This is a genomic window from Mesorhizobium helmanticense, from assembly GCF_003034915.1.
GTDB classification, from domain to species: Bacteria; Pseudomonadota; Alphaproteobacteria; order Rhizobiales; family Rhizobiaceae; genus Mesorhizobium; species Mesorhizobium helmanticense.
On the sequence record NZ_PZJX01000045.1, the window covers coordinates 1 to 115,019 of the forward strand.

Genomic DNA, 115,019 nt, shown 5'->3' on the forward strand with positions numbered 1-115,019 from the left:
CGAGACCGCGTCATTGGAATCATTAGATCATTAAAAACAAGAAAGATCGCGCTAATGAAGATTAGCTGGGCCGTGAGCCCGAATAGAAACGCGCGTTTCACGCGGCCCGCCCGGTGCTATCTTTTATCGACATCAGGCGACGGCTTTCGTTTTGCACGGTCCGCGCGGTCTCACCCTAGTCGCAACCGCGTCCATCATCTCGCAAAGATCGTCCATCGACCAGAGCTTGTCGGCAACGCCTGCAGCCAATGCAGGCGACATTTTTAGCGTCTCTTGAACGCGGATGAAGTTGTACCAGACAGTGCACAATTTTCCCAACCGGAAATGGCGTTTGCGCAATTTCAAACGGAGACACTACCCGCGCGTACCATACCTTTCGGCGTGCTGATTTCCGTTGCTGAAAACGCCTGAATCAACAGGTGCGCCCGAAGGCGCAACCTGCTGATATCGCGGACTTCCATACGATCGGGAAAGAAAATTGCCAGCTGGCCTGTAAGCCGGGTTCTGTATGGCCCTCGCCCCTTGCGGCGCGAGAACGTGGCGGCCATTCATCTTGGGCGCATATTGCCATGCGCCTCACGCAACCTACCCGGACGGTGAGCCGGAAACAGCCCCCGAGGGTTTCCCCTCGCACCGTCCCTATTCGGTCTTGCTCCCGGTGGGGTTTACCGTGCCGCTCCTGTTGCCAGTCGCGCGGTGGGCTCTTACCCCACCCTTTCACCCTTGCCCCGAATCCGGCAAAGCCGGATCGTGGCGGTTTGCTTTCTGTGGCACTTTCCCTGGGGTCGCCCCCGCCGGCCATTAACCGGCACCGTGTCTCCATGGAGCCCGGACTTTCCTCACCCGCAGCCTTTCGGCTTCGCGAGTGCGGCCGCCCGGCCAGCTGGCAAGGCGTATAAAGGGGTTCACGCCAAAAAACGCAAACGAAAAAAGCGACTTATGAGCAGTTCATGCAGGCGACCCAAGCGCGGCCATCTGCACCTTGACCTTGCCGCAATAAGCCGCCGACACCGGGTTCATGCGCTTGGCGGCATGGCCGGCATTGTACTTCAGGATCGTGCCGCAGGTGGTGCCGCCGCCGAGCCCGCGCGCCATGGCAAGATATTTCATTCCGTATCTGATGTTGGTGTCGGGATTGAACAGGCCCTTGACCGAGCCGGTGTAGCCCATCATCCGCGCTGTCGCCGGCTTGATCTGCATCAGGCCGATCTCGCCGGCGCCGCCGACGATGTTCGGCTGGTAATTGCTCTCGATCTTGACGACGGCGTTGGCAAGCGACACCGGCACGCCATAGGTGGCGGCATAACGGGCGATGATCGCCGAATACTGGCCAGTGCCGCCAGCCACCGCGGTCGGCACCGCCCTGCTCTTGCGGTCGATCGAGGCCGTCGTCGTCCGGTCGAGATGCTTCCTGTTGCGCTTCACATGCCGCTTGGAGACTGCCTTCTTCGCCGAGGTCGCCCTTTTTGCCGAAGTCACCTTTTTGGCCTTTACCCCAGCCGTTTTTTCAACTTTCGCGCTGGCTGTCCTCTTTGCCTTTGCGCCTTGGCCGGCTTTCGGCATGGCGGTCTTGCCGGCTGCGACAGTGAAGCCCTGGTCTGCTCGCTGGCTCAGTGGCGCGCCATTCGCCGTGCTGAAGGCAAAAGTCATTACGCCGGCAGCAACAGCTGCCGTTACAACGGTCAATTTCTGCATGTGATCCTGTTCTGTCTGAACCGCGCGAAGAACTTCACGCAGATACGCTAAATCAACATCGGAACATCCGGGAGGATTAGACGCCCGACAACTTGCACAGTGCGCCTTTGACGGTCGATTTGGCACCAAACAAGGCGAGGCAAGTCACTTTAAGTGACAGGTTGTAACTTTAGGGCGTAAAAAGACTACTTGGAAGAAGCTGTCCTTGCGGAAGCGAGCAACCGTTCCAGCGTACGGATCGTCGATCCGTCGGCGAGGCCGTCCACCTTGCGCTGCCGGAAATGCCGCTGGAAAGCGTCGACCGCGATTTCGGTCTGCCGGTCGAAAGCCCCCGATATCTCCACCCCATAACCGTAGAGCGCTAGCATCGATTGCAACGCCTCCACCTCGGCGCCTGCATCACCGGTCTTCAGCGCCGCGCCGCCCCTGATGGATGCAGCTTCGACGAGATGGCCGACACCGGCCTCGAACAGCGCCTTCCACGGGAACTTCTCACCCGGATCGATCTTGCGTCCCGGCGCCACGTCTGAATGGGCGAGCACCCGCTGGGGTGGAATGGAATGGCGATGGACGATCCCCTTGCACAGGCCGATCACGGCGTCGATCTGCCGTTTAGGGAAGCTGCGATAGCCCAGCGAATGTCCAGGATTGACGATCTCGATACCGATCGAACAGGAATTTATGTCGGTGCGTCCGAACCACGAACTCTTGCCGGCATGCCAGGCACGGTCGCTTTCCCTGACCATCTGGACGATCTGGCCGTCCTCATGGACGAGATAGTGCGCCGAGACTTCGCTGGCCGGATCGCACAGCCATGCTTCAGCGCCCGCGCCGGTCTTCATGCCGGTGTAGTGCAGCACGATCATGTCGGGCCTGATCGTTTCGCGTCGCGGACCGAAATTCGGCGATACCCTTACCTCGGCGTTCGGCTCGTCGGGCAGGAAGCCGCTCATGCGTGCCGCAGACCTCGCTCGATCATCTCATAGGCCGCGTTGATCGCGGCGATCCTGGTCGTCGCGATCTTGATGAATTCCTGAGGCAGACCGCGTGCGATCAGCCGGTCGGGATGGTTGTCCGAGACCAGCTTGCGATAACGCTTCCTGACCTCCTCGAACGGCTTTCCACGTTCGATGCCAAGCACGACATAAGGATCTCCGGCACCGAGATTGACGTGACGTGCCAGAATGCTCTGGTAGTGCGCCTCCTCGATCCGGAAGATCTCGGCGATGCGATGCAGGAACTGGCCTTCGCGCTCATGCACCAGCCCGTCGGCCTTGGCGATGTGGAACAGCCCGTCGAGAATGTCCTCCAGCATCACGCAGTTTGTATGGCCGGAGCCGCAAAGCTGCGCCATGCGCTCGGCATAGGTCTCGAACCCGGCAACGTCTTGCTTGGCCAGATCGTAGAGGCGCGCCACATTGCGCGTCTGCTCTCTCGGCACTTCGAATATTTCCTGGAAGGCCCGCACCTCATCTTGCGTGACGATGCCATCGGCCTTGGCCATCTTGGCAGACAGCGCGATCATCGCCACCGAGAAGGCAACGCGCCGGCGCAAATCGGCATCGCCGGAGAAAACCGTACGCACGGCCTCCACGACATCGGCGACACCCGACGAGGCTGAAGACGAAACGCGGGTAATGAAGTCGCCGAAGCGGTCCCAAATCGACATGAGGGCTTAATAGGACCAACCGGCCACCGCTATCAAGCGAAGACAATGCCGCAATGCTCCACGCCACCAATTTGGTGGCGCACAAAATAGCGGCTTTGCGGCGCTAGGCGCGCGTATCTTAAACGAGATGAAGGGAAGGCCGGCGTTGACCGGCCTCCCCCAAATTGGTCGTCTGAACTACTGCGCCGGGGCAGCAGGCGCCGCAGGAGCCGGAGCCGGTTCGGCTGGCTTCGTGGCGTCAGGGGCCGGCTGCATCGGCTGTTCGGCGGCCGGCGGATTGGTGCTCTGCGTTGTGGTATTATCGGTGCCGCTGTCGCTGCAGGCCGCAACGCCGAGCAATGCAAGCGCCGAAACCGACGCAAGAATGAGCTTTTTCATAACTTTTTCTCCTCTGATCACGCCGCCGTTACCGGTGGCGGTCGAGGACAAAATGCATGAGGCGGACATCAGTTTCGTAACGTTGCATTTCCACCTGTAACATCTTCATATCCTTTGGCGATTGCCCGCCGGGGCATCTCGAACTAACAGGATCGGACAGTGAAAATGCCGGGAGCCGTGTCGTGACCGCAAAATGGGATTTCTGGATCGACCGCGGCGGCACCTTCACCGATGTCATCGGCCGTGACCCCCAGGGCGCGCTACACCCGCGCAAGCTGCTGTCCGAAAACCCTGAAGCCTATGCCGACGCCGCCATCCAGGGCATTCGCGAGCTGCTCGGGCTGAAATCCGGCGCTCCGATCCCCGTTGGCCTGATCGGCGACATCAAGATGGGCACCACCGTTGCCACCAACGCGCTTCTGGAGCGCAAGGGCGACCGCGTGCTGCTGCTCATCACCAGGGGCTTTCGCGATGCGCTGAGGATCGCCTATCAGGCACGGCCCGACATCTTCGCCAAGGAGATCGTCCTTCCCGAACAGCTCTATGAGCGCGTCATCGAGATCGACGAACGCGTACGCGCCGACGGCAGCGTTGAAAGACTGCTCGACATCGCCGCGTGCCGGCCGGCCATCGAGCAGGCCAAGGCTGAGGGTATCGATGCGGTGGCTATCGTCTTCATGCATGCGTGGAAATATCCCGACCATGAGAAAGCAGTCGCCAAAGTCTGCAGGAAATTGGGTTTTGGTCAGGTTTCGGTCAGTCACGAAGTCTCGCCGCTGATCAAGCTGGTCGGCCGCGGCGACACCACCGTGGTCGACGCCTATCTCTCGCCGATCCTGTCGAGATATGTGCACAGGGTGGCGGGGGAGCTGGGCGCTGCGCCAATCTCCCCCCTTGTGGGGGAGATGTCGGCGAAGCCGACAGAGGGGGGCGCTGTCCCGCCAACGTCTCGTTCTGTCACGCCCCCCTCTGCCCTGCCGGGCATCTCCCCCACAAGGGGGAACATCGGCCAATCCCCCCGCCTGATGTTCATGATGTCGTCGGGCGGCCTCACCGCCGCCGACATGTTCCAGGGCAAGGACGCGTTGTTGTCCGGCCCGGCCGGCGGCGTCGTCGGCATGGTCGAGACGGCGAAGCTCGCCGGCTTCGACAAGGTCATCGGCTTCGACATGGGCGGCACCTCGACCGACGTCGCCCATTATGACGGCGATTACGAGCGCGCCTTCGACACCGAGGTCGCCGGCGTGCGCATCCGTGCGCCGATGATGCGCATCCACACCGTCGCCGCCGGCGGCGGCTCGGTCCTGCATTACGAGGCTGGTCGCTTCCGCGCCGGCCCGGACTCGGCCGGCGCCAATCCCGGCCCGGCCGCCTACCGGCGCGGCGGGCCATTGGCCGTCACCGACGCCAATGTCATGCTGGGCAAGCTGCAGCCCGATTTCTTCCCGGCGATTTTCGGCCCCGGCCAGGATGAGCCGCTCGATGTGGAGGTCGTCCGCGGCAAATTCGCAGCACTTGCCACCGAAATCGGCGATGGCCGCGCGCCCGAGGCGGTCGCGGAAGGCTTCGTCACCATCGCCGTCGAGAACATGGCCAACGCCATCAAGAAAATCTCCGTGCAGCGCGGCTACGACGTCACCGAATATCTGCTGAACTGCTTCGGCGGCGCCGGCGGCCAGCACGCTTGCCTGGTTGCCGACGCACTCGGCATGGAGGCGGTGCTGATCCACCCCTTCTCCGGCCTGCTTTCGGCCTATGGCATTGGCTTGTCCTCGGTCTTTGCCTCCCGCCAGCAGGCGCTGCTCAAACCTCTTGCCGAAGAGTCCCGAACCGAGATCGGCAACCTCATTGCCAGCTTGAGAAGGGCCGTCACCGCCGAACTCTCGGTGCAAGGCATCGCCGAGGACGCGGTTGCCGCGAAGCCGGTGCTGCACATTCGCTATGACGGCACCGACACGACACTGCCGGTGAATTTCGAGGGAGACTCGATTTTCCAGGCCAGGCGCGATTTCGAAATCGCCCACAAGGCGCAGTTCGGTTTCGTCTATGACGACAAGCCGATGATCGTCGAGACGGTCGGCGTCGAAGGCACCGACACCGGCGGCGCCGGCCGCGACGAAAGTGATTCAGAAACCGAAGATCTCACGTTAAACCCTTCGCAGACCCGCGAAATCTTCACCGAAGGAGAGTGGCGCAATGCCGGCGTCTTTCGCCGCGAGGGGCTTAAACCAGGGCACAAGATTGCTGGCCCTGCCCTGATCATCGAGCCGAACCAGACCATCGTCGTCGAACCGGGCTGGCAAGCCGAAATCACCGCCAAGAACCACGTGCTGCTGCGCCGCGTCGAAAAAAAGCTCCGGCAAGCGGCGCTCGGCACCGGTCTCTCCGGGAAGATGGGGGCCGATCCGGTCATGCTGGAGGTCTTCAACAATCTCTTCATGTCGATCGCCGAGCAGATGGGCGTGACGCTGCAAAACACCGCCTATTCCGTCAACATCAAGGAAAGGCTGGATTTCTCCTGCGCCGTCTTCGACCGCCATGGCGCGCTGGTCGCCAACGCACCGCACATGCCGGTGCATCTCGGCTCCATGGACCGTTCGGTGGAAACCATCATCCGGCTCAACTCGGGCGACATCCACTCCGGCGACGTCTTCGCCCTCAACGCACCCTACAATGGCGGTACGCACCTGCCTGATATAACGGTCGTCACGCCGGTGTTCGATGACGCCAGGAAGAATATCCTCTTCTACGTCGCCTCGCGCGGCCACCATGCCGATATCGGCGGCACGGCGCCCGGCTCGATGACGCCGCTCGCCACCACCGTCGACGAGGAAGGCGTGCTGTTCGATAATTTCCGCATCGTCGATCGCGGCCGCTTCCGCGAGAAGGAACTGGAGACGCTGCTCACCGATCACCCCTACCCGGCGCGCAACCCGCACCAGAACATCGCCGACCTCAAGGCGCAGATCGCCGCCAACGAAAAGGGTGTCGCCGAGCTGCGCAGGATGGTCGTGCATTTCGGCCTCGATGTCGTTGAGGCCTATATGGGCCATGTCCAGGACAATGCGGCCGAAAGCGTGCGCCGTGTGCTGGAGCGCTTGCCCGACAGTTCCGTATACGAATATCCAACCGACACCGGCCAGGTGATCAAGGTCAAGATATCAGTCGACCGGGAAAAGCGCGAGGCGACGGTCGACTTCACCGGCACGTCGAAGGTCGAGAAGAACAATTTCAACGCGCCCGAGCCGGTGGCGCGCGCCGCCGTGCTCTACGCCTTCCGCGTCATGGTCGAGGACATGATCCCGATGAATGCCGGCTGCCTGCGCCCCATCAACATCGTCATCCCCGATGGCTGCATGCTGAAACCCGCCTACCCCGCTGCCGTCGTCGCCGGCAATGTCGAGACCTCGCAGCATGTCACCAACGCGCTGTTCGGCGCCATGGGCGCGATGGCCAATGCGCAGGGCACGATGAACAACCTCACCTTCGGCAACAAGCAGTACCAATATTATGAGACGATCTGCTCGGGTTCGCCGGCCGGCCGGATGAACTCCGGCCGCGGCTTTGCCGGGACCTCCGGCGTCCACACCCACATGACCAATTCGCGCCTGACCGACCCGGAAGTGCTGGAACTGCGGTTCCCCGTGCTGCTCGAGGATTTCCATATCCGCGAAGGCTCCGGCGGCAAGGGCAGATGGAGTGCCGGCGACGGCACCAAACGCACCATCCGTTTCCTCGAAAAGATGGAATGCGCGATCCTGTCCTCGCACCGCAACCGCCCGCCCCAAGGCCTCGACGGCGGTGGCGACGGCGAGGCCGGCTCGACCAAGGTCCGTCGCAAGAGTGGCACGGTCGAGATGCTGAAAGCCTGCGACCAGACCGTGCTCGACGCCGGCGAGGCCGTCATCCTCACGACACCCACGCCAGGCGGCTTCGGCAAGCGATAAGGAGGCACCAACAAGACTGTCACCGGCTTGTCATGACGCTGCGCTACCCGCTTGCGGCAAAGCAAACGGGGAATCAGCTTGTCATGACGGATCTTTCCGGGGAACTCGTTTTTCGACGTGGCAAGGAAGTTGGAAAAGCCGTCTATCAGAACCGTCCGCTGTCGAAAGCCGGTATCTCCGAGCGGCTGTTCGCCTTGCTGTTTTCCGGCCTTGTCTACCCGCAGATCTGGGAAGACCCCGATGTCGACATGGAGGCGATGCAGCTTGGCCAGGGCCATCGCATCGTCACCATTGCGTCCGGCGGCTGCAACATCCTCGCCTATCTCACCCGCTCGCCCGAAAGCATCGACGCCATCGATCTCAACGCCGCCCACATCGCGCTGAACCGCATGAAGCTGGAGGCGGTGCGCCATCTGCCGTCGCAGGCCGACCTGTTTCGCTTCTTCGGCGCCGCCGACACCAGCCATAATTCACAGGCCTACGACCGCTTCATCGCTCCGCATCTCGATGCGGTCAGCCGCCACTATTGGGAGCGGCGCAACTGGCTCGGCCGTCGCCGCATCGCCGTCTTCGACCGCAACTTCTACCAGACCGGCCTGCTCGGCCTGTTCATCGCCATGGGCCACCGCACGGCCAAATTCTTCGGCGTCGATCCCGCTGGCATCATGAAAGCGAAGAGCCTGGCCGACCAGCGCCGCTTCTTCAACGAGGAGCTGGCGCCCGTCTTCGAAAAACCGTTGCTGAAATGGGCCACCTCGCGAAAAGCCTCGCTGTTCGGCCTCGGCATTCCGCCGGCCCAGTACGATTCGCTGATCACCTCGGGCGACGGCACCATGGCCAGCGTCCTGAAAGCCAGGCTGGAAAAGCTCGCCTGCGATTTTCCGTTGCAGACCAATTACTTCGCCTGGCAAGCTTTTGCGCGCCGCTATCCCGACCCGGGCGAAGCAGCGCTCCCCGCCTATCTCGAAAAGCGCAACTACGAGACGATCCGCAACAATGTCGATCGCGTCGCCATCAACCACGCCAATCTGATCGAATTCCTCGCCGCCAAGGATGCCGGCTCGGTCGACCGTTTCGTGCTGCTCGACGCGCAGGACTGGATGACCGACGACCAGCTCAATGCGTTGTGGGCCGAGATCACCCGCACCGCATCCACTGGCGCCCGCGTCATCTTCCGCACCGCCGCCGAACCCAGCCTTCTGCCCGGCCGCGTCTCGAATTCGCTGCTCGACCAGTGGAATTATGAGGACGAGGCCTCGCGCGAATTCTCGGCCCGCGACCGTTCGGCCATCTATGGCGGCTTCCACCTCTATGTGAAGCGGGACGCATGAGCACGAGCGAGCTGCCGGCCGGGCACGGCGAACCGCCGATCGGGCATGCCGAACTGATGGACGGCGTCTATCGCTGGCAGCGCCATTTCTACGACCTGACCCGCAAATATTACCTGCTCGGCCGCGACCGGCTGATATCGGGACTCGACGTGCCGGCCGGCGGCACCGTGCTCGAACTCGGCTGCGGCACCGGCCGCAACATCGTGCTTGCCGCCCGCCGCTATCCCGATGCCCGCTTCTTCGGTCTCGATATTTCGGCCGAAATGCTGGAGACGGCCAGTGCGGCCATGGCCCGCGAAGGCCTGCCCGGCCGTGTTACGCTGGCGCGCGGCGACGCCACCGATTTCGATGCGAAGACGCTGTTCGGCCTGGCCACCTTCGACCGCATCTTCGTGTCCTATTCGCTATCGATGATCCCCGGCTGGGAAAAGACCGTGTCGGCCGCACTTGCCGCCCTTTCACCTGATGGCTCGCTGCATGTCGTCGATTTCGGCCAGCAGGAAGCCCTGCCCCGCTGGTTCCGCACGCTGCTGCGAGGCTGGCTGGGAAAATTCCACGTCGAGCCGCGTAAAGCGTTGCGCGACGTCCTGGAATCGGAATCCGCAAGAGTTGGCGCAAGCCTTCGGTTCAGAACGCTCTATCGCGGCTACGCCTGGTTGGCGATCGTCGGCTAGCGAAACCTTCTTCCGATCGGCTGGTGGCGTTATTTAAGCGCTTTCACCAGCGCCGCCACCATCGTCTGCGGCCGGTAGCCGAGCTTGGCCGGTGTCAGGCCGAGCCGCACCACTACGAGCTTCTCGGAGGGAATGATGGCGATCGTCTGCCCGTCATGCCCCTCCATCCAGTATGTATCTTGAGGCAGGCCGGCGGCAACGCCGGCGCCGGGGCTTTCCTCGTCGCCCGGACCTTCGATCCACAATTGGCCCTTGCCGTAGACTTTCGAGGCGGGTGTGGCTTCCCGCATCCAGCCGACGAAACCGGCCGGCAAGATCTCCTTGCCGTTCCAGACGCCGTCCCGCAGCATGAACTGGCCGAAGCGCGCCCAGTCGCGCGCCGTGGCGTAGAGATAGGACGAGCCGACGAAGGTGCCATGCTCGTCGGCCTCGAGCACCGCGCTCTGCATGCCGAGGGGATTGAACAGGGCGACCCTTGGCCATGCCAGCGCCTTGTCCTTGTCGCCGATCGCATCCTGCCACAGCCGGGACAGCATCACCGCCGTGCCGCTCGAATAGGAGAACACCTTGCCGACGTCGCCGGTCAGCGGCTTGGATTCGGCAAAGCCCGCCATGTCAGGCTCGAGATAGAGCATGCGCGTCACGTCGGCGACGTCGCCATAATCCTCGTTGAATTCGAGCCCGCTCGACATCGCCATCATGTCGGCCAGGCTGATGGCGGCGCGGCCATCGGCTTTCCAGGGGCCGAACAGGCCCTGGTTGGTCATCGCCATCTTGCCGTCCTTCACCACCGTGCCGACGATGGCGGCGTTCACCGTCTTGGTCATCGACCAGCCGAGCAGCGGCGACTTCTCGGAAAAGCCGTCGCCATAGCGCTCGGTGACGATGCGGCCGTTCTTGACCACCACCACGGCGCGCATGCCGGAACCGGTCAGCGCCACATCGTCGAGAATCCTGGCGATTTCGGGATTCTGCGAGGCGTCGACCTTGTCGCCTTCCGGCCACAGCGCGTCAGGTGGCGGCGCCGGCGTCAACGCCGCCCCGGTGAAGGTATTGGCAGCGGCGATGTCGCCGTCCGGAACCGAAGCACAGCCAAGCCCGTCGCGAACGACCGCGACGCTCTTGCCAAACACACCGAACAGCCCGGCCGAAACCGTGCCCTTTTCCTTGTCCACCGTCACCCGCATCAGCCTCAACAGCGGATGGCCTGGCGCCTGTACATCGACGGCAAGTACGTCGTCGACATCGCGTCCCGCGATGAAGACATTCGAGCAGACGATCTTGGCCGAATAGCCCGAGCCGACGCGGATCAGTTCAGGCGGCGCGAAATAGAGCCAGGCAGCGAGTGCGACGACCGCCAGCACGACCAGCCCCAGCAGCCACTTGACGATCTTCGCAACGGTCCGCATTTTCCGCTTTCTAGGTCGGCACAAGGCTTATGTCATCGATTTGCCGCCATTGCTTCCGCAAATCGTGCTTCTTGTCGAGCGCCGTCAACCTGTTATCAACCATGATCGGCGATCACGGATGCATGTCGCCCAAAAGTGCCCAGCGGTTTTGGGCGACATGCATCAAACAAGGATATCGGGCGATCCCATGGGGTGAGCGTCCGGCAGGGGGCCAGACCGAGGGGGCACCCAGGAAACAGACCCATCAGCGGCCGGCTGAAACCGGCTCAGGAGTAGTGATGCGCCGTTTCGCGGTCCTCATCATGCTTGCACTGCTTGGCGCCTGCTCGACAGTCGACGATCTTGCGCCGTTGGCGCCGTCAGGCTCCAGTCCGACTGTTGCGGTACGGGCTCCCCGTTTCGCCGACTCCGATCCGCATGAATGGGACAGCGGCGCGCCGTGGAATTATGCCGTCCACGGCACCGACGTCTCCAAGTACCAGACCTCGGTCGACTGGCCGGCGGCCAGGGCCAGCGGCATCTCCTTCGTTTTCATCAAGGCGACCGAAGGTGGCGATCGCTTCGATAACTTTTTTGACGAGCATTGGAGCCGCACGAAAGCGGCCGGAATTCCGCGCGCGGCCTACCATTTCTATTATTTTTGCACGCCCGCCGCCACGCAAGCGCGCTGGTTCATCCGCAACGTGCCCAGAGACCGGTCGGCGCTACCGCCTGTTCTCGACATGGAATGGAACCCACAATCGCCGACCTGCAAGCTGCGACCCGACGCTGCAACGGTGCGCAGCGAGATGAGCATCTTCCTGGATATCCTCGAGAAGCATTACGGCAAGAAGCCGATCATCTACACCTCGATCGATTTCTTCGATGACAACAATTTGTCGACCTTCCGCGGCTATCCCTACTGGCTGCGTTCGGTGGCCGGCCACCCGCGCGAGAGATACGGCAGCCACCCCTTCACCTTCTGGCAGTATACAGGAACCGGCATCGTGCCGGGTATCCCGGGCAAGGCCGACATCAATGTCTTCAACGGCTCGGAAGCCGCCTGGAACAAATGGCTGCGGCAGAACACCCGTTGACACCGGGCCTGTCGCCTGCTTTCGACACAGCCGGTAGCGGATTTACGTGACGCCCGTCTTGGACGCCCGTCTTGGAAGACCGCATTTGTTTCGAAAGGATCGCGATGCGATTGCGCTTTGAAATTCTCGCGGCGCTGTTCCTGACCGCTTCGGCCCTGCCGGCGGCGGCGCAGCAATGCGGCGGCGATTTCGAGGCCTGGAAGCAAGGTGTGGCGGCGGAAGCCAGGGCGGCCGGTGTCGGCAGTGCCGGCCTCGATGCGCTGGAGAAAGCCACCATAGATGACAAGGTGCTGGCGCGCGACCGCTCCCAGGGCGTGTTCACCCAGACCTTCCTCGAATTCTCCAACCGCATGATCTCGCCCCACCGGCTGAAGCAGGGCGCGGTCAATCTGAAGAAATATGCCGATGTCTTTGGCCGCGCCGATCGCGAATTCGGCGTCCAGGCGCCGGTCATCGCCGCCTTCTGGGCGCTGGAAACCGATTTCGGCGCCGTGCAGGGCAATTTCCACACGCTGAATGCGCTGGTGACGCTCTCGCATGACTGCCGCCGCCCGCAACTGTTCCGGCCGCAGATCGTGCCGCTGCTGACGCTGATCGACCGGGGCGTACTGCCGGCCGACGTCACCGGCGCCTGGGCCGGCGAGATCGGCCAGACGCAGATGCTGCCTTCCGACTATCTGACCCGCGGCGTCGATGGCGACGGCGACGAAGTGATCGACCTGCGCGGCAGCGCGCCCGATGTGATCATGACCACGGCCAGCAAGATCATGTCGCGCGGCTGGAAACGCGATCAGCCCTGGATCGAGGAAGTACGCGTGCCCGACGATATGCCGTGGGACCAGACGGGGCGCACCAACAAGCTGCCGCTGACGCAGTGGGCGCAGTGGGGCGTCACCAATCTCGACGGCACGCCGCTTGTCGACAATGGCCTGAAGGCGGGTCTGGCGCTGCCCATGGGCCGCAAGGGACCGGCCTTCCTGGCCTACGACAATTTCGACGTCTATCTCGAATGGAACCAGTCCTTCACCTATGCGCTGACCGCGGCCAATCTCGCCGCCAGGCTGGCGGGCGCCCCGCAGATCGACCCGCGCAATCCCGAACTCGGCCTCAATGGCGACCAGATGAAGGCGCTGCAGACCAGGCTCGAAGCCAAAGGCTATGACGTGGGTACGGTCGACGGCATTCTGGGCACCAACACCCGCGAAGCGATACGCAAAGAGCAGAAGCGGCTCGGCCTCCCCGTCGATGGTTGGCCGACGCCGGACCTTCTGGCGAAGTTGTAGAAATTGGCGTGGAGCATCGCGGAATCAACGCCTGAACCCCTAAACCGAGTTGCAACTGCAAACGTCAATTACCGGTAAGAAATAATTTACCTTTACTAAAGAAATATTAATCCGCCCGTCGCTTAGAAATATGCGAAACTATACTGTGTTCACCTTCAACCATGCGGGGGTGAACCATGGCTACCAAGCTTGCCTTGCCGTTGATAAGTTACAAGCAGCCGCTCTTCGCGCGCGAGGAACTGGTCAGGCGCTGGGGCGATCGGCATCATTTCGTCCGGTCCGCGAGCGAACTTGAAGCATTCATCGATATCGTTTCACGCCGAAAGGAATTCAGGTCGATGGAAATCGATCGAAAGCTGGCGATGGAGGCTCTCGATTTCTACAACAAGGTCGTGGCCGATGGCCGTTACATCTGGCAGCTGCGCGATCGCGGCCAGGACGTGGCCAAGGAGCTGGGCGTCAAGGTCTCGAAGAAAGCACTGGATGTCGTGGTTGGCGCAGCCGGCGTCACCATGCCTGCCGAGATGGGCAATGACGTGACGATTGTCGTGGCGGTGGTGATCGTCATTGCTTGCGCGGCCAAGCCCGGAGATATCCGCGAAATCATCATAGATCATTCGCAGGCCGTCGAACTGAAGATGTAGCGGGCCGGGCGATGTTTGTTGCTCGCAGCCCCCGCGTCGCACTCGCTGCCTTGCCCTGGGCTGACATGTCCGAGCCGAGCCTTGGCTTGTCCATCCTCAAGGGGCAGCTGGCGCGCGACGGGATTGAAGCCCGCGTCTTTCATCTCTACCTCGATATGCTCCGCACGATGACGGCGGAAACCTACCGCTTCTTCTCGGAAGAGTGGGGGCTGAACGAATTCTTGTTCACGGGCGTGTTGCAGGAAACCCTGAGCGACGATCAATACGATGAGTTGCTAAGGCTCTCCGAAGGGCTGAGCCAGCGGCACTCGCGTTACCGCGAGCCGCTTGAGGTGGCTGAAGCCGCACTACGCATTCGCGAGAAGATCGTACCTGATTTTCTCAACTATTCGCTGCGGAAGATCCTCGCCATCAATCCGACAATGGTGGGGTTGACCTGCATGTTCGATCAGACGGTCGCCTCGATCGCACTGGCGCGGTTGATCAAGACCGCGCGGCCGGAAGTCCTGGTCGTGCTCGGTGGCTATGCGCTCGAAGGCCCGCCTGGCGATGTTGTGCTGCGTGCCTTTCCGTGGATCGACGCGGTCGTGCGTGGCGACGGAGAGCCGGTGGTGGCGGCCTTGGCGCGCGCCTCGGTGACGCACGGCGACGAACGGCCGAAGATTGCCGGAGTCACATGGTCGTGCGCGAATGGCAACCGCGTCAGTCTGCCGGCGGATATTGGCATCATCGAAGAGAGCCCGGATCCGGTTTACGACGATTGGTTCGCGGACGTCACGGAGCTAAGGGCCGAAGCCGAGGTCGAGGTCAGGACCAAGCTTCTGCCAGTTGAGGCGTCGCGCGGCTGCTGGTGGGGTCAGAAGCATCATTGCGTATTCTGCGGCATCGACGAGAAGGCTCTGAAATACCGCATGAAATCGCGCGCCGCGGTGGTCGATATGCTTGGCCGCATGCACGCCCGATATGGCGCGATGAAGTATCGTTTCTCCGACTACATCATGTCGCGCGAACTGGTTGCCGCCTTGCCTGAGCTCGCCGAGCACACGCCGAGGTTTGAACTGTCGAGCGAGATCAAGGCCAACCAGACGCCGGCGCGCATGGAGGCAATGGCGCGCGCCGGTTTCGTCGAACTGCAGCCGGGCATCGAATCCTTCTCAAGCCGCATTTTGCGGCTGATGGACAAGGGCGTTACATCAGCAGCCAATGTCACGACGATCAAGAACGGCTGCCTGCGCCGTGTAATCATCCACTACAATCTTCTGTTCAATATCCCGGGCGAAACCGTGGAGGACTATGCCAACGTCCTCCAGATGATCCCGAGGATCTACCATCTGATCCCGCCCGTCAGCCGTTCGGAAGCGTTCGTGACGCGGTTTGCGCCGCTGCATTCGAATCCGAAGCGATTTGGCTACGACGGAGAGATCGTCCATCACGACTGCTACAAGATCCTCTTCTCTGGCGAGTACAAGAAGGAGAACGGGATAAACCTCAACGACTATGCCTATTACTTCCGTTCGTACGTGCACCCGCCCGAAGAGTTGGCGCAGGCGCACTCACTGCTGGTGCGGCAGGTGAACCATTGGAAGCGGCAATTTCGCGAGCGCCACGTTTGGCTCGACTATGAGGAGCGCGGCGGGACCATCTATGTGTCGGATACCCGCTTTTCCGCTGACGAGACGCTCGTCGCGCTCGACGGCTGGCAGCGCGCCGTGTTCCTGGCATTCGCGTCGCAGCCAAGATCGGCCGGCAATGTTGCGCAGGAGCTTGGCTGCAGCGAACGCGATATCGCCGACCTCGTCGACGAGATGGAGCCTTACCGCTTGTTCTGGCGCGACGAGGATTTGATCCTGAACGTCGCGCTGCCGAAACAGGAAAGCCGCGCCAACCTGGCGGCGCGCTGGCACGAAGGTTGGCCATCGATCTGGTGCTGATGCAGCCACCTTGCCACTGACTGCTTGCGGCTTAGTCCGCCATCGTCTCCAAACTCGCAAACCCTTGCGGCGCGTCGCCCTCGTCGAACGGGGTCGTCACCTCGACGAATGTGTCGGGATAAAAGCCGTTGAAGCGGGTCCGCAGCGACAGCGAGTAGGCGCCGATATGGCCGATCTCGATCCAGTCGCCGGTGTCGACGGTTTCCGGCAGCCAGAATGGGCGCGACAGGATGTCAACGGAATCGCAGGTCGCGCCGCAGACCTTGAACGGCACGATGTTCTTCTCCGCGCCATTGCGCGAGCGGATCGCGGGATCGGGGATGAAGCGCGCCGGCAACGTGATCTTGCCGGTCCATGAATCCGACAGCGACGCCCAGATGCCGTCATTGATGTAGAGCCGCTTGCCCTTGCGCAGCAGCACGCGAACGATCAGCGACAGGCATCGCGCCACGATCACCCTGCCCGGCTCCGCCACCAGCGGCATCTGGTCGAATTGATACTCCTTCAGGTCGCCGGAAAGCCGCGACATGATCTGGCCGAGCGACGGCATCTCGATCTGCTTGCGGTTGGGATCATGGCCGTATTCGGCCGGAAAGCCGCCACCGACATCGAGTCCCGCCACATCGAAGGTCAGCCGGTTGCGCACCCAGTCGGCGGAGGCCAGCGCCCGCTCATAAGTGTCGGGATCCTCGATCTGGGAGCCGACATGGAAGCATAGGCCGACCTTGTAGCCGGTCCGGTTCAGCCGCTCGGCGAGTTCCACCGCATAGGCCGGCCCGGCGCCGAATTTCTTCGACAACTCATAAGCGGCCGATCCCTTGGTCTGGATGCGCACGAACACGGTGATGGCCCCCGGGTCGATGTCGAGCGCCCGCACCACGCGCGTCAGCTTGGTGAGCTCGTCCTCATGGTCGAGCGAGATGACGCGGATGGCGTATTTCTCCAGCGCCAGCTTGATGTCCGACTGCGCCTTGACCGGATGCATGTAGAGCATTTCGGCATCGGGCGAGACCGCGCGCACGGCGGCGAATTCCCCCGGCGAGGCGACGTCGAAGGCGCCGACGCCGGCTTCGACCAGCGCCTTAAGCACGATCTGCTCGCCATTGGTCTTGACCGCATAGGCGGTCTTGCCGGGAAACATGCCCATGAATTGCCTGGCGTCGGCCTTCAGCACCTGTGGGCGAAAGCAATAGACCGGATCGTCCGGGCGAAGCGCCAGCGCCGCTTCGCGGGCATTTTCGAATCGCTGCATGGACGAATCCCTTGACTGAGGCTGCGCACAATTAATCCAAGCTATGCGCGAATGAAAACAATTCTGTGTCTCGCGCCCCTGACGCTGCGGGGCTAGGCCTGATGGCGGGAATGCTAAGCCAATAATCGGGTTTCGGGTGGCTCTTGTCGCGGGACCCGCTATTGGCTTCAGCCTGACTGGCCCGGAGGAGGGACAATTCACATGGCCATAGCTGCCAACACGGCCACGACACGTGGACCCATGGTGCTGAAGGACTGGGGGCAGCTCCTGCTGCTTGGCGCGATCTGGGGCGGCTCGTTCTTCTTTGCCCGCATTGCGGTTGCCGAACTTACCCCGCTGGTGCTGGTGCTGTTTCGCGTCGCCATCGCGGCAATGGCGCTTCAGCTCTATCTCACCCTGCGCGGTCCCTCCTTCCGCCTTGCCTTGCCGCATGCCGGCCTGTTCTTCCTGCTGGCGCTCGCCAACAACGTCATCCCCTTCTCGCTGATCTTCGCCGGCCAGACCGAGCTTGGCGCCGGCGTCGCCTCCGTGCTCAATTCGACGACGCCGTTCTGGACGCTGATCCTTGCCAACGCGCTGACATCGGACGAAAAACTCTCCTGGAACAAGCTTGCCGGCATCGCGCTTGGCATCGCCGGTACTGCTGTCATGATCGGGCCCGGCCTGCTTGCCGGGCTGGGCGGCCCGGTGTGGGCGAAATTCGCGCTGATCGGCGCATCGATATCCTATGCGATCGCTCTGATGATCGCCCGTCGCTTCAAGGGTGTGCCCTCGCCGGTCATCGCCACCGGACAGCTGACCGCCTCGACCATCATCATGATCCCGGTCGTGCTCATCGCTTACGGCCCGACCGGCCTGTTTGCTGCCTCGCCGCCGATCTGGGCGGCGGTGCTGGCGCTGGCATTGCTGTCCACCGCCTTCGCCTACATTCTCTATTTCAACCTCGTCGCCTCGGCCGGCGCCACCAACGCCTCGCTGGTCACGCTGATCGTACCGGCCAGCGCCATCCTGCTTGGCTTCCTGTTCCTCGGCGAACGGCTCGAATTGTTCGAGCTCGGCGGCATGGCGCTGATCGCCTTCGGCCTCGTCACCATCGACGGGCGCATGTTCGCCCCGCGTCGGATTGGAGCTGCTCCGACACCTTGAATCGTCGCCTCGGTCCGAAAATCGATTCTGATTTCGGGCCGATCCAGCTCTGTCATCCTCAATATGGCCTAGGCTTTGCCACAATTTATTCACAAGGCCGCAGCCGGCTTTTGCCGAAGAGTTTCAATGATTAAGGGCAGGAAGCGGGTCGCAATTTCCACAATCTCGTCGCATTGCAGCACATTTTCCGCTTGCCTGTGGCACAAATGAACCTAGACTCTCGGACATAGCTCTTTAAGAGGAGGCTATGGAATGGGACTCACGAGGCCAATCAACGCACTGATGATTTGTGCTGCGTTTGCCTTCATCGGAGCCCTCATTATGGGCTTTCTTCCGTAGACCCGCCAGAGCGGGGAGAGACCAGCACGAATAAGCTAAATCATTGAAAAGGCCGGGTTTTTACCCGGCCTTTTTGCATTCCTCTGAAGGTCGGCGGGCTTATGCCGCCGCTGAGCCCGCCGCCTCCACCTCATGCGAGCGGATGCCGATCATGTGGCAGATGGCAAAGACGAGATCGGCGCGATTCATCGTGTAGAAGTGGAAATCGCCGACGCCGCGCTCGACAAGATCCAGCACTTGCTCGGCCGCCACCGCCGACGCGACCAGCGCATGCGTCTGCGGGTCGTTCTGCAGTCCGTCGAAGCGTTCTGCCAGCCATGCCGGCACCAGCGCGCCGCAGCGCGACGAGAAATTGGCGACCTGGGTAAAATTATGCACCGGCAATATGCCCGGCACGATCGGGATGTAGATGCCGGCCCGACGCGCCTTCTCGACATAGCGCTCATAGAGATCATTGTCGAAGAAGAACTGGGTGATCGCCCGCGTCGCGCCATTGTCGGCCTTGCGCTTCAGCATGTCGAAATCGGTGGCGAAGTCCGGGCTTTCCGGGTGCTTCTCCGGATAGGCGGAGACCGAGATGTCGAAATCGCCAATCCCCTTCAGCGCCCCCACCAGCTCGGCGCCATTGGCATAGCCGTCCGGATGCGGCTGGTAGGCCGCGCCGACGCCCTCGGCCGGGTCGCCGCGCAGGGCGACGAAGCGCTTGACGCCCATATCGGCGAATTCCTGCACCACCGCGTCGACCTCGTGACGCGCGGCGTTGACGCAAGTCATGTGCGCGGCCGGCGTCAGCGCCGTTTCGTTGAGGATGCGCTTGACCGTGCGGGCCGTACGCTCGCGCGTCGAACCGCCGGCGCCATAGGTGACGGAGACGAATTTCGGCCTGAGCGGCTCCAGCCGGGTGACGGTGTCCCACAGCCTTGCCTCCATCTCGTCGTTCTTCGGCGGGAAGAACTCGAACGAAACCCGGATCTTGTCGCCGATATCGGGACGGCGGGAAAAGCGGAACTGGTTCATCAGGCGGTTTCCCCTATTGGATATGCATTGACCGCTTGGCGGTCGTTGGAAGGATCAGCGATCAGCATGCGGCGGTCGCGGCCGAGCCACAGCTTCACCGTGAGCCTGGCCTCATTGCCGCCGCGCGGTTCGAATTCCTGGCTGTCCTCAAGGTCGAGCCCGGCCTCGGAGAACCAATCGGCGATCTGTCGGTCGGAAAAGCCGAGCCGCACATGCGCATGCGCGTCGCGCAGGAATTCCAGTGTGTGCGGCGCGAAATCGACGATCACCAGCCGGCCGGCCGGGCGCAGCAGCCTCGCCGCCTCGCGGATGGCGCGGGCGGGATCGTCGAGGTAGTGCAGCACCTGGTGGATGGTGACGAGATCGAAGGCATCGCGCTCGACCGGCGGCGCAAAAATATCGCCCTGCCGCACCTGCGCGTTCGAAATGCCGGCCTTATCGAGATTGGCCCGCGCCACAGTCAGCATCTCGCGCGACATGTCGATGCCGACGCCGCGCCGGTAGAGCGGCGAGAAGATTTCGAGCAGCCGCCCAGTGCCGGTGCCGAGATCCAGCATCGACTGGAACGGCCGCTTGCCGACGAGCTTCAGCAGGGCCGTCTCGACGGCGCGATCCGGCACATGCAGCGAGCGGATATGGTCCCAGCTTGCGGCGTTTTCGGAGAAATATTCGGCGGCGCGGTCCTGCCGCTTGCGCTTGACCGAAGCCAGCCGTTCGAGATCGCGCTCGACCTGCGGGTCGGCGCCACGGATACCGGAGACCAGCCTGAGCACGAAATCGCGCGCCGCGTCCGTATCCGACAGCCGGAAGAAGGCCCATGAGCCCTCCTGGTAGCGGCCGATCAGTCCGGCTTCCAGCAAAAGCTTCAAATGGCGCGACACGCGCGGCTGCGACTGGCCGAGGATTTCGGTAAGATCGGAAACGGTGAGATCGCCGCGCGACAACAGCGCCAGGATGCGCAACCGGCTGGATTCGGCCGCCGCCTTCAACGTATCCACCATCGTGTCGAGCGCGACATGCATCGGCGTATTCTCTTTGAAAAGATATAAACATATGTTTATGTCGATTTTCATCGCCTTGCAAGCACTATGTCGCTTTCGGACAAAAAAATGGCGCATGCGTGATCCTGCAGCCATGGCAGGTTTCCAGTCGGGGAACCGGTTTTCGGTCACGCCAGGCGGGAAACATGATAGAGGCGAAACCATGTTCGAGACGCGCAGCGGTGAAAGGCTTCTGGAGACCGACCCGGCCGATATGCCGCCGGATGGCCATGTCGTCTTCATCGGCCGCATCGCCTCGCCGTGGACGACACGGGAGACCTGTCCGAAGAATATGAAGGCGGCGCGGGAAACCGGCCAGCCGGCGATCATTACCATCGACCGGCCCTACTGTGACGGCCTGCTCGGGCTGGAGCGCGCCAGCCACGTCATCATCCTGTCCTGGCTGCACCATGCGCCGCGTACTCTCATTGTTCAGAAACCCCGCCATGCCACTGAACCGAAAGGTGTTTTTTCGCTGCGCTCCCCTGCCCGGCCGAACCCGGTCGGGCTGCATATCGCCAGGCTCGTCGCCGTCAATATCGACACCGGCCGCATTGATATCGACGCCATCGATGTGCTCGACGGCACGCCGGTCATCGACATCAAGCCCTATTTCGCCTCGACCGATGCCTTCGCCGAGGCGACCATTGCCGGGCGCGACGAGCCCGCTGGGCGGGATGCACAATGAGCGCGCCGACCGGCCGCCGCCGCGCCATCGCCAAGGCGCTGACCGCGCTTTTGCCGCTGGCGCCCTATGCCGACATGGAAAGGATCCGCGCCGACGCCGGCGCGGTGCATATGAAAACCCTGCCACCGACGATTGCCGTGTGGCTGGCGACCATTGCCCATATCCGCCACACCCATACCGACTACGAAAAGCTGCTGGCCGAGGGCTATGACCGCGACTCGGCGCGGTTCTTTGTCATCGAACAGACCAACATCGTGCTGACCCGCTGGCGCGCCACCCGCCTGCTCGACGACGACGATGACGAGTGAGGCGCCTCGGCGGCTAGCCCAGCGCGCTTTATGCCCGGTAGATCCACTGCTCCGGCACCCGCACCGAGATGTCTTCGCCGGCAACGATGCGCCCCGGTTTTTCAACCCACGCCACGAGACCGCGCAGCCGCTTCGCCGCCTTCGGGAACGCCAGCGCGCCGGCTTCCAGGTCGGCCATCCCGGTATGTTCGGCTACCGATCGCCCGGCGATGCGGCAAGGCCCGTTCTGCGCGTCGACCTTGACGGTGACGCCACCCCTGAAGAACATGAGCGTGCCGGACGGCAGCATGGAGAGATGCGGCAGGCCTTCGATCAGCAGATTGGCGCCGATCCACTCCGGCTTGATCTCCTTGAGCCCCATCCGCTTTGCCACGATAGCCAGCTCGTCGGCCGCAACGATCGACAATTGCCGCTCGTTGCGCATCTCGGTGCCGCGCGGATACCAGGGTTCGCGCCCGCCGGAGCGCCGCGTCGCACCGGCGTGGAAATCACCGTCGATGCCGTCGAAACCGAGCCGCAGTTCATCGACCGCACGCGTCTCGAAATGATCTGATGGCGCCACGTAGAGCGCCTCGACCTTAGCAATAAGCTTGCAAGCCGGGACGATTTCGACAGGCGTCTCCGCTTCGGGAAACAGGTCCGGTGTGGTTGTCGTCTGTTGCATGCCTTGGGATCTAGCCGATGTCGCCGGACAGGGTCCAGTCGAAAGCACTGATGATCCAATCAACCCGGTTGATAGGCATCGTCGTCGATCACGATCTTCTTACCAGAAATCCGGTGTCTTTTTGCGCCGCGCCGCATTGCCGCCGCGCGGCAGCGATCTGGTGATGGCGTTACGAGGAGGTTCCCGATGCAGCCCGCGCCCGTAATCGCGGCACTCTGGCTGTTCTGGCTCGTGTCCTGGATCGCAGCCGCTGTCTGGGCCGATCCGGTGGCGAAGCGTGCCGGGTTCCAGGCGGAATTTCGCTATCGCGCCCTGTGGATGGTCGGCGTGATCCTGCTGTTTGTTCCGGCACACGGCTATGTCGGCCGGCTGCGGCTCTGGATGCCCACCCTCACCGAGGCCTGGATCTGCGTCGCTCTGATCGCCATCGGTCTCGTCTTCTCTTGGTGGGCCAGGCTGCATCTTGGCCGGCTATGGTAGGGCACGATCACCGCCAAGGCCGGACACCATGTCGTCGATACTGGTCCCTATGGGCTGGTCCGGCACCCGATCTATACCGGACTGCTGCTGGCGATCCTCGCCACCATGGCGGCGAAAGGCACGGTCTGGGGCATCGCCGGGGCCGCCCTGCTCACCATCGGCATCGTCGTCAAGGCCAGACTGGAGGAAGAGTTCCTACGCGGCGAATTGGGCGCCACCTATGACGACTATGCCAGCCGCGTGCCGATGCTGGTGCCGTTCGCGCCCAATAGTTATAGCATCCGCAACAAGGCGCCACCGATCGAATAGCCGGCGCCAAAAGCACACAGCAGGCCGTAGTCGCCAGCCTTCATGTCGGCATGGTTCTCGGACAGGGCGACGATGGCGCCGGCGCCGGCGGTGTTGCCGAGCCGCTCCAGCACCATCGGCGCGCGGTCATGGCCGACCTCGTGGCCGAACGACAGCTTCAGGATCATGGCGTTCATGCGCGCATTGGCCTGGTGCAGCCAGAAGCGGCGGATCGCTTCCGGCGTCAGCCCGTGCTCGGCCAGGAATTCGACGATGAATTTGTGGCCGGCGACGGTGACTTCCTTGAACACCTTGTTGCCGACCTGCTTGATCAGGTTGCCTTCGAGGTTGATCATGTAGGGATCGTCCTGAGCGGTGCGCGTGTGATAGCCGAGATTGGTGCGGATGTTGTTGGACATCTGCGTCCAGATGCGCGTGTCGAGCACCTCGAAACGTTCCGGCCGCTTATCGCCCCTGGCGAGCCCCTCGACCACCATCGAAACGGACGCATCGCCGAAGATGAAATGCGTCTGCCGGTCGCGGAAATTGAGATGGCCGGTGATGATCTCGGGCGTCGTCACCAGGACGCGCTTGTGCGCGCCCGTGCGCACCAGATTGACCGCCATGTGCAATGCCGCCGCCGCCGACGAGCATCCAAGCCCCATGTCGAACCCGGCTCCCTTGGTGCCGAGCGCCTCCTGCATTTCAATGGCGATGGCCGGATAGGGCCGTTGCTGATGCGACGACGAGCAGATCACCAGGTCGATGTCGGATGGCTTCAGGCCGGCATGATCGAGCGCCTTCCTCGCCGACGCGACACCGAACTCGGCCTGCAGCGACAGCGCATCGTCCGGCCGCGCCGGAATGCGCGGCGCCATGCGGGTCGGATCGAGAATGCCCTCCCGCTCGATCACATGGCGGGTCTTGACGCCAGAAGCATGGACGATGAAGGCGCTGTCAGACTTCGCCAGCAGCGCCTCTCCTGAAGCCTGCCGACGCACATTTTCGGTATCGACCCAGGCATTGAAGCTTGCGACCAGTTCTTCATTGGTGATCGAGGGCTCGGGGATTTCAACGCCGAGGCCGCTGATGATGACGCGATGCATTTCCAGTCCGTCCCCGTGCGCAGGCGTTGCGGCTTTCATGTGGGCGCCGCGAAGGCTCGGCGCAACTGTTTTCACACCTGGTCGGTTTACGCCGGCTTAAACCAAGGGGGCTTGAGACAAAAGAGACCACAAGCTCGCGCCGCTGAAATGCGCATGGCGGCGAAACCGGGTCAAGGGCGGCGCGCGAGGGTCTTCGGTGTGGCTAAGAGTTCCTAAGCGGCACGCCGCGCGACGATGAAAAGCCGAGGAAAACGCAGCAGCACCTTGCCGTTTGCCGTCTTCGGATAAGCCTCGGTAATCCTGGTCGTGTAGCGCTGCAGGAAAAGCTGCCGCTCATCCTCTTCCAGCGGATCGAGGAAGGGCTTCAGCCCGGTCGACTTTACCCATTCGACGATTGCCCCCGCATTGGCCAGCGGATGATTGTAGATGGTGTGCCAGATGTCCAGCCGGTCGGAAAATGGCGACAGAAGATCGTAGTAGAACGAGACCGGCGGCAGCGGCGCGCGGGCCGCCCCCTCGAGCTTCTTTTTGAACGGCGCCTCCGCCGCGGTCTCGCGCATCAACCGGTGCGAATCCTCGGCCATGTTGTCGGGCATCTGCACCGCAAGCGCGCCGCCGGGCGTGAGGCACCCCATCAGCCGCTGGAAGACCGCCGGATGCTCCGGCAGCCATTGGAACACCGCATTGGCGAAGATGACGTCGACGGGCTTTTCAGGCTGCCACGCCGCGGCATCCGCCAAAGTGAAGGTGACGCCGGGCAGGCGCGCCCTCGCCTTCTCGATCATGTCGGGCGATGTGTCGAAGCCGCTCACCTCGGCATCCGGCCAGCGCTCGACCAGAAGCTCGGTCGAATTGCCCGGCCCGCAGCCGATGTCGACAACCCGGCGCGGCGCCGCCACCGGCACCTGCGCCACCAGGTCCCGCGCCGGCCGCGTGCGCTCATCCTCGAATTTCAGATATTGGGCGGCGGACCAGTCAGCCATTTTTTTCCTCAACCTTCTCGAGAGATCGAGTTACCCAGCTTGGCGTATCTTTGCATCTCACTTCTGGTTGAAAACCATCTGATGAGATGTTGGTCCGCAGGAAACTACCTTGTCAGCCTCTTATACGTCATCCTGTGCGGGTTGACCGCTTCCGGTCCGAGCCGGCGGATCTTGTCCTGCTCGTAATCCTCGAAATTGCCCTCGAACCATTCGACATGGCTGTCGCCTTCGAAGGCCAGGATGTGCGTCGCCAGACGGTCGAGGAACATGCGATCGTGCGAGATGATGACGGCGCAACCGCCGAAGTTTTCCAGCGCATCTTCGAGTGCGGCAAGCGTTTCCGTATCGAGATCGTTGGTCGGTTCGTCGAGCAGCAGCACATTGCCGCCGGTCTTCAGCATCTTGGCCAGATGCACGCGGTTGCGCTGGCCGCCGGACAGATTGCCGACCTTCTGCTGCTGGTCGCCGCCACGGAAGTTGAACGACGCGCAGTAGGCGCGCGTGTTGGCCTCGAACTTGCCGAGCTTGACCACTTCGGCGCCGCCTGAAATCTCTTCCCACACCGTCTTTGACGGATCGAGTGCGTCGCGGCTCTGGTCGACATAGCCGAGCTTCACCGTCTCGCCGACGCGGATCGTGCCGGCATCCGGCTTCTCCTGGCCAGTGATCATGCGAAACAGCGTCGTCTTGCCGGCGCCGTTCGGGCCGATGACGCCGACGATGCCACCGGGCGGCAGCTTGAACGACAGCCCTTCGATCAGCAGCGTGTCGCCAAAGCCCTTCGACAGGCCGTCGACCTCGATCACCACATTGCCGAGCCGCTCGCCATGCGGAATGACGATCTGGGTGTCGCTCGGGCGCCGCTTGTCGGCCGCATCCAGCAGATCCTGGAACGCCTGGATACGCGCTTTCGACTTGGTCTGCCTAGCCTTCGGGCTGGACTGGATCCACTCGCGCTCGCGGCCGATGGCGCGCTGGCGGGCGTCGTCCTCGCGGCCCTCCTGCTTGAGGCGCTTGGCCTTGGCTTCGAGATATTTGGTGTAATTGCCCTCATAGGGAATGCCGCGGCCGCGGTCGAGCTCGAGAATCCAGCCGGTGACATTGTCGAGGAAGTAGCGATCATGGGTGATGATCATCACCGCGCCCGGATAGGCGCGCAGGTGCTTTTCCAGCCATGCAGTCGTTTCGGCGTCGAGATGGTTGGTCGGCTCGTCGAGCAGCAGAAGGTCTGGCTGGCGTAGAAGGAGCTGGCAGAGCGCGACGCGGCGGCGCTCGCCGCCCGACAGCTTGGTCACCTCGGAATCCTTGGGCGGGCAGCCTAGCGCCTCCATGGCCATCTCTACCTGCTGTTCGAGATCCCACAGGTTGAGCCGGTCCATCTCGTCCTGCAGCTTGGCCGACTCGTCCGCCGTCTCATCGGAATAGTTCATCATCAGTTCATTGTAGCGCTCGATGATGGCGGTCTTGGCGGCGACGCCTTCCATGACGTTCTCGAACACGGTCTTCTTGGGATCGAGCGCCGGCTCCTGCGCCAGGTAGCCGACGGTGGCGCCTTCGGCCAGCCAAGCCTCGCCGTTCCACTCCTTGTCGATGCCGGCCATGATCTTGAGGATCGTCGACTTGCCGGCGCCGTTGGGGCCGAGGATGCCGATCTTGGCGTCGGGGTAGAAGGACAGATGGATGTTCTCGAGCACCTTCTTGGTGCCATAGGCCTTGTTGAGGCCGGCCATGTGATAGATGAACTGGCGTGCCACGCGCGCTTTCCCTGAAAAGTCGACTGGAATGTCGGATTGAATGGAAGTTGGCCGCTATGTAGGCGATGCCGCGCCGAACGGCAAACGGTTTTGGCGCATCAATCCTGCCTTTGGCCGACAAGCATTCACCGAATTGGCGACGTTTTCGGTTCGTCGCAGAGCCCGGCGCAAGCACTGGTTAACCATTGCGCGTCAAAACGGTGTTGGGTGGGGAAATCGGCGGTGAACGCGATTTCCGCAGAGGGATCGGATCGAAGACGTTGCTGAACAGTCTCCTGCTCCTTGGTGAGGCGGCGCTTTATTTCGGCGCCATGACCACGCTTTTCCGGTTCAGGCACCGCATCGGCCTCGGCGTGTTCGTCTGCGCGCTCGGCGTCATGCATTTTCTGGAAACCTACCTCGCCAGCGTGTTCTACGTCGCGCTGCCCTTCGGCATGGTTTCGCCGGGTTCCGCGGTGCTGTTTTCGGGCAAGCTGGTGATGCTTCTCCTGCTCTACATCAAGGAGGACGCGGCCACCGTCCGCCAGCCGATCTACGGCCTGTTGCTCGGCAATGCCCTGATGATCGGGCTGGTGCTGATCCTGCGCATGCATGCGATCTCACCGCTTCCCAGCGGCAACCTTCCCGACATCGGCTTCATCGACCAGATGGGCTGGCTGATGGTGTGGGGCACGACGCTGCTGTTCATCGACGCCATCCTGATCATCCTGCTTTATGAAAAGCTCGGACGTTATCTGCGCAAGGCGCTGTTTACCCGCATCCTGGTCTGCGTCGCTTGCGTGCTGACCTTCGATCAGGCGGGATTTTTCACCGCGCTGCATTTCGTCACCGGCGCACCGATCGCGGTCTTCTTCGGCGGCTGGTTCGCCAAGATGGTGGCCGCACTCGCCTACGCCACCATGCTCGTCGCCTATCTCAAATGGTTCGAGGCGCGGCAGGTCCCAGCACCACGCGGCCTCTCCGACATTTTCGACACGCTGACCTATCGCGAGCGCTATGAGGCGCTGGTCCAGCATGTCGGCCGCGACGGCCTCACCGGCCTGCTGCACAGGGGCCGCTTCGACAGCGACGGCGAAGCCGCCGTTACCGCCAGCCTGCGGACGGCCAAGCCGCTCAGCCTCCTGATCATCGATGTCGACCACTTCAAATCGATCAACGACCGTTTCGGCCACGCCGAGGGCGACAAGGTGCTGAAATCCGTCGCGGCCCTGCTTGGCGAGATCGCCAGCCCCGAGGACCAGGTGTTCAGGATCGGCGGCGAGGAATTCGCTATCCTTTGCTCGCGTCCGCATTCGCTCGCCAGGCTGCTTGGCGAGAGCATAAGGCATGCGGTCAAGGCATCCGCGGCCACCAGCCGGTTCGATATCACCGTCAGCGCCGGCATTTCCACCGTCAGCGAGTCGACCCGTTGCCTTGCCGATCTTTTCGCGCTGGCCGACCAGCGTCTCTACAAGGCCAAATCGACCGGACGCGACCGCACCATCGGCGAACCGGGCGGCCACGAGGCCGACGGCCTCAAGGCGTGGACCAGGTCAGGACTGGGCGCCGGCGCATAGCTCCGGGCTGCCTGCTTGCCTGCCTGTTATTGGAACCCCACGGAATCGATGACGCCCTTCGGGCAACCGGCATTGTTCGTCGGTGCGGCAGCCTGCATCAGCTCGCCAACTGTACTGTTCGGACCGATTGGGCCTGTCAGGCCAAGCGTCAGCTCGCCGATCAGCCGCCTGCCGTCCGACGGATCGACCAGGCAGGAGACGCGGACCCGCTCGCCTGCACCGGTGCCAAAGGCGCTGTCGAAGGCGCTTCGAATCTGATTTGATGTCAGCTGCTTGCCGACATTCTTTGCGAACAGATCGCGCACCGGCGAAGCATTCACCGCGCGCATCAGCCTCAGCGCATCGGAGAAATAGTCCTGCTGGTTCTTGCCATAGCAGGTGCCGTGCTTGATCCATTCATGCCTGTCCAGGTCGGATGCGGTGCCCGGCATCACCTGGTCGAGTTCCGATCGTGTATTCGCATCGAGTTCGACCGGCGGCAGGTCCTGCCAATGCGCCGGATTGTCGATGGCCTTGTCGGCTGCTGCCACCTGGCAATAGAAATTCCCATTCGGCTGCGGCCACAGCCCGTGCAGGGTGAAATGCGTCGCGTCAAAGCCGCGAGTGGTCTGGGTCTTGCACTCGGTCTTGCCCGGCTTTGTCTCACAGAAAGCAGGCTGCCAGCTCAACGCAAAGACATATTCGGGTTTTCCCGAGGCCGCGGGCTTGCCCTGATCGGCCGGCGCGGGTGTTGCCGGCCCGGTTGACGCGCTGCCGCCCGAAACATGGCCGCAACTGACCTTCACCCAGCGGCGCTCCGGATCCGCTCCCGGCACACGGATCAGATAATGCGTCGGCGCATCCTTGTTGCCGGCCAGCAGATCGTAGCTCTGTCCGGCGCTGGTCGAGATGTCGCCGGGGTTCTTGCCGCTCTTGATGGCCTGCGTCGCCGGACAGGCGGCGTCGGCCACGAAGGCGCCGCTCAGCTTCATCTCGGCGCGCGCCGTACCCGTCAGCAACATGGCCAAAAGCGCCAATCCGAAAGCAAAACCTGTCCGCATGAGAATTCCCCGATTGAAAAATGTTGCGGCAGCAGACTGCCGCCCTCTTCCCGATATCAGGATTTTCCATGTCAGAATTGCGATACTGCCAAGCAAGAACAGCTGCGGAAAACGCCGCCGTCGGATTGACGCGAGATAGGCGCCGGCACACAAAGCTTGGCAAGCGTGGAAAAACGCGTTGGGGACGAAACGAGAAATGTCATTCAGCCAACAGCGCATATTGCGTTCGCCGACTGGGGCCGAGCTCAACCTCTATGTCAAACGCGCCGAAGGCCGCCCGCGCGCCGTGGTCCAGATCAATCACGGCCTGGCCGAGCACGCCGCGCGCTATGTCCGCTTCGCAACCTTTTTGGGTCAGCACGGCTTCCACGTCTACGCCCATGACCATCGCGGCCATGGCGCAACCAGGGCGCCCGATGCCCCCCTCGGCAGGTTCGCTCAAACGGATGGCGGCATCAAGGTCATCGCCGATGTGGCGGCCGTGCACGATCTGATCGCCAGCGAACATCCCGGTCTTCCGGTCATTCTTTTCGGCCATTCGATGGGCGGCCTCGTGGCGCTGAATTTCATGCTTGCCCTTTCGGGCCGGCTGCACGCCGCCGCCATCTGGAACGCCAATTTTTCCACCGGGCTCGCCGGCCATGCCGCCCTGGCTGTCCTGGCCTGGGAAAAATTCCGGCTGGGCTCCGACGTCCCGTCGCGCCTGCTGCCGAGGCTGACATTCCAGGCCTGGGGCAAGGCGGTCCCCGATCACCGCACGCCATTCGACTGGCTGTCGCGCGACGCGGCCGAAGTCGACAAATATGTCGCCGATCCGCTCTGCGGCTGGGACGCCTCGGTGTCGATGTGGCACGACGTGTTCGGCTTCATCTTCCACGGCGCCGTCGATGCCAATTTTTCCGATATCCACAGGACCCTGCCGATCTATCTGGTCGGCGGCGAAAAGGACCCGGCTACCGACGGAGGCAAGGCAGTCAGCCATCTTGCCGGGCGCATGCACAGGATGGGCTTTTCGAATCTCGTTTCAAAGGTTTACGCCGAGACCCGCCACGAAAGCCTGAACGAGGTGAACAGGGACATCGTTATGAACGATTTCGCCACTTGGGCCGACGGCGCGCTGAAAGCCTGATGGGTTGGCCCATCGCAAGGACCGTGACAGCGGCGATAGGGGTTGATAGAGGCTGCGCTTCCGATCAATCTGTGGTGATGCATGACTGAGCCTCCACTGAAAGGCGTGCGCGTCATCGAACTCGCCCGCATTCTTGCCGGGCCCTGGGCCGGGCAGTTGCTGGCCGATCTCGGCGCCGATGTCATCAAGGTCGAGAGCCCCGACGGCGGCGACGACACCCGCAAATGGGGCCCGCCCTTCGTCATGAGCCATGACGGCGAGAACCTGTCTGCCGCCTATTACCATTCCTGCAATCGCGGCAAGCGCTCCATATCAGTCGACTTCTCGACACCGGAAGGCGCCAAGACGGTGCGCCGGCTGGTCGCGACAGCGGATGTGCTCATCGAGAATTTCAAGCTCGGCGGCCTCAGGAAATACGGGCTCGACCATGACAGCCTGCGGGAAATCAACCCGCGCCTGATCTACTGTTCGATCACCGGCTTTGGCCAGGACGGACCCTATGCGCCACGCGCCGGCTACGATTTCATCATCCAGGGCATGTCCGGCATGATGTCGATCACCGGCGAGGCCGGGCGCGAGCCGCAAAAGGCCGGTGTCGCCATCTCCGATATCTTCACCGGCCTCTATTCGGTCATCGCCATCCAGGCCGCCCTTCGCCATGCCGAGAAGACCGGCGAAGGCCAGCATATCGACATGGCGCTCTACGACAGCCAGATCTCGGCGCTCGGCAACCAGAACCTCAATTATCTGGTCTCGGGAAAATCGCCGGTGCAGATGGGCAATGCCCATATGAACATCGCGCCCTATGAGGTGCTGCCGGTGAAGGACGGTCATATCATCCTGGCCGTCGGCAATGACGGCCAATTCGCCAAATTCTGTGGCGCGGTGGGTCTCGACGAATTGCCTGCGAACCCCGATTTCGCCACCAATCCCGCCCGTGTCGCCAACCGGGTGAAGCTGCGCGAACGCGTGATCGAGACGCTGAAGGCTTTCGATCGCGATCCGTTGCTGACCAGGCTCGAAGCAGCTGGCGTGCCGGCGAGCCCGATCAACAATATCGGCCAGATGTTTGCCGATCCGCAGACCATTGCGCGCGGCATGCGGCTCGACCTCGACGACGGCCACGGCAATCTTCTGCCTTCGGTGCGCGCGCCGATGGTCATGTCCGGCACGCCGCTCGTCTATGAGCGGCCCTCGCCGCGTCTGGGCGAACACACCGAAGAAATCCTTGCCGAGCTGGAGAGATCAGGAAAATGAAGACCGGCGGACAATTGATTGTCGATGCGCTCGAAGCCAACGGCACCGACCGCATCTATTGCGTGCCGGGAGAATCCTATCTCGCGGTGCTCGACGCGCTGCACGATTCCCCGATCTGCACCATCGTCTGCAGGCAGGAGGGTGGTGCGGCGATGATGGCCGACTGCCATGGCCGCCTGACCGGCAAGCCCGGCGTCTGCTTCGTCACCCGCGGCCCCGGCGCCACCAACGCCTCTGCCGGCATCCACATCGCCATGCAGGATTCGGTTCCCGTCATCCTGTTCATCGGCCAGGTCGCCAGCCACGCCAAGCAGCGCGAGGCTTTCCAGGAAGTGGATTACGTCAGGTTTTTCGGCGGCATCGCCAAATGGGTCGTCGAAATCGATGACGCCTCGCGCATTCCTGAATTCGTCACCCGCGCCTTCGCGGTGGCGACCTCAGGCCGGCCCGGCCCGGTGGTGGTCTCGCTGCCCGAAGACATGCTGACCAGCCTGGCCGAGGCGCCCGCAGCCCAGCACTACACGCGCGTCGAAACCGCGCCCGGTGAGGCCGAGCTCGACCGGCTCGAGGCGCTGCTCAATGCCGCGAAACGGCCGATGGTGATCCTGGGCGGCACGCGTTGGGATGCCAATGCCGTTCAGGAAATGCAGCGCATCGCCGAAGCCTGGTCGCTACCGGTCGGCTGTTCCTTCCGCCGCCAGATGCTGTTCGATCATCTCCACCCGAACTACGCCGGCGACGTCGGCATCGGCATCAACCCGAAGCTGGCCGAGGCCATCAAGCAGGCCGATCTGGTGCTGCTGATCGGCGGCCGCATGGGCGAAATGCCGTCCTCCGACTACACGCTGCTGAAGAGCCCCTACCCCGATCAGACGCTGGTCCACGTCCACGCCGACGCCGGCGAGCTCGGCCGCGTCTACCGGCCCACGCTGGCGATCAACGCCTCGCCTTCCGCCTTCGTGCGGGCCTTCGCCAGGAGAAAGGGGCCAGCAACGCCGAACTGGGCCGACGAAACCACGCGCCTGCACTCCGCCTATCTCGACTGGTCGACACCGCCGGAAACCGGCCCGGGTCCGGTACAGATGGGGCCGATCATGAACTATCTCGAAACGGTGCTGCCCGACGACGCCATCCTCACCAATGGCGCCGGCAATTACGCCACCTGGGTTCACCGGTTCCATCGTTCCCGCCGCTTTGCCACGCAGGCCGCCCCCACCTCCGGCTCGATGGGCTACGGCACGCCGGCGGCGGTCGCCGCCAAGGACTTGTTCCCGGATCGCGACGTGATCGCCTTTGCCGGCGATGGCTGCTTCCTGATGAACGGTCAGGAATTCGCCACCGCCGTGCAATACAATCTCCCGATCGTCGTCATCGTCGTCAACAACGGCATTTACGGCACCATTCGCATGCATCAGGAGCGGGAATATCCCGGCCGCGTCGTCGCCACGGAATTGAAAAATCCCGACTTCGCCGCTCTCGCCCGCGCCTATGGCGGCCACGGCGAGACAGTCGCCAAGACAGCCGATTTCGCGCCCGCCTTCGAACGCGCGCGCGCCAGTGGCAAGCCGTCGATCGTCGAAATCAGGCTCGACCCCGAGGCCATCACACCGACCCGCACGATGACCCAGATTCGCGACAAAACCTGACAAACAGGGCGGTTGCCCTGTTTTGTTGCTACTCGGCCTTCTCGATCTGCCCGCGGATCTCGCCGTCCTTGTTCGCGGCAGTGTGGATGTTGATGTAATATTTGCAGGCCATCAGGTCGGCGGCCTGCGCGTCCGTCAGTTCCGCCGCACCCTTGAACGGGCTCTTCGGGGCCCCCTTGAACGGGATGATGACGCCGGCATTTTCACCCTTTGCCGCCGGGCCGTGAATATGTTCGGCGGTGGCCGGCCCGCTGAGGCCGGCATATTTTACCGCCCAGCTAAGCCGCTTGGTGTCGGTGTCGAAGACGAGCGCGGCCGTGCCCTCGCCCTTCGTGGTGACAGGCGGGCTCTGCTGAGCACCATCGAGTGTCGCCTTCATCTTCACCATGTCGGCCAGGGCCGGTGAAGCACACAGGATGGAAGCCGAGACGGCCAGCGCCGAGAGCATCGGCGAAAAGGATTGCATGCGCATGGAAATCTCCATTGTCCGGTAGCGTCCGCCAATGTGGATACTACCGCCATAACGCCGGCGCGAAACGGATGTTTCCTTGGGGTAACGCCTATTTTACGTCCCAGCAAAAAGGGGCGGTCGCCCGCCCCTTTTCGAATTGCTGACCCCAAAGCCAGTTGGTGCTATTTGATCGCCCCTATTTATTTAATGGCCTTATCGGTGATGGCGGTCGTGTAGGCGCCACTTGGTTGTTTGGTGATGATCTTCTGGTCGAGCAGCGCCTTGGCGGTGCGCTCATAGGTCTCCGGATCGAGCTTGCCGTCGGCATTGTCGATCAACTTGGCGACTTCGCCCATCATGCGCTTCTGGTGGTTCTCGTCCTGGCCGCCATTGTCCATGACGATGCCGGCCGCCTCATCCGAATTGTCGACGGCATATTTCCAGCCCTTCATCGAGGCGCGCACGAAACGCACCATCTTGTCCTCGAAGGCCGGATCCTTGAGCTTGTCCTCGGACGCGTAGAGCCCGTCCTCGAGCAAATCGTTGCCCATGGCGGAATAGTTGAACACGGTCAGCTCTTCCGGCTTGTAGCCGGCGTCGATGAGCTGCCAGTATTCGTTGTAGGTCATCACCGAGATGCAATCCGCCTGCTTCTGGATCAGCGGCTGCACGTCGAAGCTCTGCTTCAGCACGGTGACGCCGTCCGGGCCGCCCTCGGTCTTGAGGCCGAGCTTGTTCATCCAGGCGTAGAACGGATATTCATTGCCGAAGAACCAGACGCCGAGCGTATGGCCCTTGAAGTCGGCCTCGGTCTTGATCGGGCCGTCCTTCGGGCAGACCAGCTCCATGCCGGCCTTCTTGAACGGCTGCGCGATGTTGACCAGCGGCACGCCCTTTTCGCGGGCGGCCAGCGCGCCGCCCATCCAGTCGACGATGACGTCGGCGCCGCCGCCGGCGATCACCTGCTCCGGCGCGATATCGGGACCACCGGGCTTGATGTCGACGTCGAGACCCTCGGCGTCGTAGAAGCCCTTGGCCTTGGCGACATAGTAGCCGGCGAACTGGGCCTGCGTCACCCATTTCAGCTGCAGCGTCACCTTGTCGGCCGCCATCGCCTGGAAAGCGGCCAGCGACATCGCGCCTGCCAGTACAGGAATAACAAGTCTTTTCATGTTTTTACCCTCTGAAGTTAGTGCCCTTAAACCCACCGTCCCTATCCACCACGGACAGAGGGGTGCCAAAACGTGACGGCTCTCTCGAAAAGAGCGACCACGCCATAAAAGACCGAACCCGCAAGTGCTGCAACTGCGATTTCGGCCCAGACCATGTCGATGTTCATCCGCCCGACCTCGGTCGAAATGCGAAATCCCATGCCGACGACCGGCGTGCCGAAGAACTCCGCGACGATGGCGCCGATCAGCGCCAGCGTCGAATTGATCTTCAGCGCGTTGAAGATGAAGGGCGCGGCGGCCGGCAATCTGAGCTTGAACAGCGTCTGCCAGTAGCCCGACGCATAGGTGCGCATCAGGTCGCGCTCCATATGGCCCGAGGCGGCAAGCCCGGCGACCGTGTTCACCAGCATCGGGAAGAAGGTCATGATGATGACCACCGCCGCCTTGGACTGCCAGTCGAAGCCGAACCACATCACCATGATCGGCGCCACGCCGATGATCGGCAGCGCCGACACCATGTTGCCGATCGGCAGCAGGCCACGGCGGAAGAACGGCACGCGGTCGGCAAGGATTGCCGTGAGAAAGCCTGCCCCGCTGCCGACGACATAGCCGAAGATCACCGCCTTGAAGATGGTCTGTCGCACATCGGCCGCCAGGATCGGCAGCGAATTGGCGATGCGCGCACCGATGGCGCTTGGCGGCGGCAGCAGGATGAAGGGAATGCCGGCGCCCCTGGTGATCGCTTCCCAGAGGATCAGGATCCAGGCGCCGAAGATCGCCGGAATGATCAGCCGCAGTGCCGTCCGTGCCCACTTCCCGGCGGGACGCAGTGAGGACAGCAATGCCACGCAACGCCAGGCGAGCACCCACGCCGCGGCAAGCAGCAGGAAGAACGATATGCGGGCCGTGCCTTCGTTGCCTGCCAGCCCATGCAGCAGCGCCCAGACCGCGCCATGCGCACCAATGAACAGACAGGTCGCCGCAATTGCGGGTGGAAATCGATCCATCTGGATCGCAAACAGCAGCAAGATGAAGATCAAGGCTACTGTCGCGATGCCATAACCGGGCGTGGCAGTGACAAGCGGCCCCGAAAAAAGGGCGCCGGCGAGGAGCGCAAGCGCGGCAACCGCCTGCCAGGAACGAGGCGTGACCGACGACAGGCTGAGAGCTGAACTCATGCCGGCCTCCCGCCCATGGCGCGGTCGACGAGGCGGCCGGCGATGCCGACCACCATCACCAGCAGCGCCGCCACAACCGAACCGGCGACCAGCGCCGACCAGATGTCGATGGTCTGGCTGTAATAGGCGCCGGCAAGCAGCTTGGCGCCGATGCCGGCGACGGCACCGGTCGGCAGTTCGCCGACAATGGCGCCGACGAGGCTGGCGGCCACCGCCACCTTCATCGAGGTGAACAGGAACGGCACCGACGCCGGCACGCGCAATTTCCAGAAGGTCTGCGCGCGGCTGGCATTATAGGTGTGCATCAGGTCGAGATGGGTGAGTTCGGGCGAGCGCAGCCCCTTCACCATGCCGACCGCGACGGGGAAGAAAGACAGATAGGTCGAGATCAGCGCCTTCGGGATCAGCCCGGTGATGCCGATCGCCGCCAGCACGACGATGATCATCGGCGCCACCGCCAGGATCGGAATGGTCTGCGAGGCGATGATCCACGGCATCAGGCTGCGGTCGAGCGTCGTCACATGCACGATACCGACGGCGATCACGATGCCGAGCGCCGTGCCGAAGGCGAAGCCGAGCAGCGTCGAGGACAGCGTCACCCAGGCATTGTAGACCAGGCTGCGGCTCGAGGTGACGCTGCGCAGGAAGGTGTTCTCGAAGAAGTTCACCGCCACCTGATGCGGCGCCGGCAGCGTCGGCTTCGGCTGCGCCAGCGTCTTGCCGATGAATTCCACAACGCCCGGCGTCACGTTGGCACGGCGGTCGAGATCGCGCTGGAACGGCGTGTTGAGGATGACGGCAAAGACATACCAGACCACCACGATTCCCACGAGGATCGAGGTCACCGGGATAAGTTTGTCGCGGAAGGAGTCCATCAGCGACGCTCCCCTTCTTTCCTCGGCGCGAGAGAGCGGCGATACCCGTTCCTCGTCATCCTAGGGCGAAGCAAGGAGCGAAGCGACGCGGCGCAGACCCTAGGATCCATGCCGTTACCTCGCGGCTCCGCAACGGTGCGGAACATGACCCTCTCCGCACCGCCCTGCCTGACACTTTTTCTCGACCGTTTGCGCCCTTCGGCCGACGTCACGGCATGGATCCTAGGGTCTGCGCACGCCGCTTCGCGGCTGCTCCGCCCTAGGATGACGAAGGCATGGTTAGCCGCTCCCTTGTGAGGCGGAAGCGCGAGCCCGTTCCCCCCCGCCTCAATCCTCATAGCTGTGCCCGGCGTGGAGGCCGTCGCGCACGCGCGCCGCGATCGCCAGGAACTCCGGCGTCTCGCGGATATGCAGCGGTCGCTCTTTCGGCAGCGTCGAGGAGATGACGTCGCTGACGCGGCCCGGCCGCGGCGACATGACGACGATCCGGGTCGACAGATAAACCGCCTCGGGAATCGAGTGGGTGACGAAGCAGATGGTCTTGTTGGTTCGCTCCCACAGCTCCAGAAGCTGTTTGTTGAGATGATCGCGCACGATCTCGTCCAGCGCGCCGAACGGCTCATCCATCAACAGCAGGTCGGCGTCGAAGGCGAGCGCCCGCGCTATCGAGGCACGCTGCTGCATGCCGCCCGAAAGCTGCCAGGGATATTTCTTCTCGAAGCCCGAGAGATTGACGAGGTCGAGCGTGCGCTTGATGCGCTCCGCCTGCTCAGCCCTGGAGAGGCCGATGACCTCCAAGGGCAGTGCCACATTGCGCTCGATCGTGCGCCACGGGAATAGGGCGGCGGCCTGGAAGACATAGCCGTAAGCGCGCTTTTCGCGCGCCTGCTCCGGCGTCATGCCGTTCACGGAAATGGTTCCCGACGTCGGTTTCTCCAGGTCGGCGATCACCCTGAGCAAGGTCGTCTTGCCGCAGCCGGAGGGCCCGATGAAGGAGACGAATTCACCCTTGCCGATGGTCAGGTCGACATCTGTCAGCGCCTGCACCGGGCCATCATTGGTGCTGAAGGTAAGACCAAGCTTGCTTGCCGAAACGACGGCTGGCGATGCTCCCGTCATCGGCTGCAGCCTGCCTTGACTTGCCGCTGCCGTGGCGACGGAAATCCTGTTGATTTTGCGATTGTGTTGCTTTCCACTCGCCCCGTCCTGTTGGTCTTTGTCCCGCTCGTTAGACGCCCGGAGTGTTCCCGATGTCGCCCAAACCCACTTGTCATCTTATCCGCCCTGAAAGCACTTATGAAGGCAAGCAGGGGCTGACTTATTTCGCCGGCATCGCCACTGAGACGGTCGGCTCTTCCGGCATCTGCATGCACATTCTCACCATGCCGCCCGGCGCCCGCGCCAAGGCGCATCTGCATGAAAACCACGAAACGGCGATCTACGTGCTCTCCGGCGAGGTCCATACCTGGTATGGCGACCGGCTCGAACAGCATATTGTCGTCAAGGCGGGCGACCTCTTCTATATCCCGGCCGGCGTCCCGCATTTGCCCGCCAATCTGAGCGACAGCCCCTCTTCGGCGGTCATTGCCCGCACCGATCCCAACGAGCAGGAAAGCGTCGTCCTGCTGCCGGAACTGGATGCCCTGGTCGCCTGAAGCGAAAACCAAGCAGCTCAAACCCCGGTCGCCGGAATGCCCGTGCGTTCCACCTTGCGCGGCGCGGAAATCTCCTTCCACGTCGACAGCGCCCGGTTGATCGCCGCGTTCGGCTCGCGGCCGACGAACTCGCCATGGCCGGGCTTTGCCTTGACGTCAGACTCCTGGATCGACAGTTCGCCACGCGAGAAGACGAAGCGCGGCAGGCCGGTCACCTCGAAGCCTTCGAAGACATTGTAGTCGATCACCGATTGCTGCTTCTTAGCCGTGATCTTCTTCTTACGTTTGGGGTCCCAGACGACGATGTCGGCATCCGCCCCTTCAACGATGGCGCCCTTCTTCGGATACATGTTGAGGATCTTGGCAATGTTGGTCGAGGTTACCGCGACGAACTCGCTCATCGTCAGCCGTCCGGTATTGACGCCTGTCGTCCATAACATTGGCAGTCGGTCCTCGAGCCCGCCAGTACCGTTCGGGATCTTGGTGAAATCGCCGACGCCGTTGCGCTTTTGGCTGGTGGTGAAGGCGCAGTGGTCGGTCGCCACCACTTGCAGCGATCCGGCCTGCAGGCCGGCCCACAGCGAATCCTGATGCAGCTTGTTACGGAAGGGCGGGCTCATCACGCGGCGCGCCGCATGGTCCCAGTCCTTGTTGAAATATTCGCTCTCGTCGAGCGTCAGGTGCTGGATCAGCGGCTCTCCGAACACGCGCATGCCCTTTTGCCGCGCCCGGCGAATGGCTTCGTGGCTCTGCTCGCAGGAGACATGCACGACATAGAGCGGCACGCCGGCCATATCGGCGATCATGATAGCGCGGTTGGTTGCCTCGCCTTCCACTTCCGGCGGTCGCGAATAGGCGTGTCCTTCAGGGCCATTGTTGCCGGCGGCGAGCAACTTCTGCGACAGGGCGGGGACGACGTCGCCGTTCTCGGCATGAACCAGCGGCAGCGCGCCGAGATCGGCGCAGCGCTGGAACGACGCGTACATCTCGTCGTCGTCGACCATCAGCGCGCCCTTGTAGGCCATGAAGTGCTTGAACGAGGTGATGCCCTTGTCGACGACGGTGGCCATCTCGTCGAACACCTGCTTGCCCCACCAGGTGATCGCCATGTGGAAGGAATAGTCGCAGGCAGCCTTGGAGGTCTTGTTGTCCCACATCTGCAAGGCTTCGAGCAGCGACTGCTGCGGCGACGGCAGGCAGAAATCGACCACCATCGTCGTGCCGCCCGACAAGGCCGCACGAGTGCCTGACTCGAAATCGTCGGCCGAATAGGTGCCCATGAACGGCATTTCGAGATGGGTGTGCGGATCGATGCCGCCCGGCATCACGTAGCAGCCGGTAGCGTCGAACTCATGGTCGCCGTGCAGGTTCGAGCCGATGGCGACGATCTTGCCGTGCTGCATCAACACATCGGCCTTCCACGTGCGGTCGGCGGTGACGATGGTGCCGTTTCGGATGACTTTGGTCATTTTCTTGTTCCCTTTTCTTATTGGCGCGACTTCTTTTGATCGCTGCCGCATCAACCTTTATATCGCCAGATAACAACCGACGGCGTCGCCTCGAACGCCAATCGACACATGGCGATCTCCCGTTCGATAAACCAAAAGAAATTCTTGCTTGTGAGGTTCGTAAGCCAAAAGGTACCCGTCTCGATCATCTGTCACCACCGTGCATCTCTCGACGACCGGCGTCTCACTTTCCAAATCCGCTATGGTGTCACGACGATCAACGTCTATCCAATAGGGCTTCACCAAAGCTGCGCGAAATCGAGCAAGGTCAGCTAAGACGACGTCTTCGGCTAACGGCACACCCACCAAATCAGTTCGATCATTCACGAGCGCTGGATAGTCGTATCCGTCGATTTCCTTGCGGATGAATGCGATCAGGGCGTCAAAATCCAGATTGTTTTTCTCCTCCATAGCTCACGCCACGATCTCCGCCGTCTCCACCACCGCATGGAACAGCACATCGGCGCCGGCCGCCGCCCATTCCTTGGTGATCTCCTCGGCCTCGTTGTGGCTGAGCCCGTCGACGCAGGGACACATCACCATCGCGGTCGGCGCGACGCGGTTGATCCAGCAGGCATCGTGGCCGGCGCCGGAGACAATGTTGCGGTGCGTATAGCCCAGGCGCTCCGCCGCATCCCGCACAGCCTTGACGCAGCCCTTGTCGAAGGTGACCGGATCGAAATGGCCGACCTGCTCGATCTGGTACTTGATGTCGAGCGCCTCGCAGATCGTGTCGATGCCTTCGCGGATGCGCCCATCCATCGCGTCGAGCACTTCCTTTTCCGGCGAGCGGATGTCGATGGTGAACACGGTGCGGCCGGCGATGATGTTGCGCGAATTGGGATAGACCTCCATATGGCCGACCGCGCCGACGGCGTCCGGCTGGTAGTCCATGGCGATCTCGTGCACCAGTTCGATCACCCGCGCCATGCCGAGCCCGGCATTGCGGCGCTTGGGCATTGGCGTCGAGCCGGTATGCGCTTCCTTGCCGGTCAGCGTCACCTGCAGCCACTTCAACCCCTGGCCATGGGTGACGACGCCGATGTCGATGCCCTCGTCCTCGAGGATCGGCCCCTGCTCGATATGCAATTCGAAGAAGGCGTGGATCTTGCGCTCGCCGACCTTCTCCGACCCCTTCCAGCCGATGCGTTCCAGCTCTTCGCCGAATTTCTTGCCGGCCTTGTCGACATGCCCGTAGACATCGGCCTGGTCGAGCACCCCGGCGAACACGCCTGACGCCATCATCGCCGGGGCGAAGCGCGCACCCTCCTCGTTGGTCCAGTTGGTGACGACGATCGGATGCCTGGTCTTGATGCCGAGATCGTTGAGCGAACGCACGACCTCCAGCCCGCCGAGCACACCGAGCACGCCGTCATATTTGCCGCCGGTCGGCTGCGTATCGAGATGGCTGCCGACATAGACCGGCGGCAATTCAGGGTCGGTGCCCTCGCGGCGGGCAAACATCGTGCCCATCTCGTCAAGACCCATTTCGAGCCCGGCCGCCTCGCACCAGCGCTTGAACAGATGACGGCCCTCGCCGTCTTCGTCGGTCACGGTCTGGCGATTGTTGCCGCCGGCAATGCCGGGGCCAATCTTCGCCATCTCCATTATCGAATCCCACAAACGGTCTGAATTGATTTGCAGATTCTCGCCGGGGGCGGCCATTTAAAGTCCTCTCATTTCATGTTCTGTGCAGGCGGCGGTTCCCAACGCCGCCTGCACAGATAAAGCAGATTAGTCGATAGACCTCAGCACATCCCGCACATGGTCGATCAATTCGTTGATCTGGCCCTTGGTGATGATCAGCGGCGGCGACAGCGCGATGATGTCGCCGGTGGTGCGGATCAGCGCGCCGCGCTCGAACGCCTTGACGAAGGCCGAGAAGGCACGTTTGGTCGGCTGCCCGGCGATCGGCGCCAGTTCGATCGCGCCTATCAGGCCGATGTTCCTGATGTCGATGACGTTCGGCTCGCCTTTCAGCGAATGCAGCGCGTCTTCCCAGTAAGGCGCCAGCTCCTCGCCACGGGTCAAAAGCCCCTCTTCCTTGTAGGTGTCGAGCGTGCCGAGTGCGGCCGCGCAAGCGATCGGATTGCCCGAATAGGTGTAGCCGTGGAAGAACTCGATCATATGCTCGGGGCCGGTCATGAAGGCGTCGTGGATCTCCTTCTTGACGAACACCGCGCCCATCGGGATGACGCCGTTGGAGACGCCCTTGGCCGTGGTCATGATGTCGGGCGTGACACCGAAATAGTCGGCGGCGAACGGCGCGCCGAGCCGGCCGAAACCGGTAATGACCTCGTCGAAGATCAACAGGATGCCGTGCTTGGTGCAGATCTCGCGCAGCTTTTGCAGATAGCCCTTCGGCGGCAGGATGACGCCGGTGGAACCGGCCACCGGCTCGACGATGACCGCCGCAATCGTCGAGGCGTCATGCAGGGCGACGATGCGCTCCAGCTCGTTGGCCAGCTCCGCGCCATGCTCGGGCACGCCCTTGGTGAACGCATTTTTTTCCGGCAGATGGGTGTGCGGCATATGGTCGACGCCGCCGAGCAGCGTGCCGAACATCTTGCGGTTGGTGACGATGCCGCCAACCGAGATGCCGCCGAAATTGACGCCGTGATAGCCGCGCTCGCGGCCGATCAGGCGGGTGCGCGAACCCTCGCCCTTCACGCGGTGATAGGCGATCGCCATCTTCAGCGCGGTGTCGACCGATTCCGAACCGGAATTGGTGAAGAACACATGGTCCATGCCCTTCGGCGCGATGTCGACCAGGCGGTTGGCCAGTTCAAAGACGATCGGGTGGCCCATCTGGAAGGCCGGCGCATAGTCGAGCTCGGCCGCCTGATGCTGGATCGCCTCGGTGATCTTCGGCCGGCAGTGGCCGGCATTGACGCACCACAGCCCTGCAGTGCCGTCGAGAACCTTGCGCCCGTCGCTGGTCGTGTAGTGCATGTCCTTGGCGGACACGAACATGCGCGGCGCCTGCTTGAACTGCCGGTTTGCCGTGAACGGCATCCAGAATGCGCTGAGATCGTTCGGCGTGACTTTCAGCCGGTTGGACATGACCAAGACTTCCCCTTGTAACCTGTTTCGGTGCGGCTAACGCTTGGTCTTCCCGACACTTGGTCTTCGCTGCGTTTTCGTGCTACGCAAATTTTGACCGATTGGACAAACGTTAGCACCGCCGTGTCGGCGGTCAAGGGACTACTAGCGGAAATGCGGCATCGGAAGCGCGCTCCACAGGCCGGAGAAAAACTGGTCCAGAGAATTGGTCCAGATGGGCCTCGGCGCGGCGGCGCGCAAGGGTGACGGCCGCCATGGAAGGCTCAGCGCCCCGCCGCACCCGCATCCAGCAGGAAAAGCGCGAACTCATCCTGGAAGCCGCGCTCGAAGTCTTCTCCACCAACGGGTTCCGCGGCTCCACCATCGACCAGATCGCCGAAGCCGCGGGGATGTCGAAGCCGAACCTGCTCTATTATTTCCGCCGCAAGGAAGATATCCACGAAACGCTGATGGAGCGGCTGCTCGCGACCTGGCTGGCGCCGCTCAGGGAACTCGACGACATCGGCGATCCCCTAACCGAATTGCGCAGCTATATCAGGCGCAAGCTCGAAATGGCGCGCGACTTCCCCAGGGAAAGCCGGCTGTTCGCCAACGAGATCCTGCAGGGCGCACCGCGCATCATGCCGCTGCTCGAAGGCGAGTTGAAGACGCTGGTCGATGAGAAGGCCGCCGTCATCAAGGGCTGGATGCGCGCCGGCAAGATCGCCCGCACCGACCCCTGGCACCTGATCTTCTCGATCTGGGCAACGACGCAACACTATTCCGATTTCGATGTCCAGGTCCGCGCCGTGCTCGGGCCGAACCGCGGCGGGGATGGCCGCTTCGAGGATGCCGCGAGGTTCCTCGAGCAACTGTTCATCGACGGTCTGAAGCCGAAAAACTAAAGCATGTCGCGCAAAAGTGTGAAGCGGTTTTCGGACGACATCATGCTCTATCTCTTTGATTTAGACTACGGCGGCGTTGTGGCCATGTGCGCGTGCTTTTTGAAGATGGCAACCTTGTCCGGGTAGGTAATCCGGATGCTATGTCCGCATCCCTCGCACTTGTAGCGGGAAACGACTTGGAACCAGCTGCCGTTCTTGACAACAACGACGTGGCATTGCGGGCATTGAAAGGTCAGACCGACAGAGTTCAGACCGGGAGTCAGGGCCATTTGCAGCGTCTCATTTCTGGGAAGCCTGAAGGCAGCTTTGGTTAGTCGGTTTCGTTGACGAAGGACGCAGCAATCAGATCATCGACATCAATGCGGCCTTTGCCGTCCTCCATGACGGCTGCGACCTTTCGAAAAATATTCAGTTCATTCTCGGTAATCTGGGCGCCGCGCATCCTCTCGCTGAGCTCAGTTACGCGCTTTCGGAGCGCCTGGGACGCTCCAATCTCACGGTTCGACATCATGATTACATTCCTCCCTGGCTGGCATTCCGCCGTGCCCTTCAGCACAGCGGAATGTCCTCCCCCTCTTATTCGATGACCTTGATGATTTTGCGCGTGCCTGGATCGACGACAACGGTCCGGTTGTCGACCACCACGTAGCTGTACGTGGTGTCGGGAACTTCATGGAGCTCGACCGTATCGGGCAGCGCCGAGCCTATATTGAGCTCTACCCCAGGGATTTTCACGGATGCCAGCGGCTGCTTCTTCACATATTCCTTGATGACAGTCTCCTGCTCAGGCGCGATGACCACGTCCTGCGCTGCGGCAGCGCCGATACCTGCCAGCAGCAAAACCCCCGCTGCAATTGAAAGATGCATTCTCATAGGGTGCCTCCTTTGCGCGAGCTACGGTGCGTTGAACTCTTCGCGCTAAGCCCACAAACATCAGGCGCCCGCAAACGTTCCCTGCCGGGACTTCAGTCCATCAAAGCCAAGACCTAAGTCCGACCTGCTGTGCGCATTGGCAGAGCATGGGGCGCATACCGGAACCGCGTCGGTCGTCACTCGTTGCTCGCCATGCGTTCACGGGAGCCAGTCAGCGCCGAGCATTGGTCGAACGCTGGGCGGCATGCCGACTTCAAACCTGGTGTCGACTCAGCTTTATCAGCTAAGGTTTCAGTTGGCTGCTGGGGCGTTGATCGCAAATTGCGCGGCGAAAGCCCGGATATAGGCGGGCCGAGCTTCGCCGCGAGCTACATAGGCAGCCAAGTTTTGATATTCGTCCAAAATGCCTGACATTCTTAGGCGCAGCAGCACCGATACCATTAATAAATCGCCCGCGCTGAACGCATCGTCGAGCCAGTCGGCGGCGCCTAGGTAAGCCGAGAGTTTGTCCAGCCGAGCGCGAACACGGTCCTTTACCAGCGGCAAGCGCTCCTCGCTCCAGGACTTGTCGGCTTCGAATATTCTTGCCGTCGTCAATTCGAGGATCGGCGGCTCGACGGTGTTAAGTGCGGCAAACATCCAGCTTATCGCGCGCGCCCGCGCATCGCGATCCCTCGGCAGCAGGCCCGCATGCTGTTCGGCAAGATGAAAGACGATCGAGCCGGTCTCGAACAGCGAGAGAGAACCTTCCTCATAGGTCGGGATCTGGCCGAAGGGATGGACGGCCAGATGGTCTGGTTCTTTCATCTGTGCGAAGGAAACAAGACGAACCTCATAAGGCTGCCCCACTTCTTCGAGCGCCCAGCGAACGCGCGTATCGCGCGCCAGTCCTTTGCCGCCGTCGGGCGATCGTTCAAATGCTGTGATAGTGATTGTCATCGCACCCGTTTCCTTGCCTGGGTGAATTTCTTCGGCTTCCTATCGTGATGACGAATGAACCTTCCGAAAACCGACATCTGTCTTGAGCTACTTTCATTTGCTGGGAGCAGACCGCAAATGCCCGCTTCCGATTAAAGGTCGTGATAGCGCTGTGGCCAATTCCGCAGGCCGCGCGGGAGGGCTTATGGGTCACGTCCTAGTTCTCGGCAGAAATCATGCGCTACGCAGTTCTTGCGGCATCGCATCTATGAGCTTCTGCAGCTTGGCGATCGAATTCTGCTCGGCGAGCGGCGTGTAGACGACCAGTCGCATGTCCGAGCCGTCGTCGATCGACAGGCTCATATGCTCGAAAGCCATCGCGCCGGCGATCGGGTGCCGCAGGTGTTTCACGCCGGACAGCCGATGCACCACGTCGCGCTGAGGCCACCATTCACGGAACTCGGGGCTTGAGCGCATCATGAGCGCGATCAGCCGCTCGAAATCCGGATCGCCGATATATTTCGCACTTTCCGCGCGGAACGCGGCAAGGGTTGCGCGCGCCAGCTCTTCCCAGTCGACCAGCAGGTGCCGCCGGTGCGGATCGGTGAACACGCCATGGATGATGTTGCGGGCGTCGCCCTCCAGCAGGCCATAGTCGCCAAACACGGCCACGGCCCCGGCATTCCAGGCCAGCACATCCCAGCGCGGTCCCACGACATAGGCCGGCTGCAGGACGAGGCTCTGCAGCATATGCAGCAAGGGGCCGTCGACCTTTTCCGGCGCAATACGCCGCCGCTCCGGCTGCTGGCGGCCGGCGAGGATGAACAGATGCCGGCTCTCGGCTGCGTCGAGGCGCAGCGCCTCGCAGAGCGCCGTCAGCACCTCCACGGAGGGCCGCACGTCCCTGCCCTGCTCCAGCCAGGTGTACCAGGTGGTGCCGACGCCGGCGATCATCGCCACCTCCTCGCGCCGCAGGCCGGGGGTGCGCCGCCTTTGGCCGGCGGCGATGCCTGTCGCCGACGGCGTCAGCCTTTCACGGCGCGAGCGCAGGAAGGCGCCAAGCTCGCGCCGGCGGCTGTCTTCGGGAGACTGAGCGGAAGAAGCATCCATCGTACTCATTATAGCAGTATTGATACCAGGATAAAGTTTGAACTGTTTGAGGCGTGCGAACCGTCCCATCTTGTGTCCAGAGCAGCAGATTGGAGGCTCTGAACATGGAACTGAACGACAAGACTATCCTCATCACCGGATCGACGGACGGCGTCGGCCGCGTCGTTGCCGAAAGGCTCGGCGCCAGTGGCGCGCATGTCCTGGTGCATGGCCGCGATGCGGCGCGCGGCAAGGCAAGCGTCGCCGCGATTGAAGCCGCCGGCGGGAAGGCCGAGCTGCTCGTCGCCGACCTCGCGTCGCTCGCCGAGGTCCGCCGCCTCGCCGAGGCCGTGCGCGCAAAGACCAGCCGGCTCGACATCCTCATCAACAATGCCGGCATCGGCACCGCTGGCGCCAAACGGCAGGTCAGCGCCGACGGCTATGAGCTGCGCTTCGCCGTCAACTACCTTGCCGGCTTCCTGCTGACATCAGAGCTTCTGCCGCTGCTCACAGCGAGCGCGCCTTCGCGCATCGTCAATGTCGCCTCGGCCGGCCAGCAGGCGATCGATTTCAGCGACGTCATGCTGACCCGCGCCTATGACGGCGTGCGCGCCTATTGCCAGAGCAAGCTGGCGCAAATCCTGTTCACCATCGATCTGGCGGAGCAACTGAAGGGCTCCGGCGTCACCGTCAACGCCCTGCACCCGGCAAGCTATATGAACACCACCATGGTTCGGCAGGCCGGCGTGACGCCGTGGAGTTCGGTCGAGACCGGCGCTGACGCCATCGTCAACCTCGCAGTATCGCCCGACCTTGAAGGGCTAAGCGGCCTCTATTTCGACGGCTTGCGGGAATCCCGCGCCAACGCGCAGGCCTATGACGCGAAGGCAAGACAGCAATTGCGGACGCTAAGCCTCGACCTCGTCGGCCTCGTCTCCGCCACGTCGAAGGAAAAGCATTCATGAGCAAGAAGATTGAACATACCGTCATTATCGGCGGCTCCTCCGGCATCGGCCTTGCCACGGCGCGCAAACTGCTTGGCCCGGGCATGAAGGTGACCATCACCGGCCGCAATCCGGAGAAGCTCAAGGGCGCTTGGCACAGCCTTGGCGGCGCCGTCGAAAAGGCGGCCTTCGATGCCGCAAAGCCTGACGAGGTCCGCCAATTCTTTGATTCTATCGGTCCCTTCGATCACCTGGTGCTGGCGGCAAGTGGCGGCAAGGGTCTGGGCCCGTTCGAAACGCTTGACCTGGCCGACATCGGCGGTGGCGTCGACGAGAAAGTCCGGCCGCAATTGTCCTGCCTGCAAGCCGCCTTGCCAACGCTGAACAAGAACGGCTCGGTCACCTTCATCTCGGCGGTATCAGCGCAACTGTCGGCGCCCGGCGTCGCCGGCATCGCCGCCGTCAACGGCATGCTTTTAACTGTGGTGCCGATCCTGGCGATGGAATTGAAGCCGTTGCGCGTCAACGTCGTGGCGCCCGGCGTCATCGACACGCCCTGGTGGGACTTTTTGGCCGAAGAGCAGCGCCAGGCGATCTTCGCCGACTATGCCGGCAAGACCCCGGTCGGCCGCATCGGCCGCGCCGAGGACGTCGCCAGCGCAATCGCATTCCTGGTCTCCAATGGCTTCATGACCGGCCAGGTGCTGACCTGCGACGGCGGCCTGCGCTTTGCCGCGTGATCGGCAGGCTCTGTCTCTGCATCGTCAAAGCGACTGCGCCACCAGCGTCAGAAAGCCGCCGGTCAACGCGACATTGCCGACGAAGCCGTTGATGCGGGCGGCCCGCTCGGGCCCTTTATGGTCCCAGAAATTGTGGAACATCGGCGTGGCGACGATGAGAAATACGATCAGGCAGGCAGCCGCGGGAGCGGTCCAGACGCCTGCCATGACAAGTGCTCCGGCAACGATCTGCACGACGATACCGACCCACAGCGCCAGCCCTGCCAGCGGCACACCGCGCGCTGCCATCAACTGGGTCAGAAAGGCCTGGTTCTGGATGTTGCGCAGGCCGGCAAAGACAAAGGCGCCGCCAAGCAGCAGGCGGGCGGCAAGTAGAATCTCGTTCTCAAAATTTGCAAACATGGTCTTGATCTCCAAATAAAAAACGGGCGCGCGGATCTCTGCTCGCGCGCCCGGTTCGGTCGATCAGGCGGCCTTGGCTGCCGGCATCGAATGAAGGGCGTGGAACGGGACGCAGAGCCGGTTCCAGGTGTTGATCATGCCGATCGCGACCGACAGCTTGACCAACTCCTCTTCCGAGAAATACTCGAGCGTGCTGGCGTAGAGTTCGTCCGAAACCCCGTTGTCGGCGATCTTCGTCACCGCCTCGGTCCAAGCGAAGGCAGCGCGTTCGCGCTCGGAAAACAGCGGCGATTCCTTCCAGGCGGAAACCAGATAGAGCCGCTGCTCGGTTTCGCCGTCGCGCCTGGCCTCGCGGCTGTGCATCTCGACGCAGTAGGAGCAGCCATTGATCTGCGATGCCCTGAGCTTGATCAGATGCAGCAGGCTTGCCTCCAACCCGCATTCGTCGACCGCCTTGTTGAGCGCCGACACCGCCTTCATGATCTCCGGCGCCTTGGCGAAGAACTGCATCCTCTGTTTCATCGTCTTTCCTTTCATGCTTGCTTGGTTGAACTGGATTTCTGCGGCCGCTGATGGCGCGCGACGAAGGCGCAGCTCGCGGCAAGCGATCTCGGGTCGCCTTCCGCCGCGTAAGTGGCCACGATGTCGGACAGCTTGGTCTCGGCAAGCGCGGTGCGATAGGCTCGCTCCGCCTTGAGCATCGCAGCATTGATGCCGCACGGTTTGATATAGGCCGAGGCGTCGAGCTTCACCGGGCCGCGCTGACGGATCTCGCCGCAGCGGAAAGCAGGCTCCCGCCCTTCGACTGCCAGCACGATGTCGAGCAGTGTGATGCGCTCGGCCGGCCGCGCCAACCGATAGCCTCCGGCTGGTCCCGAGACGGATTCCAGGATGCGCGCCGCGCTCAGCATGTTGAGATGCTTCAGGAGATAACTTGGCGACAGGCCAAAGGCTTCCGCCATGGCGGCCCCCGACAGGGTCGCCCCGCCCTCGACGCCGGCGAGCATGGCGGCGCAATGGACGGCTGCTTCAACGCCCTCGCCCAGCTTCATGATGTAGCTCTCCTATTCATGGACATACCTTATCGTGGATATTTTTTATCCGCAATAGGAAAATGAAAAAAGCAGCGCCAGCGCGGGCGCTGCCCCTTTTCGTCGCCCTCCGCCCCCTACTCCGCCGCCACCTTGGCCATCGGGTTGTTCGGGTGCGTCGTCCAGTTGGCATAGACCGGCGATACCGGCTTGCCGGTGCGCTGGTCCATCACGCCGGCCGCCAGCGGCTCCATGGTGATGCAATTCTCCACCGGGCAGACATTGACGCAGAGATTGCAGCCGACGCATTCGGCCTCGATCACCTCGAAATGCCTGACGCCGTCCACCATGCTGGTGATCGCCTGGTGCGAGGTGTCCTCGCAGGCGATGTGGCAACGGCCGCATTTGATGCAGGCCTCCTGGTCGATATGCGCCTTGGCGATGTAATTGAGGTTGAGATACTGCCAGTCGGTGACGTTGGGCGTGGCGCGGCCGACAATGTCGTCGAGCGTAGCGTGGCCCTTCTCGTCCATCCAGTTTTCCAGGCCGGCGATCATCTCCTGCACGATCTTGAAGCCGTAGGTCATCGCCGCCGTGCAGACCTGCACATTGCCGGCGCCGAGCGCCATGAATTCGGCGGCATCCCGCCAGGTGGTGATGCCACCGATGCCCGAGATCGGCAGGCCGTGCGTTTCCGGATCGCGGGCAATCTCGGCCACCATGTTCATGGCGATCGGCTTCACCGCCGGGCCGCAATAGCCGCCATGCGAGCCCTTGCCGTCGATGGTCGGCTGCGGCGCGAAACTGTCGAGATCGACGCCGGTGATCGAATTGATCGTGTTGATCAGCGACACCGCGTCGGTGCCGCCGGCATGAGCCGCCCGCGCCGGCTTGCGGATATCGGTGATGTTGGGCGTCAGCTTGGTGATGACCGGCATGCGGGTGTTGGCCTTGCACCAGCGCACCACCATCTCGATATATTCCGGCACCTGGCCGACCGCGGCACCCATGCCGCGTTCCGACATGCCGTGCGGGCAGCCGAAATTGAGCTCGATGCCGTCGGCGCCGGTCTCCTCGACCACAGGCAGGATCGCCTTCCACGCGTGTTCCTCGCAGGGCACCATCAGCGAGACGACGATGGCGCGGTCCGGCCAATCCATCTTGACTTGCTTGATCTCGCGCAGATTGACCTGCAGGTCGCGGTCGGTGATCAGTTCGATGTTGTTGAGGCCGAGCAGGCGGCGGTCGGCGCCCCAGATCGCGCCATAGCGCGGACCGTTGACGTTGACCACCGGCGGCCCTTCTTCGCCGAGCGTCTTCCACACCACCCCGCCCCAGCCTGCCTTAAAGGCGCGGATGACGTTGTAGGCCTTGTCGGTCGGCGGCGCCGAGGCCAGCCAGAACGGATTGGGCGATTTGATGCCGACGAAATTGTTTCTGATGTCTGCCATGCTCATGCCCTCCCGTTTGAGGTCAGTGCCCGGTGGATCGATTCCGCCGCGTCGCGGCCTTGCGCAACGGCCGACACCGTCAGGTCGTCGCCGCCAAAGATGCAGTCGCCGCCGGCCCAGACATTGGCAAGCGAAGTGCGGCCCTCGGTGTCCACCTTGATGCGGCCGCCTTCCAGGTCAAGCGCCGCACCGCTGCCGTTGAGCGCGGCAGGGACAAAGCTCTGGCCGATCGCCTTGAACACCTGATCGGCGATGAGCGTCAGCCGCTCGCCAGTGCCGGCCAGCTTTTCGCCATTCATCGCAGTGTATTCGAGCTCGATGGCGCTGACCTTGCCGCCTTCGGCAATGACCCGCTTCGGCTGCAGCCAGTGGCGGATGGTGACGCCGTTGGCGGCGGCCAGATCCTGCTCGAATTCGGAAGCGTTCATATGCTCCTGGCCGCGCCGGTAGCAGATCGTCACCTCCTCGGCGCCGAGCAGCTTCGACTGTACCGCCGCGTCGATCGCCGTCATGCCGCCGCCGATGACGACGACGCGCCGGCCGACGGGCAGGCCCGAGAGATCGCTGGCCTGGCGGAGCTCCGCAATGAATTCCACCGCATTGGTGACGCCGTCCGCGTCCTCGCCATCGGCGCGCAGCGCGTTGACGCCGCCAAGCCCCATGCCGAGAAACACCGCGTCGTAATTGCGGATCAGGTCCGACAACTGGTAGTCGCGGCCGAGCGCCTTGCCGTTCTGGATGTCGATGCCACCGATCGAGGTGACATAGTCGACTTCGGCCTGAGCGAAATTGTCGACGCTCTTATAGGCGGCGATACCGTATTCATTGAGGCCACCAGCCTTCGGACGCGCTTCCAGTATGGTTACGTCGTGACCGTGGCGAGCGAGCCTGTGGGCGGCTGCCAGCCCGGCAGGCCCGGCGCCGACCACGGCGATCGTCCTTCCGGTCGGCTCGGCGCGCTGGTAGAACTGCTTGTTCTCGGACATCGCGACATCGGTGGCATAGCGCTGCAGGCGGCCGATCTGCACCGGCTTGCCTTCGGCGACCTCGCGCACGCAGACCTCTTCGCACAGCGTCTCAGTCGGGCAGACGCGGGCGCACATGCCGCCCAGAATATTCTGGTCGAAGATCGTCTTGGCCGAGCCGATCGGATTACCGGTCGCAATCTGGCGGATGAACAGCGGGATGTCGATCGAGGTCGGGCATGCATTCATGCACGGCGCGTCGTAGCAGAAATAGCAGCGGTCGGATTCGACCAGCGCCTCGTGATGATCGAGCGGTGGATGCAGATCGGAAAAATTGTCGGCGTACTGCTCGGGCGCAAGTCGACCGCCGGCAATGCCTTGCTTGAAATGACCTGTCGCCATTCCTCTTCCCCCTTGTTTTCGTTTTGGGGAAGGCTAGCACGTTTTATTTTTTTATCAATTGGTCAATTTTCTGGCAAGTCGCTGAAATGGCTGGACAAAAACATGATATTTATACTCATGTTATCGAGTGCTACGTGCCGGTCTCTGGGGTGCTGCCATGTATCGACCTGATCTCGTCCGCGACCAGTTGCTGCAGCCGCCACAGATTGCGGTCGCGGATGCCGAATGCTTCGAGGTGGCTGACCGTGTTGTAGAGATATTCCGCACCCGACCCGACATGCCCGCATGCCCTGGCTAGCACCTGAGCCACCCTCTCCAGCGGCTGGTTGAGCGAGGTGCCCCTGCCGGTCACGCCGACCCAGAAGCCCAGCGCCCTGAGCGCGCCCTGATCCGTATGCACCGGAACCCAGCGAACCGAGGCGACGCTTTCGTGATCGTCGATTTCGCGCCGCAGCAGCCTTTCGATCTGGGCCGGTTTTTCGCCGTCGGGCAAGCGGTAGATCACCCCGTTGCATCGCCCGCCCCGCTCCAGCGCCATCATCAGGCCCGGCTGCGCAGCGCTGCCGCGCCAGCGCGCAATGTCGAGACAGAAGGAGCGGTGCCAGCCGAAAGCGGTGGCGCGCTGCTGTTTGACGGATTCGAAGGCCGGCTTCCAGATCAGCGAGCCGTAGGCAAACACCCATAGCGGTCCCTCGTCCGCCTCGCTGGACAGCCGCCAGGCAAGCGCCTGGAAATCCTCGTCGGTCAGTTGCGTCCAGCTGCCATCAGGACCGGGATCGGCCTCCTCGCGATGGCACAGTGCGACAAGCTCCGGCGTAAGCGACATCAGGCGCATGGATCGACCCCCGTGAAGGTAAACAAAGTCGAAAACCGCGACACACGCAAGATTGCGAATGAGGGCACTTGCCGCCATCGATTTCTGGCCCAGATGTCAGATTTCTGTCGCAAGGATCGTCCTAGGATGGATCGAACCGCGATCGATGCATGAAACGGTGAGAAGACCGACAATGCCCAAATCCCCGATGCCCTTCTTCTGGTACGAGTTGATGACCACCGACCTCGACGCAGCCGAGGCCTTCTATACAGCTGTGGTCGGCTGGACAGCCCAGCCCTTCGACGCCGCGCCGGGCATGCCGCGCTACATCGTCATGAATGTCGGCGAGCGCGGCGTCGGCGGGCTGATGACGTTGCCTGAGGACGCCGCCAAGATGGGCATGCCGCCGGCCTGGCTCGGCTATATCCACACGAAAGACGTCGATGCTTCGACGAAATCGCTGACGGCAGCCGGCGGCACGGTTCACCGCGAACCCGACGACATTCCGAGCGTCGGCCGCTTCGCCGTCGTCGCCGATCCGCAAGGTGCGACCTTCATGTTCCTGCAGCCAAGCGGCCCCGATCAGCCAACGGTGCCGGCCACCTCACCGGGCCATATCGGCTGGCACGAACTCTACACGTCGGACTGGAAGGCCGCCTTCGATTTCTACTCCGGGCAGTTCGGCTGGGAGAAAGGCGATGCGATGGATATGGGGCCGATGGGCATCTACCAGACCTTTTCCGCCGGCCCCGAATCCGGCGGCGGCATGATGAACAAGCCGGAGCAGATTCCAGTGCCGGTGTGGCTGTTCTATTTCAACGTCCCGGCCATCGATGCGGCGGCCAGGCGCGTCACCGACAATGGCGGCAAGATCCTGATGGGTCCGATGGAGGTGCCCGGCGGCAGCTGGATCGTGCAGTGCCAGGATCCGCAGGGCGCGCATTTCGCGCTGACGGCGCCGGTGCGGTAAGATTACTCCGGCGCCAGCACCGCGACCTTGAGGTTCGGCTTCTTCGCACCACTGAGCTGCAGGGTGGCCGGACCAGCCTGCAGCTTGAAGCGCACACTCTTGCGGATCCCCGGACAGGTCTTGATACCACTGAAGGCCGCCAACTTCACGGCTTTGCCGTCCTGAACGACATCGATCCAGGCCTCATCAGACAGGCTGATCTGAAGCTCTCCCTCCGGGGGCACGGCCACGTTTGCCGTTGCGCCGAATGTCCCGGCTGCCGGCGCGCGTTCCGGCGGAGCGGTGAAGCTGATCGCGTCGACCGGCGCCAATGCCACATCTGCAGCCTCGCCGACAGAAAGGTCAGCGCCGGACTGCGCGGCGGGCGCCGCCGCAAACAGCGCCTCCTCGCGCGTCACCGGCCATTTGAAGGCAGCACAGCCGGCGTCGTCGGCCATGGCGACGCTGGTGCCTGCAAGGATAGCGAATAGGCTGACGACGACTTTTCTCATGGCAACGGAACCCTAGGTTTGGAGTCTTTGGATATCACTACAACTATAGCGATCAGAATGCAACCCTAGAGAGAAGAATTTTGAGCGGACGACGAACATTCCAATCACCGATTGTTGATAGCAGGCCGTGGGAAGTGAATGGTCCGTTGCCGGGCGGCAATCTATGGCCGGTTGGGGGGTAAAATGGAGTTTTAGATGAAGCTGTTTGACGGTCTCGCCAAATTTCAGCCACAGGCCCTGGCCGCGTTGCGCATCATCACGGCGCTGCAATTCATCGAACATGGCACCCAGAAACTGTTCAATTTTCCCGTCAGCGATCATGCCGGCGCCCTGACCGGACTGACGTTGACCGCGGCCATCCTCGAATTCGCCGGCGGCGTTCTCCTGGCGCTTGGGCTCTTCACCCGGCCGGTCGCCTTCCTCCTGGCCGGCGAAATGGCGATCGCCTATTTCATGGCGCACATGCCGCAGGGCTTCTTCCCCATCAACAATGGCGGCGACGCGGCAATCTCGTTCTGCTTCATTTTTCTCTATCTGGTGTTTGCCGGTCCCGGCGCCCTGGCGCTGGACAATCGCCGCAGCGGCTGAGGCGTCGGCGCGCCCTCATCCACGCATCCGCTCGAAATTGGCGTCGAACAGCGGCGCCGATTGCACGCGTGCTGCGTGACGCTTGCCCAGGAGTTCGATCTCGAAACCCTCGGTTTCCTCGGCGATCTCCTTCGGCACGTAGCCGATGGCGACGGACTTCTTCGAATGATGCGCATAGCCACCTGAGGTGACCCAGCCGCGCACGGCGCCGTCGAACCAGATCGGCTCGTCGCCAATGACATCGGCATCGGCGGCATCGACGACGAAGGCGCGCAGCCTGAGCTTACCGCCCTGCTTGCGCTCGGCAAGCGCGCCGGCCTTGCCGATGAAATCGGCATCCTTGCCATAAGCGACGAAACGATCGAGCCTTGCCTCCAGCGGCCCATAGATCGGCCGGTATTCGCGCGCCCAGGAGCCGTAATTCTTTTCCAGCCGCAATGCGTTGAGCGCGCGCGAACCGAACAGGCCGATGCCGAATTCTTCACCGGCCGCCATCAATGTCTGGAATGCGGCGCGCTGATATTCCGGCGCCACCCACATCTCGTAGCCGAGATCGCCAGTATAGCTGACGCGCCCGACCAGGCATGGCGCCATGCCGATATCCATCCTGGCGATGGTCATGAACGGAAACGCCGCATTGGCGACATCCGCCCGCGTGACTTTGGCCAGCAGTTCCCGTGCTTTCGGTCCAGCGATCGACAGGCCTGTCATCTTCGGCCCGAGCGCCTCGAGACGGACCGAGCCATCGTCAGGCAGATGCGCCTCGAACCAGCGCATGTGATACTGCTCGGCGACGCCGGAGCCGGCAAGGAACCAGCTTTCGTCACCTAGGTTGGCCAGGGTGAAGTCGCCGATGAGCTTGCCATCGTCCTTCAGCATCGGCGCCAGCGTCATGCGGCCCGGCTTCGGCAATTTGCAGGCGAGCAGGCGGTCGAGCCATGCGGCAGCCCCCTCGCCCGTCACCTTGTATTTGGCGAAGCTCGAAATCTCCGACAGGCCGACGCCGTTGCGAACGGCCGCGACTTCCTTGGCGACGTGAGAAAAATCGCTCGAGCGCCGCCACGAGAACTCGTCCCTGACGCCTTCCGGCGCGTACCACAGTGGCACTTCCAGCCCATAGGCCACGCCCCATTGCGCGCCCTTGGCCGACAACAAATCGTAGACCGGCGTCGTCTTAAGCGGCCGTCCGGCAGGCAGCTCTTCATTGGGGAAGCGGATCGAAAACCGCCGCGAATAATTCTCGCGCACCTTGGCGTTGGTATAGGCCATCGTTGCCCAGTCGCCATAGCGCGACACATCCATCGCCCAGATGTCGGCGCCGGGATCGCCCTCGATCATCCAGTTGGACAACGCCAGACCAACGCCGCCGCCCTGCGAAAAGCCGGCCATGACGCCGCAGGCGACCCAGAAGCCCGGCAGGCCGCGCACCGGCCCGACCAGCGGATTGCCGTCGGGTGCGAAGGTGAAGGGCCCGTTGATGATCTGCTTGATGCCGGTGTTCTGGAAGGCCGGGAAATGCCGGAAGCCGACTTCCAGCGACGGCGCGATGCGGTCGATATCCGGCTCCAGCAATTCATGGCCGAAATTCCACGGCGTCTGGAACTCGGACCATGGCTTGTTGGCCTTCTCGTAGGTGCCCATCAGCATGCCGCCGCGTTCCTGGCGCAGATAAAGCTCGCCGTCGAAATCCACGGCGTGGATGATTTCCGTGCCGGTCTTCTGGTTCCAGGCGGCGACCTCCGGCATGTCCTCGGTGATGAGATACATATGCTCCATCGCCAGCACCGGCAGTTCCAGCCCGACCATGCGGCCGACCTCGCGCGCCCAAAGGCCGCCGGCATTGACGACATGCTCGGCCACCAACTCGCCCTTGTTGGTGATGACGCGCCACAGCCCGTCGGCGCGCCGCACGATGTCCTCGACCTTGGTGAAGCGCTCGACCTCGGCGCCGAGCTTGCGCGCGGCCTTGGCATAGGCGTGGGTGACGCCGGATGGATCGAGATGGCCGTCCTCCTTGTTGCGCACCGCGCCGACGAACTGCCTGGGATCGATGAGCGGCATCAATTCGGCCGCCTCATCAGGCGAGATCTCCTCGAGGTCGATGCCGAGATAGCGGCCCTTGGCGACGACGCCGCGCAGCCAGTCGAGCCGCGCCTCGGTGGCGGCCAGAAGCACGCCACCGGTGAGATGCACGCCGGTCGCCTGCCCCGACAGTTCCTCGATCTCCTTGTAGAGCGAGATCGTGTATTTCTGCAGCTTGGCGACATTGGGATCGCCATTGATCGTATGCATGCCGCCGGCCGCGTGCCAGGTCGAGCCCGAAGTCAGCTCATCGCGCTCCAATAGAACGACATCGGTCCAGCCGTGGCGGGCGAGATGGAACAGAACGGAGCACCCGACGACACCGCCGCCAATGACCACGACCTTTGCATGCGATTTCATGGTTTTTTCTCTGATATCAGTACGTTGGGAAGATAAAGTGAATCAGGAAGGCAGCGCCAGGCACCCCCCTCTGGCCTGCCGGCCATCTCCCCCTCAAGGCGGGAGATCAGCGGCGTCTGCACCGCCGCGTTCTTTTCAAAGTTAGTGATTGGCGAAGGAAGACGTGCCCGGTAGGGCAGAGGGGGGGTGCCGCGCGCCGACGCTAAAAAAGTCACGGCTCGCCCTGCCCGATCGCTTCCTTGCGCTTGGTGACATAGGCTTCCAGGGCTTCGCGCACGGCAATATCCATCACCGGCTCGGCATAGTCTTCCAGCGCCTTCTTCCACAGCCGCGTCGCGCGCGCCGTGGCGTCGAGCCCGCCGGCCTCCTGCCAAGCCTCGTAATTCTGCCAGTTGGACAGCATCGGCTGGTAGAAGGCGGTGGCGTAGCGCTCCAGCGTGTGCGGCTCGCCGAAGAAATGGCCGCCGGTCGGCACCGCCCCCAGCGCCTCGACTGCCAATTCGTCCTCGTTGACCTCGATCGGGCGCAAAAACTCCATCATGTGCTGGATCATCTCGACATCGATGATGAACTTCTCGAACGACGCGGTCAGCCCGCCCTCCTGCCAGCCGGCGGCGTGATAGATGAGGTTGCCGTGCCCGAGCACCGCACCCCACAGCGCCATCAGCGTTTCATAGGCGCCTTGCGCGTCGGCGGCGTTGGAAGCCGAGCCCGGCGTCGTTCGGTAGGGCAAGCCATACCGCCGCGCCAATTGCCCGGACGCGATGTTGGCCTTGGTATTCTCCGGCGTGCCAAAAGCCGGCGCACCCGACTTCATGTCGACATTGGAGGTGAAGGCGCCATACATCACCGGCGCGCCGGGACGCACGAGCTGCGTCAGCACGACGCCGAACAGCGCCTCGGCGTTCTGCTGTGCCAATGCGCCGGCAAGCGTCACCGGGCTCATTGCTCCCATCAGCGTGAATGGTGTCACCGCCACCGACTGGCCGAATTCGGCCATGGTCATCAATCCCTCGGCCATCATCTCATCGAAGCGGCGCGGCGAGTTGACCGAAATGATGGTGGTGATGCCGGGATCGTCGCGCATCTGGTCCAGCGTCAGCCCGCGCGAGATCGCCATCATCTCGATACCGTCCAGCGCCCTGCCCCGGCCGATGGCCGAGACGTGAAAGCTTTTGTCGGTCAGCGTCAGATTGGCGAGGTAAGTATCGAGATGGCGCAAATTGGCCGGCAGCTCGACCGGCGCGCAGACCTGGTTGCCGAGCATATGGATGCAGTTGAAATGCTGCGCCAGCCGGATGAGGTCAGAATAGTCGCGCAAGTTTCCGGCGCGGCGGCCGCGTTCCATGTCGTGCACATTGGGCGGCCCGGCGACCAGGGTGAAGTTGATCGTGTTGCCTCCGAGATGGACGGTGTGGACCGGATTGCGCGGCGTCAGTGTATAGCTCGACCGGGTCGTCTTCAGCACGTCCTCGATCATGCCCCGATCTATGCGGACATTCGCTGACGCATGATCGACCGCAGCACCCGCGCTCTCGAACAGCGACAGTGCCCGCGGGCTCATCACCTCGATGCCGAAATTCTCCAGGATGTGCATCGACGCCTGGTGGATCGCCTCGATCTGATCGGCCGAAAGCATCGCCATCGGCGGATAGGGATTGGTGACGCGGCGCAGCGGCAGTTGCGGAATGGCGGCCGGTCCCCTGTTGCTGGTTCGCTCGGCGCCGCGCTTGCGTCTTGGTTCGGTCATGCGCGGCATCAAAGCGCCGCCGCTCAAACCAGGCTGTCAGAAATCCGCCGTCCGCGGGCGTGATTTTAGCCAAGGCGGCACATTGGGAATTTCCGACCGATAAAAGCGACGGGAAAGGTCGAAATATTGATCATGGTTCGCCTGGACCGTGGAAGCCGACAAGCGATTAAGAAACGCAGCAAGATTCCTTTTATGATTTCGGCCTATTCGTCTTCCAATGCGTAGGTCGAGTTTTAGTAAAATTGTAGCTGTCTCCGTGTTGTTGGCGCTGTCGGCCTGCGCCACACCGCCAAGCCATATCAACGATGTCTGTGCCGTGTTCGACCAGAATGACGGCTGGTTCGACAATTGGCAGGCGGCGGCCGAACGCGCCGAGCAGAAATACGGCGTGCCCGTCCCCGTGCTGATGGCGACTGTGCGCAAGGAATCCGGCTTCAAGAGCAACGCCCGGCCGCCGCGCAAAAAGCTGCTCGGTTTCATTCCCTGGAAACATGTCTCAAGCGCCCACGGTTTCTCGCAGGCGCTCGACGGCACATGGTCGCAATATCAGAGCGAAACCGGCAATTGGGCGGCGCGGCGGACCAAATTTGCCGACGCTGTCGATTTCGTCGGCTGGTACCATTCCAAGACGTCAGACACCTACGGCGTCGCCCGCAACGACACCTACAATCTCTATCTCGCTTACTATCTCGGCTGGACTGCCTATGGCCGCGGCAACCGCGGCGATGCCGGCGTCCAGAACTATGCGCGAGCGACCGAGAAGATGGCGCGCGATTACGCAGCGCAGCTGCGCCAATGCGCCAACTGACCGCGCCCGCGGCTTCAGCCTCTTCGCCCGTCAGCTCGGCCTCTTGCCGCCTGGACGCTTCGGCGGAGTACCGGCAAAGCCAGGACCAGCACTATGCGGTGCATCTTCCGGCACGCCCTCATGCGCGGCGTGCTCCTTGTCGAACTTGATCACCGGCTCCATTTTCGCCAGCACGTCGTCGGCAAGCCAGCACAGGCTCATATGGCCATCGCCGAGATGCTTCACCGGTGGCACTTTGGTCTCGCACAGATTGTCCGGCACCAATTTCTTGTAGCCGCAGCGCGTCTGGAACGGACATCCGGTTGGCGGGTTCATCGCCGACGGGATATCGCCTTCCAGCACGATGTGTTTCTTCACCACGCTGGTGTCGGCGATCGGGATCGCTGACAGGAGCGCCTCGGTATAGGGATGATAGGGCGGCGCGAAAATCTGGTCCGTCGTGCCCTGTTCGACGATATAGCCGAGATACATGACGACGACGCGGTCGGCGATGTAGCGTACGACGGACAGGTCGTGGCTGATGAACAGCATCGTCGTCTTGTTCTTGCGCTGGATATCCATCAGGAGCTCGGTCACCGCCGCCTGCACCGACACGTCGAGCGCCGAGACCGGCTCGTCGGCCACCACCACCTTGGCGTCGCCGGCAAAGGCACGCGCCACGCCGATGCGCTGTTTCTGGCCGCCTGAAAGCTGGCGCGGCTTGCGGGTCTCGAATGCTCTCGGTAGCTTCACCAGGTCGAGCAGTTCGAGCATGCGCTTGCGCCGTTCGGCGACGTTGTTGCCGACATTGAATTTTTCCAGCGTACGGATGATCTGCGAACCGACGGAGTGGCTCGGATTGAGCGTATCGAATGGATTCTGGAACACCATCTGGATCGACGACACCGTCTCGACGCTGCGCTTCTCGACGCCGGTCGACTGGATCTGCTCGTTGCCAAGCGTCACGCTGCCGGAGCTTGCAGTCTCCAGGCCGAGCAGCACCTTGGCCAAGGTCGACTTGCCGCAGCCGGACTCGCCGACGATGGCGACCGTCTCGGATTCGCGCGCCATGAACGAAATCGTTTCATTGGCCTTGACGACGCGGCCTTCGCTCGAACCGAACACCTCGCTGCCGCCAACCTTGTAGTATTTTCTCAGGTCTTCGATCTTGAGCACCGGGGCGCCGGGCACGACGCGTTCGTTGACCTTCTTGGCGCCGGGCGGCAGCGCTTCCCAATCGATCTCGTTGAAGCGCACGCAGCGCGAAAAATGGCCTTCATGGCCCTCGACCGCGATCATCGGGATTTCGGCCGCGTTGCAGACGCCTTCGACGAAATGGTGGCAGCGCGGACCGAAATTGCAGCCCTTCGGCCGCTCGTGCGGCAGCGGCAACTGTCCAGGGATGGAGATCAGCGGCCGCGAATTCTTGTCGGCGCCCGGCAGCGGGATCGAGCGGAAAAGGCCTTGCGTATAGGGATGGCGCATCCGGTCGAACACATCCTTGATCTTGCCGGTTTCCACCGCTTCGCCCGAATACATCACCGTGATGCGATCGCAGGTCTCCAGGATCAGGCCGAGATTGTGCGACACGAAGATCATCGAGGTGCCGAACTTCTCGCCGAGACCCTTGACCAGATCGACGATGCCCGCTTCCACCGTCACGTCGAGCGCCGTCGTCGGTTCGTCGAGCAGAAGCAGCGCCGGCTTCGACAGCAGCGCCATGGCAATGACGATGCGCTGCTGCTGACCGCCGGAAAGCTGGTGCGGATAGGAGCGCATCATGCGCTCCGGATCGGGCAGCCTCACCGAGCGCACCATTTCGAGCGCGCGTTTATAGGCCTCTTCCTTCGACACCTTGTCGTGGATCAGCGGCACTTCCATCAATTGCTGACCGACCTTCATCGCCGGGTTGAGGCTCGCCATCGGCTCCTGGTAGATCATCGCGATCTTGTTGCCGCGGATGGCGCGCAGTTCCTCGTCGGACAGCTCGCCCATGTCCTTGCCCTGGAACTTTATCTTTCCGCCGACGATCTTCCCGATGTTGGAGAGGTCGCGCATGATGCCGAGCGAAACGGTCGACTTGCCGCAGCCGCTCTCGCCGACAATACCCATCGCCTCGCCGGGCATGACGGTGCAGGAAAAGTCCATGACCGCCGGTATCTCGCCCTTGCGGGTAAAGAAGGAGATCGACAGGTTCTCGATCTCGATGATCGGCTCTCCGGGATTTCGAACTGCCTCATTCATGGGTCGCTCCAATCCTTATGTGTCAGGCACGTCGTTCTCTGGGTCACGCAGGGCCAAAGATCCGTCCATCAATCCTTCATCGACTGTTCGCGCAGCGAGTCGGCCAGGAGATTAAGGCCCAGCACGAACGACATCAGCGCAATCGTCGGCGGCAGCGCCGGATGGATGAAGGAGCGCAGCAGGCGGCTGGCGTCCTTGATCGCGGTGCCCCAGTCCGGGCTCTCCGGCGCCAGCCCCAGCCCGAAATAGCCGAGCGTACCGAGCAGGATCGTGGTGTAGCCGATGCGCAGGCAGGCATCGACGATCAGCGGCCCGCGCGCATTGGGCAGGATTTCCCACAGCATGATGTACCAGGGCGATTCACCGCGCGTCTGCGCCGCCGCCACATAGTCGCGCGTCTTGATATCCATGACCAGGCCGCGCACGATGCGGAACACGCCGGGGCTGGAAGCGAACACCACCGCCACGAAGATGTTGAGCTGATTGGGATCGATGTGGATGATCTTCAGCGGATCCCTGTCGAAGACAAGGCCGGTATAGATCCAGCCACCAAGAATGAGCGTCAGCCCGAGCAGGATGTAGAGCCGGTCCGGCCGGTTCTTGTAGCGGGTCCAGAACAGCACGCTGAAGAAGACGATCGGAAACAGGAAGAAGATGCCTGCAAGCCCATAGGGGATCGGCGTCTCCATGATGCCTGGTGTCACCAGGAGGTAGAATAGCAGGATCACCGGGAAAGCCAGAACAAGGTTGGCGAGGAAGGACAGCACCGTGTCGATCTTGCCGCCATAATAGCCAGCCGGCAGGCCGAGTGTGATGCCGACCATGAGCGCGAAGCCTGTCGCCGCCGGCGCGATGATCAGCACGATCTGGCTGCCGTAGACCATGCGGGAAAACACGTCGCGGGCGAGCTTGTCGCCGCCGAAGAGGTAGATGAGTCCCGATTTCGGTTCGATCGCGCCGGGCAGCACGTCCTTCATGATCGGCACCTGGGCGAGCGGATCGAAGGGCGCGACGGTCGATGCGAAGATCGCCGTGAACAGCCAGAACAGACAGATGCCGACACCGACGATGCCGACGCCGCTGTCGAAGAGCTGGCCGTAGAGGCCAAGCCTCTTCTTGTAGAGGAAGCTCGCCCCCATGACGATGGCCAGAGCGACCCAGACCGGCCAGAAACGCGCCAGCACGCCAAGCACGATATTGAAGGCACTGATATATTCGACCTGCATCCGCCCGATCCCCTACTGAACTCTGATACGCGGATTGAGGAACGCGTAGCCGACATCGGAAATGAGCTGCGTGATCAGCACGATGAACACCGAGACCAGCGAGCAGCCCAGCAAAAGGTCGATATCGTTGTTGCCGGCCGCCTCGACCAGCGTGTAGCCAAAGCCTTGGTAGCGGAACATCACCTCGACGATGACGACGCCGGTGAGCAGCCAGGGAAATTGCAGCATGATGACGGTGAACGGCGCGATCAGTGCGTTGCGCAGCGCATGCTTGACCACGACGCTGCCGAAGGACAGGCCCTTCAGCCGCGCGGTGCGGATATATTGCTGCGTCATCACCTCGACCATCGAGGCGCGGGTCATGCGAGCGATGTAGCCGATGCCGTAGATCGCTAGCGTCATGACCGGCAGCGTGAAATTATAGAAGGTGATGCCCTGGCTGGCCGAAGCCGCCGAACCGTTCAGTATGCCCAGCCACGAGGCGAAGATGACGGTGAAGATGACGCCCGAGACATATTCAGGCGTCGCCGTCGAGGCGATCGACGCCACCGACAAAGTCCGGTCGGTTCGCGAACCCTCACGCATGCCAGCAAGGATGCCGATCAAAAGCGATATCGGCACCATCACCACAAGCACCCAGAACATCAGGATACCGGTGGCGCCGAGCGCCGGGAAGAGCTTTGACGCAACAGTGGTCTTGAACTTGGTCGAGCAGCCGAAATCGCCTTGCAGGACGCCGGAGAATGTCGGCACGACTGGATCGTTGCAGAAGGAGAAACGCTTTGTGGGCTGCCCCGTCGCCGGGTCGGTCACCGGCTGCTTGGGCACGATGCCCAGCCATTGACCGTAACGGACGAAGAAGTTCTGGCGGTAGCCATGGTTGACCAGCCAGCTTTCGAGCTGCTCGGCCGAGGTATGCATCTCGGTCTGGCTGATCGCCAGCTTCTTCAGATTGGGTTCGAGATTGATCAGGAAGAAGACGATCATCGTCAGGCACAGCATCGTCAATGCCATCGTGCCGAGACGTCGAAGGATAAAAGAAAGCATGGCGGCCCCCTGCCGGTGGGGTTGGGGTCAGGTGCTGTCAACCCTTGATTTGTCGCATGAGCCGGCTTGGAAAGTCAGCAGCCTTTTTTGCGCTGACCCCCAAATTGCCGATCATGTTCGAAACAGGAGGGAGGGACGAACGCCCTCCCTCCCCGTTGGCTTCCATCGATCAGGCCGGCTCGAGCCAGACCTTGCCATAGTCGCGTTCGAAGGTCGGATGCATCTTGTAGTTCTGCACCGCCGCGACCGAATGGCTGTAGAGCTTGCGCCAGTAAGGCTGGATGATGATGCCGGCATCCTGCAGGATCTGCTGGATATCCTTCATCATCTCCTTGCGCTTTGCGGCGTCTGCAACGGCGAGCGCAGCATTGAGCTTGGCGTCCCAGTCGGGATTCGACCAGGCTGTCTCGTTCCAGGATTCGCCGGTGCGGTAGCCCAGGGACAGAACCTGGACCCCCAGCGGCCGCATGTTCCAGGTGGTCATGGACAACGGATATTTGGTCCAGTCGTTCCAGAACGTCGAGCCCGGCAGCACCGTACGCTTGACCTTGATGCCGGCGTCGCGCAACTGCGCGGCGATCGAATCGCCGGTATTCTTCTGCCAGTCCTCGTCGACCGTGATCAACTCGTGCTCGAAGTCGGCTTGGCCGGCTTCCGCCATAAGCGCTTTCGCCTTGGCGGGATCACGGGCGATTTTCGGCAGCTCGTAATATTCCGGATGAATCGGGCAGACATGGTGGTTCTCGGCGACAGTGCCGGCATTGCCGTAGCCGAGTTGAAGGACGACAGCATTGTCGACGCCGAGCTGCAGCGCCTGACGCACCTTCTGGTCGTCGTAAGGCTTGTTGTTGACGTTGGTGCGGCAGACGACGGTCCCGGCGGTGACCACTTCGGACTTCACCAGATCCATGCCGTCGAGGATAGACACGTAGTCGGCCGTGGTTTCGTAGTTGGTGTGCACTTCGCCCGCTTCGAAGGCGCTGACAGTGGCCGCCGGATCGGTGCCGTAGTCGATGAACTCGACGCCGTCGAGAAAGACTTCGCCGTCCCACCACTTGTTGTCTTCGCGGCGCTTGTAGACCACCTTCTGGCCGACATCGTAGGAGACGAGTTCGAAAGGACCGGTACCGATCGGACAGGCTTTGAAATCGCCGCCTTTTTCATCGAAGGTCTTGTGGACGATAAGGCCGGGATAGTCGCAGACATTGGGAATGATCGAAATGTCCGGCGAGCCAAGCTTCAGCTTGATGGTGTGATCGTCGACCTTGGTGACGGCGCTTTCATCGAGCTTGTCGTCCTTGACCAGCGTGCCGAGGCGGCCGGGCATGGAATTGCCTTCGGCTTTCTTGTCGGCCCAGCGCTTGAGGTTGAAGATCACGTCATCGGCGTTGAATGCATCGCCGTTCGACCAGGTCACGCCCTTGCGCACATGCAACGTGTATTCGGTGGCGTCGTCGTTGATGTCCCAGCTTTCGAGCAGATAGGGGCGGAACGTGTATTCGTTCGTGTACTTCACCAGCGGCTCGAGCGCCTGACGCTCGGCATTGGCGATTTCAGACCAGTCGGCCTTGCGTGGATCCTTCGGATCCTTGATCCACATCGCGACCTTCAGCGTGCCGCCTTTCTTGCCCTGTACTTCTTCCGCCTTGGCCGGCGTCGGATCGGCGAGGCCGAGCATGCCATAGGCCATCGCCGTGGACGCGCCGAAGACGCTGGCCAAGGCGAGAAATTCGCGGCGATCCATTTTTCCTGCCTTGGCTTCTTCGGCCATTGCCAGGATATGATCCGGAACGCGGTCACCATTACTTTTGTAGATTGCCATGACTGACTCCCATTGTTGGCTTTCTGCCTTTTAACATTCCGCATCCGGGCCATGATGTCAAAAGTGGCACGGATTGGGAACATGCCAAGGAATGTGCAACTTTGGAAGGGAAGCGGTTCGCTCGATAACGACAGTCTTGGCGCAAAACTGCTACTGCCCGGCAGATTTCGTCGAATCTCCGGTACCGACTAAATTGAGACATTTATGAAAGTTGGACAGCACCAGCCGATCCCGAAGGTGGTGCCAAGAGCTGTGCCGACCAGATAGTCAACTTGCCCGATTCTTTTGCTGTCGGCTGGCTCAATATTCGCGTTCGTAGAAAATACCGCCCTTGGCTTCGCCGGCATCGTTGGCCTCGCCGCGCAATTTGACGCCGCGCCCGACATTGAGATCGATCGTCGCCTTGCCCGATCCCGGCTTGTCGCCCTTCTGGATGGTGACATAGGTGCGGTCGTTGAGATATTTGCCCGCCGAGACCGCGGTGCCACCCTTGTCGTCCGTCGTCACGTCGAGATCGTCGACGCCGATCGCGCTGCGCAGGTTTTCGAGCAGCGAGGTCGAACCACCGACGCCGGCGAGCTGCGCAGCCGCTTCAGCGAGCTGGGCAATCTGCAGCGGCGACAGGTTCGACATCGATCGGCCAAAGATCAATTGTGCCAGCACCTCGTCCTCCGGCAGCGCCGGCACCGAGGAGAAGGTGAATTTCGGATTGGTCGCCTCGCCCGAAACGACGATGGTGACGGTAGCGCTGGTCGTGGTGGATGTTGCGGTCAGGTTGAGATAGGGCACCAGCGAGCCCGAAAAGCCGACCGTGCCTTCGGTGAAGGTCAGCCGCTTGCCGAGGATCGTCAGCCGCCCGCGTTGCAAGGTGAAGGTGCCGACCGCTTGCGGCGACGAGGCCGGACCGGTCAGCTTGAGCGAACCGCCAAGCTCGGCGTCGACGCCCCTGCCCTGGATGAAGATCTGGTTCGGCGCGTTGACCGTGACGTCGAGGTTGAGGCCGCTGCCGCCACTGCCGCCGCTCGCGGTTGGCGGACGCAGTGCCTTGTCCTGCGCGCGCACGGCGCCTGGCGCGTTCTTGTGCTTGACGTCGAGCGCCGCCAGCGAGCCCGGCAGCTTTTCGGGAACGGTAATCACGGTCTTGGCCAGATTGATGGTGCCCGAAATCACAGGCGCCGAAGCAAGCGGTCCCTTGATCGTCAGGTCGCCGCCGAGATTGGCGGTGACCACTCTGCCATCGGTGTAGCGGCCGTCGACGAGTTTGACCGACAGGTCGGCCGGAAACCCTTGTGCCGCATCGATGCCGACCGTACCGCTGGCCGACAGGCTGCCGCGCGTCGATAGCGTGCCCGTCAGGCGGTTGATCCTGGCGACGCCGTTACCGATCGCGACATCGGCAGTGATATCGTTGATGGCAAGGCCCGAGCGCGCGTCGATCAGGCGGGCGCCCGATGTACTGACGGTTCCGCCGATCACCGGTGACGTCGCCGGTCCGCGCACCTGCACATTGACATTGGCCGTACCGCTCAGCGACAGGCCTTGCGCGGCGAGTGTCCGGGTCAGGAAGGCGAACGGCACCTTGCCGGAAAAGTCGAGCGCCAACGCCGGCGTGCCCGCAGTCGTCACCGTGCCGCCGCCCTTGAGGCCAAGACCGGCACCGTCGCTGATGTTGGCGTCGAATGCCAGCCTGTTGCTGGCGAAGCTGCCGGAGGACGACACGCTCATGCCGCCGAAACCGGCGCCACGGGTCTGTGACGTCTGGATGCCAGAGGCGTCCATCTTGAAGGCCACGGCGGGATTGGCCGGCGCGCCTGTCACCTTGACCGTGCCCGAGATCGAGCCCGCGGCATCGAGCCCCGGTGAAAAACTGTTGGCGAGCGAGACCGGCACCCGCGCCAGCGTTGCGTTGAGATCGAGCGCCTGCCCGACCTTGCCTGTCACCGTCGCCGTGCCGCCGCCGAGGTTGAGCACCAGCCTGTCCAGGCTGGTCGTGCCGTTGGCAATGGTGACGGTCGAGGCCTGGGCGATGGCCGCCTTGATGCCTTGAACCGTCGCCTGGCCGGAATTGAGCTCAACGATCGTCGTGCCATTGGCGATCCTGACGCGGCCGGCGGCCTTGGCCGGAATGTCCTTGACGGTGGCCCCGCCGGAAAAGCCCGTCCAGTCGCCATCACGCTTCAGGTCGACATCGATCCCGCGGATGACGGTGCCGCCCGAGGTGACGCTGTCGGCGCGGACCTTGCCGGAGATGACCGGCGCGGCGAGGTAGTTGGCGATCATCGCGTCGATGGTGACGGTCTTTGCCGAAAGATCGCCGCGTGAGATCGAAGCCGTCGACGCCTTGACGGTGACTTCAGGCGCTTTGCCGTTCCTGGCGAATCTGATCGTGCCGCGCACGTCGCCTTCCGCCTTTTCCAGCGCAAGTGCGGCAAGCGGTCCGATGTCAGGCAAATCGAGCGCCACGGTGCCTTCAGGCACAAAGGCATTGTCGAGCGCCAGATCGCCGGAGACCCGGTTCTTGCCGAGCGACAGCAACAGGCCGTTGATGGCGCGCTTGCCGTCGGATGTCGCCAGCACGGCACTGCCTTGCAGGGCCTGGCCGGCGACATTGCCCGTCAGCTGCACATTGGCCGCCGGATTGGCGGCATCGGCCTTGCCTGTGGCGGTGAGCCGCAGCCCGGTGATCTCGCGTTCGGCCACCGAAAGCCGGTCGCTGTTCACTGTCAGCGACAGGTCGGGCGCGGTGCTCGGCCCTTGTGCGTTGAGTGCGAAAGCAATGGCGCCCTTGGCATCCTTCGACAGAAGCGAGATGTCGGCCAGCGCGCCCTTGATGTCGGCGACGACTTTGTTGTCGGCAAGGCTGGCCTTTCCATCGGCGGTCAGCGCACCGGACACCAGCTTGATCGCATCGGCGGTGACATTGCCGTTGGCATCGCGCTTCAGCACGGCGCTGATGTCGGTACGCTCGGCGAGAACGCCACGCGCTGCCGCGGGCAGCGCCGCGGAAGCCGCATCCGCCTTGAGGTTGAGGTCGATGGCGCCGTCGGCCAGCGAGACCTTGCCGTTGAAGGCGCTGTTCAGCGCGTCGCCGACCACCGAGCCGCTGTCGATGACGATGGTGTCTTTGGCAAGGCTGCCAGTGACCTTGGCCGTGACCTTGCCGGCGATCAGCGGCGCGATGGTTGGATTGTCGAGTCCGATCTTGGCCGCCGTCACCGTGCCGGAAATCGGCCCGGTCCGGCTCTTCACGTCGAAGGCATCGGAATGCAACGCCAGCGCGATGCCCTCGACTTTGGTAAAATTGGTCGCGACCGAAGGCAGGACAGCGGAAATATCAAGCTTCGGCTGCGTGCCTTGCCCCGCTGCCTTCACCGACAGCGCTTGCAGCTCGAGCTTGATCGGGCTCTCGGCGCTGCCGAGGGCCAGCGGCAGGCTCGGACCGGTCGAGGCAAGGTCGAGCGAGAAATCGCTGATGCCATTCGGATTGATCGTACCGGCCGCCTTGCCGGAGACATTTTCACCGGCAAGCGTCGCCTGGTCGATCGCAACGCCACCGGCGGACGAGAAACTGCCTGCCGCATCGAGATCGAGCGGACCAAGTGCCGCCTGGCGGGTTTGACTGGTCTCGGCGCCAGCGAGCTGCACATTGAAACGGATGTCCGGGCTGGCCGACGGTCCCGTCACTTGCGCCGTTCCGGCCAACGTGCCCGCCGCGTCGAGGCCAGGCGAGAAATCGTTGGCAAGGGCTGCCGGAAGTGCCGAAAATTCGGCAGCGAGGTCGAGCGTCTGGCCGGCGGTACCGGAGACCGCGACCGACCCGCCCCCGACATCGAGCACCAGCTTCTCGATGCTGGCTGCGCCATTGGCGACGCTCAAGCTCGATGGCTGCGCGATCGCCGCCTTGATGCCGCGAATGGTCGCTTCGCCCGAGGCGATCTCGACGCTGGTCGTGCCGTCCGCGATCTTCACCCGCCCGGCGGCCGTGGCCGGAATGCCCGCAATAGTGGCGCCGCCGGTGAAATTGGTCCACTCGCCGTCGCGCTTCAGGTCGACGCCGATACCGCTTATGACGGTTGTTCCCGAGGTGACCGTATCGGCCTTGATCGTACCAGAGATCGCCGGGCCCTTGAGATAGTTGGCGACCAGCGCGTTGACGGCGATGGTCTTCGCCGCCAGGTCGCCGCGAGAAATCGAGGCGCTCGTCATGTCGATCGCAACCGTCGGCGCGCCACCATCATCGGAGAAGCGGATGCTGCCCTCTACGTCGCCAGTCGCCGTCTGCCCGGCAAGTGCCGCCAGCGGGCCGATATCGGGCGCATCGAGCGTCAGCGTGCCAAGCGGCAACAGGCCATCGCCGAGCGCAACGTCTCCGGAGACCTTGTTGTCGCCCAGCGCCAGGCTGAGCCCGTTGATGGACCGCTTGCCGTCACTCGTCACCAACGACGCCTTGAGGTTGAGCGGCTGATCGTTGACCGACCCGGTCAGTGAGACATCGGCCGCCGGGCTGGCAATGTCGGCCTTGCCCTTCGCGCTCAACTGGACGGTCCTCACCGTGCGGCCCGATGCGGTCAGGCTGTCGCTGTCGGCAGACACCGAGAAATCCGGCGCCGAGCGCGCACCGCTCGCGGTCAGCGCGAAATTGACGGCCCCGCCGACCGGCACGCCGACCATGGGCGACAGCACCGAGACATCGCCGAGCGTGCCCTTGACGTCGGCCTGGATGTCGGTGCCGGTCGCGCTAGCGGTGCCGCTTGCGCTGAGCGCGCCGGAAGTGAATTGCAGTGAATTGGCGGCGAACGAGCCTTGCGGATCGCGGGTTGCCGTGGCGGAGAATGTCACGCGCTCGCCGAGAACCGGACGGATCTGCGGCGGCAGCGCCGTCGAGACGGCATCGGCATTCATCTTGAGCGTCATCGCCAGGTCGGCCAGCGTCACCTTGGCGGTGACCGAGGCATTGAGCGCATCGCTGCGCAACGTGCCCTGATCGACGGAAATCTCGTCCTTGCTGACCGAACCAGCGAGGTCGGCTGTGATCTTGCCGGTCACCAGCGGCGCCAGCGTCGCGACATTGGTGTTGAGGCCGCCGGCCGCGAGCTTGATGCTGACCGGTCCGCTGCGCTCCTGGATGTCGAAACCGTCGGAATGGATCTGGGCGGTAAGATTGTCCAGCCGCGTGCCGCCCGCCACCACCGAGACCAGAGACGCGCCGATGTCGACGATCGGCGCCTTGCCGCCGCCGAAGGCGCGGGCGGTGGCGCCTGTGAGCGCCACCGTCACCGGCTGCGCCGCGCTGCCGAGGCTGAGCACTATGGGCGGCCCCTTGGCGGCGAGCTCCACCGCGAGGTCGCTGGCGCCGTTGGGGTCGATGATACCGGCGGCAGTGCCATGCACGGCATCGCTGTCGACGTTGGCGCGCTCGACATCGACGCCGCCCGCGACCATGGCGGTCCCGGCAAGGTCGAAGCTGGTCTTGCCGGCAAACAGGGGTTTCAGATTTTCCGGCACAAAGCGTGCGAAGTCACCGTCACCCTTGGCTTCGACATGGCTGCCCCTGTCGGTGAGCTGATGCCGGCCGGTGAGCTGGGTGACGATCTGGCCGTCGACGACAAAGGTGCCGACGCCATTCCAGTTGGCGATCGGCCCCGTGCCCGAAACGACGATGTCGACCGGCGGCGCATCCGGCAGATTGAGCAGATTGGCGATGATGCCGCCGGCCGGCTCGGATGCCTTGAGATCGAGGTCGAGCTTGTTATCGGCGGGCGCGAAATTGATTTTTGCCTCGACCGTGCCTTGCTTGCCGTCGTGGCGGGTGATGTCGACGTTGGTTTCGACCGCCAGCGGCGCCGCATCGGCCTTGAGCGCGCCCTTGGCCGCGAGCTCGGCGATGCCGCTGCCGGCCAGAGCCTGCCCGAGCGCGATCTCGGGGAGTTCGATCTGTCTGATGTCGACGGAAACCGGCAGCGTGGTCGCACCACCTTGGCTCGGCTGCGTGCTGGCCACCGGCAGACGCGCCAGTTCGATGCGCCCTGCGGCGATGCGGTCGGCGCTGAAGCTTTTGGACAGAAGCGCCCGTGGCGACCAGTCGACGGCCAGTTTGCGAGCCACCAGCCAGGCGCCCTCGCGATCTTCCAGCACGACATGATCGACGGTCAGCGCCCCGGACCAGATGCCGTCGATGCCGCTGACCGTGACTTTGCGATCGTCGGTCGACGCCATGGTCGAGATGATGCCGGCAAGGTTTGCGCGGCCGCGCTCGGTCTTGGTCAGCACGACGAGCGCACCCACGACCGCCGCCACCACGACGAGCAGCGTGTAAAGGGCAATGCGAAGGATGCGCTTGAACATCTTCATCGTCAGAACGCCTGGCCGATGCCGGCATAGATGCCGAAATGCGGGTCGTCGCGATCACGGTTGAGCGGCACGGCGGCGTCGATGCGCAATGGACCGAACGGCGTGATATAGCGCAAGCCGACGCCGGCTCCGACCTTCATGTCGGCGAAATCCGGGAATGATTTGGTCGAGACGGTGCCGGCATCGACGAACGGCACCACGCCGATCGTGTCGGTGATGGCGATGCGCATCTCGACCGAGGTCTCGAACAAGGAAAGCCCGCCGATCGGCTGTCCGTCAATGTCCTTCGGGCCGATGCCCTGATAGGCATAGCCGCGCACCGAACCGCCACCGCCGGAATAGAAGCGCCGGTTGGCCGGAACATCCTGAAGGCCGGCGCCGACGATCGATCCGATGGCGACGCGTTCGGCAAGCACGAACTTCGAGGCCGTATCGAGCGACTGGTATGCCGATCCTTCGCCCTTCAGCTTGAGGAAGGCAGCACCGCTCAGGATGTCGTAGCTCGGCTCGGCATAGGCCAGCACCCGGAATCCCCGCGTCGGATTGAGCCGGCTGTCGCGGTTGTCATAGACATATTGCAAGGGGATGCTGGCGATCAGATAGGTGTGCTTGCCGAAAGAGTCGTGGATCTTCGAATAGTCGAGCGCGACTTCGGCTGAAACCGTCTGCTTCTTGTCGAGTTCATAGGACAGGCCGGTGTTGCCCTTGACCGAGAAATGGTCATAGGCATCGGGGTGCTCCAACACGGTCTTGACGCCGGCGAAGAATTTCGACGCCGGCCCGACCACGCCCGGTTTTTCGAACATGATACCGGCATTGTAGTTGAGTTCTGTCAGGTCGTTGCTGCCGATGCCGCTGATCGCGCCATCGATGCGCAGCTTCTCGGCCCGCCCGAACAGATTGCGGTGACCCCAATAGCCTTCCAGACCGAGCCCCTCTGTGTTGGAGAGCGTGCCGCCAACGCCGAAATAGCGAGGCTTGCGTTCGCTGACTTGGACACCGATCGGGATGTTGCCTTCGGCATCGAGACTGTCGGCCTCCTTGAGTGTGACGCTGTTGAACACTTCCAGCCCGAGCAGCCGGTCGCGCGCGTCGTCGATTTCATCGGGCGAGTATTGGCGGCCGCGCTTCAGGCCGGTCATGTATTCGGTGAAGTCGCGATCGACCTTCTCGGTGCCTTCGACGGTGGTGTCACCGTAACCGGCGACTGGCCCGGCCGCCACGGTGAGCGTCACGTCGAGCGTCGAGGTGGCGTGGTCGGCGACGATCTCCTGGCCTGTCACCTTGGCCAGCGGCCTGCCCTCCGCCTTCAGCGCCCGCACGATCGACGCTTCGGCCTTGAGCACGGCGCCGGATCCGGCATCGCCGCCGGCGATCAGTCCGAAATCGGCGCTCGCCAACCCCGCCGCATCGCCCTTCAGCCGGATATTGCCAAGCGTGAACTTCGGCCCGGTGGCAATGCCGATCACCACCGGGATCGGCTGCGTTCCCCCGAATTCGGCGTCGGGCGGCAGTTCGTCGAGCTGCTTTCCCTCAATGGTGATGGTGACGACGCCCTCGTAGCGGGCGTCCGCGTAGAGTGCGGCGACAAGCTGTTCGCGGTCGCTGCGCGCCTTGGCCAGTAGGCCGAGCGAACCGGAAACCGGACGTTCTTCGTCGTTTTTCAGCGTCGAGGCGTTTTCGAGCTTTTTAACGAGATCCTTGTCGGCGTCGGGTGCATCGATGGTGACGGCATAGCGCAGCGGGTCGACAATATCGGCGTCCTCATCACTGGAAGAACCCCACAATTTGATGCCGAATAGCTCGAAAGCCGTGGCATTTCGGCCTTCGGCAAACAGTGCGGCCGAGCATATCAGGGCGAAAAGCAGGGTACGCGAAAGCCCGCGCAGTGACGCTCCTCCCCCCGACATCTGCCTTTTACGCACCAACATTATAACTCTAACCTAACTCGCAAAACTAAAATTGGAATGAAGTTCTGAATTGCTCGTAAAGGGGCCACAATCCAATTGTCTGAAATAGGCTGGGCTTGGAATTCACACCTTCTGCGTCGCCGCAAGAAAGCGTGATCCCTGTCCTATGGAGGTACTACCGGTCATCGGCCGGAAAGGAAACCGTTGGCAGGCGGACCCTGCCGCGTCCTCGTGTTGACAAGCTTCAGTGAAGCCTGAACATGCCGGGAACGTTTGAAGCGTCGCATCGTGCCTTCCGAAAATCGATCCCGATTTTCGGGCCGATGCGAAAGCAGTGTCTGGAGGGTGTTATGGCAATGCGCGCGGCTCGTGGTCTGTCTATCCTTGTCCTTCTCTTTTTCGCCTGGGGCAGCATCGCGCAAGCGGCTGAAGCGCGGCGAATCACAACGACGGACAATTCCGACTATTTCGGTTTCGACCTCCGGTCCGACCAGAATGTCAGCCTCGACCAGTGCAAGACCACATGCCTCGGCGACTCCGCCTGCCGCGCCTTCACCTACAATCTCAAGGCCAAATGGTGCTTCCTCAAGTCCGACTATAACCAGCTGAAATCCTTCAACGGCGCTGTCGCCGGCAAGGTCGTCAACGTCGATGGCGACCCCGACATCGGCGCACCGCCGGAACTGGCCTTCTTTCCCGCCTGGATGGCCGACCAGGCCCAGCAATACCGCAACGGGCTCACCGGTCCAACCTACACCAAGCCGACCGAAGGGCTGACGGCATTGCGGTCGGCGGCCGAACAGGCGGTGCGGACAGGCGACCATCGCTCGGCCATGCAGAAATACGAGGCGGCGGTTTCGGTGATGCCCGACGACGGCCAGCTCTGGCTTGAGCTGGCGCGCGAGACGCTTGCCGTACAGCCGGTCGCCAACACGTCCGAGGCCTCGACCTTGCCGGCAAACGCTACCTCCGCCGGCTTCAACGCCTATAAGCTCCTGCGCACCACCAAGACACGGGCCGATGCGCTGGCATTGCTCGGCGACGGGCTCGACCGCCGCGATCTCTACCGGCCGGCCCTGCTGTCCTACGAAGCGAGCCTCGCGCTGGTCAGTTCGCCGGGGGTCCGCGCCGCCTATCAGGACCTCAAGGCGCGCAAGGGCTTCCGTGTCATCGACCACACCGTCGATGCCGACACCAGCGCACCGCGCATCTGCGCGCAGTTTTCCGAGGAATTGGTCAAGACCGGCGTCGACTATGCGCAGTTCGTCACTGTCGACAACGCCGCTCCCAAGGGTGTCGAGGCCAAGGACAAGCAGATCTGCGTCGAGGGGCTCGAACACGGCCAGCACTACGAAGTGACTTTCCGCGCCGGCCTGCCGGCGGCCATCGGCGAGACGATCGCAGCACCTGTGGTGCTGTCGATCTATGTCCAGGACCGCGCCCCGTCCGCCCGCTTCACCGGCGACAGCTTCGTGCTGCCGGCCGGCGCGCGCCGCGGCATTCCGGTCGTCACCGTCAACATGAACGCCGCCAAGATGAAGCTGTACCGCATCGGCGACCGCTCGCTGGCCCAGCTTCTGTCCGGCTATCAGTTCCTGCGCCAGCTCGACGGCTACGACATCTCCAACATTTCCGACCAGATGGGCTCGCCTGTCTGGGAAGGCCAGTTGGACATCGCCAACGACCTCAACAAGGAAGTCACCACGTCCTTCCCGGTCGACGAGGCGCTGCCGCAGCGCAAGCCCGGCGTCTATGTGCTGACCGCGCAAGCGACCGACGACAAGAGCGACGACTATGATTCGCGCGCCACGCAGTGGTTCGTCGTTTCCGACATCGGCCTGTCGACCTACACCGGTCAGGATGGGCTCAACGTCTTCGCCCGTTCGCTTGGAAGCGCCAAGCCGATCGCCGGCGCCGAGCTGACGCTGCTGGCCAGGAACAACGAAATCCTCGGCACCACGATATCAGACGCCGAGGGTCGCGCCGTCTTCAACCCCGGCCTGACGCGCGGCGACGGCGGCATGGTGCCGGCCGTGCTGATGGCCAGGCAGAGCGACAACGACTTCGTCTTCCTCGATATGGGCCGCGCCGGCTTCGACCTGTCCGACCGTGGCGTCACCGGGCGCGCTGCGCCGGGCGCGCTCGACGTTTATGCCTGGACCGAGCGCGGCATCTACCGCGCCGGTGAGGACGTCCATGTCGCCGCCCTTGCCCGCGATGGCGCCGCCAGGGCGGTCGAGAACCTGCCGCTGACCTTCATCTTCACACGTCCCGACGGTGTCGAGAATCGCCGCATCGTCAGCGACGGCGCATCGGCCGGTGGCCATGCCGTCGACCTGCCGCTTGAACCCAATGCCATGCGTGGCACCTGGACCGTGGCGATCCACACCGACCCGAAGCAGCCGGCCGTCGCCAGCCAGATGTTCCTGGTCGAGGACTTCGTGCCGGATCGCATCGAGTTCGACCTGAGCTCCGACAAGCAGGAAATCGCTCAAGGCGAAACCGCCAATGTCACCGTCGACGGTCGTTTCCTCTATGGCGCGCCGGCCGCGGGCCTGGCCCTTGAAGGCGAGCTGACGCTGTCGACCGCCCGCGACTGGGATCGCTTCAAGGGCTATTCCTTCGGCCTTGCCGACGAACAGTCGGCCGAGCCCTCGGTGACGCCCTTCACCGGCCTGCCTGTGATCGGCGAGGATGGCAAGGCGACCTTCCCGGTTTCGGTCGACCAGTTGCCCTCGACCACCAAGCTCGTCGACGCCAAGGTCACGGTCAGGATGCGCGAGACCGGCGGCCGCGCCGTCGAGCGCTCGCTCAATATCGGCATCCGCCCGCAAGGCCACATGATCGGCATCCGGCCGGATTTCGACGGCGACGAGGTGCCGCAAGGCGGCACGGCCAAGTTCAGCCTGATCGCCGTCGATCCCGACGGCAAGCGTGAGGCGCTGAAAGGCGCGCAATGGTCGCTGGTCAAGGTCGAACGCAATTATCAGTGGTACCGCTCAAGCAATTCCTGGAACTATGAGCCGGTCACCTTCACCAAGTCGGTGGCCAACGGCCAGGTCGACCTGAGCGCAGACGGCGAGGCCACGGTGTCACTGCCGGTCGACTGGGGCCGCTACCGCCTGGAGATCGAGACGTCGGATCCGGAAGGCCCGGCGACCAGCTATGAGTTCGACGCTGGCTGGTATGTCTCCTCCACCACCACCGAAACGCCCGACGGGCTCGAGATCGCCCTCGACAAGGACAATTATGCGGCAGGCGAAGTGGCCAAGCTCAAGATATCGCCGCATTTTGCCGGTGAGCTGCTGGTCACCATCGGCGCCGACAAGCTGTTGAAGACTGTCACCGCCACGGTGCCGGCCGGCGGCAGCACCATCGATATCCCGGTCGGCGACGACTGGGGCGCCGGCGCCTATGTCACGGCGACGCTGTTCAGGCCGGGCGACGCGCAGGAAACGCGCATGCCGGCGCGCGCCATCGGCGTCAAATGGCTGAAGGTCGATCCGGGCTCGAAGCAGCTCGCCGTCACCTTGACGCCGCCGGACAAGACCATGCCGCGCCAGCAGCTGTCGATCCCGGTTTCCGTGGCCGGCGTGCAGCCGGGCAGCAACGCCTATGTCATGGTTGCGGCCGTCGATGTCGGCATCCTCAACCTCACCAACTACAAGGCCCCGGATCCGGAGGACTGGTTCTTCGGCCAGCGCATGCTGGGGCTTGAAGTGCGCGACCTCTACGGCCGCCTGATCGACGGCTCGCTGGGCACCACCGGCAAGCTGCGCACCGGCGGCGACGGCGCCAACATGCAGGCGCAAGGCAGCCCGCCGACCGAAAAGCTGGTCGCCTTCTTCTCCGGCCCGGTCGAGGTCGACGCCGACGGCAAGGCGAGGATCGACTTCGACATCCCGCAGTTCAACGGCACCGTGCGCGTCATGGCCGTCGCCTGGACCAAGGATGGGGTTGGCCACGCCCAGTCGGACGTCATCGTGCGCGATCCCGTCGTGATCACCGCCGGCCTGCCGCGCTTCCTGGCGCCCGGCGATGCCGCCGTGATGCGGCTCGACGTCGCCGATACCGACGGCCCGGACGGCGACTATAAGCTGACCATCGACACGACAGGTGATCTGTCGACCGGCAACGCCGCCCTCCCCGAAAAGCTGACGCTCGCCAAGGGCAAGCGGCAGACGCTGACCGTGCCATTGATCGCCCAGACTGCGGGCAACGCCTCGATCACCGTCAAGCTTGCCCATGCCGACGGCACCGCGGTCGAACAGACGCTCCATGTTCCGGTGCGCCCGGCACAATTGCCGGTGACCACCCGCATGGTCGTCGATCTCAAGGGCAATGGCGGGTCGCTGCGCGTCGACAAGGAGCTTCTCGCGGCAAGCCTGCTCGACGGCGCTTCCGTCAGCGTTGGCGTTTCGCAGGCGGCCGCCTTCGACGTGCCCTCGCTCCTGATGACGCTCGACCGCTACCCCTATGGCTGCGCCGAGCAGACGACCAGCCGCGCCATGCCGCTTCTCTATGTCAACGAGATGGCGTCGGGCATCGGCATGGCCAGCGACCCGGACCTGCACGGCCGCATCCAGGACGCCATCTACAAGGTGTTGAGCTACCAGGCCTCGGCCGGCAGCTTCGGCCTGTGGGGGCCGGGCTCCGGCGATCTGTGGCTCGATGCCTATGTCACCGACTTCCTGACCAGGGCGCGCGAGCAGAAATACGATGTGCCGACCCTGGCGATGAGCCAGGCGCTGAGCAATCTGCAGAACTCTATCGGCTACGACCAGGACGTCCAGGATCGCGGCAGCGAGATCGCCTACGCGCTCTATGTGCTGGCCCGCAACAAGAAGGCCTCTGTCGGCGACCTGCGCTACTATGCCGACACCCAGCTCGAAGCCTTCACCAGCCCGATGGCCGTGGCCCAGCTGGCGGCAAGCCTGGCGCTCTACGGCGATACGCAGCGTTCGGAGGCAACCTTCCAGACGGCATTGCAGCTCGCCAAGTCGACCACGGAGTACGACTATTACAGGTCGGACTACGGCTCGCGGCTGCGCGACGGCGCGGCGATGCTGGCGCTTGCGGCCGAATCGAAACCGGTGCCGACGATCGTGCCGGAATTGATCAAGCTGGTGACCCAGGAGCGCGCCGAAGCCCGCTGGACGAGCACGCAGGACGAGTCCTGGATGCTGCTGGCGGCTCGCGCACTGAAGGCCGGCAACGCTGCGATCGCGCTGACCATCAACGGCGCGCCGCACAACGGCGCCTATTCGGACCAGTTCGCCGGCCGCGACCTGGCCGACAGCCCGCTGACCGTCGCCAACACCGGCGGCAACCCGCTGCAGGCGGTCGTCACCACGGTCGCCTCGCCGATCCAGCCGCTGCCGGCCAGCGGCAACGGCTTCACCATCGGGCGCACCTACTACAAGCTCGACGGCACCGAGGCCAATGTGACGGAGGCCAAGCAGAACGAACGCTATGTCGTCGTGCTCAAGGTCTATGAGCAGAACACCTGGCCTTCGCGACTGCTGATCACCGACCTGTTGCCGGCCGGCTTCGAGATCGACAATCCGGGCCTTGTCTCCAGCGCCCAGTTGACGAACTTCTCCTGGCTGGCGCAGACCGACGCCGCGCATCTGGAATTCCGCGACGACCGTTTCGTCGCGGCCTTCAACCCGAAAGATGGCGATGGCGATCGCAACATTACGCTGGCCTACGTCGTGCGCGCGGTGACGCCGGGCACCTATGCCCATCCCGCGGCAACGGTGGAGGATATGTACCGGCCGCAATATTCGGCCCGTACCGCCACCGGCATGATGGAGGTCAAGGCGCCGTAGCGGTGTGTGGATCGGTCGTCATGGTGGAAGGCCACGCATGAGAGGTGTTTCAGCCAGGACTTCGCGGAGACTGGGGATCGGCGCGGCATCCGTCGCCGGTTTCCTGGCCCTCTCCGCTGTCGCCCTCTGGCAGCTCGACCGCGCCTTTCCGCCACCGCTGCCGGCGGAGCTCGCGGTGTCCACCGAAGTGCTCGACCGTGACGGCCAGCTCCTGCGGGCCTTCGCCACGCCGGACGGCTACTGGCGGCTGGAAACCCGGCTCGACCAGGTCGACAAGCAATTCGTCGACATGCTGGTGACCTATGAGGACAAGCGCTTCTGGGACCATGACGGCGTCGATGTGCTGGCGCTGGCCCGGGCCGCCGGCCAGTTCGCGACCAGCGGCCATATCGTCTCCGGCGGCTCGACGCTGTCGATGCAGCTTGCCCGGCTGATCGAGCCGCGCGACAGCCGCAGCCTCGGCTCCAAGCTCAAGCAGATGCTGCGCGCCATCCAGATCGAGCGGCGGCTCTCCAAGCGCGAGATCCTCGAACGCTATCTGACGCTGGCGCCCTATGGCGGCAATCTCGAAGGCGTGCGCGCCGCCTCGCTCGCCTATTTCGGCAAGGAGCCGAAACGGCTGACAGTTTCGGAGGCGGCACTCCTCGTCGCGCTGCCGCAATTGCCGGAAAAGCGGCGCCCCGACCGCAATCTCAAAATCGCCCACGCCGCACGCGACCGGGTGCTGGCCCGCATGGTTTCATCAGGCCGGCTCAGCGAACGCGAGGCCGCACGCGCCGCACTCGACGATGTCTCGCAATTGCGGCGCAGCTTGCCGGCGCTCGCCGCCCATGCCGCCTATGCGATGCTGCCCAAGGCCGCTCCCGGGCAACCTTTGCGCCTGACGATCCGCAAGAGCGTCCAGGAGGGGCTGGAGCAGGTGGCCAGGGACGCCGCCACCAGGCTCGGCCCTCGCCTGTCGGTTGCCATGGTGCTCGCCGATTCCCGCACCGGCGACATCCTCGGCGAAGTCGGCTCGGCCAATTATTTCGATGCCAGCCGTTCCGGCTGGATCGACATGACCAGGACCGTCCGCTCGCCCGGCTCGACGCTGAAACCGTTCATCTACGGGCTCGCCTTCGAGCAAGGGCTGGTGGCACAGGAGACGCTGATCGAGGACAGTCCGGCCGATTTCGGCGGCTACCGGCCGAAGAATTTCGACATGGGCTACCAGGGAGACGTCAGCATAAGGCAGGCGCTGCAACTGTCGCTCAACGTGCCGGCGATCCGGGTGCTCGACGCGGTCGGGCCGGCGCGGCTGATGGCGCGCTTCCGCCAGGCCGGCGTGACGCCGATCCTGCCCGTCAACGAGGCGCCGGGCCTCGCCATCGGCCTTGGCGGCGTCGGCGTGACGCTGCGTGACCTGGTCCAGCTCTATACCGGGCTCGCCAATGGCGGCAAGGCGAACACGCTGCATGACGGCACCGAGCCGGCGAATGCCGAACGCTCCACCGCCACCATTCTCGATGACCAGGCAAACTGGCAGATCACCGACATCTTGTCGGGGGTCAAGCCGCCCGAAGGGGCCATGCAACGCGGCATCGCCTACAAGACCGGCACCTCCTATGGCTACCGCGACGCCTGGTCGGTCGGCTTCGACGGGCGCTATGTCCTGGGCGTCTGGGTCGGCCGTCCCGACGCCGGCGCGGTGCCCGGCCTGTCCGGCTATGTCTCGGCCGCACCCATCCTGTTCGAGGGCTTCGTCCGCTCCGGCCTCGCCACCGTTCCGCTGCCCAGCCAGCCGGCCGGCGTCAGCAGACCGAAGCGCGACGATCTACCGGTGACGCTGGCCCGCTTCGGCGCCGGCGCTGATGGGCTGGTGCAGGCCACCGCGACCGAACCCGCGCCGACCATCATCTTTCCACCCGACGGCGCCCGCGTCGATCTCGGCACCGCCTCGGCCGACGCCTCGCCGCTGGTGCTTAAGCTGCAAGGCGGCCGCGCGCCGTTCCGCTGGCTGGCCAACGGCAAACCGCTTGTCGGCATCGACCGTCGCCGCACCGCGACCTGGCAGCCGGACGGCGCCGGCTATTCCACGCTCACCGTAATCGATGCGGCCGGCCGCGCCGCCAGCGTGAAAGTCTTCGTTGAATAGAATGCGCCAAGCGATTCAGCGCATTGGTTTTCCGGAAGCGCGGCAGAGAGCGGGATACATCATTTGATGCGTGTTGCGAGGCACCCGCGCTTCGCGCCGGCTTGTCGAAGCATCGACGGTTTCTAGATAGATCGGCTGATGGCGCGGATTCCGTCAACCGGCCTCACGAAGAAGAAATTTCTCCATGGGTCCAAAGATCGGCGAAAAATTGCTTCAGGAGGGTAAAAAAGGCAAACATTGAATGCATCTTAATTCTATCAATTCGGTAGACTGATGGCGTTCAACCGGAGGCGGAAATGACCAAACCTCATTTCAGGAAACTGCTCGGCGCACTGGTCGCCACATCCGTCCAGTTCGGCACGCTCGGTTTCGCGTTTGCCGATACCACAATTCTCAACGTGTCCTATGATCCGACGCGTGAACTCTACAAGCAGTTCGACGAGGCCTTCACCGCCCACTGGAAGGCCGAGACCGGCGAGACGGTGACCATCCAGCAGTCACATGGCGGATCGGGCGCCCAGGCCCGCGCCGTGATCGACGGCCTCGACGCCGACGTGGTGACGCTAGCGCTCGAAGGTGACATCAACGCCATCGTCTCGAAATCGCAGAAGATCAATCCCGACTGGCGCACCAAATTCGAGAACAATTCGGCCCCCTACACCTCGACCATCATCTTCCTCGTCCGCAAGGGCAACCCGAAGGGCATCCATGACTGGAGCGATCTGGTCAAGGACGGCGTCCAGGTGATCACACCCAACCCGAAAACCTCCGGAGGCGCGCGCTGGAACTATCTTGCGGCCTGGGCTTACGCCAATGCCAACGATGGCGGCGACGAGGCCAAGACCAAGGAATTTGTTGGCAAGCTTTACGCCAATGTCCCGGTTCTCGACACCGGTGCGCGCGGCTCGACCGTGACCTTCGCGCAAAAGGGCCTGGGCGACGTGCTGCTGGCCTGGGAAAATGAGGCCTATCTGGCGATCGACGAGTTCGGCGCCGACAATTTCGACATCGTCTATCCCCCGACCTCGATCCTGGCCGAGCCGCCGGTTGCCGTGGTCGACGCCAATGTCGACGCCAAGGGCACCAGAAAGGTCGCCGAAGCCTATCTGAGCTACCTCTATTCCAAGGAAGGCCAGACGCTGATCGCCAAAAACCATTATCGCCCGTCGAAGCCCGATCTGGTGCCGCCGGAGGATCTTGCCAAGCTGCCTGAGATCAAGCTGATCACCATCGATGATCCGCTTTTCGGCGGCTGGAAGAAGGCACAGCCTTACCATTTCGGCGACGGTGGTATATTCGACCAAATCTACAAGCCGGCCCAATAAGCTAAACTCTAGACCAGGACGACATGACTACAGCACCCGCCAAGGCGGGGTGGCGGTTTAGACAGCCGAGCGTCATTCCGGGTTTCGGATTGACGCTCGGCTTCTCGCTTGCCTACCTCACCCTCATCATCCTCATCCCCCTCTCGGGGCTGATCTGGCGATCGGCCGCGCTCGGCTGGGCCGATTTCTGGGCGATTGCCACTGATCGCCGCACCATCAACGCGCTCGAAATCAGCTTCGGCACCGCCTTCATCGCCGCAGCCGTCAATGTCGTCTTCGGCACGATCGTCGCCTGGGTGCTGGTGCGATACAATTTCCCCGGCCGCCGCATCGTCGACGCCATGGTCGACCTGCCTTTCGCTCTGCCGACGGCCGTGGCCGGCATTGCGCTGACCACGCTCTACGCGCCGAACGGCTGGGTCGGCAGCCTGCTTTCGCCGCTCGGCATCAAGGTTGCTTATACGCCGCTCGGCATCGTCATCGCGCTGATCTTCATCGGCCTGCCCTTCGTCGTGCGCACCGTTCAGCCGATCATGGAGGAGATCGACAAGGAGGTGGAGGAAGTGGCCGCCACGCTTGGCGCCAATCGCTTCCAGATCATCTCCCGGGTGCTGCTTCCGGGCCTCGCGCCGGCCATTGTCACCGGCTTCGCGCTGGCCTTTGCCCGCGGCGTCGGCGAATACGGTTCCGTCATCTTCATCGCCGGCAATCTGCCCTACAAGTCCGAGATCGCGCCGCTGCTGATCGTCATCCGGCTTGAGGAATACAACTACGAGGCGGCGACCGCGATTGCGGCGATCATGCTGGCGCTGTCCTTCGTGATGCTGCTGGTCATCAATCTGGTGCAGACATGGAGCCGCAAGCGCTATGGCTGACCCCGAGATCAAATCCTACGCGCCGCATCACGAAAGCCAGTCGGCGGCGGTGACGGAAAGTCCCACGGCACGAGCCGTGCTGATGATCGTGGCTTTTGCATTCCTCGGTGTTTTCCTGCTGCTGCCGCTGATCATCGTCTTCAACGAGGCCTTTTCGAAGGGCATCGGCGCCTATGCTGAGGCGCTGTCCAACCCCGATACGCGCTCGGCGATCCGCCTGACGCTGCTGGTGGCGGCGATCTCGGTGCCGCTCAACGTCGTCTTCGGCATCTCGGCCGCCTGGGCGATCGCCAAGTTCGAATTCAAGGGCAAGGCCTTCCTCACCACGCTTATCGACCTGCCCTTTTCGGTCTCGCCGGTCATATCCGGCCTGGTCTATGTGCTTTTGTTCGGCGCTCAAGGCTTGCTTGGCGGGTGGCTGAAGGCGCATGGCATCGTCATCCTGTTTGCCGTGCCGGGCATTGTCCTGGCCACCATCTTCGTCACCTTCCCCTTCGTCGCCCGCGAGCTGATCCCGCTGATGCAGGAACAAGGCAATGGCGATGAGGAGGCAGCTCTCTCGCTTGGCGCCAATGGCTGGCAGACCTTCTGGTACGTGACGCTGCCCAACGTCAAATGGGGATTGCTCTACGGCGTGCTCCTGTGCAATGCCCGCGCCATGGGCGAGTTCGGCGCGGTGTCGGTGGTGTCGGGCCACATACGCGGGCTGACCAACACCATGCCGCTGCATGTCGAAATCCTCTATAACGAGTACAACGCCGTCGGCGCCTTTGCCGTCGCTTCGCTGCTCGCCGGCCTGGCGCTGGTGACGCTGGTCCTGAAAACACTTCTCGAGATGCGCTACGGCGCCGAGATCGCCGCGACGCGCGGACACTGACAAAATGCATGTCGCCCAAAAGTGGGAACCGGTTTTGGGATAACGACCTGCATCAACTACAAAGGGATTTGCATGGAAGTTCGCGTTGCCAACGTGCGCAAGGAGTTTGACCGCTTTCCGGCTCTCCGCGATGTTTCGCTCGACATCAAGTCCGGCGAACTGATCGCGTTGCTCGGCCCTTCCGGCTCCGGCAAGACGACGCTGCTCAGGCTGATCGCCGGGCTGGAGCGGCCGACGCGAGGAAATATCTTCTTCGGCGAGGAGGACGCCTCGCACAAGTCGATCCAGGAACGCAATGTAGGTTTCGTTTTCCAGCATTATGCGCTGTTCCGCCATATGACAGTTGCCGACAATATCGGCTTCGGCCTCAAGGTCCGGCATGGGCCGACACGCCCGTCGGCGCAGGAGATCCGTCGCCGCGCCTCCGAGCTTCTCGACCTCGTCCAGTTGTCAGGTCTCGAAAAACGTTATCCGGCGCAGCTTTCCGGCGGCCAACGCCAGCGCGTGGCGCTGGCGCGCGCCATGGCGATCGAACCGCGCGTGCTTTTGCTCGACGAGCCGTTCGGCGCGCTCGACGCCCAGGTGCGCCGCGAACTGCGCCGCTGGCTACGCGACATCCATGACACGACCGGCCACACCACGGTCTTCGTCACCCACGACCAGGAAGAAGCGCTGGAGCTTGCCGATCGTGTCGTGGTGATGAGCCAGGGACGCATCGAGCAGGTCGGCACCGCCGACGATATCTACGACACGCCGAACTCGCCCTTCGTCTATGGCTTCATCGGCGAATCGAGCTCGGTCCCGGTCAAGGTCGAGGATGGCCAGGTCTGGATCGCCGACCGGCCGATCGGGCTTTCCGCGCCGCAGGCGCCGGAAGGGCAAGCGACGCTGTTCTTCCGCCCGCACGATGTCGAATTGGTGGATGGCTGCAGCGGCTGCATCGCCGGCACAGTCGCCGCCAGCCGCCGTGTCGCCGGCACGAGGCGCGTGGAACTCGAAATCGGCGGCGAGCGCCAGCGCGTCGAGATCGAACTGCCTGTCGACCACCCGGCGGCGCAGAAAAGCCGCGTGGCATTCCGGCCCCGGCGCTGGAAGCTTTTTCCGGCAGCGTAGATGGTTTGCTGCCCGGTAGAATTGCCTCGGCGTAGCGGGAACAGTCGAAAAGACTCTGTTGGAAGAAAATCCTACCGACTGGCTGTTTCGACAACGCATTTTCTAACGCCATTACCATAGCTCCTGCCTGCATGCCTCGTATAGCCGGGCATCGCCCGATTATCCTTGGGCATTCGACAAGCGGCATTTTCCAAGGAGCCCTGTTCTCATGAAGCGATTTTTGCTTGGCGTCGCCACCGCGGCCGGCCTGTTGCTCGCATCCTCCCAAGCCTGGTCGGCCGACAAATTGCTGAACGCTTCCTATGATGTCGGCCGCGAACTCTTCGTGCAGGTCAACAAGGCCTTCATATCAGGGCATCCCGGCGTGAGCATTGATCAGTCGCATGCGGGAACGTCGGCGCAAGCGCGCGCCATCGCCGAGGGCCTCGGCGCCGATGTCGTCACCTTCAACCAGGTCACCGACATCGATTTCCTGGTCAAGAAGGGCCTTGTCTCCGCCGACTGGCAGAAGGATTTTCCCGACAACGCCTCGCCCTTCTATTCGCTGCCGTCCTTCCTGGTTCGCACCGGCAATCCGAAGCACATCAAGGACTGGAACGATCTCGTACGCGACGACGTCCAGGTCATCTTCCCCAATCCGAAGACCTCGGGCAATGCGCGCTACACCTATCTCGCCGCCACCGCCTATGCCAAGGAAGCCTTCAAGGGTGACGACGCCAAGGTGAAGGAGTTTGTCACCAAACTTTTCAACAACGTGCCGATCTTCGATACTGGCGGGCGCGCTGCCACCACCACCTTCGTGCAGCGCGAGATCGGCGACGTGCTGATCACCTTCGAGTCGGAAACGCGCGGCATCCGCAAGGAGTATGGCGAGGACAAGTTCGAGCAGGTGACGCCCTCGGTCAGCCTGTTGGCCGAGTTTCCGGTGGCGATCGTCGACACGGTCGCCGACGAGCATGGCACGCGCGATCTGGCCAAGTCCTATCTCGACTTCCTCTACACGCCGGAAGGCCAGGACATCGCCGCCCTCAACGGCCTGCGGGCCCGCGACGCAGCGGTCGCCGCCAAATACAAGGCTGAGTTTCCCGATGTCCGCCTGCTGACCGTGGAGGATGTATTTGGCGGTTGGGACAAGGTGCAGGCCGAGCATTTTGCGGCCGGCGGGCTGCTCGACCAGACCTATGGCAGCCGCTAAGGTTTCTATCTCCAAGCCAAGCAAAGAAAGCCGGTCGTTTGCCGGCTTTCTTTGTTATTATGCTCCGAAATGTAGTTTCCAGGCCGCGTGCCGTCCAAAACGTTACAAAGAATCAACGCGTTTGTGTTCAAACTGCCATCCGACGGCTTGTTTTGCGCGAAACCGCCTCGTGCGATCAAAACGTCATGATTTGCACACAAACAATCGCCAGATGCGGGCGGTTGGGGTTTCATGAACTGAATCGGGCATGCTTACCAAAAAAGGCAAATACGGGCTCAAGGCCCTCGTGCACCTGTCCGGTCTGCCGGTCGGCCAGCTTGCATTCGTCAATGACATCGCGGTCGCCAACAACATCCCGAAGAAATTCCTGGATGCCATCCTGGGCGAGTTGCGCAATGCCGGCTTCGTCCAGAGCCGCAAGGGCAAGGAAGGCGGTTATCGCCTCGCCCGGCCGGCCTCCGAGATCAAGATCGGTCATGTCGTGCGCGTCCTCGATGGACCGCTGGCGCCCATCCCTTGCGCCAGCCGCACCCAGTACCAGCGCTGCGAGGACTGCGACGAGGCGACATGCCAGGTCCGACATATGATGCTGGAAGTGCGCCAGGCCATCGCCGAGGTGCTGGACAATCGCAGCCTTGCCGCCATGCGCGACGCCGACAATGACGATTTTCCGGTCGAGCTGACGTCGCAGATCTAATGCATGTCGCGCAAAAGTGTGCAGCGGTTTTGCGGTAACGACATGCATAAAAACAAGAACCCAAAGCGCGTCGCATGGGGCCGGTCGAACGCGACGCGCTTTAGACTCGGCAGTTTCGTATTGCTCCCCGCGGAATTTATCCGTGCGGCATTCGCTCGATTTTCTGCAATGCCGGATCCATCACGTCCCAAGCATGGCCGCGGATGGCATATGTGACCACCTGCGGATTGAACTGGCCTGGATCGTCAAGGCTGGTCGCGTGGACTGCTATCGCGTCCGGCGTGGCAGGGAATGTCAAGTAAACCGGCGTTCCACAGGCCGGGCAGAAGGCGTGGACTTTTTCATTGCCGCTGTCGCTCATTATTCGCCAGGTTTTTGCTTCGCCCGTAATTGTCGCAGCGGCGTGCCGGGCGAAGGTCAGATAGGATCCATGCCCCGTGCCACTGCGTTTCTGGCAATCGAGGCATTGGCAATGGTTCTGGAAGATCGGCTCGCCGCTGGTTTCATAGCGGATCGCGCCGCAGGCACATCCGCCGGTATAGGTCTTGGTCATTGTCACCCTCCCCCTGGGATCAGGCCGATTTCGGCTTGGCGAAAAGGTCGATGCCGCTGCCGGTTTCGAGGAAGGATTTCAGGCTGGACAGCACCGCCGGCCACCCTTGGCTGATGCCTTTCGCCATGCCGCTGCCGGCTTCGAGTTCGTCATGGGTGACGGTCAGCCGGACCATCGTGTCGTATTCCTCGATACCGAACGTCACCCGGCTGTATTTCGATGGGTCGTCGGCCTGCGAGGCGTTCGCCCAGGTCATCACGAGACGGGTCGGCGGCGAGATCTCGACGACCTTGCCGACCAGTTCGACTGTGCGCTCATCGTTGGCGCGGATGTGTTCCCATTTCGATCCCGCCTTCCAGTCGGAGACGTTCTCGTGGCCCCAATAGCGCCTGGCGACGTCCGGTTTCGTTATGGCCTCGAATACCTTTTGCGGCGTCGAGCGAATATAGGTCACATAGACAAAGCTGGTCGTCTCTCTGGTCATTGGTCGTCTCCTTCGAGTTCTTTCTTCAGATCGTGCAGCAGGCTGAGCCGCTGACGTTCGAATTTCCGTACCCACCGCTCGTAGGCCTCATGGAGCGGCACGGGGTTGATGAAATGCAGCTTTTCGCGGCCACGCTTGACCGTGCTCACCAGATTGGCCGCCTCCAATATCTCGAGGTGCTGGGTGGCGGATTGCCGGGCCATCTCAAGGTTCTCGCAAAGCTGGCCAAGCGTCTGCCCGTTCCTTTCACAAAGAAGGTCAAGCAGCTTTCTGCGTGTCGGGTCGCCCAGCGCTTTGAAAACCTTGTCAGCGTCCATTGATTTCGCCCGTGTTGAGGTAATATGCAGGTAAATGCCTGCATGTCAAATGCCAGCTAAGCCCGCAATCCCGTTATTTCATCACCATCGCAATCGCAGCAGCCATCATCTTCTGGTTATAAATCGTGAGCCCAGCGCTCGCGCTCCGGTACCTTGCTCCCGTCGGCGCCCGATTGCGTGTCCGTGATAGAGGCAGTAAAGCGACTTTCGGACGTGCACTGGAACAGGCTGGACACCAATCGGATGAGGCTGCCGTGGTTTGCAAAATCAGGGAAAGCCGATCGGAAAAGACCGTCCGCCGCCAGCTTCCGCACCGAAATCATCGCCGATGTCATCGTGCCGGATCGCGCCGAGCCTGTCCGGTTCTTCAGCCGCAAGCTGGTCAGCCCGGCAAAGCTGCGCCGTTTTTCGAACAAGGATTTTCGCGAAAGCCTGTTGTTCGGCTTCTATCTCGGTGTTGCGGCAATACTGCCGGTCGCCTGGTGGGCGCCGATCTGCCGCTCGGTGTCCGGGCTTCGGCTGAAGCGCCACATGCGCAAGGACTTTTCGCGCTACGCCGCAGCGACGCAAGCGGTGCTTGGCAAAGGCATCGACGCAAAAAAACTGTTCAGGGCCCTGCTCGCCGCGAACCACCGTCGGCGCCTGCTGCTTGCGGTGCATGTGGTCCGTCCGCGCTGGTCGCCGACGATCCGGCTGGAGGGGCTGGAAGGCCTGCAAGCAGCGCTGAAGCGTGGCCGGGGCGCCATCATCTGGTGCGATCAGTTCACCGCCCAGACCATCATCGGCAAGCGGGCGCTACACGAGGCCGGTGTCGAAACCCATCAGGTGAGCGTCGACTTTCACGGCATCTCCGACACGACATTCGGCTTGCGGTTCCTCAACCCGCCAATGGTCGCCGTCGAAAACCGCTTCCTGAAAAGCCGGGTCGTTTTCGAACGCAGCGATGCTTATCAGGTGACGATCCGCATGCAGAAGATCCTGAAAGACAACGGCGTCGTCCTGATGACCAACAACATCCATGCCGGTTCGACCTTCGCCGAAGCCGGCATGGGGGAAAGCGGCTGGACCCATCTCGCCTCGGCACCCGCGAATTTCGCCGCCAGGGGCGGGACGGCGCTGTTTGCCATGTCGACCTTCGAGATGGTTCCGTTCCGTGAATATCGGGCCGTCATCAGCCGCGAATTGAGGCCGACGACAGCGCAGCCGGCGCCAGTTGCGTCCACGGCAAGGAACATGGGTCCCAAGAACATGGAGTTGCAGGCGCACTACATCCTGCTCAAGCGCGATCGCCTGCTGGAGGCTCTGAAAGATCATCCCGAGCAGATGATGGTGTGGGCCAGCCACCAAAGGTTCACCGAGCGATCGGGCGTTGCCCCGGCAGACGATGACGCCGGCTCATGAGTTCGCCTCGCCCAGCAGGCTAAGGGCAGCGGCGACACTGTCGGCGACCGGGCCCGTCGCGTCGAGCGTCAATGCCCGCTCATCCGCTGCCGGCGCTTCAAGCGTGGCGAACTGGCTGTCGACCAGGCTTGCCGGCATGAAATGGCCCTGGCGGGAAGCGACACGCCGTTTGGCGGTCGCCGGATCGATTTCCAGATAGAGGAAAACGATGTCCTTGTGAAAACCGCGCAGGCGCTCGCGATAGCTGCGCTTCAATGCCGAGCAGGCGGCAATGACGCCCTGCCCGCTGGCGACCGACGCCGCAATGCGCTGGCCGATCGCGTCGAGCCACCCTTCGCGTAGAGCATCAGTGAGCGGCTCACCGCGTGCCATGCGCGCTACGTTCTCGGGCGGATGCAGCCTGTCGCCCTCGATGAAGACGGCGTCCAATCTCACGGCCAGCGCCTCGCCGACGGCCGACTTGCCGCAGCCGGCGACCCCCATCACCACGATGGCCGGCACGGGCCGCATGGAGTCCCTTGGCACTTGTTCCGCCTCTTCATCCACGATGCGGATCAGCGGCTTGCCGGCGCGCGGCCGTAGAGCAGCAGCATGGCGACGATGACGACGCCGTAGATGATCTGCCGCCCCGCCTCCGGCATCTGCATGACGGAAAGGATGGATTGCAGCAGTGTAATCAGGATCACGCCCGCGACCGTGCCGAGATAGGAGCCGCGGCCGCCCAGGATCGAGGTGCCACCAAGCACCACCGCTGCGATCGACGGCAAGAGATAGGCGTCGCCCATCGACTGCGCCGCCTTGGAGGCATAGCCGGCCAGAAGCACGCCGCCGAAAGCGGAGAGCCCGCCGGACACGGCAAAGGCGATCATCACCACCCGCCTTGTATCGATGCCGGAGAGGTAGGCGGCGCGTTCGCGATTGCCGATGCCATAGACGGCGCGGCCGAATCCGGTGCGGGTCAACACGAAAACCATCGCTGCACCGATCAGCGCCCAGATGATAACCGCGTTGGGCAGGCCCGGAATGGCAAAGCCGGTCGCCAGGTAGCGCATCGCTCCGGTTGCCGAATCCTGCGGTGAGAAACCGCCGGTGTAAACGACCATCAGCCCCTGCGCGACGGCATTGGTGGCGAGCGTAATGATCATCGAGGGAATGCGCAGATAGGCGACGCCAATGCCATTGACGACGCCGATCAGCACACCGCAGAAGATACCGAACGGAATGGCCAGCGCCACCCCGGCCGGCCCATAGGCCGCCGCCGCGCATGCCATCATGGCGCCGACCGCTACCGACCACGGCACCGACAGGTCGATCTGGCCGAGCAGGATGACCAGCATCATGCCAGTGGCGATGACGCCGAGAAACGAGGCGACCTTAAGCTGCTGCAGCAGATATTCCGGCGACAGGAAGCTGCGCGAATAGAGACTGCCGACAAACAGCAGCAGCACGATGCAGGCAAAGGCCGTCAGCACCGCCGGGTCGGCGCGGCGGATGAATTTCGGCATTCGGTTGGCGATGCCGCTAACGGTCGTTTCGCTCACAAGAACCACTCCAGCCGGTTGCGGACCCTGAACAGGGCGAAGGCGCCGAGACTGACCGCGATCAGCAGGATGACACCCTGGAACAGCGGCTGCCAGAGCGGATCGAAATCGAAGACGAAGAGCAGGTCGCCGATGGTACGGAAGGCGAGCGCGCCGAAGATCGCGCCGATGGCGCTGCCCTTGCCGCCGAACAGTGAGACCCCGCCAAGCACCACGGCGGCGATAGAGAAGAGTGTGTAGGCGTTGCCGCTGGCATAGGCGGCATCGCCGGTATAGGTGAAGAAGGTCAGGAACAGCCCGCCGATTGAGGCAAGCAGGCCGGCCAGCGCATAGGCGGCGAACTTGCCGCGGCGGATCGGCACGCCGGACATGTAGGCCGCCATCTCCGACGACCCCGCCGCATAGGCCGCGCGGCCGAGCACCGAGCGGCTGAACGGCACCCAGACGACAAGCACCACGGCCAAAAGCACCACGAGGCTCGCCGGCACGACGCCAAACAGGCGCCCGGTCAAGGCGTCGGCGAGGTTCTCGTTGACCGAACCGCCCGGAAACGGCCTGAGCAGCAGCGCGATACCGAAATAGACCGCGCCGGTGGCAATGGTGGCGACGATTGGCTGAAGTCGTCCATAGATGACGATGGCGCCGTTGATCGCCCCGCACAGCAGGCCGGTGCCGAGCACCGCGATCACCCCGAAGGCTGTCTCGATGCCGGTGCCGATGACCAGCCACGAGGCCAGGCAATTGGTCAACGTGAAGATCATGCCGATGGAAAGGTCGATACCGGCGGTGATCACCACCAGCGTCTGCGCCATGGCGACGAAAGCGAGCAGCACGCCCTTGTTGGAAGCCGTCTGCACGACATTGGCGGAGAAGCCAGCCGGATGGTTCGATGTGTAGATAACGAACATGACGATGAAGATGCCGAAGGCGAGCAGCGTTCCGCGCTGTTCGGCAAGCCAGTAGCGCCAATCTTTCACGCGTTTGCTCCCTGCGTCAGGCTGGCGTCTTCGCCATGGATGTTGAGTGCGCTGGCAATCAGCGCCCGCTCGGTGATCTCGGCGCCCACCAATTCGCGCTTGACCGCCCCGTCATAGAGCACAAGCACCCGGTCGCAGCAGCCAATCAGTTCGTCATAGTCTGTCGAATAGAACAGGATCGCCGCGCCGGCGTCGGCGAGCTTGCGCATCAATTGGTAGAGTTCCTGCTTGGTGCCGACATCGATGCCGCGCGTCGGGTCGTTGAGCAGGATGATGCGCGGCTGCCGCATCAGCCATTTGGCGATGACGACCTTCTGCTGGTTGCCGCCCGACAGCGCGCCGACAGGAATGTCGAGGCCTGCCGTCTTGATAGCCAGGAGAGCCACCATGTCGTCGATCAGCCGCTGTTCGGCGGCGCGGTCGATTATGCCACCCCTGGACAGCCGGTCGAGTGCCGCGAAAGAAAGGTTTTCGCGCACAGTCATCGGCAGCATCAGTCCTTCCGTCTTGCGGTCCTCCGGGATCAGCGCCATGCCGATTCGGTCATCGCGTGCGGCTGAAGGACTGGTGATCACCACCGGCTTGCCATCGATCAAGATTTGGCCGGACAGACCGCGCAGCACACCAAAGAAGGCGAGCAGCAATTCGCGCTGGCCCTGGCCGTCGAGACCGCCGAGGCCGACGACCTCGCCTGCGCCCACAGTGAGCGAAACATTATCCAGCCGGTCGGTCCAGGAGAGCTTGCGCGCCTCCAGCACGGGAGCGGCAACAGCCGGCGCCCGTGCGGGCTTGGGCGGGAAAATATGGCTGTATTCGCGCCCGATCATCAGTTCTACGACTTCGTTGTCGCTTTTTGAGCCGGCTCTGTAGCTTGCGACGTTGCGGCCGTTGCGAAACACCGTGCACTGGTCGGCAAGCTCGGCAATCTCGTTCATGCGATGCGATATGTAGAGCAGCGCCAGCCCCTCCGAGCGCAGCCGCTTCAGCACGCCGAAGATCTTGGCGACGTCGGCTGCCGTCAGCGCCGAGGTCGCCTCGTCGAGGATGAGGATGCGCGGCTTCCTGGCCAGAGCCTTGGCGATCTCGACCATCTGTCTTCTTGAGAGAGGAAGATCCCTGACCAGCGCCAGCGGGTGGATATCGGCTGCGCCGGCGCGCGCCAGGGCTTCTTCCGCGATGCGGCGCTGCGCCTTGCGGTCGATCATGCCGAAGCGCTTGGGCGGATCTGAAATGACGATGTTGTCGGCGACGCTGAGTTCGGGAACGAGCGACAACTCCTGGAAAATGCAAACGATGCCGGCCTGGTTGGCGGCGGCCGGCGACGCGAAGGTCACCTCGCGCCCGTCCAATTCCATGCGGCCCTCGTCGGGCGCGACAACGCCCGCCATGACCTTGATCAGTGTCGACTTGCCGGCGCCGTTTTCGCCGAGAATGGCGTGGATGCTGCCTGGTGTGACCAATAATTCGGCCTTCTCAAGCGCCCGCACGCCGCCATAACGCTTGGATATGCCTTCCATCCGGAAAAGCGGAACCGCGCCGTCCATCGGCCCTCCCAAGCCAGTTTGACGAACAGGGAATGGAGCATGCCCGGCGCCGCGGATTTTCCCGCGGCGCCGGGCGATCAGTCTACTGGTTTTCCTTAGTCTGGCCCATGATTTCCTGCGCGGTGAAATTGATGCCGCAGGTCGGGAAGGAATTGCCGACGAAGAAATTGTCCGACTGGTCGGGGAAGTAGTCCTGGCCCGCCTTGAAGTTGGGATCCTCGACGATCGCCAGCGGCAGCTTCACCGATTGCGGCACCACATTGCCCTCAAGTGCTGCGATCGCCGTCTTGATGGCAACCGCCACCTGGGCGGGGCCGGTGCCGGCCGAAGAGCATTTCAGCCCATCGCCGGCATGAGCCGCGCAGAACTTGCGAAAGCCGTTCTCGGTCTCGCCGCCGAACGGCACGAAAGCATGCTTGGCATCGATCATCGCCTGCACGATGCCAGTGTCGCCGCCCTGCCCGGTGATGCCGTCGAAGGGACCGTTGGTGGCAATGGCGTCGGCCGTGGCCTTCTGCGCCACGCCGTCGTCCCATTTGCCGACGACTTCGGTGACCTCCCACTTCTTGCCGGAAGCGTCGAGGGCCTCATGGATGCCGTTGTGGCGGTCGGTGTCGACCGACGTGCCGGCAACGCCGCGCACTTCGAGCACCTTGCCGCCGTTCGGCACATGCTTGATCAGCCAGTTGCCCCACAACTCGCCAAGACCCTTCTGATCGACGTTGACGTTGATGGCATCCTTGGTATCGAGAATGTTGTCGAAAGCCACCAGCACGACACCGGCTTCCTTGGCGCGCTTGATGACCGGTCCGAAAGCTGTTGGATTCTGTGCGTTGACGACGATCGCGTCATAGCCGGAATCGATGAAGTTGTTGATCGCCGAAATCTGTGCCGGCACATCTTCACCGGTCGAGACGACCTTGAATTCCTTCAGTTTCGCGGCGACATCCGGCTGCGCGGCATAGGCCTTCGCAGTCTGCACCATTTGGATGCGCCAGGTGTTGGCGATGTAGCCGTTGGCGAGCGCGACGCGGTAAGGGCCTTCCTTTTTGGGAAACTTGAAGAACTGCGTGTCGGCCGCCCACGGCGCAAAACAGTCCGGCTCGGCCGCCGGCCCCTTGACGATTTCAGGATCGGCGATCGCCGACGAGCTCAACATGACGAATGCAGTGGCGGCAACGATGCCACCAACGAGTGACTTGATCATCGATATTCCTCCCAGTTGCAGTTTTGATTGTTGTTAGCAGCCATGACAATTCACGCGTCTGGCCGGGCACCTCCCGCCTTGCCGTCGCGCTCTTGAGCCGGGCCGTTTGCCTGCCCGATATCCTCTCCTTGTGATCCCGCAAGCAGCAGCAAAAACTATCATATTATACATAATAAACAAGTATTATCTGTCGCTTATGTATAATAAACAGACTTCGGGCCTTGTCTCAGCTTTTGCGTCAGCGCCATATGGTAGCGCTACCATGGCGGGGTGTAAAGGACCATTGTGCTACGTCTGGAATGCGTTCAGCGTGCCGTGCTCTCGCGGCGTATGAGCTCGAAGCCGAGGTCGACCACCCGCTGCTCCGGCCGTTTCCCTGCGATCGCCGCCAGCGCCATGGCGACCGAACGCCGGCCAATCTCATAGCGATAGGTGCGGATGCTGGTGATCGATGGGAACGCAGATTGCATCATGTCGAGATCGTTGAAGCCGACGATGCCGATGGTTCTCGGGACAGCGATCGCGGCGCGGTGGCACTCGAACAGCACGCCGAGCGCGATATCGTCATTGTTGCAGAAGACGCCGTCGAGCGTCGGTGCCTTGGCCAGCGCATCGCGAAACAGTTCACGGCCAAGCGTGACGCTGGACGGCACAGGCGTGGTGGTGACCAGCCGTGCATCGAACAGGCCTGCAGCTTCCATCGCCGCGCGATAGCCAGCCAGACGCCGCTGCGACCGCGGGTCCATGCGCGCACCGATGAAACCGATCCGCCTGTAACCCGCCTCGATCAGATGCTCCGTCGCCGTGCGTCCGCCGTCGAGATGCGAGAAACCGACCAGCATGTCGACAGGATCGGGCCCTGTTTCCATGACCTGCACCACCGGGCAGCCAGCTGTCTCCAGCAATTTTCGCGCGGTCGGCGTCTGGTTGATGCCGGCCACGATCAGGGCTGCCGGTCGCTGCGGGCCAAATACCTGCAGCAGCCGTTCTTCCTCGAGGCCAGAATAATGCGTGTTGCCGAGCTGGACGCGGAATGGGCCGTCCGACAGGCTGTCATAGATGCCGCGCACCACTTCGGCGAAAACGTTATTGGTGAGCGACGGCACCAGAACGCCGAATACGTCGGCACGCGCCGAGGCCAGCGCGCGCGCATTCGGATCGGGCACATAGCCGAGTTCGTCGACGGCCACCTGGATCTGGCGCCGCAAATCCTCCGAAACGCGCTCCGGCTCGCGCAAGGCGCGCGACACGGTGATGGCGCCGACGCCGGCCTTGCGCGCGACATCGGCGATGGTGGGGCGGCCGCCGCCACGGCGCGAGCGTGGCTTGATCATGGCCTTGCCCCCGGCACCGGGCCTTTGCCGATGCGCGGTCGCAGCGTCAACCTTGTCGCCATGCTCATCCCGCTTCCTCGCCACGCCGCGTCAGCCCGGCGTCGCGCAGCCTCTGCCCATTGTCAAGGCCAACAGTCCGTGGCGGCATCAACGCCAGGACGCTGGCTCCAACTCCTCAGGCCATCGCCATGGCGCTGCGCCGCGCCTTCCACATCAGAAGACCAATGGCCACCAAATTCACCAGATTCCAGGCGATGCCGTTCAGGAATGCGGCTGCGTAGGAGCCAGTGAGGTCGTAGATCCAGCCCGACATCCAGCCGCCGACCGCCATGCCGAAGATGGTCGCCATGATCACGATGCCGACACGCTGGCCGGCCTCCTTGGCTGGCATATAGTCGCGCACGATGATCGCATAGCAAGGCACGATACCGCCTTGCGACAGGCCGAAGACCAGCGAGACGACATAAAGCGAGGCAAGCCCATCGAAGGGGATGTAGAACAGCAGCGACAGGCATTGCAGCACCGAGCCGATGAGCAGCGTTTTCACCGCGCCGATGCGATCGGCGAGGAACCCCGATGCCAGCCGGCTGACGACGCCCGCCGCCAGCATGATCGACAGCATGTCGGCGCCTCGCGCCACGCCGTAGCCGAGGTCCATGCAATAGGCGACGATATGGACCTGCGGCATCGACATCGCCATGCAGCAACCGAAGCCGGCGACGACGAGCAGCACCTGCAGGGCAGTCGGCGACAGCGAGATCGGCCGGACTCGCTGGCTGCCGCGCGATCCGGCGGCGGCGGCAAGTGGCGCGCGGCGCTTGAGCAGCAGAACCAGCGGCACCATGGTTGCGAGGCAGACGACGCCGATCGCGGCATAGGTAAAACGCCAGCCTTCGCTCTGCATGACATAGGGCATCACCATCGGCCAGATCGTCCCGGCAAGATAGCTGCCGGCAGCGGCGGCCGCCACCGCGACGCCGCGCCGGCGGTTAAACCAGTGCGAGATGTCGGCGATCAGCGGGCCGAAGATCGCCGACGTGCCGATGCCGATCAGAAGCCCCTGCGCAAGGGTGAACCCAAGGATCGAGGTGGTCAGCGACGCCAGCAAGAATCCGGCGCCGAGCGCGATTGAAGCGATCAATGCCGGGATCCAGTAGCCCATGCGGTCGATGGCGCGCCCTACCACCACGTTGCCGGCGGCGAAGCCGACCATGGTCGCGGTATAAGGCATTGAGGCAGCCGCCCGATCGACACCGAATTCGGCCTGCACGGCGGGCAGTACGACTACAACTGCCCACATGCCGACACCGCCGATTGTCGCCAGCAGCATCGAGATGGCGAGCCGTATCCAGGCGTAGGCGCTGTCGATGCCGGGGCTGCTTGCCTGGCTGGCGGCGGTTGTGGTCAAGAAGTTTCCTGTCCGCGGTTTTAAAAATCGACCGGTTCCTTCGCCACTATCGACGCATTCGTGGCGCTGAGCAGCGCCACATCAGCAATTCCGTGGCTCCAGGGATTTGAAGCCGCAATGGAACAGCGGCCACCGTCCGGAGTTCTCCATGAACTCACGGTGGAAGGAGTTTTGCCACGACCGCAAAAAGAAAATGGTCGGCCGAGGTGACCGAACACAGCGACGCCATGGATCTCGAGGAACACGTCTTCGAATCCCATGACGCCAGGAAGATCGCGGCCTCGCTGAAGCGCTCGGCCGAACACAGCGACCGGCGCAAGGCCGAGCCGTTCCAGTCCGCCATGTCGATGCTGAACTTCTACATCAACCGTGCCGGCAAGAACCTGCCGGCCAGGCAGAAGATAGTGCTGGAGGACGCAAAGGACGAGCTGCGCGCCGCCTTCGGACGCCCGAAAGAAGATTAGGACCGCACCTCAGTATCGACCTATCTCGACCTGATGACGACGTCGGTATTGGCCAACAGCTTGCGCACCGCAGTGCGCGCCGCATCCGGCTTTTTCAGGCGAATATTCTTCTCGATCGCCTCGTGCAGCTTTTGCGCGTGCTGCAAATCGTCAAGCTCCCGCGTCGTATAGGCGAACAGATGATCGAACGCCGATTCAATCAGCACGCCGAGCGGCACCAGGAGATCGTTGCCCGACGCCCTCAGGATGGCCAGATGAAAGCGCGTGTCGGCGCGGGTGCGTTCCTGCAGCGTTGCCGCCTCGCCCATCTCGCGGCAGGCCTGGCTGATCTCGGCCATCTGCTCATCGCTGCGCCGCATGGCAGCGAAGGCGCTGGCCTCCGGCTCGATGATATGGCGGAATTCCTGCACGGTTTTCAGGAAAACCTCGCGGTCGGGCGAAGTTGCGTACCAGGCGAGCACGTCGCGGTCGAGCAGGTTCCAGCGTTCCTTCGGCTCGACCCAACTGCCGATCTTGGGACGCGAGGCCAGCAGGCTTTTCGCCATCAGCATCTTGATGGCTTCCCGCACCGCCGAACGGCTGACATCGAATGTCTCGGACCATTTGGCTTCGTTAGGCAGGATGGTTCCCGGCGGATAATCGCCGCGCACGATCCGCAAGCCGATCTCGTTGGCAAGCGACGCATGCACGCTCGAGCCAGGAATGCGGGCCGCATCGGCCCGGCGAACGGCGGCCGGACGTTCGGCGGGCGCCGCACCGGCCAATTTTTTTTCCCTGTTCGGCTTTGCGTCCCGCATCCGTCCCAGAAAGTCCGGATTTCAAAGCCTGTCAAGCATAGGACCGCAAAGCCTGTTTCTGTGCACAGATCAGCCTCGGATCGTCAGTCGATCAGGCCATTTTGACATATTTCCGCCAGCTGTGCTCCGGACGGAAGCCAAGCACGTCCCTCGCCTTGCGGTTGGAGAGCAGCGTCTCATATTCGCCGAGTTCAACCTTGACCGGCACGTCGGGATAAAACCGCTTCAGCAACTCGGCTGTCGGCAGATCGGACGAACAATCGTCATTGGCGGCATTGAACACCTGATAGCCAAGCCCGTCCTTTTCGATCGCCCGCAGCGTGATCTGGCCAAGGTCGCGCGCATCGATGTAGCTCCAGGCGATGCGCTTGCGGAAACCCGGATCGGCGAACCATTTCGGAAACAGCTGGTATTCATGCGGCTCGATGACGTTGCCGATACGCAAGGCATAGATATCGGTACCGTTGCGTTGAGCAAACGCCCGTGCCGTCTTCTCATTGACGACCTTTGACAGCGCGTAGCTGTCCATCGGATCGACGTCGTACTCCTCATCGAGCGGGAAATATTTGGGATCGCGTGGCTCGTTGGCGAAGACCAGCCCATAGGTCGTTTCGCTGGAGGCGATCACGACCTTTGGGATGCCGAGTTTCACCGCTGCCTCGATGATATTGTAGGTGCCGAGCGCATTGATGCGGAACACTTCGTTGTCGGTCGTGATCATGATGCGCGGGATGGCCGCGAAATGCACCACGGCGTCGACCGGCTGCGCGCGCAGCGACGGATCGAATTCATGCAAGCCCATATAGCTCGACAGCGCGTTGAACACTTGCCCGCTGTCGGTGATGTCGGTGACCAGCGTGCGCACCTTGGGATTGTCGAGCGGCTTGGTGTCGATATTGAGTACCTGGCAGCCATGCTCGACCAGATATTCCACGACATGACGCCCGGCCTTGCCGCTGCCACCGGTGAACATGATCCGCTTCGTCATTTTGCTCTCCACATTGCTTGGGAATTGTGTGTATTGTCGGACAATATTGCATTTTGCAACCGCCTGCGGCAAGAACGGCAGCGCTATTATCGATAATTTCCAGACAGGACAAAACGACATGACCACGACTGCCGCGAGCGAAAACATCGGCTTCATCGGCCTTGGCCTGATGGGGCATGGAATCGCCAAGAACATCGTCGACAAGGGCTATGCGCTGACCTTTCTCGGCCGCAAGAACCGCAAGCCCGCGGAAGATATGCTTGACCGGGGCGCCAAGGAAGCAACCACCTCGCGCGATGTTGCGGCGGCATCCGATATCGTCTTCATCTGCGTCACCGGCTCGCGTGAGGTGGAAGCCATTGTCCGCGGACCGGGCGGCCTCAAGGAGGGCTTGAAGAAAGGCTCGGTCGTCGTCGATTGCTCAACCTCCGATCCGGTTTCGACGGTGGCCATCGCCGCCGAACTCAAGGCGCTCGGCGTCGACTATGTCGATGCCCCGCTCAGCCGCACGCCAAAGGAGGCCTGGGAAGGCACGCTCGACGCCATGGTCGGCGCCTCCGATGCGGTTTTTGCCCGTCTCAAGCCGGTGCTCGACACCTGGGCCGGACGCATCGTCCATATTGGCGGCACCGGCGACGGTCACCGCATGAAGCTGCTCAACAATTTCATTTCGCTCGGCTATGCGGCGATCTACTCCGAGGCGCTGGCGCTAGCCGAGAAGGTCGGCATTTCGCCGCCGCGTTTCGACAGCGTCATCCGCAACGGCCGCATGGATTGCGGCTTCTACCAGACATTCATGCGCTGGACGCTGGAGGGCGACCGCGACGCCCATAAATTCACCATTGCCAATGCCTTCAAGGACCTCACCTATCTCGAATCGATGGCAGGAGCGGCCGGCATCGCCAACCCGCTCGGCAATGCCACCAAGAACGCCTTCGCAGGCGCCTTCGCCGCCGGGCCTGCCGACCAATATGTGCCGATGCTGGCAACGCATGTCGCCAAGGTCAACGGTGTCGACCTGATGCCGACCAAGGACGGGAAAAAGCAGACGATTTGAGCGCGACCGGCCGGCCTCAGGATTTCACCTGATTCAATTCAGGAGGACCGACCTCTATATCATTGTTCGGATTTCGATTCTCGCGATCGATCACCGCCGCGATCGTCCGATCACATCATCGGTGTTGGCTAGCAATCTGTGGACTGCATTGCGCGCCGCGCCCGGCCGCCGCAGACGGATGTTCTTCTCAATCGCTTCATGCAGCGCCTGCGCCCGGCGCTGGTCGCTGGTTTCGCGGGTGACGAAAACAAAGAGATGGTCGAGCGCGGATTCGATCAGCACGCCGAGCGGCACCAGCAGGTCGTTGCCCGACGCCCGCAAGATGGCGAGATGAAAGCGCGTATCGGCGCGCGTGCGTTCCTGCAGGTTCGTGGCATCGCCCATCTCCCGGCAGGCCTGGCTGATCTCGCCCATCTGCTCTTCGCTGCGCCGGATAGCGGCGAAGGCACTGGCTTCGGGTTCGATGATATGGCGAAATTCCTGCACGGTGCGCAGGAACGCCTCGCGGTCGGGTGCGGTCGCATACCAGGCGAGCACGTCGCGGTCGAGCAGGTTCCAGCGCTCCTTCGGCTCGACCCAACTGCCGATCTTGGGGCGCGATGCCAACAGGCTCTTGGCCATCAGCATCTTGATCGCCTCGCGCACCGCCGAGCGGCTGACGTTGAAGGTTTCCGACCATTTGGCTTCGTTGGGCAGGATGGCCCCGGGTGGATAGTCGCCGCGCACGATCCGAAGACCGATCTCGCTTGCCAGCGAGGCATGGACGCTGGAGCCCGGAAAGTGTGCCGCATCGGCGCGCCGAAAGGCAGCCGGAGGTCTGACCGGCACCTCGGCCTTGGCGGCTCGTTTCCTTGATTTCCCGTCGTCCGGCATCCACGTTCCAATGCATCGGCAGTCTGTCGCGGGCCACGTCGGGAATGTCAGTTTCCTTGCCGAATTGCCCTTCGCCGAAAATGCGAAACTATGGGCGCGCCGAAACTGGGGCATTCCGCCCCGAGCGCGCTGCTTTGTCTCTTGTCATGAACCGGGCACATTCCATGACCCGGGATGGCGGGGCGCCGTAAGCCGGCGCCCCCCGAAATCGCGGCCTACTTCTGGATGCAGGTGTCGACCGTGTCCTTGGTGCATTCGTCGAGGCCGGTAAACACCGGATCGGCAACGGTCTTGCCCTCGATCAGGTCGATCATCACCGACGGCGCCTTGTAGCCCATCTCGAACGGCCGCTGGCCGACGAGTGCGGTGACAAGGCCATCACGGGCGATTGCCACCTCGTCGCCGATCGTGTCGGCAGCACCGATGACGAACTCGTTCTTGGCGATCTTGTCGGCCATCGGCTTGAACAGGTCGCGATAAGGCTGCGGCGCGCCGAACAGCGGCCAGCCGCCCATAATGCCGAAAGCGTCGAGATCGGGGTTGGCAGCGAGGATGTCGGTCATCGCCTGGACACCCTTGGCGCCGTCGTCATTGGTGAACACCGGGCAGCCGGCGACTTCCGTCCAGCCGCCTTCGCCGGCGAGCGCCGCGAGGCCTTCCTTGCCGGAGAGCGCATCGCGCATGCCCTGCGCGCGGCGCAGGATGTTGTCGGCCGCGGGATTGCCTTCGATGGTGCAGATCTTGCCGCCGTTCGGCTTGCCCTTCTTGATGTACTCACCGATCTTAAAACCCATCAGATAATTGTCGGTGCCGAGATAGGTCTTGCGCAGGCCGGCATCTTCCTTGGTCAGATCGGCGTCGATGGTCATGATCGGGATCGTCGGATTGGCGCTCTTGATCGTCTGCGCGATCAGCGGCGCGTTGGACGGCGAGATAGCCATCGCCACCGTGTCGGGCTTGCTCAGCATGTCCTGGACGATCTGCGCCTCGCCGGCCTCGTCGGAAGTCGACGCCGGACCGGTATAGAAGCACTCATACTCCGAGCTGGCATTTTCCTTGTTCCATTTCTGGCAACCCTGGTTGATGGCCTCGAAGAACGGATTGTCGAGACCCTTCACGACGATGACGAGTTGTTTCTTGGCTAAAGCCGGCCCGGCGCCCAGCACCATGACGGCGGCAGCGGCGAGCAATAGTGATTTCCTCATGTCAGTCCTCCCTTGAAAACAGACGGACACGACGTGCCCGCCACACAGACCGACCCGGACCAAGCAATGACAGAGGATCGTTGCACGAACGCTCATGTCGCCAAGCCAGGTCGATAAGCATTTCCAGATACGATCTCGAACCTGCTCGACAAACTCTGCTGTCGGCGTGCCCTTGACCCGGTAAGCCTCCGCCGACCCACCCGGCAAACCGGCAACAGGGTCGGGATATTCTCCTCCGACGCTTAGCTAATATCGGCTCGCCGCCAACGTCAATCTCTATTTGTCCTACAAAACTGATTTTTAAAAGCTCCCTCCCCGCAATTCGTCGGACAATTGCCAGATCTTATTCGTCCGACAATTGACGCCAGTGCCGGCATTCGCATAATGGACTTTAAAATCGCTGTCTCCGGGAGGAGCTGGGGAGAGCGGGCCGCGGCAGAACCGCAGGCCGGGAAGCACGGGGAGGCAAGAAGGCTGGTGGCGGTTCTCGAACTCACCAATATCTCGAAACATTTCGGCGCCATCCAGGCGGTCAACGACGTGTCGCTGTCGATCGAGCCCGGGCAGGTCGTCGGCCTGATGGGCGACAATGGCGCCGGCAAGTCGACCCTGGTCAAGATGATCGCCGGCAATTTCCGCCCGAGTCATGGCACGATGCAGATGGACGGCAAGGACCTGATCCTGCACAAGCCGGTCGAGGCGCGCCAGCACGGCATCGAGATCGTCCATCAGGACCTGGCGCTGTGCAACAATCTGACGGCCGCCGCGAATGTCTATCTCGGCCGCGAGCTGCGCCGGGGCGTCGGGCCGTTCCGCATCCTCGACTATGCCGCCATGTACAAGCGCGCCGGCCAGATCTTTGCGGTGCTTAAGTCCGAAACCCGGCCGCGCGACCTCGTCAAGCAGATGTCCGGCGGCCAGCGGCAAGCGGTGGCGATCGCCCGCACCATGCTTTCCCAGGCCAAGATCGTGCTGATGGACGAGCCGACGGCGGCGATCTCGGTCCGGCAGGTCGCGGAAGTGTTGAACCTGATCCGCCATTTGCGCGACCAGGGTATATCAGTCGTGCTGATCAGTCACCGCATGCCCGACGTCTTTGACGTCGCCGACCGCGTCATCGTCATGCGGCGCGGCCGCAAGGTCGCCGACAAGACGATCGCATCGAGTTCGCCCGAGGAGGTCACGGGCCTGATTACCGGCGCCATCGAGCAGGTGTCATGAAAGTGGTCCGGAATTTCGAAGCTTGGAATTTGCCGTGCTGGCGCGTTTGGCCACCGGCATGAGAGGTCGATAATGGCAGTCACCCTTGACCAGACGATTGAACAGAAACAGCACACCTTGCTTTCCAGGGTGTTCGCCACCCAGACCTTCTGGGTGGTGATTGCGGTCATCCTCGCCTGCCTGTTCCTGTCGTTTGCCACCGATTCCTTCGCCACCCCGAAGAACCTCTACAACATTACCCGCAACGTCACCTTCGTCGCCATCGTCGCGCTCGGCATGACCTTCGTCATCATCACCGGAGGCATCGACCTGTCGGTCGGCTCGGTGCTTTGCCTGTGTTCGATGATATTGGCCGTCACCATGCATGCCGGCTACTCGATCGAGATCGGCATTGCCGCCGCGATCGCGACGGCGCTGATCGTCGGCGCCTTCAATGGGATTCTGATCGCCTATCTCGGCTTTCCGCCCTTCGTGGTGACGCTCGGCATGCTGTCGATCGCGCGCAGCCTCGCCATGGTCGCCTCCAATAACACTGTCGTCTTCCAGTTCGGACCGGACCACGACAAGCTTCTGGCGTTGGGCGGCGGAGCCTGGGTGTTCGGCATTGCCAATCCGGTGCTCTACATGATCCTGCTGGCGCTGGTCACCGGCTTCGTCCTGCGCTGGACCAAATTCGGCCGGCACATCTTCGCCATCGGGGGCAACGAGCATGCGGCAACGCTGACCGGCGTTCCGGTGCGCCAGATCAAGGTCGCGGTCTACATGATCTCGGCGCTGGCCGCCGGCATAGCCGGCATCATCCAGACCGGCTGGCTGGGCGCCGTTACCACCAATCTCGGCAACGGCATGGAGCTTCAGGTGATCGCCGCCACCGTCATCGGTGGAGCCAACCTGGCCGGCGGTGTCGGCACCGCCTTCGGCGCCATTGTCGGCGCGGCGCTGATCGAGGTCATTCGCAACAGCCTCGGCCTGCTCGGCATCAATGCCTTCTGGCAAGGCGTTTTCATCGGCGGCGCGATTCTGCTCGCGGTCCTGTTCGACCGGATCCGCAACTTCCGGCGCAGCGACTAGGACCGAGCCCGTTATTCGTTCTCGTTCCTATCGCTCAGTCTGAAAATCGGCCAACGCAAAGCACGGCTGGCTTCAGCCAGGCGCATGCGCCTTGACGTGGACCCGAACTGGACCGCAGTATCCCCATTGCAGGCGAAGGGAGGCCAGTCGCCTGCGGGAGGATATACCCATGACGGAAGCGATCAGGCTCTACTGGGGCCGGTTCGGACATGTTTCTGTCCTGAACGTCGCCAGCGACTTCGTCACCCATGCCCATGTCGAGGCGCATATCATCATCTGGCTGGAGGGCACGGCCGGCGAGATGACCATCGGCCGCGAGACTGTGCGGCTCGGACCTGGTACAGCCGCCGGCATCAATTCCTTCCAGCCGCACAGCCACGCTCTGTCGCGCGACGGTACGCCCGGACTGTTCCTCGCCTTCTACATCGATCCGGACTGGGCCCGCCGGCGCCGCGACCTGCCATCATCGGCGCCGCTGTTTTCGACCCCAGCGATCACGCTTGAGCCCTGGCTGCACCAGGCGGCAGCCAATCTGCTCGACCATTTGAGCGACAACGAGAGCATCGACGACATCGCCAACTACGAGATCGAACGCTTCATCGACAGCGTGCTCGATGCCGCCGACGCTTCGGCGCCGCAAGCAGTGCGCGCCCGTGTCAACACCATGCAAGACTTCCGTGTCCGCAAGGCGATCCAGCTGATGAAGGCCAATGTCTGCGAGCGCATCTGCTTCGATGACGTCGCGCGCAGCGTCGGCCTGTCGCGGCCGCACTTCTTCGCGTTGTTCAAGGAGCAGACCAATCTGACGCCCAACGTCTACTGGAACACGTTGCGCATGGAGGAAGCGGTACGGCAGTTGCAGTGGTCCGAGGCGCCACTGATCTCGGTTGCCTGCAACCTCGGCTTCACCACGCAGGGCAATTTCTCGCGCTTCTTCCGCGATCATGTTGGCGTCCCACCGACGCTTTATCGGGAAGCGGCGCGGGCGATAGCCTGAGCCGCGTGGCTCATTTTTCAGACTCCTTGATAGGTGCTCAAGACGCATTGATAAGCGCTGCCGAGCGCACCGCCCTATCCTCCCCAGCAGCAAATTTGCAAGGGAACATCCATATGGCAAAAGTAACCATCTCCAGCGTCATCGACGCACCGGTCGAAAAGGTCTGGGCGCGCATACGCGACTTCAACGGCCTGCCGGGCTGGCATCCGCGCATGGTCGAAAGCCATATCGAGGACGGCAAGGATGCAAGCACGATCGGCTGCGTGCGCAATTTCCAGCTCGCCAGCGGCGCCCGCATCCGCGAAAAGCTGCTCGATTTCTCCGACGACAATTTCCTGGTCAGCTACTCCATACTGGAGACGCCGCAGCCGCTGACCAACCACAAGGCGACGTTGCAATTGCGGCGCGTGACAGATGGCGACCGCACCTATGCCGAATGGACCGCGACCTTCGACGCAGCACCCGAAGAAGCCGACAAGCTGGCCGAAGGCATGGGCGCCAATGTCTTCCAGGGCGGCTTCAATGCCCTGAAGAGCCATTTTGCTGGCCAGAGCTGATAAGCAGGAGCATGCCATGGCGCTTGCCCTCCAGACTTTCTCGACGGTGAAGGACGCCAATGCGGCGTTGAAGGCCACCGGCACCCGTTACCTCGGCGGCGGCACGCTGGTCGTGCGCGCCGCCAATGAAGGCGACGTCTCGATCTCCAGCTTCGTACGCTCGACAGAACCGTCGCAGTCGGCCATCACCGTTTCTGGCGGCACGGTACGCATCGGCGCCTCGGTGACCATGGCGGCGATCGCCCGTCATCCTGATCTTGGCACCCTGACCCGCGCCGCGCGCGCTGTTGGCGGCCCGGCCATCCGCAACATGGCGACCGTCGGTGGCAATCTCTTCGCGCCGACGCCCTATGGCGATTTCACCGTCGCGCTGCTGGCGCTGGATGCCACCGTCAGCACCGATGGAGGCGACCTGCCGATCGAAACCTTCCTGGCCAAGCGCGACGGCAGTCACGCCATCGTCACCTCGGTTGGCTTCGCGCTTCCACCACAAGGCGGCTTTCGCTTCCTGAAAGTGTCACGGATCAAGCCCAAGGGCATCTCGGTGCTGAGCATTGCCGCGGTGCTGGAACAAGCAGCGGACGGCACGGTCTCAGCGGCACGGATCGCGCTTGGCTGCATGGCCGACCGGCCGATGCGCGCCAAGGCGGCCGAGAAGGCCTTGCTCGGCAGGAAACTCACCAGTGACGGCATCGCACCGGCACTGGCAGTCGCCAGCGAGGGCACCTCGCCGACCACCGATCCGATCGCCAGCGCCTGGTATCGCGCGCAAGTCTTGCCGGTCCATCTCGGCCGGCTGCTGCTTGGCCAGGTCGCAGGCATGGAAACAAAGGCTTAAGCCCGTTGGGGGCGCGCGTCTGTCCGACAAGTTCGGGCAGGCGCGCAAGGAGGAACGATGGCAAAGGTCCCGGTTCAGTTCACGCTCAACGGCGCGGAAAAGGCCGAATTCATCGACAGCGGCACGACGCTGCTTCACGCCTTGCGCGACAAGATCGGCGATACCTCGCCGAAAGGCGGCTGCCACCAAGGCACCTGCGGCGCTTGCTCGGTCATCATCGACGGCGAACTCCGGCTCTCCTGCCTGACGCTGGCCGAGACCTGCAACGGCGCCGCGATCACCACGACTTCGGGGCTGTCGGAAGGCGGCGTGCTGCATCCGCTGCAGCGCGCCTTCCTCGACGCCTTCGCCACCCAATGCGGCTTCTGCACGCCGGGCATGATCATGGCGGCCAAGGTGCTGCTCGACCATACGCCGAACCCCAGCCGCGACGAGGTGGTCGAGGCGCTGTCGGGCAACATCTGCCGCTGCACCGGCTACGAGCCGATTATCCAGGCGGTGCTGACCGCCGCACGGTCCAATTCGCAGAACGCGGCTTAGGGGAGCAGAGATGGAACTGCGCAAGAATTATTTCGCCGACCAGCGCAAGGACGATCTGCACGAGATTGGCCAGCCCCGGCCGCGCTCGGATTCGCCTGGCCACGTCACCGGCAAGACCGCCTATTTCGCCGACCGCAACTTTCCCGGCATGCTGCACTTGAAGATGGTGCGCAGCCCGCACCACCATGCCCGGATCCGTTCGATCGACACGTCGGAGGCGGAAAAGCATCCGGGCGTGGTGAATATCCTGACGGCCAAGGACGTGCCGCACAATGTCTACACCATCCTGATCCTGATCCAGATCGGGCCGGAGGACGAGACGGTGTTGGCCGACGGCAAGGTGCGCTGGAAGGGCGAGGCCGTGGTGGCGGTTCTGGCCGAGACCGAGCGCGCCGCGCAGGAGGCGGCCGCCAAGGTCAAGGTCGACTACGAGGTGCTGCCGGCCGTGTTCGACATGGAAGAGGCGCTGAAGCCCGGCGCGCCCATCGTCAACGAATATCACGGTCAAAACCACTACCTCTATGACAGCGGCGAATGCCGCAAGGTCCGCTTTGGCGATGTCGAGGCCGGTTTCGCCGGCGCCGATCACATCCTGGAACAGACCTACCAGTCTTCGCCGATCGAGCACGCGCCGACCGAGACGACCGGCTGCATCGTCGCGCCCGAAGGCAATGACCGTTTCACCTGCTACACCAACACGCAAGCGATGTTCTTCACCCTCGACAACGCCTCGATCATCCTGCAGATGCCCGGCAACAAGCTGCATTTCGTCGGTGGCACCGTCGGCGGCGGCTTCGGCGGCAAGGTCGACGTCATCGTCGAGCCGATCGCCATCCTTGGCGCCAAGCTGACAGGCCGTCCGGTCTCCTTCATCTACAGCCGCGAGGAGGAGATGCAGATCTCCTCGCCCCGCGCCGCCGAAAAGGTCGTCATCAAGGACGGCGTCATGAAGGACGGCCGCATCGTCGCCCGCAAGGTCACCGGCTACACCGATGCCGGCGCCTATTCGCGCCACTCGCCCTACGGCGCGCAGAAGGGTGCCGGCCACTATCCCGGCCCCTACACCATCCCCAATGTCTGGATCGACACCTACTGCGTCTACACCAACCGTACGCCTTCCTCCGCCATGCGCGGCTTTGGCGTCACCATCGGCGATTTCGCGCTTGAGGTGCAGATGGACAAGCTCGCCCGGCTGATCGGCATGGACCCGCTCGAATTCCGTTTCGTCAACGCCTATCGCGACGGCGACATGAAGGCGCATCGCCAGCCGACCGAGGGCGCTGCGCTGATCGAATGCATGCAGGAAGCTTCGCGCGCCGCCAACTGGCCGGTGGCGGAAAAATACATGGCCATGTCCTCCTACGCGAAGGGAGCTTGAGATGGCGATCAGGCGCGGACGCGGCGTCGCCGCGATCAACTATCCGACCGGCATGAATCTCGGCGGCGACCCGACCCAGGCACTGGTGCATTCGACGCCGACCGGCAATTTCATGGTGACGCTGTCATCAGTCGATCTTGGCCAGGGCATGAAGCAGATCATGGCGCAGATCTGCGCCGAGACGATCGGCGTGCCGACCGACCGCGTCGTCGTCGACACCGCCGACACCGATACCGGCCCGCACTGCATGGGCACCTTCGCCTCGCGCGGCACGCACCGCGCCGGCAATGCAGTCATCCAGGCAGCGAAGGAGGCGCGCCAGGTGATGCTGGAAGTGGCTGCCGAGGAGCTGGAAGTCAACGCTTCCGACCTCGAGACCGACGGCCAGGGCAACATCCTGGTCAAAGGGGCGCCGCAAAAGTCGATCTCGATCTTCGATGTCGCGCTGTCGGCGCATTTCAAGCGCGGCCGCTCGATCTCCGGCCGCGGCATGTTTCTTATCCCCCGCTCCTATCCGGAGAAAGAAACCGGCGCGATGAAGCCGTCGACCTGCTATGCCCATGCCTGCACGGTGGCCGAGGTCGAGGTCGACGACGAGACCGGCGAAGTCACCGTGCTGACGGTGAAGAACGTCTTCGAAATCGGCCGCGCGCTGAACCCGAAAATGGTCGAGCAGCAGCTCGTCGGCGGTTCGTGGATGGGCATCAGCCACGCGCTCTACGAGACGACGGAGCCCTATTATCCCAACCGCGACCATGGCGGCACCGACTTCAACCAGTACCTGATGCCGGGTCCCGGCGACCTCGCCGAAACCCAGATCATCGTGCTGGAACGACCCTCGGCCGATGGCCCCTTCGGCGCCAAGGGACCGGGCGAAATGTGCGCCAACCCGCAGATTCCCGCCGTGGCGAACGCTGTCTTCGACGCGGTCGGCGTGCGCATCGACACGCTGCCGATCACGCCCGAGCGCATCCTGCGGGCGCTGAAGGCGCAGGCGCCGAACTGAGTGCTGGAAATGCCGAAGCCAAATGCCCCGACGGCAAGCGCCGAGACCATCGCAACCTCGCCGGAAGCGGTGGCAGAGCGCCTTGCAGCATCGCGTTATCTCGCCGACGAAAGCCTGGCGACCGCGATCTTCCTGGCGATAAGGCTGGGCAAGCCGCTGCTGCTCGAAGGTGCGCCGGGCGTCGGCAAGACGGAGGCAGCGAAGGCGATCGCCGAAGTGCTCGGCCGGAATCTGGTGCGGCTGCAATGCTATGAAGGCATCGACGCCGCGCATGCGCTCTATGAATGGAATTACCAGCGCCAGTTGCTCGCCATCCGCCACGCCGGCGAGCATGAAATCGATATCTATGACGACCGGTTCCTGATCGCGCGGCCGCTGCTGCAGGTGCTGAAGGCCCCGGAGGAGCGCGTGCTGCTGGTCGACGAGATCGACCGTTCGGATCACGAGTTCGAGGCGTTGCTCTTGGAATTCCTTTCCGATTTTCAGATCAGCATTCCTGAGAGAGGTACTATTCGCGCAACGGCGCAGCCGATCGTCATCCTGACGTCCAACCGCACGCGCGAACTGGCGGAAGCGCTGCGCCGTCGCTGCGTCTACCACTGGATCGACTATCCCGACGCCGGGCGCGAGGCCGAGATCATCATGCTGCGTGCCGGCGACGTTGCCGAGGCTACGGCGCGCGCCGTGGCGGCGGCCGTGCAGACTATCCGCGCCCGTCCGCTGGCCAAGCCGCCAGGCATCGCCGAAGCGGTCGAATGGGCCAATGCCGCCACCATTCTCGAAAAAGGCGGCAGCCCGTGGCCGGAAGCTTTTCGCCGCGCCATCGGAGTGCTGATCAAGGACGAGGAAGACCTCTCCTATATCGCACCAGAGCTCGGCCGGATCGTCGAGGAGGCGCTGGCGTGACACGCGACGTCAACGACCCCTTCGCCCCGTTCACAGCGGGGCGGCCGAATATGGATCGACCTCACCGACGCATTCGGCAACGCTGGCGGGACAGCACCCCCCTCTGTCCTGCCGGACATCTCCCCCTCAAGGGGGGAGATCGGCTATCATCCCGGCTTTCGCTAAGCGTTGCAGATCTGAGCGAAGCGCCGAAGCTGCCAATCTCCCCCCTTGAGGGGGAGACGTCCGGCAGGACAGAGGGGGGGGCGAAGGAATGATGCGGGGAGAAAGCTTACCCCGCGCCGCGGCGCCTATGCTCGGCTTCGGCCGGCTGCTGCGCCACTACGGCTTCCCGGTTGCGCCAGAGCAAGTATCCGGCTTCATGCAGGCCGTGACGCTGCTCGGGCCACGCTCCATTGCCGACATCCGCGAGGCAGCACTCGCCACGCTGGCGCCGACGCCCGATCGCCGCGACGAATTCGAGGCGCATTTCCAGAGCTATTTCTACGGCAACACATCTGCCGTGGTCGAAGGCGATACGGATGAAGAAACCCGC

The 115,019-nt window shown here is 63.0% G+C and carries 99 protein-coding genes, 1 other RNA gene and 1 pseudogene (1 of these 101 running past the window's edge); 45 read left to right on the forward strand and 56 right to left on the reverse strand.

Translation table 11 applies throughout. The annotated features are described in order from the left end of the window. Positions 1-477 precede the first annotated feature (477 nt). From rnpB to C9427_RS34880, 5 genes are all read right to left on the reverse strand, one after another. An RNA gene (rnpB, locus tag C9427_RS24015) (RNase P RNA component class A) lies at positions 478-887 on the reverse strand. Between the two features lie 61 nt (positions 888-948). Continuing rightward, positions 949-1,695: a lytic transglycosylase domain-containing protein gene (locus tag C9427_RS24020; RefSeq protein ID WP_107651568.1), complete on the reverse strand. Its 747-nt coding sequence runs from the start codon at positions 1,693-1,695 to the stop codon at positions 949-951. Between the two features lie 185 nt (positions 1,696-1,880). Then, the gene (locus tag C9427_RS24025) at positions 1,881-2,648 is read right to left on the reverse strand and encodes an N-acetylmuramoyl-L-alanine amidase (protein ID WP_107651569.1); all 768 of its coding nucleotides are present in this window, start codon (positions 2,646-2,648) and stop codon (positions 1,881-1,883) included. Beyond that, positions 2,645-3,364 carry a J domain-containing protein gene (locus C9427_RS24030; RefSeq protein ID WP_107651570.1) on the reverse strand — a complete coding sequence of 240 codons (720 nt, stop codon included), beginning with the start codon at positions 3,362-3,364 and terminating at the stop codon, positions 2,645-2,647. The genes C9427_RS24025 and C9427_RS24030 overlap by 4 nt, the downstream gene beginning before the upstream one ends. Before the next feature lie 177 nt (positions 3,365-3,541). Beyond that, positions 3,542-3,742, reverse strand: coding sequence for a hypothetical protein (locus tag C9427_RS34880; RefSeq protein ID WP_083918660.1), 201 nt, complete (start codon positions 3,740-3,742; stop codon positions 3,542-3,544). A 182-nt stretch (positions 3,743-3,924) separates the two neighbouring features. On the opposite strand from C9427_RS34880, the gene C9427_RS24040 reads away from it, so the two are divergent. From C9427_RS24040 to C9427_RS24050, 3 genes are read left to right on the forward strand one after another with little or no spacing between them, the layout of a single operon-like run. After that, positions 3,925-7,689 (forward strand): hydantoinase B/oxoprolinase family protein, encoded by a 3,765-nt coding sequence (locus C9427_RS24040; protein ID WP_107651571.1) that lies wholly within the window; start codon positions 3,925-3,927, stop codon positions 7,687-7,689. 32 nt (positions 7,690-7,721) lie between these two features. Beyond that, a complete protein-coding gene (locus tag C9427_RS24045; protein WP_107651572.1) occupies positions 7,722-9,020 on the forward strand; it encodes a BtaA family protein in 1,299 nt (432 codons plus the stop codon). Then, the gene (locus tag C9427_RS24050; protein WP_107651573.1) at positions 9,017-9,694 is read left to right on the forward strand and encodes a class I SAM-dependent methyltransferase; all 678 of its coding nucleotides are present in this window, start codon (positions 9,017-9,019) and stop codon (positions 9,692-9,694) included. Before C9427_RS24045 ends, C9427_RS24050 begins: the two co-directional genes overlap by 4 nt. Positions 9,695-9,723: 29 nt before the next feature. Here C9427_RS24050 and C9427_RS24055 read toward each other — a convergent pair whose 3' ends face one another. Beyond that, complete coding sequence (locus C9427_RS24055; RefSeq protein ID WP_107651574.1) at positions 9,724-11,103, reverse strand: serine hydrolase domain-containing protein; 1,380 nt, start codon at positions 11,101-11,103, stop codon at positions 9,724-9,726. Between the two features lie 278 nt (positions 11,104-11,381). On the opposite strand from C9427_RS24055, the gene C9427_RS24060 reads away from it, so the two are divergent. The 4 genes from C9427_RS24060 (at position 11,382) to C9427_RS24075 (ending at position 16,037) form a co-directional block, all read left to right on the forward strand. Beyond that, the gene (locus C9427_RS24060; RefSeq protein ID WP_107651575.1) at positions 11,382-12,179 is read left to right on the forward strand and encodes a glycoside hydrolase family 25 protein; all 798 of its coding nucleotides are present in this window, start codon (positions 11,382-11,384) and stop codon (positions 12,177-12,179) included. A 104-nt stretch (positions 12,180-12,283) separates the two neighbouring features. Continuing rightward, positions 12,284-13,462 (forward strand): lytic murein transglycosylase, encoded by a 1,179-nt coding sequence (locus tag C9427_RS24065; RefSeq protein ID WP_107651686.1) that lies wholly within the window; start codon positions 12,284-12,286, stop codon positions 13,460-13,462. 176 nt (positions 13,463-13,638) lie between these two features. Beyond that, positions 13,639-14,106: a hypothetical protein gene (locus C9427_RS24070; protein ID WP_107651576.1), complete on the forward strand. Its 468-nt coding sequence runs from the start codon at positions 13,639-13,641 to the stop codon at positions 14,104-14,106. 11 nt (positions 14,107-14,117) lie between these two features. Continuing rightward, complete coding sequence (locus tag C9427_RS24075) at positions 14,118-16,037, forward strand: RiPP maturation radical SAM C-methyltransferase (protein WP_107651577.1); 1,920 nt, start codon at positions 14,118-14,120, stop codon at positions 16,035-16,037. Between the two features lie 31 nt (positions 16,038-16,068). Here the strand turns inward: C9427_RS24075 and C9427_RS24080 are convergent, their stop codons facing one another. Continuing rightward, positions 16,069-17,289, reverse strand: coding sequence for an alanine racemase (locus C9427_RS24080; protein ID WP_107651578.1), 1,221 nt, complete (start codon positions 17,287-17,289; stop codon positions 16,069-16,071). Between the two features lie 201 nt (positions 17,290-17,490). Between C9427_RS24080 and C9427_RS24085 the strand changes: the two genes are divergently transcribed. Beyond that, positions 17,491-18,435: a DMT family transporter gene (locus tag C9427_RS24085; protein WP_107651579.1), complete on the forward strand. Its 945-nt coding sequence runs from the start codon at positions 17,491-17,493 to the stop codon at positions 18,433-18,435. 438 nt (positions 18,436-18,873) lie between these two features. On the opposite strand, the gene metF is transcribed toward C9427_RS24085, so the two are convergent. Further along, the gene (gene metF, locus C9427_RS24090; protein WP_107651580.1) at positions 18,874-19,791 is read right to left on the reverse strand and encodes a methylenetetrahydrofolate reductase [NAD(P)H]; all 918 of its coding nucleotides are present in this window, start codon (positions 19,789-19,791) and stop codon (positions 18,874-18,876) included. Further along, complete coding sequence (locus C9427_RS24095) at positions 19,791-20,813, reverse strand: ArsR/SmtB family transcription factor (RefSeq protein WP_107651687.1); 1,023 nt, start codon at positions 20,811-20,813, stop codon at positions 19,791-19,793. The genes metF and C9427_RS24095 overlap by 1 nt, the downstream gene beginning before the upstream one ends. A gap of 181 nt (positions 20,814-20,994) precedes the next feature. Here C9427_RS24095 and tsaA point away from each other — a divergent pair, with 181 nt between their 5' ends. Then, positions 20,995-21,519 (forward strand): tRNA (N6-threonylcarbamoyladenosine(37)-N6)-methyltransferase TrmO, encoded by a 525-nt coding sequence (gene tsaA, locus C9427_RS24100; protein WP_107651688.1) that lies wholly within the window; start codon positions 20,995-20,997, stop codon positions 21,517-21,519. Next, entirely contained in the window at positions 21,516-21,827 is a 312-nt protein-coding gene (locus C9427_RS24105; protein WP_107651581.1) for a DUF2293 domain-containing protein, read from the forward strand. Before tsaA ends, C9427_RS24105 begins: the two co-directional genes overlap by 4 nt. Before the next feature lie 28 nt (positions 21,828-21,855). On the opposite strand, the gene C9427_RS24110 is transcribed toward C9427_RS24105, so the two are convergent. Further along, a complete protein-coding gene (locus tag C9427_RS24110; protein ID WP_107651582.1) occupies positions 21,856-22,491 on the reverse strand; it encodes an MOSC domain-containing protein in 636 nt (211 codons plus the stop codon). A gap of 17 nt (positions 22,492-22,508) precedes the next feature. Here C9427_RS24110 and C9427_RS34455 point away from each other — a divergent pair, with 17 nt between their 5' ends. The 3 genes from C9427_RS34455 (at position 22,509) to C9427_RS34890 (ending at position 23,280) form a co-directional block, all read left to right on the forward strand. Beyond that, on the forward strand, positions 22,509-22,655 hold the full coding sequence (locus C9427_RS34455) for a hypothetical protein (protein WP_208636414.1): 147 nt from the start codon (positions 22,509-22,511) through the stop codon (positions 22,653-22,655). Positions 22,656-22,677: 22 nt separating this feature from the next. Beyond that, a complete protein-coding gene (locus tag C9427_RS34885; protein WP_245437161.1) occupies positions 22,678-22,971 on the forward strand; it encodes a hypothetical protein in 294 nt (97 codons plus the stop codon). Between the two features lie 69 nt (positions 22,972-23,040). Beyond that, positions 23,041-23,280, forward strand: coding sequence for a methyltransferase family protein (locus C9427_RS34890; RefSeq protein ID WP_245437166.1), 240 nt, complete (start codon positions 23,041-23,043; stop codon positions 23,278-23,280). Here C9427_RS34890 and C9427_RS24120 read toward each other — a convergent pair. The 3 genes from C9427_RS24120 to ettA form a co-directional block, all read right to left on the reverse strand. Then, a complete protein-coding gene (locus C9427_RS24120; RefSeq protein WP_107651689.1) occupies positions 23,244-24,365 on the reverse strand; it encodes a beta-ketoacyl-ACP synthase III in 1,122 nt (373 codons plus the stop codon). The genes C9427_RS34890 and C9427_RS24120 overlap by 37 nt on opposite strands. Before the next feature lie 212 nt (positions 24,366-24,577). Beyond that, positions 24,578-25,348 (reverse strand): trans-aconitate 2-methyltransferase, encoded by a 771-nt coding sequence (gene tam, locus C9427_RS24125; protein WP_107651583.1) that lies wholly within the window; start codon positions 25,346-25,348, stop codon positions 24,578-24,580. 104 nt (positions 25,349-25,452) lie between these two features. After that, the gene (ettA, locus tag C9427_RS24130; RefSeq protein WP_107651584.1) at positions 25,453-27,102 is read right to left on the reverse strand and encodes an energy-dependent translational throttle protein EttA; all 1,650 of its coding nucleotides are present in this window, start codon (positions 27,100-27,102) and stop codon (positions 25,453-25,455) included. A 260-nt stretch (positions 27,103-27,362) separates the two neighbouring features. Here ettA and C9427_RS24135 point away from each other — a divergent pair, with 260 nt between their 5' ends. After that, positions 27,363-28,658 carry a GGDEF domain-containing protein gene (locus C9427_RS24135; protein WP_107651690.1) on the forward strand — a complete coding sequence of 432 codons (1,296 nt, stop codon included), beginning with the start codon at positions 27,363-27,365 and terminating at the stop codon, positions 28,656-28,658. 26 nt (positions 28,659-28,684) lie between these two features. Here the strand turns inward: C9427_RS24135 and C9427_RS24140 are convergent, their stop codons facing one another. Further along, the gene (locus C9427_RS24140) at positions 28,685-29,698 is read right to left on the reverse strand and encodes a ribonuclease T2 family protein (protein ID WP_107651585.1); all 1,014 of its coding nucleotides are present in this window, start codon (positions 29,696-29,698) and stop codon (positions 28,685-28,687) included. Between the two features lie 196 nt (positions 29,699-29,894). Here C9427_RS24140 and C9427_RS24145 point away from each other — a divergent pair, with 196 nt between their 5' ends. From C9427_RS24145 to C9427_RS24155, 3 genes are all read left to right on the forward strand, one after another. Further along, on the forward strand, positions 29,895-30,827 hold the full coding sequence (locus tag C9427_RS24145) for an alpha/beta fold hydrolase (protein ID WP_107651586.1): 933 nt from the start codon (positions 29,895-29,897) through the stop codon (positions 30,825-30,827). A gap of 81 nt (positions 30,828-30,908) precedes the next feature. Further along, a complete protein-coding gene (locus C9427_RS24150) occupies positions 30,909-32,084 on the forward strand; it encodes a CaiB/BaiF CoA transferase family protein (protein WP_107651587.1) in 1,176 nt (391 codons plus the stop codon). Then, entirely contained in the window at positions 32,081-33,730 is a 1,650-nt protein-coding gene (locus C9427_RS24155; protein ID WP_107651588.1) for a thiamine pyrophosphate-binding protein, read from the forward strand. Before C9427_RS24150 ends, C9427_RS24155 begins: the two co-directional genes overlap by 4 nt. Positions 33,731-33,758: 28 nt before the next feature. Here the strand turns inward: C9427_RS24155 and C9427_RS24160 are convergent, their stop codons facing one another. From C9427_RS24160 to C9427_RS24185, 5 genes are all read right to left on the reverse strand, one after another. Beyond that, complete coding sequence (locus tag C9427_RS24160) at positions 33,759-34,202, reverse strand: CHRD domain-containing protein (protein WP_107651691.1); 444 nt, start codon at positions 34,200-34,202, stop codon at positions 33,759-33,761. Positions 34,203-34,381: 179 nt separating this feature from the next. Further along, positions 34,382-35,353, reverse strand: coding sequence for an ABC transporter substrate-binding protein (locus C9427_RS24165; protein WP_107651589.1), 972 nt, complete (start codon positions 35,351-35,353; stop codon positions 34,382-34,384). Positions 35,354-35,394: 41 nt separating this feature from the next. Beyond that, entirely contained in the window at positions 35,395-36,531 is a 1,137-nt protein-coding gene (locus C9427_RS24170; protein WP_167434467.1) for an ABC transporter permease, read from the reverse strand. Further along, the gene (locus tag C9427_RS24175; protein WP_107651590.1) at positions 36,528-37,406 is read right to left on the reverse strand and encodes an ABC transporter permease; all 879 of its coding nucleotides are present in this window, start codon (positions 37,404-37,406) and stop codon (positions 36,528-36,530) included. Before C9427_RS24175 ends, C9427_RS24170 begins: the two co-directional genes overlap by 4 nt. 327 nt (positions 37,407-37,733) lie before the next feature. Then, entirely contained in the window at positions 37,734-38,525 is a 792-nt protein-coding gene (locus C9427_RS24185; RefSeq protein WP_107651591.1) for an ABC transporter ATP-binding protein, read from the reverse strand. A 131-nt stretch (positions 38,526-38,656) separates the two neighbouring features. Here C9427_RS24185 and C9427_RS24190 point away from each other — a divergent pair, with 131 nt between their 5' ends. Beyond that, positions 38,657-39,061: a cupin domain-containing protein gene (locus tag C9427_RS24190; RefSeq protein WP_107651592.1), complete on the forward strand. Its 405-nt coding sequence runs from the start codon at positions 38,657-38,659 to the stop codon at positions 39,059-39,061. Positions 39,062-39,078: 17 nt separating this feature from the next. On the opposite strand, the gene hydA is transcribed toward C9427_RS24190, so the two are convergent. The 4 genes from hydA to aptA all read right to left on the reverse strand — a co-directional run bounded on the left by hydA (position 39,079) and on the right by aptA (position 43,632). Next, positions 39,079-40,530: a dihydropyrimidinase gene (gene hydA / locus C9427_RS24195; protein WP_107651593.1), complete on the reverse strand. Its 1,452-nt coding sequence runs from the start codon at positions 40,528-40,530 to the stop codon at positions 39,079-39,081. 57 nt (positions 40,531-40,587) lie between these two features. Beyond that, on the reverse strand, positions 40,588-40,980 hold the full coding sequence (locus C9427_RS24200; protein WP_107651594.1) for a hypothetical protein: 393 nt from the start codon (positions 40,978-40,980) through the stop codon (positions 40,588-40,590). 3 nt (positions 40,981-40,983) lie between these two features. Further along, complete coding sequence (locus tag C9427_RS24205) at positions 40,984-42,234, reverse strand: Zn-dependent hydrolase (protein ID WP_107651595.1); 1,251 nt, start codon at positions 42,232-42,234, stop codon at positions 40,984-40,986. Between the two features lie 69 nt (positions 42,235-42,303). Next, positions 42,304-43,632 carry an omega-aminotransferase AptA gene (gene aptA, locus C9427_RS24210; RefSeq protein ID WP_107651596.1) on the reverse strand — a complete coding sequence of 443 codons (1,329 nt, stop codon included), beginning with the start codon at positions 43,630-43,632 and terminating at the stop codon, positions 42,304-42,306. 254 nt (positions 43,633-43,886) lie between these two features. Between aptA and C9427_RS24215 the strand changes: the two genes are divergently transcribed. Beyond that, positions 43,887-44,516 (forward strand): TetR family transcriptional regulator C-terminal domain-containing protein, encoded by a 630-nt coding sequence (locus tag C9427_RS24215; RefSeq protein ID WP_107651693.1) that lies wholly within the window; start codon positions 43,887-43,889, stop codon positions 44,514-44,516. Between the two features lie 310 nt (positions 44,517-44,826). Here the strand turns inward: C9427_RS24215 and C9427_RS24225 are convergent, their stop codons facing one another. The 4 genes from C9427_RS24225 to C9427_RS24240 form a co-directional block, all read right to left on the reverse strand. Next, positions 44,827-45,024, reverse strand: coding sequence for a hypothetical protein (locus C9427_RS24225; protein WP_107651694.1), 198 nt, complete (start codon positions 45,022-45,024; stop codon positions 44,827-44,829). A 68-nt stretch (positions 45,025-45,092) separates the two neighbouring features. Beyond that, positions 45,093-45,389 carry a DUF1236 domain-containing protein gene (locus tag C9427_RS24230; RefSeq protein ID WP_107651598.1) on the reverse strand — a complete coding sequence of 99 codons (297 nt, stop codon included), beginning with the start codon at positions 45,387-45,389 and terminating at the stop codon, positions 45,093-45,095. A 291-nt stretch (positions 45,390-45,680) separates the two neighbouring features. Next, the gene (locus C9427_RS24235; RefSeq protein ID WP_107651599.1) at positions 45,681-46,328 is read right to left on the reverse strand and encodes a glutathione S-transferase family protein; all 648 of its coding nucleotides are present in this window, start codon (positions 46,326-46,328) and stop codon (positions 45,681-45,683) included. A gap of 213 nt (positions 46,329-46,541) precedes the next feature. Beyond that, on the reverse strand, positions 46,542-47,417 hold the full coding sequence (locus C9427_RS24240) for a helix-turn-helix transcriptional regulator (protein WP_107651600.1): 876 nt from the start codon (positions 47,415-47,417) through the stop codon (positions 46,542-46,544). Positions 47,418-47,521: 104 nt separating this feature from the next. On the opposite strand from C9427_RS24240, the gene C9427_RS24245 reads away from it, so the two are divergent. Both C9427_RS24245 and C9427_RS24250 read left to right on the forward strand, forming a co-directional pair. Continuing rightward, positions 47,522-48,361 carry an SDR family NAD(P)-dependent oxidoreductase gene (locus C9427_RS24245; RefSeq protein WP_107651601.1) on the forward strand — a complete coding sequence of 280 codons (840 nt, stop codon included), beginning with the start codon at positions 47,522-47,524 and terminating at the stop codon, positions 48,359-48,361. Further along, positions 48,358-49,080 (forward strand): SDR family oxidoreductase, encoded by a 723-nt coding sequence (locus tag C9427_RS24250; RefSeq protein ID WP_107651602.1) that lies wholly within the window; start codon positions 48,358-48,360, stop codon positions 49,078-49,080. Before C9427_RS24245 ends, C9427_RS24250 begins: the two co-directional genes overlap by 4 nt. 24 nt (positions 49,081-49,104) lie before the next feature. Here C9427_RS24250 and C9427_RS24255 read toward each other — a convergent pair whose 3' ends face one another. The 6 genes from C9427_RS24255 to C9427_RS24280 form a co-directional block, all read right to left on the reverse strand. Then, positions 49,105-49,482 (reverse strand): DoxX family protein, encoded by a 378-nt coding sequence (locus C9427_RS24255; RefSeq protein WP_107651695.1) that lies wholly within the window; start codon positions 49,480-49,482, stop codon positions 49,105-49,107. 63 nt (positions 49,483-49,545) lie between these two features. After that, positions 49,546-50,004: a carboxymuconolactone decarboxylase family protein gene (locus C9427_RS24260; RefSeq protein WP_107651696.1), complete on the reverse strand. Its 459-nt coding sequence runs from the start codon at positions 50,002-50,004 to the stop codon at positions 49,546-49,548. A gap of 11 nt (positions 50,005-50,015) precedes the next feature. Then, positions 50,016-50,534 carry an RrF2 family transcriptional regulator gene (locus C9427_RS24265; RefSeq protein WP_107651603.1) on the reverse strand — a complete coding sequence of 173 codons (519 nt, stop codon included), beginning with the start codon at positions 50,532-50,534 and terminating at the stop codon, positions 50,016-50,018. A 116-nt stretch (positions 50,535-50,650) separates the two neighbouring features. Beyond that, positions 50,651-51,964: an NAD-dependent dihydropyrimidine dehydrogenase subunit PreA gene (gene preA / locus C9427_RS24270; protein ID WP_107651697.1), complete on the reverse strand. Its 1,314-nt coding sequence runs from the start codon at positions 51,962-51,964 to the stop codon at positions 50,651-50,653. Positions 51,965-51,966: 2 nt separating this feature from the next. After that, positions 51,967-53,331 (reverse strand): NAD(P)-dependent oxidoreductase, encoded by a 1,365-nt coding sequence (locus C9427_RS24275; RefSeq protein WP_107651604.1) that lies wholly within the window; start codon positions 53,329-53,331, stop codon positions 51,967-51,969. Between the two features lie 130 nt (positions 53,332-53,461). Continuing rightward, positions 53,462-54,166 (reverse strand): gamma-glutamylcyclotransferase, encoded by a 705-nt coding sequence (locus C9427_RS24280; protein ID WP_107651605.1) that lies wholly within the window; start codon positions 54,164-54,166, stop codon positions 53,462-53,464. A 172-nt stretch (positions 54,167-54,338) separates the two neighbouring features. Between C9427_RS24280 and C9427_RS24285 the strand changes: the two genes are divergently transcribed. After that, positions 54,339-55,115, forward strand: a complete 777-nt coding sequence (locus tag C9427_RS24285) for a VOC family protein (RefSeq protein WP_107651698.1) — start codon at positions 54,339-54,341, stop codon at positions 55,113-55,115. Between the two features lie 2 nt (positions 55,116-55,117). On the opposite strand, the gene C9427_RS24290 is transcribed toward C9427_RS24285, so the two are convergent. Then, positions 55,118-55,606 (reverse strand): hypothetical protein, encoded by a 489-nt coding sequence (locus C9427_RS24290; protein ID WP_107651606.1) that lies wholly within the window; start codon positions 55,604-55,606, stop codon positions 55,118-55,120. Between the two features lie 195 nt (positions 55,607-55,801). Here C9427_RS24290 and C9427_RS24295 point away from each other — a divergent pair, with 195 nt between their 5' ends. After that, a complete protein-coding gene (locus C9427_RS24295) occupies positions 55,802-56,194 on the forward strand; it encodes a DoxX family protein (RefSeq protein WP_107651607.1) in 393 nt (130 codons plus the stop codon). 15 nt (positions 56,195-56,209) lie between these two features. Here the strand turns inward: C9427_RS24295 and C9427_RS24300 are convergent, their stop codons facing one another. Both C9427_RS24300 and C9427_RS24305 read right to left on the reverse strand, forming a co-directional pair. Then, positions 56,210-58,636, reverse strand: coding sequence for a GcvT family protein (locus C9427_RS24300; RefSeq protein WP_107651608.1), 2,427 nt, complete (start codon positions 58,634-58,636; stop codon positions 56,210-56,212). A gap of 211 nt (positions 58,637-58,847) precedes the next feature. Further along, positions 58,848-60,386, reverse strand: a complete 1,539-nt coding sequence (locus tag C9427_RS24305) for a trimethylamine methyltransferase family protein (protein WP_146172584.1) — start codon at positions 60,384-60,386, stop codon at positions 58,848-58,850. 217 nt (positions 60,387-60,603) lie between these two features. Here C9427_RS24305 and C9427_RS24310 point away from each other — a divergent pair, with 217 nt between their 5' ends. Further along, on the forward strand, positions 60,604-61,194 hold the full coding sequence (locus C9427_RS24310) for a transglycosylase SLT domain-containing protein (RefSeq protein ID WP_107651610.1): 591 nt from the start codon (positions 60,604-60,606) through the stop codon (positions 61,192-61,194). A 30-nt stretch (positions 61,195-61,224) separates the two neighbouring features. On the opposite strand, the gene C9427_RS24315 is transcribed toward C9427_RS24310, so the two are convergent. The 6 genes from C9427_RS24315 to C9427_RS24340 form a co-directional block, all read right to left on the reverse strand. Next, positions 61,225-63,417, reverse strand: a complete 2,193-nt coding sequence (locus C9427_RS24315; protein ID WP_107651611.1) for a dipeptide ABC transporter ATP-binding protein — start codon at positions 63,415-63,417, stop codon at positions 61,225-61,227. Between the two features lie 68 nt (positions 63,418-63,485). Beyond that, complete coding sequence (locus C9427_RS24320; RefSeq protein ID WP_107651612.1) at positions 63,486-64,643, reverse strand: ABC transporter permease; 1,158 nt, start codon at positions 64,641-64,643, stop codon at positions 63,486-63,488. 12 nt (positions 64,644-64,655) lie between these two features. Further along, positions 64,656-65,690: an ABC transporter permease gene (locus C9427_RS24325; protein WP_107651613.1), complete on the reverse strand. Its 1,035-nt coding sequence runs from the start codon at positions 65,688-65,690 to the stop codon at positions 64,656-64,658. A 169-nt stretch (positions 65,691-65,859) separates the two neighbouring features. Further along, positions 65,860-67,512, reverse strand: coding sequence for an ABC transporter substrate-binding protein (locus tag C9427_RS24330; protein WP_107651614.1), 1,653 nt, complete (start codon positions 67,510-67,512; stop codon positions 65,860-65,862). A gap of 300 nt (positions 67,513-67,812) precedes the next feature. Continuing rightward, positions 67,813-73,863, reverse strand: coding sequence for a translocation/assembly module TamB domain-containing protein (locus C9427_RS24335; RefSeq protein WP_107651615.1), 6,051 nt, complete (start codon positions 73,861-73,863; stop codon positions 67,813-67,815). Between the two features lie 2 nt (positions 73,864-73,865). Next, positions 73,866-75,794 (reverse strand): autotransporter assembly complex protein TamA, encoded by a 1,929-nt coding sequence (locus tag C9427_RS24340; RefSeq protein WP_107651616.1) that lies wholly within the window; start codon positions 75,792-75,794, stop codon positions 73,866-73,868. Positions 75,795-76,123: 329 nt separating this feature from the next. On the opposite strand from C9427_RS24340, the gene C9427_RS24345 reads away from it, so the two are divergent. The 8 genes from C9427_RS24345 to C9427_RS24380 all read left to right on the forward strand — a co-directional run bounded on the left by C9427_RS24345 (position 76,124) and on the right by C9427_RS24380 (position 89,820). Beyond that, the gene (locus tag C9427_RS24345; protein ID WP_107651617.1) at positions 76,124-81,604 is read left to right on the forward strand and encodes an alpha-2-macroglobulin family protein; all 5,481 of its coding nucleotides are present in this window, start codon (positions 76,124-76,126) and stop codon (positions 81,602-81,604) included. Positions 81,605-81,641: 37 nt separating this feature from the next. After that, the gene (pbpC, locus tag C9427_RS24350) at positions 81,642-83,738 is read left to right on the forward strand and encodes a penicillin-binding protein 1C (RefSeq protein WP_107651618.1); all 2,097 of its coding nucleotides are present in this window, start codon (positions 81,642-81,644) and stop codon (positions 83,736-83,738) included. A gap of 296 nt (positions 83,739-84,034) precedes the next feature. Further along, a complete protein-coding gene (locus C9427_RS24355; protein WP_107651619.1) occupies positions 84,035-85,063 on the forward strand; it encodes a sulfate ABC transporter substrate-binding protein in 1,029 nt (342 codons plus the stop codon). A gap of 23 nt (positions 85,064-85,086) precedes the next feature. Beyond that, positions 85,087-85,938 carry a sulfate ABC transporter permease subunit CysT gene (cysT, locus tag C9427_RS24360; protein WP_107651620.1) on the forward strand — a complete coding sequence of 284 codons (852 nt, stop codon included), beginning with the start codon at positions 85,087-85,089 and terminating at the stop codon, positions 85,936-85,938. Beyond that, positions 85,931-86,815, forward strand: coding sequence for a sulfate ABC transporter permease subunit CysW (gene cysW, locus C9427_RS24365; protein WP_107651621.1), 885 nt, complete (start codon positions 85,931-85,933; stop codon positions 86,813-86,815). Before cysT ends, cysW begins: the two co-directional genes overlap by 8 nt. Positions 86,816-86,887: 72 nt before the next feature. Beyond that, positions 86,888-87,928 carry a sulfate/molybdate ABC transporter ATP-binding protein gene (locus C9427_RS24370; protein ID WP_107651622.1) on the forward strand — a complete coding sequence of 347 codons (1,041 nt, stop codon included), beginning with the start codon at positions 86,888-86,890 and terminating at the stop codon, positions 87,926-87,928. A 208-nt stretch (positions 87,929-88,136) separates the two neighbouring features. Then, a complete protein-coding gene (locus C9427_RS24375) occupies positions 88,137-89,123 on the forward strand; it encodes a sulfate ABC transporter substrate-binding protein (protein ID WP_107651623.1) in 987 nt (328 codons plus the stop codon). Positions 89,124-89,370: 247 nt separating this feature from the next. Continuing rightward, positions 89,371-89,820, forward strand: coding sequence for an RrF2 family transcriptional regulator (locus tag C9427_RS24380; RefSeq protein WP_006202816.1), 450 nt, complete (start codon positions 89,371-89,373; stop codon positions 89,818-89,820). 136 nt (positions 89,821-89,956) lie between these two features. Here the strand turns inward: C9427_RS24380 and C9427_RS24390 are convergent, their stop codons facing one another. The 3 genes from C9427_RS24390 to C9427_RS24400 are packed head-to-tail and all read right to left on the reverse strand — an operon-like array spanning position 89,957 to position 91,174. Continuing rightward, on the reverse strand, positions 89,957-90,373 hold the full coding sequence (locus C9427_RS24390) for a GFA family protein (protein ID WP_107651625.1): 417 nt from the start codon (positions 90,371-90,373) through the stop codon (positions 89,957-89,959). Between the two features lie 19 nt (positions 90,374-90,392). Then, positions 90,393-90,857, reverse strand: coding sequence for an SRPBCC family protein (locus tag C9427_RS24395; protein WP_107651626.1), 465 nt, complete (start codon positions 90,855-90,857; stop codon positions 90,393-90,395). Further along, the gene (locus tag C9427_RS24400) at positions 90,854-91,174 is read right to left on the reverse strand and encodes an ArsR/SmtB family transcription factor (protein ID WP_107651627.1); all 321 of its coding nucleotides are present in this window, start codon (positions 91,172-91,174) and stop codon (positions 90,854-90,856) included. Before C9427_RS24400 ends, C9427_RS24395 begins: the two co-directional genes overlap by 4 nt. Positions 91,175-91,417: 243 nt before the next feature. Here C9427_RS24400 and C9427_RS24405 point away from each other — a divergent pair, with 243 nt between their 5' ends. Next, positions 91,418-92,575: a lysophospholipid acyltransferase family protein gene (locus C9427_RS24405; protein ID WP_107651628.1), complete on the forward strand. Its 1,158-nt coding sequence runs from the start codon at positions 91,418-91,420 to the stop codon at positions 92,573-92,575. Here the strand turns inward: C9427_RS24405 and C9427_RS24410 are convergent. The 7 genes from C9427_RS24410 to C9427_RS24440 all read right to left on the reverse strand — a co-directional run bounded on the left by C9427_RS24410 (position 92,570) and on the right by C9427_RS24440 (position 100,508). Continuing rightward, positions 92,570-93,085, reverse strand: coding sequence for a gluconokinase (locus C9427_RS24410; protein ID WP_107651629.1), 516 nt, complete (start codon positions 93,083-93,085; stop codon positions 92,570-92,572). The genes C9427_RS24405 and C9427_RS24410 overlap by 6 nt on opposite strands. Positions 93,086-93,129: 44 nt before the next feature. Then, a complete protein-coding gene (locus C9427_RS24415) occupies positions 93,130-94,116 on the reverse strand; it encodes an ABC transporter permease (protein WP_107651630.1) in 987 nt (328 codons plus the stop codon). Next, a complete protein-coding gene (locus tag C9427_RS24420; protein WP_107651631.1) occupies positions 94,113-95,093 on the reverse strand; it encodes an ABC transporter permease in 981 nt (326 codons plus the stop codon). Before C9427_RS24420 ends, C9427_RS24415 begins: the two co-directional genes overlap by 4 nt. Then, positions 95,090-96,637, reverse strand: a complete 1,548-nt coding sequence (locus tag C9427_RS24425) for a sugar ABC transporter ATP-binding protein (protein ID WP_107651632.1) — start codon at positions 96,635-96,637, stop codon at positions 95,090-95,092. The genes C9427_RS24420 and C9427_RS24425 overlap by 4 nt, the downstream gene beginning before the upstream one ends. A gap of 82 nt (positions 96,638-96,719) precedes the next feature. Beyond that, positions 96,720-97,844, reverse strand: a complete 1,125-nt coding sequence (locus C9427_RS24430; protein ID WP_107651633.1) for a sugar ABC transporter substrate-binding protein — start codon at positions 97,842-97,844, stop codon at positions 96,720-96,722. A 305-nt stretch (positions 97,845-98,149) separates the two neighbouring features. Further along, a complete protein-coding gene (gntR, locus tag C9427_RS24435; protein ID WP_107651699.1) occupies positions 98,150-99,178 on the reverse strand; it encodes an HTH-type transcriptional regulator GntR in 1,029 nt (342 codons plus the stop codon). Between the two features lie 175 nt (positions 99,179-99,353). Continuing rightward, positions 99,354-100,508: an MFS transporter gene (locus C9427_RS24440; protein WP_425351677.1), complete on the reverse strand. Its 1,155-nt coding sequence runs from the start codon at positions 100,506-100,508 to the stop codon at positions 99,354-99,356. Between the two features lie 266 nt (positions 100,509-100,774). On the opposite strand from C9427_RS24440, the pseudogene C9427_RS24445 reads away from it, so the two are divergent. After that, positions 100,775-101,050 (forward strand): annotated as a pseudogene (locus C9427_RS24445) (DUF3175 domain-containing protein); the annotation flags it as partial. Positions 101,051-101,070: 20 nt separating this feature from the next. Here the strand turns inward: C9427_RS24445 and C9427_RS24450 are convergent. Together C9427_RS24450 and C9427_RS24455 are read right to left on the reverse strand one after the other, a co-directional pair. Then, on the reverse strand, positions 101,071-101,847 hold the full coding sequence (locus C9427_RS24450; RefSeq protein ID WP_107651636.1) for a FadR/GntR family transcriptional regulator: 777 nt from the start codon (positions 101,845-101,847) through the stop codon (positions 101,071-101,073). A gap of 91 nt (positions 101,848-101,938) precedes the next feature. After that, positions 101,939-102,835 (reverse strand): NAD-dependent epimerase/dehydratase family protein, encoded by an 897-nt coding sequence (locus C9427_RS24455; RefSeq protein ID WP_107651637.1) that lies wholly within the window; start codon positions 102,833-102,835, stop codon positions 101,939-101,941. A gap of 118 nt (positions 102,836-102,953) precedes the next feature. Here C9427_RS24455 and C9427_RS24460 point away from each other — a divergent pair, with 118 nt between their 5' ends. Further along, positions 102,954-103,892 (forward strand): NAD(P)-dependent oxidoreductase, encoded by a 939-nt coding sequence (locus tag C9427_RS24460; RefSeq protein ID WP_107651700.1) that lies wholly within the window; start codon positions 102,954-102,956, stop codon positions 103,890-103,892. Positions 103,893-103,982: 90 nt separating this feature from the next. Here the strand turns inward: C9427_RS24460 and C9427_RS24465 are convergent, their stop codons facing one another. Both C9427_RS24465 and C9427_RS24470 read right to left on the reverse strand, forming a co-directional pair. After that, positions 103,983-104,765: a FadR/GntR family transcriptional regulator gene (locus C9427_RS24465; protein WP_107651638.1), complete on the reverse strand. Its 783-nt coding sequence runs from the start codon at positions 104,763-104,765 to the stop codon at positions 103,983-103,985. Between the two features lie 215 nt (positions 104,766-104,980). Then, positions 104,981-105,970: a sugar-binding protein gene (locus tag C9427_RS24470; protein WP_107651639.1), complete on the reverse strand. Its 990-nt coding sequence runs from the start codon at positions 105,968-105,970 to the stop codon at positions 104,981-104,983. Between the two features lie 477 nt (positions 105,971-106,447). On the opposite strand from C9427_RS24470, the gene C9427_RS24475 reads away from it, so the two are divergent. The 10 genes from C9427_RS24475 to C9427_RS24525 all read left to right on the forward strand — a co-directional run. Then, positions 106,448-107,191 carry an ATP-binding cassette domain-containing protein gene (locus C9427_RS24475; protein WP_006336418.1) on the forward strand — a complete coding sequence of 248 codons (744 nt, stop codon included), beginning with the start codon at positions 106,448-106,450 and terminating at the stop codon, positions 107,189-107,191. 72 nt (positions 107,192-107,263) lie between these two features. After that, positions 107,264-108,262, forward strand: coding sequence for an ABC transporter permease (locus C9427_RS24480; protein ID WP_107651640.1), 999 nt, complete (start codon positions 107,264-107,266; stop codon positions 108,260-108,262). 169 nt (positions 108,263-108,431) lie between these two features. Beyond that, positions 108,432-109,259 carry an AraC family transcriptional regulator gene (locus tag C9427_RS24485; RefSeq protein ID WP_107651641.1) on the forward strand — a complete coding sequence of 276 codons (828 nt, stop codon included), beginning with the start codon at positions 108,432-108,434 and terminating at the stop codon, positions 109,257-109,259. Positions 109,260-109,372: 113 nt separating this feature from the next. Then, a complete protein-coding gene (locus tag C9427_RS24490; protein ID WP_107651642.1) occupies positions 109,373-109,816 on the forward strand; it encodes an SRPBCC family protein in 444 nt (147 codons plus the stop codon). Between the two features lie 16 nt (positions 109,817-109,832). Next, positions 109,833-110,654, forward strand: a complete 822-nt coding sequence (locus tag C9427_RS24495) for an FAD binding domain-containing protein (RefSeq protein WP_107651643.1) — start codon at positions 109,833-109,835, stop codon at positions 110,652-110,654. 57 nt (positions 110,655-110,711) lie between these two features. Beyond that, complete coding sequence (locus tag C9427_RS24500; RefSeq protein WP_107651644.1) at positions 110,712-111,194, forward strand: (2Fe-2S)-binding protein; 483 nt, start codon at positions 110,712-110,714, stop codon at positions 111,192-111,194. Positions 111,195-111,204: 10 nt separating this feature from the next. Beyond that, a complete protein-coding gene (locus C9427_RS35265; RefSeq protein WP_107651645.1) occupies positions 111,205-112,572 on the forward strand; it encodes a xanthine dehydrogenase family protein molybdopterin-binding subunit in 1,368 nt (455 codons plus the stop codon). A gap of 1 nt (position 112,573) precedes the next feature. After that, positions 112,574-113,578 (forward strand): xanthine dehydrogenase family protein molybdopterin-binding subunit, encoded by a 1,005-nt coding sequence (locus C9427_RS35270; RefSeq protein ID WP_107651646.1) that lies wholly within the window; start codon positions 112,574-112,576, stop codon positions 113,576-113,578. Between the two features lie 9 nt (positions 113,579-113,587). Continuing rightward, a complete protein-coding gene (locus C9427_RS24515) occupies positions 113,588-114,484 on the forward strand; it encodes an AAA family ATPase (RefSeq protein WP_107651701.1) in 897 nt (298 codons plus the stop codon). A gap of 253 nt (positions 114,485-114,737) precedes the next feature. Next, positions 114,738-115,019 carry the start of a vWA domain-containing protein gene (locus C9427_RS24525; RefSeq protein WP_107651647.1) on the forward strand. It continues 852 nt past the right edge of the window, so the window shows 282 of its 1,134 coding nt (coding positions 1-282); it begins with the start codon at positions 114,738-114,740; the stop codon falls past the right edge of the window.

Excerpts from the sequence above, each read along its gene's own strand:
- preA (WP_107651697.1), bottom strand. The coding sequence starts at position 51,964 with ATGGCAGACATCAGAAACAATTTCGTCGGCATCAAATCGCCCAATCCG.
- C9427_RS24405 (WP_107651628.1), top strand. The coding sequence starts at position 91,418 with ATGAGGCTGCCGTGGTTTGCAAAATCAGGGAAAGCCGATCGGAAAAGA.
- C9427_RS24490 (WP_107651642.1), top strand. The coding sequence starts at position 109,373 with ATGGCAAAAGTAACCATCTCCAGCGTCATCGACGCACCGGTCGAAAAG.
- C9427_RS24225 (WP_107651694.1), bottom strand. The coding sequence starts at position 45,024 with ATGTCGAACCGTGAGATTGGAGCGTCCCAGGCGCTCCGAAAGCGCGTA.
- C9427_RS24175 (WP_107651590.1), bottom strand. The coding sequence starts at position 37,406 with ATGGACTCCTTCCGCGACAAACTTATCCCGGTGACCTCGATCCTCGTG.
- C9427_RS24065 (WP_107651686.1), top strand. The coding sequence starts at position 12,284 with ATGCGATTGCGCTTTGAAATTCTCGCGGCGCTGTTCCTGACCGCTTCG.
- C9427_RS34455 (WP_208636414.1), top strand. The coding sequence starts at position 22,509 with ATGTCGCCGGACAGGGTCCAGTCGAAAGCACTGATGATCCAATCAACC.
- C9427_RS24030 (WP_107651570.1), bottom strand. The coding sequence starts at position 3,364 with ATGTCGATTTGGGACCGCTTCGGCGACTTCATTACCCGCGTTTCGTCT.
- C9427_RS24055 (WP_107651574.1), bottom strand. The coding sequence starts at position 11,103 with ATGCGGACCGTTGCGAAGATCGTCAAGTGGCTGCTGGGGCTGGTCGTG.
- C9427_RS24390 (WP_107651625.1), bottom strand. The coding sequence starts at position 90,373 with ATGACCAAGACCTATACCGGCGGATGTGCCTGCGGCGCGATCCGCTAT.
- C9427_RS24105 (WP_107651581.1), top strand. The coding sequence starts at position 21,516 with ATGAGCGCGCCGACCGGCCGCCGCCGCGCCATCGCCAAGGCGCTGACC.
- C9427_RS24370 (WP_107651622.1), top strand. The coding sequence starts at position 86,888 with ATGGAAGTTCGCGTTGCCAACGTGCGCAAGGAGTTTGACCGCTTTCCG.
- C9427_RS24240 (WP_107651600.1), bottom strand. The coding sequence starts at position 47,417 with ATGGATGCTTCTTCCGCTCAGTCTCCCGAAGACAGCCGCCGGCGCGAG.
- C9427_RS24235 (WP_107651599.1), bottom strand. The coding sequence starts at position 46,328 with ATGACAATCACTATCACAGCATTTGAACGATCGCCCGACGGCGGCAAA.
- C9427_RS24325 (WP_107651613.1), bottom strand. The coding sequence starts at position 65,690 with ATGCTTTCTTTTATCCTTCGACGTCTCGGCACGATGGCATTGACGATG.
- aptA (WP_107651596.1), bottom strand. The coding sequence starts at position 43,632 with ATGTCCAACCGGCTGAAAGTCACGCCGAACGATCTCAGCGCATTCTGG.
- C9427_RS24150 (WP_107651587.1), top strand. The coding sequence starts at position 30,909 with ATGACTGAGCCTCCACTGAAAGGCGTGCGCGTCATCGAACTCGCCCGC.
- C9427_RS24185 (WP_107651591.1), bottom strand. The coding sequence starts at position 38,525 with ATGACGGGAGCATCGCCAGCCGTCGTTTCGGCAAGCAAGCTTGGTCTT.
- C9427_RS24480 (WP_107651640.1), top strand. The coding sequence starts at position 107,264 with ATGGCAGTCACCCTTGACCAGACGATTGAACAGAAACAGCACACCTTG.
- C9427_RS24345 (WP_107651617.1), top strand. The coding sequence starts at position 76,124 with ATGGCAATGCGCGCGGCTCGTGGTCTGTCTATCCTTGTCCTTCTCTTT.
- C9427_RS24045 (WP_107651572.1), top strand. The coding sequence starts at position 7,722 with ATGACGCTGCGCTACCCGCTTGCGGCAAAGCAAACGGGGAATCAGCTT.
- C9427_RS24245 (WP_107651601.1), top strand. The coding sequence starts at position 47,522 with ATGGAACTGAACGACAAGACTATCCTCATCACCGGATCGACGGACGGC.
- C9427_RS24160 (WP_107651691.1), bottom strand. The coding sequence starts at position 34,202 with ATGCGCATGCAATCCTTTTCGCCGATGCTCTCGGCGCTGGCCGTCTCG.
- C9427_RS24470 (WP_107651639.1), bottom strand. The coding sequence starts at position 105,970 with ATGAGGAAATCACTATTGCTCGCCGCTGCCGCCGTCATGGTGCTGGGC.
- C9427_RS24025 (WP_107651569.1), bottom strand. The coding sequence starts at position 2,648 with ATGAGCGGCTTCCTGCCCGACGAGCCGAACGCCGAGGTAAGGGTATCG.
- C9427_RS24455 (WP_107651637.1), bottom strand. The coding sequence starts at position 102,835 with ATGACGAAGCGGATCATGTTCACCGGTGGCAGCGGCAAGGCCGGGCGT.
- C9427_RS24095 (WP_107651687.1), bottom strand. The coding sequence starts at position 20,813 with ATGCATGTCGCGCTCGACACGATGGTGGATACGTTGAAGGCGGCGGCC.
- C9427_RS24380 (WP_006202816.1), top strand. The coding sequence starts at position 89,371 with ATGCTTACCAAAAAAGGCAAATACGGGCTCAAGGCCCTCGTGCACCTG.
- C9427_RS24275 (WP_107651604.1), bottom strand. The coding sequence starts at position 53,331 with ATGGCGACAGGTCATTTCAAGCAAGGCATTGCCGGCGGTCGACTTGCG.
- C9427_RS35265 (WP_107651645.1), top strand. The coding sequence starts at position 111,205 with ATGGAACTGCGCAAGAATTATTTCGCCGACCAGCGCAAGGACGATCTG.
- C9427_RS24465 (WP_107651638.1), bottom strand. The coding sequence starts at position 104,765 with ATGCCGGACGACGGGAAATCAAGGAAACGAGCCGCCAAGGCCGAGGTG.
- C9427_RS24085 (WP_107651579.1), top strand. The coding sequence starts at position 17,491 with ATGGCCATAGCTGCCAACACGGCCACGACACGTGGACCCATGGTGCTG.
- C9427_RS24255 (WP_107651695.1), bottom strand. The coding sequence starts at position 49,482 with ATGTTTGCAAATTTTGAGAACGAGATTCTACTTGCCGCCCGCCTGCTG.
- C9427_RS24280 (WP_107651605.1), bottom strand. The coding sequence starts at position 54,166 with ATGCGCCTGATGTCGCTTACGCCGGAGCTTGTCGCACTGTGCCATCGC.
- C9427_RS24020 (WP_107651568.1), bottom strand. The coding sequence starts at position 1,695 with ATGCAGAAATTGACCGTTGTAACGGCAGCTGTTGCTGCCGGCGTAATG.
- C9427_RS24110 (WP_107651582.1), bottom strand. The coding sequence starts at position 22,491 with ATGCAACAGACGACAACCACACCGGACCTGTTTCCCGAAGCGGAGACG.
- hydA (WP_107651593.1), bottom strand. The coding sequence starts at position 40,530 with ATGACCAAAGTCATCCGAAACGGCACCATCGTCACCGCCGACCGCACG.
- C9427_RS35270 (WP_107651646.1), top strand. The coding sequence starts at position 112,574 with ATGGCGATCAGGCGCGGACGCGGCGTCGCCGCGATCAACTATCCGACC.
- C9427_RS24080 (WP_107651578.1), bottom strand. The coding sequence starts at position 17,289 with ATGCAGCGATTCGAAAATGCCCGCGAAGCGGCGCTGGCGCTTCGCCCG.
- C9427_RS24400 (WP_107651627.1), bottom strand. The coding sequence starts at position 91,174 with ATGGACGCTGACAAGGTTTTCAAAGCGCTGGGCGACCCGACACGCAGA.
- metF (WP_107651580.1), bottom strand. The coding sequence starts at position 19,791 with ATGAACCAGTTCCGCTTTTCCCGCCGTCCCGATATCGGCGACAAGATC.
- C9427_RS24190 (WP_107651592.1), top strand. The coding sequence starts at position 38,657 with ATGTCGCCCAAACCCACTTGTCATCTTATCCGCCCTGAAAGCACTTAT.
- C9427_RS24485 (WP_107651641.1), top strand. The coding sequence starts at position 108,432 with ATGACGGAAGCGATCAGGCTCTACTGGGGCCGGTTCGGACATGTTTCT.
- C9427_RS24060 (WP_107651575.1), top strand. The coding sequence starts at position 11,382 with ATGCGCCGTTTCGCGGTCCTCATCATGCTTGCACTGCTTGGCGCCTGC.
- C9427_RS24375 (WP_107651623.1), top strand. The coding sequence starts at position 88,137 with ATGAAGCGATTTTTGCTTGGCGTCGCCACCGCGGCCGGCCTGTTGCTC.
- C9427_RS24425 (WP_107651632.1), bottom strand. The coding sequence starts at position 96,637 with ATGGACGGCGCGGTTCCGCTTTTCCGGATGGAAGGCATATCCAAGCGT.
- C9427_RS24260 (WP_107651696.1), bottom strand. The coding sequence starts at position 50,004 with ATGAAACAGAGGATGCAGTTCTTCGCCAAGGCGCCGGAGATCATGAAG.
- C9427_RS24265 (WP_107651603.1), bottom strand. The coding sequence starts at position 50,534 with ATGAAGCTGGGCGAGGGCGTTGAAGCAGCCGTCCATTGCGCCGCCATG.
- C9427_RS24355 (WP_107651619.1), top strand. The coding sequence starts at position 84,035 with ATGACCAAACCTCATTTCAGGAAACTGCTCGGCGCACTGGTCGCCACA.
- C9427_RS24215 (WP_107651693.1), top strand. The coding sequence starts at position 43,887 with ATGGAAGGCTCAGCGCCCCGCCGCACCCGCATCCAGCAGGAAAAGCGC.
- C9427_RS24460 (WP_107651700.1), top strand. The coding sequence starts at position 102,954 with ATGACCACGACTGCCGCGAGCGAAAACATCGGCTTCATCGGCCTTGGC.
- C9427_RS24070 (WP_107651576.1), top strand. The coding sequence starts at position 13,639 with ATGGCTACCAAGCTTGCCTTGCCGTTGATAAGTTACAAGCAGCCGCTC.
- tam (WP_107651583.1), bottom strand. The coding sequence starts at position 25,348 with ATGGCTGACTGGTCCGCCGCCCAATATCTGAAATTCGAGGATGAGCGC.
- C9427_RS24310 (WP_107651610.1), top strand. The coding sequence starts at position 60,604 with ATGCGTAGGTCGAGTTTTAGTAAAATTGTAGCTGTCTCCGTGTTGTTG.
- C9427_RS24120 (WP_107651689.1), bottom strand. The coding sequence starts at position 24,365 with ATGCATCGCGTCATCATCAGCGGCCTCGGCGTTGAAATCCCCGAGCCC.
- cysW (WP_107651621.1), top strand. The coding sequence starts at position 85,931 with ATGGCTGACCCCGAGATCAAATCCTACGCGCCGCATCACGAAAGCCAG.
- C9427_RS24295 (WP_107651607.1), top strand. The coding sequence starts at position 55,802 with ATGAAGCTGTTTGACGGTCTCGCCAAATTTCAGCCACAGGCCCTGGCC.
- C9427_RS24395 (WP_107651626.1), bottom strand. The coding sequence starts at position 90,857 with ATGACCAGAGAGACGACCAGCTTTGTCTATGTGACCTATATTCGCTCG.
- tsaA (WP_107651688.1), top strand. The coding sequence starts at position 20,995 with ATGTTCGAGACGCGCAGCGGTGAAAGGCTTCTGGAGACCGACCCGGCC.
- C9427_RS24140 (WP_107651585.1), bottom strand. The coding sequence starts at position 29,698 with ATGCGGACAGGTTTTGCTTTCGGATTGGCGCTTTTGGCCATGTTGCTG.
- C9427_RS24305 (WP_146172584.1), bottom strand. The coding sequence starts at position 60,386 with ATGACCGAACCAAGACGCAAGCGCGGCGCCGAGCGAACCAGCAACAGG.
- C9427_RS24500 (WP_107651644.1), top strand. The coding sequence starts at position 110,712 with ATGGCAAAGGTCCCGGTTCAGTTCACGCTCAACGGCGCGGAAAAGGCC.
- C9427_RS24340 (WP_107651616.1), bottom strand. The coding sequence starts at position 75,794 with ATGTTGGTGCGTAAAAGGCAGATGTCGGGGGGAGGAGCGTCACTGCGC.
- C9427_RS24495 (WP_107651643.1), top strand. The coding sequence starts at position 109,833 with ATGGCGCTTGCCCTCCAGACTTTCTCGACGGTGAAGGACGCCAATGCG.
- C9427_RS24075 (WP_107651577.1), top strand. The coding sequence starts at position 14,118 with ATGTTTGTTGCTCGCAGCCCCCGCGTCGCACTCGCTGCCTTGCCCTGG.
- C9427_RS24410 (WP_107651629.1), bottom strand. The coding sequence starts at position 93,085 with ATGCGGCCCGTGCCGGCCATCGTGGTGATGGGGGTCGCCGGCTGCGGC.
- C9427_RS24050 (WP_107651573.1), top strand. The coding sequence starts at position 9,017 with ATGAGCACGAGCGAGCTGCCGGCCGGGCACGGCGAACCGCCGATCGGG.
- C9427_RS24330 (WP_107651614.1), bottom strand. The coding sequence starts at position 67,512 with ATGGCAATCTACAAAAGTAATGGTGACCGCGTTCCGGATCATATCCTG.
- C9427_RS34885 (WP_245437161.1), top strand. The coding sequence starts at position 22,678 with ATGCAGCCCGCGCCCGTAATCGCGGCACTCTGGCTGTTCTGGCTCGTG.
- C9427_RS24165 (WP_107651589.1), bottom strand. The coding sequence starts at position 35,353 with ATGAAAAGACTTGTTATTCCTGTACTGGCAGGCGCGATGTCGCTGGCC.
- C9427_RS24320 (WP_107651612.1), bottom strand. The coding sequence starts at position 64,643 with ATGCAGGTCGAATATATCAGTGCCTTCAATATCGTGCTTGGCGTGCTG.
- cysT (WP_107651620.1), top strand. The coding sequence starts at position 85,087 with ATGACTACAGCACCCGCCAAGGCGGGGTGGCGGTTTAGACAGCCGAGC.
- gntR (WP_107651699.1), bottom strand. The coding sequence starts at position 99,178 with ATGATCAAGCCACGCTCGCGCCGTGGCGGCGGCCGCCCCACCATCGCC.
- C9427_RS24450 (WP_107651636.1), bottom strand. The coding sequence starts at position 101,847 with ATGCGGGACGCAAAGCCGAACAGGGAAAAAAAATTGGCCGGTGCGGCG.
- C9427_RS24290 (WP_107651606.1), bottom strand. The coding sequence starts at position 55,606 with ATGAGAAAAGTCGTCGTCAGCCTATTCGCTATCCTTGCAGGCACCAGC.
- C9427_RS24250 (WP_107651602.1), top strand. The coding sequence starts at position 48,358 with ATGAGCAAGAAGATTGAACATACCGTCATTATCGGCGGCTCCTCCGGC.
- C9427_RS24155 (WP_107651588.1), top strand. The coding sequence starts at position 32,081 with ATGAAGACCGGCGGACAATTGATTGTCGATGCGCTCGAAGCCAACGGC.
- pbpC (WP_107651618.1), top strand. The coding sequence starts at position 81,642 with ATGAGAGGTGTTTCAGCCAGGACTTCGCGGAGACTGGGGATCGGCGCG.
- C9427_RS24335 (WP_107651615.1), bottom strand. The coding sequence starts at position 73,863 with ATGAAGATGTTCAAGCGCATCCTTCGCATTGCCCTTTACACGCTGCTC.
- C9427_RS24170 (WP_167434467.1), bottom strand. The coding sequence starts at position 36,531 with ATGAGTTCAGCTCTCAGCCTGTCGTCGGTCACGCCTCGTTCCTGGCAG.
- C9427_RS24230 (WP_107651598.1), bottom strand. The coding sequence starts at position 45,389 with ATGAGAATGCATCTTTCAATTGCAGCGGGGGTTTTGCTGCTGGCAGGT.
- C9427_RS34880 (WP_083918660.1), bottom strand. The coding sequence starts at position 3,742 with ATGAAAAAGCTCATTCTTGCGTCGGTTTCGGCGCTTGCATTGCTCGGC.
- C9427_RS24515 (WP_107651701.1), top strand. The coding sequence starts at position 113,588 with ATGCCGAAGCCAAATGCCCCGACGGCAAGCGCCGAGACCATCGCAACC.
- C9427_RS24285 (WP_107651698.1), top strand. The coding sequence starts at position 54,339 with ATGCCCAAATCCCCGATGCCCTTCTTCTGGTACGAGTTGATGACCACC.
- C9427_RS24145 (WP_107651586.1), top strand. The coding sequence starts at position 29,895 with ATGTCATTCAGCCAACAGCGCATATTGCGTTCGCCGACTGGGGCCGAG.
- C9427_RS24200 (WP_107651594.1), bottom strand. The coding sequence starts at position 40,980 with ATGGAGGAGAAAAACAATCTGGATTTTGACGCCCTGATCGCATTCATC.
- C9427_RS24300 (WP_107651608.1), bottom strand. The coding sequence starts at position 58,636 with ATGAAATCGCATGCAAAGGTCGTGGTCATTGGCGGCGGTGTCGTCGGG.
- C9427_RS24430 (WP_107651633.1), bottom strand. The coding sequence starts at position 97,844 with ATGATCAAGTCACTCGTTGGTGGCATCGTTGCCGCCACTGCATTCGTC.
- C9427_RS24315 (WP_107651611.1), bottom strand. The coding sequence starts at position 63,417 with ATGAATGAGGCAGTTCGAAATCCCGGAGAGCCGATCATCGAGATCGAG.
- C9427_RS24205 (WP_107651595.1), bottom strand. The coding sequence starts at position 42,234 with ATGGCCGCCCCCGGCGAGAATCTGCAAATCAATTCAGACCGTTTGTGG.
- C9427_RS24440 (WP_425351677.1), bottom strand. The coding sequence starts at position 100,508 with ATGCTGCTGGCGACAATCGGCGGTGTCGGCATGTGGGCAGTTGTAGTC.